Origin of the sequence: Rhodococcus sp. IEGM 1381 (genome assembly GCF_030056795.1) — a bacterium.
Classification (GTDB): Bacteria; Actinomycetota; Actinomycetes; order Mycobacteriales; family Mycobacteriaceae; genus Rhodococcoides.
On sequence record NZ_JASHKQ010000005.1, the window covers coordinates 115343 to 222217 of the forward strand.

The following is a 106875-nucleotide window of genomic DNA, read 5'->3' on the forward strand; positions in this document are numbered from 1 at the left end:
ACGCCGGCTCCGGGGAGAAGGGTGTCGAGATACGGCGAGCCCCACTGGCCGCCGTTCGAGTAGTCCTTGGTGTGCGTCACCGTCACCACAACAGGCCCCGGTCCGGTGTTCGCGACCACCTCGAGCGGAAGGTCTTCCCGTCCGTAGGGTCCCTCGGGCGACGGTGTCGGATCGTCCTGCCAGTGCCTAAGATCCGCGGCCCCAGTGGCTCCTGTCGCCAAGTTCCGCCAGTTCAGGTTCAGATACCGGTAGGGATTCTGATCGGCGAACGGGGCAATGTTCGCGGCCGAGAACCTAGCGACACCGGGCTCGTCACCCACGGTGGCCTTCATCGGAATGGTCTGGAAGAAGCCACCAGGGACGGCTCCGGGAGCGATCTGGAACCCGGTCACGATCGGCACTTGCAGATTCGTCACCTGCGGGGCCGCCGCTGCCGTACCCGCCCCGATACCGAACACCAAGGGAACAGTGAGTGCCGTCGCTACCACCGCTCGCCGCAATGACTTTCGCATACTGCATGCCTTTCGTCGATGTCACACAACGCGATTCCGAGTGGCACCAGAACCGGCGCCCGGCGACTCAGGTTGAAGCTGAAACATCAACTGGCTGTTGAGTGTTTCGTTCATTCACCCTCCCAGGCGAAATGTCCGATGTTCCAGCCGTATACCGATTCGTGACGGGGTCGTGACACGAAAGACGTTAACAGACCACTTGGCCCGTTCGATTCAATGATCAGAGGTGATGCACTCTGCAGCCACCGGTGAGGACGAACGAATGAGGCAAGTCCGCAACATCGTGGCCATGTGTGCGCTGGTCGCCGCGACCAATATTGGAGCCACGGCGTGCAGTTCCGAGGAGCCGACCAGCACCGATGCAGCGCCGGTCACCAGCGCAGCTCCTGCTCCGTCAGCCGGCGGCTCTCCCGAGACGGGCGGTGGCACCGGGACAAACGGACCAGCGGTCGAGGCTCCGGAGGTCGTGACACCGACACCGGGGCAGCCCGCTGAAGCAGGACCTGCTGCCGTACCGCCCGCTCCGAACCGCGACGACGTCAATGTCGATCCACGCAACTTCGAGGAGGCCGGCAGCCAGTACTTCTTCCAGTCCCCCAGTGGGAATGTGTTCTGCGGATTCAATTCTTCCAATGCTCCCGGCACGATCGTGGGCTGCCAGGTCCGCTACTCGGTGCCGGGCAACACCGGCCGGGAATGCCTCAATACCGAGAACAACACCTACGGGGTACAGATTCGCGAAGGCGGCACCGTCGAACAGATCTGCACCAACCAGGGGATCTTCTTCGGCGGAAATCCCGGCCCCCGAGTACTTGAATACGGCCAGGTCATCGGAGTGACCGGCAACTTCTGCCGGTCCACTGAGGATGGAATCACCTGCTACAGCGGCGATTCAGGCTTCATGATCTCCCGCGACGTCAACATCGCTTTCTGATGAAGGAGCTCCGAATGTTCCGTAGAACAGCACTACTCGCGGCCACTGCCGCCCTCGCTTTTGCGTTGACGGCCTGTGGCGACGACGCCCCCGCTGCCGCTCCGGCCCCCGCCCCCACCGCCGCGTCGCAGATTCCCGCGCCGCCCCAGGTCACCATTGCAAACCCCCCGGTCGACACCACGGACACCGCCTCCGCACCGGAGGCCACCGATCCAGCGCAGAACGGCGCGAACCCCGTGAACAACACCGCACCGATCACACCGGTCGACCCGGCCCGCTACACCGCGTATGGCAACGAGGTCGGTTGGAAGTCGCCGTCCGGCAAGATCTATTGCAAGATCGGCTACGCCGAATTCGGGTCCGGTTGCCAGTCCGGAGATGCTCCGGTGCCGGACGGCGCAAACTGCGTCACTCCGTCGTTCACCATCGACCAACTGAGCAAAGGCTTCTACATGACGCCGGGGAAGGTCACGCCGACCTGCTTCAATCAAGGTCAATTCGGCGTCGAGAACGCGCAGACGTTGGAATACAACACATCCATCACGTTCAATGGGATGACGTGCTTCTCCCGCGTGGAAGCGATGATCTGCGACGCGGGCGGCGGGCATGGCTTCGTGTTGTCGATGCAGCAGGCGACGTCCAACTGATGATGGGCAACAGGATTCGCTTCGTTACCTTCTTTGCGGCCGCTGCCACGTGTGCCGGATTTGCCCTGACGGGATGCAGCAGTTCGACCGAACCAACGGACGCGATGCCGTCGGTCATCCCCACCGTGGCCGCGGGTGCGCCGGCGACATCGACTGATGCAGCAGCACCCTCGATTGCCCAGCCGCCGAGTGGCGACGAACCCGGCTCCGGTTCTGCCGCAACACCAACGGCCGGCTCTGAACCGATCACTCCCGTCGACCCCACCCGATATGCCGCGATCAACGATCAGGTCGGATGGAAATCGCCGTCGGGCAACGTCTATTGCAAGCTCGGGCCCACGGAGTTCTCGTCGGGCTGCCAGGCAACAGACGCACCGGTGCCCGACGGTGCCGACTGCGACAAGCCGCCGTTCTCGGCCGACGAGATGAGCAAGGGCTTCTTCCTGGACCCGGGCAAGGTGACACCGATGTGCTTCAACCAGGGCGCATTCGGGGTAGACAACGCCCAGCCGTTGGACTACAACACGTCCATTTCGGCCAACGGCTACACCTGCTATTCCCGAGTCGAAGCGATGGTGTGCGACGCGGGCAGCGGCCACGGTTTCGTGCTGTCGATGCAGCAGGCGACCTGGAACTGATCCCCGACCGTCAGGCAGACATGAAATCCCGGAGCACGGGAAGTCTCGTCGCCGAACGGTTCGCAAGAGTGGGGACACAACCCAACAGACCCTTGGTGTACGGATGCGTCGCGGTCGCAACGATCTCCGCGGACGCCTTCTGCTCCACCAACTCACCCCGGTACATCACCAGCATGGTGTCGGAGAACTCGAGGCACAGCTTGATGTCGTGACTGACGATGAGCAGCGCAGTCCCCTGTTCCTGGGTCAGGTTCTGTAGCAACTCCATGGTTCCTCGGGCGAGCGACGCATCGAGCGCGCTGGTCGGTTCGTCGGCAATCAGCAGTCGCGGAGACCCGCACAACGCCAAAGCCGTCATCACCCGTTGACGCATTCCGCCGGACAACTCGTACGGCCGACTCCGCATCACCCGCTTCGTGTCGGAGAGTCCGACCTTGTTCAGCCAGTACGCGGTCGTGTCTGCACGCTCACGCCTGCCCGTGATTCCCGCTCCCGCGAGCACGTGCTTGAACTGGCCCCCGATGGTCCACACCGGATCGAGTGCCGTCATCGCATCCTGGAACACCATCGCGATTCCCTCGGTGCGCCGCGGCACGCTGCGACCGGTCTCCGGCCGGGCAGGCCTGCCCTCGAATTCGAGACGCGTTGATTCGACTGCTGCGCCCGCCGACACGTCGAGCAATCCCGCGATCGTCATGGCCAGGGTCGACTTTCCCGACCCCGATTCGCCCACCAACGCCACTCTCTCACCCGACGCGATGTCGAAGGACGCGTTTTTCACTGCGGCCACAGCGGACTCGCCTGTCCCGTAGGTGACAGTGAGATCTTCTACGCTGAGTACCGGCGCCGGGTCGGCCTTCACGTTCTCATCGCGACCGACGAGCGAAAGAGATTCGCGCTCAGTAGTTGTCGTCATATATTGCTCCCACCGAACGCCGTCGAATATGAACGAGGCCCATACTTCCGGCACGGTGTTTCCCCGAGCCACGTCGACGGTAAACAGCGCATTACGCAATCCGAAACCATCCGAACAACTCCCTGACCTGCAGATTCGCACGCGGGCGCGGAATAAAGGCCGCGGCCCACATCCGTGACCAGGGGCCGATTTCCGATAGACTCGGTAACGGTTCAGGTTGTCTCACCGTCGCGGCTTCCCCTCGCCTTACATGCCTATCACCGGAAGGCCCTGACACATGACCCGCCCCTTCTTCGACGACGAGTCCGGCTCGGTTGCTGCCCATCTACGACGGCAATCGGATGAGCAGCGGGCGAAGTACACCCGCGCGCGAGCACAACGGACCGAAAAGTTCGTCACCTCGCCGCGGCAGGTGTACGAGTTGATCCGCTCCGGTATCCGGCGCGGCACGATGCCGCACGACGAGGTGTTGTCCGAGCAGCACCTGATCCAGTCGCTCGGTGCGACCAGAAACGCTGTGCGCAAGGCACTTCAGATGCTCGCCGACGACGGTGTCGTGCTCAGGGCTCGCAGAGCAGGAACCTCGATCGCCCATGACATCGTGGCGGTACACGATCGTGAAGTCGGCCCGAGAGCATGGGCGGGCATGCCGGACGAGGGCAGACTGGCCGTCGATACGTTGCAGTGCAGGCGAATCACCGCGCCGGCAGTGATCCAGAACTTCATCGGATCCGAAGTGGATTCGGTGATCTTGCTGGAGCAGGTCGGCAGAATGGGCGGCAAACCGCTCTACCTGCGCGTCGGATACTGCATGACCGACTTCGGAATCGACGAATTCCTCGAACGCATCGAGAGCAACCACAGCGAATACCCGCCCATCGCGGAGGCCCATCGCCGAATCTTCGGGACCGAATACGGCGGCAGCAGCTCGGTGGTCGAAGCCATCTCCTGCCAGGAGCGACCGGCCGAACTGCTGGAGATGCCGGTGGGTGCGCCGGTGCTGTTGCGCGAGTTGATTACTCACAATTTCAAGGGTCAGCCGTCCGAACTGAGCTTCACACATTTTCGAGCGGACCGAGTGGCGATCATCGGCTCCAACGTCACCCCCACTGCGGAGTCCTGACCTTCGAACGACGACAGGGGATCGGTATCGAACCGATCCCCTGTCGATCTACAGCCAGAAGTCCTCAGAAGTCCAGCAAATTGTCCCGTAACTGGGTGTGAGCGTAGCTTTCTCGAACCAACCCTCGACGACGTAGCGCAGGGATCAGACCGTCGGTCACCTCGGTGTAGTACCGACGCCCGAGACGACCGGTCATGAGGAAGCCATCGCCGCCGACGGCATCGATGACGTCTTCCATCTGTCCTGACACTGTGTCGGGAGTACCCACCAGCGGAACCGACGTGATCGACCACGTGGCAGCCAACTGACGCAACGTCTTCGGAGTTCCGTCCTCGTTCAACTTACTGCTGCCCGAACCCGCGAGGAAGTCCGCGAGCGTCGTGCGGTGCCCGTTGGTCGTCAGCTCCGGCGGCGGGGCATCCATGTCCATCGTCGACAGATCGTTGCCCGTCACCGCGGAGATATGCGCCAACGCAGCGTGCACGCGTCCATCGGTGGCCTCACGGGACCGCGCATCGAGTTCGCGAGCTTCGCTGTCGGTCTCACCCAGCACCGGCGAGACGATGTAGAGAATTTTGATCGAATCCGGATCGCGGCCTGCGTTCGAGGCCATCGCCCGAACGTCCTCGCGATAGGCCTTCATCGCTTCGACGCCCTGCGCCTGGCAGATGATCGTGTCCGCATTGCGAGCGGCGAATGCGCGTCCGCGCGGAGATCCACCGGCCTGGCAGATCACCGGTCTGCCCTGAGGCATCGGCAGCGTGTTGAGTGGGCCGCGCGTACGGTGGAACTTGCCGACGTAATTCGCGTCGTGCACCTTGGTGTGATCGACGTAGGTGTTCGACGCCTTGTCCATCACCAGTGCGTCCGGTTCCCACGACTTCCAGAGCGCATCGACTGCCTCGACGAATTCCTCTGCGCGCTCGTACCGTTCGTCGTGCGGGGGCAGTGCGTCCATGCCGAAGTTCTGTGCGGCGCGGTCTTCACTCGACGTCACCACGTTCCACCCGACCCGTCCGTGGGACATGTGATCGAGTGTCGACACCACCCGTGCCAGCAGGTACGGCGGGTAGAAGCTGGTGGACATCGTGGTCACGATCCCGAGTCTCGACGTTGCCGCGGCCAACATCGGCACCAGCGCGACCGGGTCGTGTTTCGGCGCGTACTGCGCCTTCGCCAGATCGAACTCGGTGGTGCCGCCGTAGATATCGGACACCATGGACGAATCCTCGAGCATCAGATAGTCGAAGCCTGCCCGCTCGAGCGCCTGTGCCATCTCGACGTGGAAGCGCCCATCCGCCCAGGAATCGGAATCGGATCCGGTCCAGTGCGAACTCCACACCGGTGGCCGGAAGCTGGTGAACCAACCCAGATGCATGCGCGGTGTACTCATCGTGCACCTGCCAGGTGCTCGCGGAAGTTGGTGCCACGGTATCCGGTGCCTGCGATGCCGCGACGTGCCAGTTCGGGCATCAACCCGTCGCACACGTCGTCGACGTACCGACGGTTGATCACCCCGCCGCCGCCCCCGTAGAACAGGAAACCGTCTCCGCCGACCTCATCGATGACACTTTCCATTTCGTCCGCCACCGCTTCCGGTGTGCCGACGAGCCGCAGAGATTCCGTTCGTTCCGTGGCCACGGTCTCGCGAATGCTGCGGCCGGCTGCCCATTTACGGAGATTGTCGAGAATGCTCGTGCTCCCTTCGGTCTTCAGGTCCTCTGGAATCGGTTGGTCGACATCCAGAGCGGAGAAGTCGATGTCTCCGGACAACATGATCAATCGGCGCGCGATGGCTGCATCGGTCGCCTCGTAATAGCGCTCGGCCTTGCGTTCCGCATCCTCGGCGGTCTCCCCCAGAATCGGCGTCACCATGTACAGCACCTTGATGTCGTCGGGGTTGCGGCCGAACTCGGCCGCGCGGGCCCGCACCGTGTTCCGGTACTCACGCATCGCCTCCCTGCCCTTGGGTGCAGCGACCACCAGATCGGATACTCGCGCAGCAAGATCGATACCGGACTTCGACGCTCCCGCCTGGCAGAGCACCGGCTTACCCTGCGGACTCGGCAGGGTGTTGAGCGGGCCGCGGACCGAGAAGTGTTCGCCGACATGATCGATGGTTCTGACCTTGGTGTGGTCCACATAGGACTCGAGGCCGGGGACGATCGGGGACGCGGCATCTTTGTCCCACGACGCCCACAGCTGGTTCGCGACGTCGACGAATTCCTCGGCGATCTCGTACCTGGCGTCGTGTGTCGGCAGCGTGTCGCGGCCGAAGTTCTGTGCTGCTCGGTCCCCAGTCGAGGTGACGATGTTCCAGCCCATCCGTCCGCGGCTGAGATGGTCGAGAGTCGACAGCAGCCGAGTGAGCAGGAACGGCGGGTAGAAACTCGTGGACGCGGTGACGACGATGCCGATTCTGTCGGTCTCGTACGCCAGTCGTGAGGCCAGCGCCATCGGATCGTGCTTCGGCGCTCGGGGTGTCCACTTGAGTTCGGACTCGAACGTACCGCCGTAGATATCGGTCAGCGCGGTCGAATCCTCCAGCATCACGAAGTCGATTCCCGCTCGCTCGAGCGCGCGCACGGTGTCGACAGCGAAAGATCCGTCGGCCCAATCTGTTCCGCCTGTTCCGGCAAAGGGTCCGGTCCAGTCGGGTACGAGGTAGTTGGTGAACCAACCGGTAGTGAACGGTTGTGACATCGGTCCTCTTTTCCAAAATAGTGGTCGTGAATGGTCGGTGCAGGGACGGCGGACTCCTCGGTGACGACCACCTTCGATTCGGGGGTCGACACAGCGACGGTCCGCCATGGTCGAAGGGCGAGCAGGACTGCCGATGCCGCGACGGGGATGCTGGCGGTGAAGGCGAGCGAATAGGACGCCTGAGCGGCAACAGCGCCGGCGACGAGTGGGCCGAGCATGGTGCCGATATCGAACGTGACCTGGTAGACGGCAACGGGACTGCCGCCCCGCCCCGCCAGCACGTCGCCGACGGTCGCCGCACTGGCCACCATGGCGAACGTGCCGCCCACACCCCAGAGCACCATCGTCAGCACCAGAATCGGCAGCGTCGGAACCAGAGCGAGAACGGCGATCCCGAGCAGGATCAGGGCCGACCCGGAGGCCATCATGGGTCGTCGACCCCAGCTGTCGACCAGTCGGCCCGCGGGTTTGACCACGAGGATCTGAACGACGGCTCCGACGACGAGCACCAGACCCGAAACGAAGGGGCTGCCGCCGATCACCGTCGCGACGAACAGTGGGATGAGGGTGAACCGCACTCCGTTGCCGACCCAGCCGTTGGCGAAGTTCGACGCGATCGACGCCCGGAATCCCCGGTGGCCGAGCGCACTTCGCAGGGTCATCATCTCCGGTCGTGTTGTCGTATCGTGCACGACACCGTTCGCGGCGTCCTTCTTGTCACTCGATCGGAACGCGAACCAGACGACAGCGACCCCGACGATCAGCGTCAGTGCGTGCGTGAGGAACGGAGCCCGGAGGGAGACTAGAGCGACCGCACCGCCGATCACCGGGCCCAGTACCCCGCCGATGAGGAAGCCGGATTGGAAGACCGACGCAGTTCTGCCCCCGGTTTCCGGGGTGCTGTAGCGAAAGAGGAGCTGCTGACCGGACACGGTGAACATCGCAGTCCCGACGCCGCCGACAGCGCGAAGCACCAACAGCGACAAAAAGGTCGGAGCGAACGCTGCCGCCAGAGACGAGGTGGCCGCCAGCAGCAGTCCCGCGGTGAGAACCGTGCGTTCGTCGAACCTCATCAGCAGACGGGATGCGCCGAACGACGCCAGCACTCTGGTGAAGGCGTAGATACTCACCACCGACGAGGCCGCCAGATCCGACACCCCGAAATCTCTGGCGAAGACCGGAATGACCGGAGCCACAACGCCGTAGCCGAGACCGATGCAGACGTTGACGAAGGCCAACGCGTACACCGGACCCGGTACCGCCGAATCTCTGCGCAGCAACCGCATCAGAAGGACATGAGATTCTCACGAAACATGTCGTGCTCGTATTCGGTACGGACGAGGCCGCGTCGTTGCAGCGCGGGAACGAGCCCCTCGGTGATCTCGCCGACGTAGCGTCGGCCGATGCTCCCGGAGATCAGGAAACCGTCACCACCGACGAAGTCCATCGTCTCGCCCATCTGCTCGGCGACGGAATCGGGGGTGCCGACGTAGTGCACGTTCTTCATGGACCAGCCGAGTGCCGCCTTGCGTGGGGTATTGCCGTAGGACAGGAAGTCGCCGAGTGTCGTCCGGTGTCCGTTGGTGGAGAGTTCGGGAAACTCCTCGTCCAGTTCGTACGTCGACAGATCGATTTCGGTCAGTGCCGAAATGTGGCCCAACGCCGACTCGATGCGTGAATCGACATCGGCCGTCATGCGCTCCACCTTCGCGCGCGCGTCGGATTCGGTGTCCGCCAGCACGGGCTGGGTGATGAACATGATCTTGCAGCTGTCCGGATCGCGGCCCTCCTTCTCCATCCGCATCCTGATGTCATCGCGGAACGCCTTCATCGCGGCCGGGTCCTTGGCTGCGCTGAGGATGGTTTCGGCGTTGCGGGCGGCGAATTCGCGACCCCGCGGTGAGCCACCGGCCTGGCAGATCACCGGTTCGCCCTGTGGTGAACGCGGCAGGTTCAACGGTCCACGGGATGCGTGGTACTTGCCGCGGAAGTTCGTGACGTGGACCTTCGTGTGGTCGACGTACGTGCCGGTGTCCCGGTCGAGAACCATCGCGTCCTCCTCCCACGATGCCCACAGCTGCTTGACGAGATCGACGAACTCGTCGGCCCGCTCGTACCGCTGATCGTGTTCGGCGAGCTTGTCCATCCCGTAGTTCTGCGCGGCGCGGTCCTCGCTGGAGGTCACGACGTTCCAACCGACTCGCCCGCCGCTGAGGTGATCGAGGGTGGAGAACCGTCGAGCGAGCAGCCACGGCGGGTAGAAGGACGTCGAACATGTCGCGATGATCCCGATGTGTTTCGTCGACGCAGTCAACATCGGAACCAGCGTGACGGGATCATGTTTCGGCGCATACAGGCCGTACTTCAAGTCCACTCTCGACGTCTGTTCGAAGGCGTCCGAGACCATCGACGAATCCTCGAGCATGATGTAGTCGAAGCAAGCGCGCTCGAGCGACCGAGCGAAGTCGACGTGCAGCTCGCCGTTGGCCCACGTCCTGCCTTCGTCGCCGGCCCAGGTGGTGTTCCACGGCGGATTGGAGAAGTTGGTGAACCACCCCAGATGGAATTTGGTCATGCCGTGCTCCTTGCTCTCGATGTGGGTAGATCACTTCTGTGCAGCCGAGACAGCTCGGCAGGTTCTTTCGGGTGAATTCCGCGTAGCCCTGAGACCGCGCTCGCCAGTAGTGCGGCGAAAGCCATGGCGGCCACGGCAATGACGAATCCTGTTGTCAACGAATCCGATCCGCCGTCCGGCAACATCGCGCTGTCGCCGGAGTACACCAACTCGCGCAGCGCGGGCGGCAGTGCAGACACTGCGAGCACCAGCGCCAGGGCCGTGCTGAGGGTGACTGCAGTGTTGTCGAGGGACACCCGAAGACCGTTCGCCATTCCCGAACGGTTCGGCGCCACCCCGACGTTGATCGCCGCCGCATTGGCCGTCTTGAAGATCCCGCCACTGAGACCGAGGGCGAACAGCAGCACGACAATGGGAACGTCCTCGGCCGGCCCCGCGATATGCAGGGCGAGTACCGACAGGACCGCTGCAGTGCAGAGGGTGGAGACCGTCGTCAACGTCCGCGTCGATACCCGAGTGGCCAGCGTGCCTGCGATGGGCGACATCACGGTGGTGCCGACGGCCAATGCGGTGATCTGCAATCCGGCGTGAATGGGACTCGAGCCTCCGACGCTCTGCAGGTAAAGCGACATGGTTACCGCCACCGCGCCTTCCGCCATCGTCACCAGGAACGATGCGGCGTAAGCACTGCCACGGAACCTGTCCACCAGCAGCATCGGATCCACGATCGGATCTGCGGCTCGCTTCTCCCACCACCAGAACAGCGGTAGAGCGACCACGACGCACGTGAGCGGTACCACCGACTGCCACGCGCCGACACCGTCACTGCCAGCACGATTCACCCCGTAGACCAGGCCACCGAGGATGACCATCGACCCCACTGCGCCGGCGTAGTCCAGGGCTGCGCCTGTCTTCGGCCGCGGTGTCCGGCGCAGCGTGAGCCACGCCCACACCGTCCCGACGACGCCGAGGGGAACGACGATTCCGAATACTCCACGCCACCCGACGGTTTCGGTCAGCACACCACCGAGCAGCGGTCCGATGGAGATGGCGAGCGACATGATCGTGATGTTCCAGCCGATGCCGATGGAGAGCTTCTGCGGCTCGAACGCGTCGACGAGAAGCGCAGTGGTGTTGGTGATCACCGCCGCAGCGCCGATACCCTGCACGACGCGCAGCCCGATCACGACGTCCGGGTCACTCGCCATCGCGATGACCGCGGCGCTGACGGTCAGACAGGCCAACCCGGCGAGGTAGACCGGGCGTCGGCCGACGAGATCGGCGAGTTTGCCGAGCACCAGAATGAACACTGCCGTGGTGAGCAGGTACGCGAGCATGAACCAATCGGTTTGCGCTGCAGAGGCTCCCAGTCCCGCGCTCATGTCCGGTAGAGCGACGGGGAGCATCGACACCGATACGAACGTGATGCTCATCCCGAGTCCGGTGACCGACAGCACGCGCCAGGGATACGAGTCGGGTCGCACCCGCGTCGACGGGCCGACCCCTGCAGCGACGATCAGAAGTCCATCAGGTTGTCGCGGAACAACTCGTGCGCGTATCCGTCGCGAATGAGTCCACGCTTACGCAGTTCGGGCGCAAGGCCGTCGGTGATCTCGCTGATGTACCGCCGGTTCACGCTCCCTGCGATCAGGAACCCGTCACCGCCGACCTCGGCCGCGATATCACCCATCTGCTCCGCAACCGCGTCGGCAGTGCCGATCAGTTGGACGGACTTCCTGATGTCCGAGCTCGCCGCCTCGCGCAGGGTCATCCCGGTGGTGTTGGCACCGATCAGGGCCATCGTCCCCCGGCCCGCATTGGTCTCGACGGTAGGAATCGGCGCGTCCAGATCGAACTTCGAGAAGTCGATGCCACTCGCGTAGGACATCGAGGCCAAATTCACGTCGATGTTGCGGCGAAAGCCGTCGAGGATCCGCTCGTTCTTGTCCTGCGCTTCTTGCACGGTCTCGCCGAGTACCGGGCTGACGATGAACATGATCTTGCAGCTGTCCGGGTCCCGCCCCTCCACGACCATGCGAGCCCGGACGTCGTCGCGGTACGTCTTCATGGCCTCGACGCTCTCGACCTGAGCCAGAATGGTCTCGGCATGCTTGGCTGCGAAGCCGCGGCCTGCGGGCGAGCCGCCTGCCTGGCAGATGACCGGTCGGCCCTGCGGCGTCGGAGTGGTGTTCAGCGGCCCCCGGGACGAGTGGTATTTGCCCTCGAAATCGATGTTGTGGACCTTCGCGAAATCCGCGAAGACGCCCGCTTCTCGGTCGAGGCGAACCGCATCGGGCTCCCACGAGGACCACAGTTGCTTGACGAGGTCGATCCACTCGTCGGCCATCTCGTACCGGTGATCGTGCTCGAACATGTCCTCGTAGCCGAAGTTCTGTGCCGTCCGAACATTGTGCGAGGTCACCAGATTGACCCCGGCGCGGCCGTTACTGAGGTGGTCGAGCGTGGCCGACGTTCGTGCCGCCATGTACGGAGGATGGAACGAGGTCGTCATCGTGGCGATGAGGCCGAGACGCTCGGTGTGCTGACTCAGGATGGGCAGCAACGAATTCGGATCCTGCTTCGGCACCGACCGAGCATTGGCCAGCCACCACTCGGACGAACCACCGAACGAGTCGGGTACGAACGCACCGTCCTCGAACATGATGTAGTCGAAGCCGGCGCGTTCGAGCGATCGAGTCATGTCGATGTACAGCTCGGGGTGGTTCCATTCGGTTCCGCCCTCTCCCGACCACATCTGGTTCCACGACTGCACCTGCCAGCTCAAGAACCAACCAAGGTGGAACATGTCGGCTTTCTCCTTCCAGAATGACGGTGAGAGGTTCAGAATGCGCGAAGATTTTCGCGGAAGTGTGTGTGCTCGTACGACGTTCGGGTCAGTCCTCGACGCTTCAGCGCGGGCACCAACCCATCGGTGATCTCGGCGACGTAGCGCCGGTTCATCGGAGCTCCCGCAATGAGGAAGCCGTCGCCGCCCACCTCCTGCATGACGCCGTCCATCATGTCGGCAACGTCGTCGGGAGTGCCCACGAACTCCAGGGTGTCAATGGCGCTGTGGCCGGTGATGCGCTCGCGCAGGGTCTGTGTGCCGTCGCCCTTGAACTCGGCGAAACTGCTTCGGTGCCCGTTGCTTTCGAGATCTGCCGGCAACGGCTCATCGAGGTCGAACTGGCTCAGATCGATACCGGACAGGTGCGAGCGCCCAGCGAGAAGTCCATCGATGTTGCTCGACGCTGCATCTGCCCGACGCTTCTGCTTGGCTTTGGCCTCGGCCGTCGTCTCACCGAGGATCGGGGAGATCAGGTACATCACCTTGACGTCGTCTGGGTTACGGCCGGCCTCGGCGGCACCCTGGCGAATGTCCTCACGGTAGCGTCGCATCTTCTCGGTCCCATGGGGATTGGAGATGATGGCGTCCGCGTGTTTCGCAGCGAACTCCTTGCCTTTGTCCGAACCACCGGCCTGCAGGAACACGGGCCGACGCTGCGGGCTGGGGATGGTGTTCAGCGGTCCCCTCGACTTGAAGAACTTGCCCTCGAAATCGATCCGGTTGACCTTCTCGTGGTCGGCGTAGATGCCGCCCGCCGAGGTGTCCGCATGCACTGCTCCGTCTTCCCAGGAGTCCCACAGCTTGCACGCAAGCTCGACGAACTCGTCGGCGATGTCGTAACGGAGATCGTGCTCGGGCATATCGAATCCGTAGTTCTGCGCAGCGCGAGTGTTGCTGCCGGTGACGATGTTCCAGCCGATTCGGCCCTTCGCGATGTGGTCGAGTGTCGACATCAAACGGGCGACGGTGTACGGGTGGTAGAAGGTGGTGGTCAGGGTCGGAACGATGCCGAGGTGCTTGGTGGTGTAGGACAGGATTCCGGCCAGGACGGCGGGATCGTGTTTCGGTGCCGCGGATGCTGTCGCCAGGTAGTACTCCATCGAACCCTTGTAGGTGTCCGAGACCTGCACCGAGTCCTCCAGGATGAGGAAGTCGAAGCACGCCCGCTCGAGCGAATGCGCCAGATCCACGTACTGATCGGGCATCATCCAGTCGGTCGCACCGGTACCCGACCACGGCTGGTTCCAGGACTGAACGCCGAAGCCGGCGCCGAGGAACCATCCGAGGTGAAATTTGTTGGCAGTCATGATGTTTCTCCAGATACGAAACGAGTGAGAGGGTCAGAATTCGAGCAGGTTGTCGCGCAGATGATCGCTGCTGTACTCGGTTCGCATCAGACCTCGGCTCTGCAGAGCGGGCACGAGTCCGTCGGCGATCTCGCCGATGTAGCGGCGATTGTGCGGCTGGCTCCAGATCAGGAAACCGTCTCCACCGACCTCGGCCATGGCGTCACCCATCTGCGCGGCAACAGCATCCGGCGTACCGACCAGCTCCATCGATTCGGTTCGGTAGGCGACACATGCCTCGCGCAGCGTGCGGCCGTCGGCCCAGTTACGAAAGTTCTCCAGCGTGGACTGATGGCCGTTGGTGTGCACGTCCTCGGGCATCGGCTTGTCGAGATCGAACGTGGAGAAATCGATCTCCATGCTCGCCGACCAACCGACGAGCACTCCCGCAGGATTGGCGCGTACCGCCGCCGCTTTGCGCTCCTTGCGCGCGAGCGCATCCTCGTGGGTCTCGCCGAGGATGGGAGAGACCACGTACATCACCTTTGCCGAATCGGGATCGCGGCCGTGCAGCGCCATCCGGCGCCTGATATCGGACCGGTACTCCTTCATCGCTGCAACACCTTTGGGGAGCGCCATGATCATGTCTGCATGCTTGGCCGCGAAGTCGCGGCCGGCCGGTGAACCGCCGGCCTGAGTGATGACCGGACGCCCCTGCGGTGACGGCAGAGTGTTGAGCGGTCCGCGCGAGGAGTAGTACTTGCCCTGGAAGTCGATGGTGTGGACCTTGGTGTGATCGACGTAGGTGGACGTCTCGCGGTCCATCACCACGGCGTCGGCATCCCACGAGTCCCACAGCTTCTCGACCAGTTCCACGTACTCGTCGGCGCGGGCGTAGCGCTCGTCGTGCGGAGGTAGCGCGTCCATACCGAAGTTCTGCGCAGCGCGATCTTCGCTGGACGTCACCACATTCCACCCGATGCGCCCAGAGGACAGGTGATCGAGCGAGGAGATCGAGCGGGCGAGCATGTAAGGCGGATAGAAGGACGTCGATGCGGTCAATGCGATACCGAGATGACTGGTGGCCCGGGTGAGCAGGGGAGCCAACGCCATCGGATCACCCTTGGGTGCCCAACCGCCCGTCTTCAGGGTCGCTTCCGAACTGCCACCGTACGTATCGGACACCATCGACGAATCCTCGAGGAGCAGGAAGTCGAAGCACGCGCGCTCGAGTGTTTTGGCGAACTCGACGTAGAAGTCTCCGTTCAGCCAGTCCCCACTGTCGGAACCCTCGAACGCGGTGTTCCAGGACGTCGGTACGAAGCTGCCGAACCAACCGAGATGAAATCTGTTGTCTGTCATAGTCACATTCGTTCCTCGCTGGTCATTCTTCCTCGATATCGGTCAACTACACCGCGCGGATGTTTCGCCCGGCCGCGTTCTCGGTAGCCGTCGGATTTCGCCGCGGATCGCGGGTGTTTCCCCACGTAGTTCGGTCGGGAAGTCCGATATGACCACCGACCGAACTACGTGCGGGAGTGCGCTCTACGAACCGAGCGTCAGATTGGAGTAGTCGATCCGGAAGTCGGTGCGCTGTACGAACCCACCGATACCGGCCTCGAGTGCCACCGACGGCCGCACCCTGGCGATGAAGACGTAGGGAGCCTGCTCGGTCATGCGTAGCTCTGCCTCGTTCCAGAACACCCCGGCCTCGGGGCTGAGGGCGTCGCCCGCGTTCAGCCCCTGGTCGACCATCGCGAGAAACTCCGGGTCGTTCCACAGCGCCACATTGGAGCCGCCGCCGGGCTGCGTGAGCAACTGGAGGGAATACGGCGGAGTCATCGTCACCGATGCACCGATACTCAAGCTGGCCTGCACCTTTCCGGCCAAGGTGTCGGCATTGAGCTGCGCTGCAGGTAGTTCCGCGATGGTGACATCTATTCCGGCTTCAGCGGCAAAGGACTGAATCTGAATTGCCGTGTCCTGAGCGGCGGGGAGCTGATTGTTGACACTGAGGGTGAACGAGAGACCATCGGTCAAGCCGGCGTCCGCCAGCAGGGACTTGGCTCGCTCGGGGTCGCTGTCGTACTGGGGAAGATCGCTCCCGTCCCAGTTCGGTGCCTTGTCGTCGAGTACGTGGTTGTACTTGTATGCCCTGTCGAAGAAGACGTCGGACATGATCTGGTCGTACGGGATCGCGTATGCCATCGCCTGGCGAACACGCACGTCGTCGAACGGCGCAGTGGTGGTGTTCATCGAGAACAACAGGTACTGATTCGAGGTCGTCGTCGGGACGGTCACCGCGTCGTTGCTCTCCAACGTCGCCTGGTCCGACGAGCGCAACGCCAGCGCGACATCTGCGTCGCCGCGCGTGACCATGTTCGCTCTCGTCGCGGGGTCGGCCACAACGCGTCGGATGATGCGCTTCACCTCGGGCTCACCGAGCACGAAGTTGGGGTTCGCCGTCATGACGATCTCCTGGCCGGGAGTGACGGACTCCAACATGTATGCGCCGTAGCCGAAGTTGCCGCGCATCATGTCCTCGGCACCCCACGCGACGGCATACGGATCCTCGGGAGTCGAGTTCTCGATGAGGTAGTTGCTGTCGTAGATCGACCCGATGTTCTCGGCCAGGTTGGCGAGCAGGGTCAGTCCGTAGCCGGCCTTCTCCACGGTGAAGCTGACGGTGTAGTCGTCGACCTTCTTGATCTGGGTCGCCGGGTCGGTCAACATCGGCTTGTAGTATCCGGCCATACCGCCACCCGGGGTGGCGAACTTGCGCTCGAAAGACCACAGCACGTCATCGGCGTCGAGCTCGTTGCCGTGCTCGCTCATCACGCCCTTCTCGAGGGAGAAGGTGTAGACGAGCTGGTCCGGGCTCACCTCGTAGCCCTCCGCCAGGTACGGCTCGAAGTTGTAGTAGTCCTGAACCAGCGCATCCGAGCCGTCCTCCTCGACGTACGGCTTGCGAATCAACTGCGCGTGCATGTTGTTGGTGACGTCCTGATTGTCGGTGCCTGCGGTGTAGCCGTAATCGCGCACCACATTCGACGCCTGATCCGGTGTCACCACGACGATTTCACCGCTCGCCGACGCCGAGGACTCGGTGCCGCCGTCCGAGCACGCGCTCAATGCGAGGGCACCGACGAGCAACGGGACCGTCCACCTGAGTCCGATGGAAAGACGATGAGAGGTTTTCACGAGGGTTTGTTCTCCTTCTTCGGTGCACGAGTGCAGGTGTCATCGCCGGTCGAGCCGGTGGCGTCGATCGCGGGAGATACTGGACGAGAGAGGGTTTCGCGGACCGCACTGTCCGTTGTGGAAGCTGGCCGCTGTCAGTGGGAGCGGCGGGTGCCCTTGGTCAGCCTGCGACCGACTACTGCAACCGAAGCCACCGTCAAGCACAGCGCGAACGCGGGAGCGCCGGCCGACCACAGCTTTCCGATGGCGGCGTCGCCTGCTCCGCGGGTGATCATCGAACCCCACTCGGGGGTGGGCGGCGGCAGACCGACACCGAGGAAGCCGAGCGCTGCGGTGAGGATGATCGTCATGCCGAACACGACTGACGCGTTCTGCAGCGCAGGGACCGACGAGTTCGGCAGCACGTGTCGGAACACCAGTTGTGTCTCGGACAATCCAGCCTGACGGGCCGCGTCGAGATACGCGTCGCCGCGCACGCGCAGTACTTCGGTACGGACGAGCCTGGCCTGAATCGGCGCGAGAATGATCGAGAGCGTGAAGATCATGGTGATCGACGACGTTCCGAAGAACGACACGACAACCAAGGCGACGATCACCGTGGGAACGGCTTCGAGCAGGTCGAGGAAGCGCGCGGCGCCGCGGGCCAGGAAGCCGCCGAGTCCGCGTCCCGCCTCGTTCATTCCGATGGTGAGTCCGATCAGAATTCCCGCCACCGTTGCGGCAACCGTGACGGCGAGAGCGATCGTCACGTCGATGCGGGCACCGGCGATGGTGCGTGAGAACACGTCGAGTCCGTTGGAGTCGGTACCGAGAAGAAACTCGGAATCCGGTGACAGAGACGGTGCGCCGACGACCTTCGTCGGATCGAACGGCACGATCCACGGCCCGATCAGGGTGATCAGCAGAATCACGGCCAGCGGAACGAAGAGCGCTATAGTGCCGACCGAGACCGCTCTCCGTGTCGGCGGCTTCACACTTCGAGTATCGGACTCGACTTTCTTCGGTACCAGAGCAACCATCAGGAACCACCTCCTGCTCGGCCCGGCTTGCGCCGAGGGTCGAGCAACATGTTGACGAGATCGACACACAGGAACACGATCAGCGAAATTGCAGCGACGACGAGCAAGAATCCCTGCAGCGCAATCAGATCCGTCGCCGCGACAGCCTCGACGGCGTAACGGCCCATGCCGCCGAGTCCGAACAGGGTCTCGAGAATGACCGCACCGCCGAGAAGAGAACCGAAGACCATGCCGAACAACGCCACGGTCGGCGGCAATGCTCGCCGGTACGCACTTGCATAGATGTACTTGCGGGCCGAACCGGTGGCGATCTTGAACATCGTCGGTTGCGCGGTGAGGCTCGAATCGAGCGCTGTCAGAAGCTGCTTGAGCAGAATCGGGGTGACCGAGAGCACCAGCACAGCAATCGGCAGGAGCAGGTGCGAGATCATCGAGGACACCACCACGGTGTCGCCCCGCAGAATCGCGTCGAGCAGCGGGAACGAGGTGAGCGGCTCGGGTTCGGTCAATCCCGCCCGCACTCGGCCGGTAGGGGCGGGAACCACCTGCAGCGTGGCGTAGAACAGGAAGATTCCGACCACGCCGACGACGAATTCCGGAACGGCACCGGCTGCTTGGGCGTAGCCGCGAACAGCACGCGCAGCAATGGATCTGGGCCAGGCAACCACTACTGCCGAAAGCAGCAAGGTGATCGCTAGGAGAAAGAAGAACGCAATTCCTGCGAGTTCGAGCGTGCCCGGGAGCCGGTCGGCGATATCGGTTGTCACCGGCCTACCGGTCATGATCGCGTTGCCGAGGTCGAAGTGCAGTAGGTCGCCCAGATACGACATCAACTGAGACCACAGACTGCCGTCGAGACCGAGCTCGGCCTTCGTCGCCAGATAGTCGGCCTCGGTGGCTTCGGGGCCGACCACTTCGCGGGCCGGGTCGCCAGGGATGGCGCGTACCAGGAAGAACGCGGCGACCGCAAAGACCAACAGATGCAGCGGTAGGACGGCCACTCGGCCGAGCCACCACCGTTGACGTCCGAGAAATGTCTTCATCGCGCAGCCGCCACGGCGAGTTGCTCGACCGCTTCGTCACCGCGGTACGCGTCGAGCAGTTCGGCCGTGTACGGGTCCTGTGGTCGCTCGACCACATCGTCGGTGCTGCCCTGCTCGACGATGACTCCGTTCCGCATGACGACAAGGTCGCGGGCGATGAACGCCGTCGCGGGGAGCCCGTGCGAGACGAAGACCAGTCCGCATTCCGATTCGATGCAGTACCGACGAAGCATGTTCAAGATCGCGCCCTGAACCGAGACGTCCAACGCGGACACCACCTCGTCGCACAGCAATATCCGGGGCCGAACGACCAACGCCCGCGCTATCGAAAAACGCTGCCGTTGACCTCCCGAGACCTCCGGGGGATATCGGTCCGCCATCGAGGGGTGGATTTCGAGGGACTCCAATGTCTCGTCTACTCGTGCGTCAGCGGCCTTGTTGTCCAACCCGAGAAGCCGGAGGGCAGGTAGTCGCACCGCATCACGCAATGTTCGGCGTGGATCGAAGGACGATGTCGTGTCCTGCGCGACATACTGCACCTTCGACCTGAATTCACGCCTGCCTGCCTTCGAGGACAGCACCCCGTTCAGTTCGGCTCCGTTGTATCGCACCGAACCCGTCGTGGGCGAGAGCAGCCCGCACATCATCCGAACCAATGTCGACTTGCCGGACCCCGACTCACCGACGATTCCGATAGCCGAACTCGACGTGATCGTCATGTCGATGTCATCGACGGCCGGTGTGCTGGATCCCGTGCGATCGAAAGTCTTGCCCAGGTGTTCGACGTCGATCTCGGCGTACGCAGTGCGCGAGTTGCCACTCATCAAGATCCTCCAAGCCGGTTGTCTCCAGCAGATCTGCTGCTTGTTCGCACAGCTTTCTCGACACGCATTACTGAAAACGACCTCCGGCGTAACTGAAGTATTACGCCGCACAAATCCACTGGTCAGAGCCCCTCGAACTTTATTAACGCCGGGGTGACGTAAGTCTCGACCACCCCTCGCGCCGGCGTCGAGCGGCGTTATCGGAACCGACAAACCGCTCGAGCAGGAGTTGCTTGCGGCGTAATAACTCATTTACGCCTGCGCCACGTTGGGTAATGCCGCTGCAGCAGGCTTCGTTCATGAGCAACCGATGAGTTGCCCACCGTCACGAGAGGATTGGCATGAACGAGCACGCTTCCGCCGACCGCGTCGAGCCGACGCAGTTGTTTACCGATCGGCTCCACTCGGGCGTTGCCCGATGATGCACCTCGGATGGTTCTTCACCACGGGATTCGGAGTCTACGGCTGGAACCAACCGTGGTCGGGCAACGTGGCGTCGGACATCGGTCGACCCGATCTGTTCGTCGACGCGGCAAAGAGCCTCGAGCGCGCCGGATTCGACTACATCATGCTCGAGGATTCCTCGGTGTTGTCCGACGTATATCGCGGAACGTTCGAGAGCTCGGTTCGACGCGGGACCACCGTGCGTTTCGACCCGATGCCACTCGTTCCATTGATGGCCGACGCCACCGAACGTATCGGCATCATCGCCACCGTCGCAACGACGTTCTACCCACCGTTTCTCGCCGCACGATTGATGTCGACACTCGATCATGTGACCAAGGGCCGCGTCGGAATCAACCTCGTCACCGCGAGCGCCGACGGAGCCGCGCAGAACTACGGACTGCCCAAGCAGATCGAGCACGATCTCAGATACGAGATGGCAGACGAATGGGTCGACGTCGTATCGCAGCTGTGGGAGTCCTGGGACGAGGATGCTCTTGTCCTCGACCCGCAGTCCGGTGTGTTCGCCGATCACGAGAAGATCCACAAGATCGACTTCGAGGGAAAGTACTACGCCTCGCGTGGCCCCTTGAACGTTCCGCGCGGACCCCAAGGGCGGCCGGTGATCTGCCAGGCCGGAGGCTCCCCTGCCGGCCGCGCATTCGGTGCCAAGCATGCGGACACCATCATCGCCAACGTTCGCGGACTCGACGCGATGAAGGAATACCGCGAGGACATCAGCCGCCGACTGGTCGAGTACGGGCGCAAGCCGGACGACGTCAAAGTGCTGTTCCTGGTCAGCCCCATCATGGCGGACACCGATGAGGAAGCCATCGTCAAGCGCGATCGCATGCGCGAAGTTCAGAAGAACAACATCGATGGAGTACTCGCCGCGATGTCGTATCTCAGCAGCACCGATTTCTCACAATTCGACATCGACGCACCGGTTCCCGATCTGACCCAGTACAACGGCCACAAGAGCACGCTCGAAGACATGGCCAAATCGGGCAAGACGCTGCGCGAGATCATCGCGAACTATCCGACCGTCGAATCGATGGAACTCGTCGGAACAGCCGAGACCGTCGCGGAGAAAATGGACGAGGCAATGGAGTTCGTCGGCGGCGACGGATTCCTCATCGCGTCCCCCGTCACCCGAAAAGTGATCTCCGAGATCAGTGACGGTCTCGCTCCCGCATTGCGCCGACGCGGAGCAATACGCGACGGCTACTCCCGAACCACGTTCCGCGAGAACCTTGCCGCCTTCTGACGTGGTGGCGTTGTGATCGCCGGGGTGCCGTAGCACCGCAGTACAGACCAGTGAAACAGCCGCTGGGAGCGGCGCAATGGTTCCGCAACGATGGAGTCTCCGAACCGTCACGCACATCGTGTTGGCTGGTGTCGTCGCCTCGAAGAAAAGGTCAATGAATGAAAATCACTGTAGTAGCAGGCAATCCGAAACCCGAGTCGCGCACCCTCGATGCAGCGCGTGTTCTCGCCACCGCACTGACGGGTGAGCCCGGCAATACCGTCGACGTGATCACCCTCGGGGCCGGGCTGCTCGGCTGGGGCGATGCTGCAGTGGCGGCCGCTGTCGAATCCGTCGCCTCCTCGGATCTCGTCGTTTTCGCCAGTCCGACGTTCAAGGCGACATACACCGGAGTACTCAAGCTGTTCCTCGATCAGTTCGCCGGCGATACGGGATTGAAGAATGTCGTCGCCGTTCCACTCATGCTCGGTGCCGGTCCGGCGCACGCCATGGCACCGGACCTGTTTCTCAAGCACGTTCTCGTGGAACTCGGCGCCGTCACTCCGGCGCCCGGCCTCTACCTCATCGATTCCACCTACACCACCGATTCCCGGATCACCGACTACGTAACTCGCTGGGGCGATGCACTTCTCGCCGCTGCCCGAACCCGAACGGAAGCATCATGACCCTGAGCACCACAAGCCTCGACCAGTCCGTTCTACGAAACGCGTTCGGGCAGTTTCCCAGCGGCGTCGTCGCCCTCTGCGCCGAGATCGACGGGGTACAGGTCGGTATGGCTGCGAGCAGCTTCGTCGCGGTGTCGATCGATCCACCTCTTGTCGCCTTCTGCGTACAGGACACCTCGACCACGTGGCCCAAGTTTGCGGCAGCCACTCGCATCGGCATCAGCGTGCTCGGTGAACTGCACGACGTCGCCGCGCGAACCCTCGCGGCGAAGACCGGCAACCGCTTCGAGGGATTGACCACGACGACGACCGACGACGGAGCAGTCTTCATCGACGGTGCGAGCATGTGGCTCGACGCCACGGTCACCGAGCAGATCACTGCCGGTGACCACGACATCGTGCTGATGCGGATCAACGAGCTGGAGATCAAGGACGGCATCGCACCGATAGTGTTCCACGGCAGCAAGTTCCGACGTCTCGCTGTGGATCTGTGATGAGTGCCGTCGAACACGCCCTCGATGCACTTCGAGCCGGAAAGCCGGTGTTCGTCACCGACTCGGCCGATCGCGAGAACGAGGGCGACGTCATCCTCGCGGCCGACCGCGTCACTCCGGCCTGGACGGCATGGACCGTCCGCAACACATCGGGTCTGCTGTGCGCTCCGATGAGTGACGCGCGCGCGGACGCCCTGGAGCTGCCGCCGATGGTGGCGAACAATCAGGACCCGAAGAAGACCGCATACACCGTCACTGTCGATGCGGCCGTGGGCATCACCACCGGCATCAGCGCTGCGGATCGCGCCAGGACCCTGCAGGTCTTGGCCGATCCGGGTTCCGTCGCCACCGACATCATCCGTCCCGGCCACGTCCTACCGCTCCGGGCACGCCCCGGTGGTGTCCTCGAGCGGCCGGGTCATACCGAAGCAGCCGTCGACCTGTGCGCGCTCGCCGGGCTTCCCGCGGTGGGTGTGATCGCCGAGCTCGTCGCCGACGACGGTTCGATGATGCAGTTCCACGAGATCGAACGCCTCGGCTCTCGCATGCATCTGCCGGTACTGACCATCGAGGAACTGATCGCTTATCGCCGGCTTGTCGATCCCGCGCCGGTGGCCGTACCCGCTCGTGTGGAACGAATCGTGGAGACCGTTCTCACGACACCGCACGGCGAGTTCCGGATGTTCGGATACCTCGACCTCGAGACCGGCGCCGAGCACGTGGCGCTCGTCTCGGGAGATGTCCGCAACGACGCCATGGTTCGCGTTCACTCGGAGTGTCTGACCGGCGAATCGTTCCTGTCGCAGCGATGCGAGTGCGGCCCGCAACTCACCACCGCTCTCGAGCGAATCGCCACCGAAGGTGGCGTACTGGTCTACCTTCGCGGTCACGAAGGTCGCGGAATCGGATTGCTGAAGAAGCTTGCCGCATACCGACTTCAGGACGAGGGATTCGACACCGTGCAGGCCAACCTCGAACTCGACGAACCGGCCGACGGGCGTGAGTACGGCGGTGCCGCAGCTATTTTGAAGGATTTGCGTCTGACCACGGTTCGTTTGTTGACCAACAATCCCGACAAGATTCGCGGCCTGGAAGCTCACGGCGTCGACGTCAGTTCACGGTTGCCGATCATCGTGGGTGCGGCGCAGGCGAACATCCACTACCTCGAAACCAAGCGCGCTCACATGGGCCACTTGTTGCCTCACAGCGCGGTTCAGGGTTGGTGAACGGCGAGCGATCGAAGCCCCGCTATGGCGCGAGCAAAGCCAACGGAATCACCGCAATACCGTCCTGTCGACGGTAAGCGTGAGGACCCGTCGTCACTACGATCGCGTCCCTCATTCGACTGCCTGCTGTGCTCCGAAGCCACTTCAGATGTCGGACATCGTGGTCCGTGATATCAGGCGAGACCTTCACCTCGATGCCGATGAACGATCCGTCGCCTTGCTCGACGATCAGATCTACTTCGGCGGTCCTGCCACGGAAGTGAAACAGCCTCGCCTCGTTCGCTTGCGAGTACACCTCGAGGCTTTGCGTCACGAACGACTCGAAAAGGTGCCCCAACCTGACGCCCGCCGAGCCGCCGGGCGTCAGCAGTGACTCAGCTGTCACGCCGAGCAATCGGGCGGCCAGGGCTGGGTCAACCAGATGATGCTTCGGTGCCTTGGCCAGCTTCCCCAACGAATTGTTCTGCGGCAACCATGCTTCTACGTCATGCAGCATGCGCAGGCGACTGAGCACATCGCGATAGTTGATCGATGTTTGACGGGTTGGCTTGTGGGTCGCACCCGGCGTTGCCGCGTCCCTGATCGACTCCCAGGATGCTGTGGTCGACGTGGCTGCCGCGTATGCAGTCATCCAGGCACGAAGGGATTCCGGACGTCGAACCACGTGGCCCTGCTCCGGAAAGTCGTGTTCGATGATCGCGTGCAGGTAGCCGTCCAAAGCTGCGCGATTTGCGCGACCAGCGAGACGACGGATGCCAGGGAAGCCGGAGACCAACACTTCTTCGATGTAGTCGCCGAGCATGGTCTCGGTCGAACCCGAAATAGTCACCTGCCGGGGCGACAGCAAGTCCTTCATAGATACAGCCGAGACCGACGGCCGACGTTCGGCGAAGCTCAAAGGCCACATTCGTACGCGGACAATTCGGCCTGCACCGGAGTGGACGACAGCGTCGGAAGGCGGCGCGCTTCCCGTCAGCAGAAACTGCCCACCCGACGCATCATCGTCGACTGCTCTGCGAACCAGATCCCATGAAGGCGGGAATCGTTGCCATTCATCGATCAGCATCGGTCGCGCCGATCTCGCGAGCAGATCTGGGTCCGCAGAAATCAGCTGCCGATCCACCGCGTTGTCGAGCTCGAGAACCGACTTCGCACGGCGGGTGGCGGTCGCGGTCTTACCTACGCCCTTTGCACCGTCGAGATTGATCGCGGCTAGGTGAGGGAGGAGGTCATCGAGCTCCTCGTCCACAATTCGCGGGAGGTACATGGCACCGGACACAGGGCTATCATACAGATTTGCACTTCTCTATCATCCATTTTTCACATGGCCTACTGGACATATTCTCCATAGCCAAAACCAGCGGTTCGATCTCAATGCCCTAGCGTGCAGGAACGGTGATTCCTCGCGCGTCGAGGATGGGGCGCACTCCCTCGGCGAAGTGGTACGCCTCCTCCAGATGTGGGTAACCCGAGAGGATGAATTCGTCGAACCCGGCGTCGTGGTATTCGCCGATCAGGTTCGCAACCTCCTCGTGTGACCCGACCAACGCCGTACCCGCGCCGCCGCGAACCAAGCCGACGCCGGCCCACAGGTTGGGGTAGATCTCGAGCGAATCCTTGCTGCCGCCGTGGAGTGCGGCCATCCGGCGCTGCCCCTCGGACTGCGAAGACGAGTGCAGCGCGTGTGCCGCAGACACCTGCTCCTCGGGGAGCTCGTCGAGGAGCTTCTGCGCGACGGCCCAGGCCTCCTCGGACGTGTCGCGGCTGATGGTGTGCAGGCGAATGCCGTAGGTGAGCTTGCGGCCCTCGGCGTCCGCGAGCGCCTGCACCTTCTCGATCTTGGCGCGGGCGTCCTTCGGCGGCTCGCCCCACGTCAAGTACGTCTGCACACGCTTGGCGGCGACGGCCAGAGCAGGCTCGGAGGAGCCGCCGAACCAGAACTCCGGCAACGGATCCGGCGCTTCGGACACCCGCGCATCGGCGACCTTGAAGAACTCGCCCTCGTGATCGACCGACGTCTCGGTCCAGATGCGTTGGACGAGTTCGAGGAACTCGTCGGTGCGGGCGTAGCGCCGATCGTGGTCGATCCAATCCCCGAAACGGCGCTGCTCGACGTCGTCGCCACCGGTGACGATGTTGAAAAGCACACGCCCTTCCGAGAACCGCTGCAATGTCGCGGCCTGCTGCGCCGCCAACGTGGGCGGCGTCAGGCCGGGGCGGAAGGCAACCAGAAACTTCAGCCTTCGGGTGCTCTGCAGCAACGCGGCCGTGGTCAGCCATGCGTCCTCGCACCACGTTCCCGTCGGGGTAAGCACACCCTCGAAATCGAGTCGGTCCGCGGACTGAGCGACCTCGGTGAGGTAGCGCAGAGACGGGCGACGGAATCCGGCGGGTTCGCGGAGGTTGCCGGAGGCGTGGGACGCGCCGACGATGGAGCGGCCGTCGCCTGCGGTGGGAAGGAACCAGAAGATGCGTGCGGTCACGAGTGGACTCCTACGACGTGGTGGGTGATCAGTTGGTGGAGGCGGTCGCGTCGGCGATGGCGTCGTTGTAGCGCGTGTCGACGAAGTCTGCAAACGTGTTGCCGCCGGGGATACTTCCGCTTTCGACGAACGCATCGAAGAGCGCCTGCTCGGAGTCGATCACTTTGTCGTCCAATGCAATTGCGGGTCGCTGGCTTCGTCCCTGCGCCAATTCACCCGCGGCCGGGTCGATGCCGACGGCCGTGGAGTACGCCGCCGCCCACTCGGCCGGATTGGCGTCCGCCCATGCGGACGCCTTGGCCAGACGAACCACGAAGTCCTGGAGGGCAGTGTTTATCGCGGGATCGTCCAGCGCCTGCTGCGAGGCGATACCGAAGCCGTAACCGTTGGCGACGCCCTCGGCTGTGGTCAGCGTCTTCGAACCGTTCTGGACCTGCGCGATCGCAGTGAACGGGTCCCAAATCGCCCAGGCATCGACCTCACCCGAGGTGAATGCGGTCAGAGCATCGGCGGGCTGGAGGAAGATCAGCTGGACGTCGTCTGTGGTCAAGCCGGCCTTCTGCAACTGCAGCAGCACATGACCGTGCGCAGAACTTCCCTTGCCCACGGCGATCTTCTTGCCGCGCAGGTCTGCGAACGAGCTGAGAGTCGAATCGGCCGGCACGAGGATCTGATCCCCACTCGCATCGTTGCTGTAGGCGGAGACGACCTTGATGCGCGCGTTGGCTGCGACCCCGAACACCGGCGGCGTATTGCCCGTGACCGCGAAGTCGATCTGGCCGGCCGTTGCTGCCTCCACCTGTGGCGGGCCGGAAGTGAAGGTGGAGAACGCGACATCGTAGGGAGCCGAGTCGAGCTCACCCGACGCGCGAAGCAGGGCCTCGGTGCCACCCTTCTGGTCGCCGACGTCCAGTGTCACGGTGGCGAGCTGGTCGTTCGAGACGAGTGCTGGGGCTTCGGTGGTTGCGGTATCGCTGCCACGGGAGACGCAACCGGTGAGCCCGACTACCGTCAAGGACAGGGCAGCGAGAACGCCGAGAGCGCGCAATGATCGGGGTCGAGTGTGTGACGACATGCGTGAAAGATCCTTCTTATCAGTGAAATTGATGAGCTCAGTGGACGCCGAGGGCACTGAGCAAGTGAGTGCGAATGCGAGAGAAGCCGGGTGTTCCCCAGTCGCGGGGACGAGGCAGGTCGACCGTGACGGTCTCGGCCACGGCACCGCCGTCGAGCACCACCACCCTGTCCCCCAGGGCGATTGCCTCGTCGACGTCGTGGGTGACCAGCAAGATGCCGAAGCCGTGCCGTCCCCACAGATCGAGAAGGAGTGACTGCATGGTCAGTCGTGTGAGTGCGTCGAGCGCGCCGAACGGTTCGTCGAGGAGGAGCAGTTCGGGCTTCCCCACCAACGCCCGTGCCAGAGCGGCGCGCTGAGCTTGCCCACCGGACAACGTGAGTGGCCATGCGTCCCGTTTGTCGGCCAGTCCCACCTCATCGAGAGTCGCGTCCGCAGCAGTCAACGCGTCGTTGCCCGTGACACCTGCGGTGTTCAGACCGTAGGACACGTTCTGGCGAACCGACCGCCACGGAAACAGGCGTGGTTCCTGGAACGCCACCGCGGGATGCCCGGCAACATGGCGCTCCCCCGTGTGGTCGGTCGACAGTCCTGCCAAGATACGCAGGATCGTCGACTTGCCGGAGCCGGATCGTCCGACCAGCGAGACGATTTCGCCGCGCTGGATGGAGAGGTCGACGCCTTTCAACACGTGACTGGATCCGTAGAACTTGTCGATGCCGTGCAGGGTGGCGACGGAGGTGATCGTCGAAGTCATGAATCAAGCATCCAATCGGTAACGGAGGGCGCGCTTTTCGAGTACTCGCACGATGCCGTCGGTGGCGATTCCCATCAGCGCGTAGACGACGAGCCCGAAGATGATGGTGTCCAGACGCAGGAAGTCCCGGGCATTGTTGATGATGTAGCCGAGCCCGGATTCGGCATTGATCTGCTCGGCCACGATCAACGACAACCACGCGATGGCCAACGACTGTCGAAGTCCCACCAGTAGTTGGGGAGCGATGCTGGGCAGGATGATCGTGGTGAACCGCTGTCGCCGAGAGAAACCGAGTACGACGGCCGTGTCGAGGAAGTCGCGATCGATCTGACGGATGGCCGAAAACGTGTTGAGGTACAGCGGAAACGCGACTCCCAGAGCGACGAGCAGGATCTTGGGAGTCTCGCCGATCCCGAACCACACGATGAACAGCGGAATGAGGCCGAGGTGCGGAAGTGCGCGCAGCATCTGCAGCGGTGGGTCGACGGTTGCCTCGGCGAGCTTGGACAGTCCGACGAGCGCTCCGAGCGCCACCCCGATCAGCCCGCCGAGCACAAGCCCCTGGACCACGCGCGTTCCCGAAATGGCCAGCGCGTCAGCCAATTCACCGTTGCGCAGCAATTCCAGACCCGCGTCGAAGATCAGGGACGGGGCGGGCAGCACTCGTTCGGAGAGAACGCCGGCAGCGCTGGCGATCTGCCAGAGCACGAGCAGTGCGACGGGTGACAGAAAGCGCAGGACGGTCCATCGGTACCTCTGCCACGCCGACTGTGTCGGTGAAACGGGTGCCGGGCCGCCCTGCACGTCGCTGACACGCGTGTCCACGGGTCCCGCGGGTGCGGCGTACGACGTCACGACCATGTTCACGTGCCTTCCACTTGATGACGAGCAGCTTCGACTCACCACCCTCTGTCACGATGCCGGTCCGAGACCAGGGTTCGAATCAGCGTGAATTTAGGTCGGGCAGAATTGCTCTCATGACCGTCGAGCCCATCCACACCGAACGCCTGACACTGCGTCTGTACGAACTCGAGGACGCAGACCGGATTCTCGCGTACTACAGCGACCCGGAAGTCTGCCGCTATCTACTCCACGAAGCGTGGACACACGCCGATGCGGTTGCTGCGGTGGGCAAACGGATGAAGCGAATCGGGCTGCACACCCAGGCCCTCGCGATGGTCGTCGAACACGAGGGCACTGTGGTGGGCAACGTCGAGGCGTGGTTGATCGACGGTTCCCCGGCTCTCGTCGAACTCGGCTGGACGTTCTCCCCCGCCGTGGCCGGTCGCGGTTATGCCACCGAGGCGGTCGACGCGTTGATCGAGCACGTGTTCTCGCTACCCCAGATCCACCGCGTCAGCGCACAGCTGGACGGACGCAACGACGCGTCGGCCCGGTTGGCGGCCCGGGTCGGCATGCGTCAGGAAGCGCACTTCCGCCAGAACTGGTGGTGCAAGGGTGAATGGACCGACACTCTCGTGTACGCGATGTTGCGCGAGGATCGGGGAGTCCGTTGTGCGGAGGCATCATGAGCAGAACCCGTGAGTGAAGTCTCGACGCCAGGCCGTCGTTCGTCGTTTCGCCGGTTTCTGACGGCCGCAGTGATCAGCTCGGCCGGCTCGTCGGTGACAGCGGTTGCGATGCCCATCTTGGTTGTGCAGCTTCTGGACGCGACACCCTTCGAGGTCGGCGTGGTGAACGCTGCACAGTTCATCCCGTATGCGGTACTCGGGTTGGTCGCCGGGGTGTACGTCGATCGGTGGCGTCGCAAGCCGATTTTGGTGTGGGCCAGCGTCGGCCGCGCATTGACGCTCGGCGCGGTTCCGCTCCTGTGGTTCGCAGGCCTACTTCACATCTGGGTACTGATCGTCGTGTTGCTTTTGTACGGATCCTTCTCGGTGTTCGGATTCGCTGCGATGCAGTCGTTGCTGCCACGGTTGGTACCACGCAGTCAACTGGTGCAGGCGAATGCTCGACTCGACCAAGCCGACGCGGCCGCAACGACATTGGGGCCGACGATCGGAGGCGGACTCGTAGGAGTGCTCGGCGCTCCCCTGGTGATTGCCGTCGATGCCATCAGCTATCTCGTCGATGCAGCACTCAATTCGAGTCTCGATGTGGACGAGCCTCGACCTACTGCTCACGCCCGCCACCTGATCGGCGAAGTACGCGACGGACTGAAATTCACGTATCTCCACCGCACGCTCAACCCGCTCGCTGTCTCGACACACGTGTGGTTCCTCGCCAACGGAGCCGCATTGACCGTGCTGTCGCTCTTCGCGCTCCGCTCGCTCGGGTTCAGCGCTTACACCTACGGATTGCTGCTGACGACGTTCGGTGCTGCCAGCCTGCTCGGAGCGTCCATTGCCCACACGCTCGGCAAGCGAATCGGCTCGGGTCGAGCAGTCATCCTCGCCCGCACGATGTATCCCCTCGCCTGGATTCTGGTGGCCCTCGCAACCGACACAGCGGTCGGCCATGTTGTGCTTTTCGCAGCCCTGGGCCTGCAAGGTCTAGCGGCAGGCACCGAGAACGCGAACGAGATGGGCTACTGGCAAGCGCTCACCCCGGATGAGCTACTCGGGCGTGTGAATGCCGCCAGGCGCTCCGTCAACCGCACCATGGCCGCCCTCGGTGCCGTGATCGCGGGCCTGCTGGTCAGCGTGATCGGTGAACGACCGACCCTGATCGGCGTCATCATCGTATTCGCCATCGCCGCAGCCATAGTGGCATTCTCGCCACTGCGACACCCTGAAGCCGAGTTCTGACACAAACGTCCCTGGGCTGTGTCCGCGACGTGGCGCGTTCACTTCGCGACCATCTTTCGTTCGGTTCCGCGACATCGACCGGTGACCGGAGTGCGACAGTCTCGGGAAACCTCACTCGAACTCATAGGAGTTTCACGGATGACCTCGCGTCGTAGAGCAGCCCTGGTGGGCACGCTCGCATTGATTTCTTTCGCGTCCACGTCGATGGGCGCCGTTGCCACTGCCGCCCCGGCACGAACGGCGTCGCCGTTGTGTCAGGTCGCAGACCTCCTCCCCACCGGATCGTCTTCGGGCCTCGGCTACGAATGTGCCGAAGCGGGTGAGCTTCTCGATCTCCCGATAGGTGATGTGCGCGCGACGCAACCCTCGCTCGGGTACGACGAGGTGTACTACAAGCTCGGTCGATACACGCTCGGCAAGGACGAGATCAACAAGAAGTTCGACGACTGGTGCGAGGCCAACGGCCAGGAAGAGGCCGCTTCGGCGTTACCCGACGCGCGACTGGACAATCCGTCGTCGTTCACCTGCACCGTCCCCGTCGGCCAGGAAACGCCCGACACCATCGCACCGATGAAGACTGTCGTCATCGGGCCGGGCGGCGTTCCGTACCTGACCGACGGACACCACACGCTGACCTCGTTCTACGAAACAGCCGACGGTGGACCGAATCTGCATCTGCGTCTACGGGTGGTCGCGAACCTCAGTGATCTGAGCCCTGCTGATTTCTGGGCACGGATGAAGACCGAGAAGTGGGTGTGGAACTACGACGTCGACGGTAACGAGGTTCCGGTGGAGCAGCTTCCGTCGGGAGTAGGCCTCGCCAAGTTCCAGAACGACAAGTACCGCAGCCTGATGTACTTCGCCCGCGACATCGGCTTCACCCCCGGAACCATCCCCTTTCAAGAATTCTATTGGGGTGCATGGGTTCGCGACTCCGGCGCAGTCGACATCAGCGGTTGGGACAACAACAACCTGGCGAGCTACCTGAGCACCGTCGAATCGGTCTCGCGCGCTCAGGTCGCGGCCCCGAAAGACACTGTGATCGACAGTGGGCGTACCGCAGCGGAACTCGGCGCTCTGGACGCATGGAACGACGGCAAGGCAGCCACCAAGGGTGAATTCGGAAAGCTCTCTGCACCGTACTCGAGCGACAAGCCGGGCAAGCTGGCCTACGCCTTGCAGTACAAGATGGGACTGTCTCGGTAGCACTTCCACTGGTGCAGCTCTTCCAACCGGAAGAGCTGCACCAGAGCACATCTCAGGAGAGTGCCCGGCGGCGAGACCGCAACCGCATCGCCACGAATACGACGACAGCGATTGCCACCGAGACGATGACCATCTTCTGCAGGATTTCGGCATAGGCGTCGACCAGGTGCCAGTTCTCGCCCAGCTGATATCCCGCGGTGACGAATATGGTGTTCCAGATCAGACTGCCGAGCGTGGTGAGAACCAGAAACTTCACCATCCCCATCCGCTCTATCCCGGCTGGTAGGGAGATGAAGCTGCGAAACAGTGGAATCATGCGGCCCAGGAACACTGCCTTGGATCCGTGTTTCGCGAACCATGCCTCCGAGCGGTCGAAGTCGCTGGCCTTGATCAGCGGAATTCGCGCCAGCAGGGCCCGGGTGCGTTCGCGTCCGATGAGTGCACCCACCGCGTAGACGATGACCGCGCCCAGGACCGAGCCGAGTGTCGTCCAGAAGAGCGCCGCGCCGAAGGAGAACACTCCCTGACTGGCCGAGAACCCGGCAAGCGGCAGAACGAGTTCGCTCGGGATCGGCGGGAACAGATTGTCGGCACCGACGACGACGGCGGCGCCGGGGCCCCCGAGCGCGTCCATGACGCCGACCGCCCACCCGGCAAGCCCGTCGAGTTGCTCGGTCTCGGCCGCTGCAGCAATCAGTAAGTTGGACATTGCAATTCCCCTGTTTGTCGGTGTCATTTGTCCGGACGGACGCTGAAAACGCTACGAACTTCCCGAATCGGGGACATCGAGGAGAGCCGTCGACCATTCATAGGGAGTCCCCCGCCGAAACCCTGCGGTTTACCGCAGTATCAGCGGCCGCATACCCCGCTACGCTGCTCGAGTGCCCGGAAACGACGTCGTACATCCACCTGACCTGGCGGATCGGATTGCCGTCAGCTCGCTTGTTCGGCGTTGGCTGATGGCACTTGCCGGAGTTCTACTCGGCAGCTTCACGGCAGTCTCGGCCGTGCTGTTCAGTGTCGTGGCGCTCCTCGCTCTAGCCTCGGCGCGCCTCCTCGGCCGGTGGGGAGAGCCACTGAGGGCTGCAGTCGATGACGGCGCAGTTCGTCTGAGCGAGTTGGATATTCGACGTATCACCCGCTTCCACGGCACGCTCCATACGGATGTGCTGACCCCTCGCCACTGTCGCTGGTATCTCGGCGGGCGGTGGACGATCGGACTACTCGGAACCGGCGTGGTCCTCTTCCTGACTCTGTGTCTCGTCGTGGCCGGCTCGATGGTCTCGGCATGGATCCTCGGCGGCGGCTGGGGCTTGATCGAGAACTCCGACCGGGTCGACGGTGGACTCATCGCGATGGCGGCTCTGCCCGGGATCCTCTTGATCTTCGTCGCGATCGTCGGGGTGGCCGCGGTCGGTTCGCTGGACCGTTGGTTCTGCGTCCAGGTGCTCGGCCGACAGTCGGATCGGTTGCTGCACCAGCGGGTTGCCGAATTGACGAGCAGCCGCGATCACGTTGTCGACGCCATCGACGACGAACGCCGCCGCATCGAGCGCGACCTGCACGACGGTGTCCAGCAGCACCTGGTTGCGCTGGGGATGCTCGTCGGCCGGGCTCGTCGCGCCGAAGATCCTGAGAAGGCGCATGAACTCCTCGCCCAAGCCCAGGTCGCATCGCAGGGAGCGATCGATGAGCTGCGCGAGGTTGCCAACCGTGTGTACCCGATCGCGCTCGACAAGGATGGCCTGCGCGCAGCTCTCGAGACGCTGGCCGAGCGGGCCAGTGTTCCAGTCCGACTCTCGTACGAACTGACAGAGAGGTTGCGCCCCGCCGTGGAGACGGTTGTCTACTTCGTCATCTCGGAGGCGGTAACCAACGCAGCGAAGCACGCCTCCCCGAAACTGTTGGAGGTCAACGTCACTCACCAGCAGTTCGATCGTGTACTGGCAACCATCACCGACGACGGGCCCGGTGGCGCCGATCCGTCCGGCACCGGATTGTCCGGACTGGCCCGCCGCGTCGCTGCCCTGGATGGCACCCTGACTGTGGACAGCCCGGTCGGCGGTCCGACCGTCGTGACGGCGAGCGTCCCGTGCGGGTGATCGTTGCCGAGGACTCGACGCTGCTGCGTGAGGGAATGGTGCGTCTGCTCGTCGACGAAGGCCACGACGTGATCGCGTCCGTGGGCGACGCCGACGCACTCCTGGTTGCGGTGGAACTCGATCGTCCCGACATCGTCGTCACCGACGTCCGTATGCCTCCCGACCACAGCGACGAGGGTTTGCGAGCCGCATTGACCATCCGCAGTCGATGGCCGGAGGTGGCGGTACTCGTACTCTCCCAGTACGTCGAAAACCGTTACGCAGCAGAGCTGATCAGCGGATCCGGCGGCAAGGTCGGCTACCTACTCAAGGACCGCGTCGCGCAGGTCGAAGAATTCTTGGACGCATTGAACAGGGTTGCCGACGGCGGGACCGCCTTCGATCCGGAAGTGGTGCGGCAGCTGTTGTCTCGCACGACCCGATCGAATCCCCTCGAACGACTCACGCCTCGTGAACGCGATGTTCTCGAGCTGATGGCACAAGGTCTCACCAACGCGCGAATAGCTGCTGATCTGTACATCTCGGTGAGCTCGGTCGAGAAGCACATCAACGCCGTGTTCGACAAACTCGGATTGGCGAACTCCACTGGTATGAGCCGACGCGTCATGGCTGTGGTGGCCTATCTACGTACGTGATCAGGCGATGCGGGCAGCCGAACCCGACACGATGATTCCGCCGGACGGCGGGATGTCCACCAGGAGCTTGCTGGGCCTGCCGACATGGCTTCCCTGGTGGATGACGATGCTCGCAGGTGGCTGAACCACGTGCGAGCCGCGAAGGTACCCGCCGGTCGCCGCCGCTGCCGCACCCGTCGCCGGGTCCTCTGTGATCGTCCCGACCGGGAACACGTTGCGTGCGTGCCATTGTTCGGTGCCCTGCGGCCAGAGAACGATGATCGTCGCGGGCCACCCGTGCTCGTCGAGCACTGCACGAGCGCGACCGAGATCGGGTGTGAACCCATCGAAGACGCTCCGATCGTTGAGAACAACGAGGGGGTGCCAATTGCCGCCGAAGGCCTCAGCGGGAACGTAAATGGGATGCAGGTGGTCCGCGGTCAGGCCGAGAGCACCGAGGACGTCGGCGAGTGCCGTGCTGGACAGCGGGCCCGTCCTGGGCTCCACGCTCGTGAACGACACCAGCGGCGCGCCATCCGAGCCGATGCTCGTCTCGATCTCGATGTCCCCCACCGGTGTCGCGAAGCTAATTGAACCGACGCCCTCGGTCGCGCTGATCGCGGCGGCCGCGGCCACCGTTGCGTGTCCGCAGAACGGCACCTCGGCGACCGGTGAGAAGTATCGGATGGCGCGACTTCCGTCGCCATCTCCGGGAGTGACGAAAGCCGTCTCCGCATAGCCGACGTCCGCTGCAATCCTCAGCATCTCGATGTCGTCCAGGCCGCGAGCGTCGAGCACGACTCCCGCGGGGTTGCCGCCTGACGGCTCGCTGGAGAACGCCGTCCATCGTTGAATGTCGATCGGGGACATGTGGCTAACGTACCCGCCACCGAGCGGATCCGGGCCGTCGCTTCACGAGGTCCGGTACCCTCTCGCGTCATGAACCTGAAACTGTGTGTGCTGCTGTGGGCGTCGGACGGACAAGAAGACGCACTCACTCGATACGAGGACACGGTGCTGGACCTGATTCCGAAGTATGGCGGCCGTGTGGTGAGCCGGGTTCGCCGCGTCGGCACGGGCGACGGGCCACTCGAGGTGCAGGTCATTCACCTCCCTGACGACTCAGCCCTAAAAGCTTACTTGGAGGACCCCGAGCGGCTTGCGCTCGCCGAGGTGCATCGCAGTGCAGTGGCCAAGACTGAAATTATTCGCGTGGACACGATTGTCTAGCCGTTGCGCTGGGCCGATTCGACTACCAGCGATCGACGTGCAGCACCGTCTCGATCGGATCCCGCGGAGCGACCTTGAACGTCTCGCCCGTGTAGTACGCCGTGGGGATCAGCGCACCCTGATGGAAATCCTCGGGGATACCCAGTAGCTCGGAGATCTCTGCCTCACGGGCGAGATGAATTGTGGTCCATGCTGTTCCGAGACCGCGAGCACGTGCGGCCAAGGCGTAATTCCACACGGCGGGCAGCAATGAGCCCCACAAGCCGGCTTGGTTTCCGGACGGAAGCGTCTTGCCTGCCTTGATGCATGGGATCAGCAACACCGGAACTTCACCCATGTGCTCGCCGAGCCATCCGGCACTGTCTCCGACCCGCTTCTGTACCGATGATCGTTCCGGATCGTCGGGGAACAGGCCTGAGGCGAAATGCTTCGATGCCTGGTACTCGGCGAACAGTTCGCCGTAGATCGACCCGATACGAGCGCGGAGCTCGGGATCGGTGACGACGATCCACTGCCACCCCTGCTGATTCGAGCCGGACGGTGCCTGCAGTGCGATCTCGAGACATTCCTTGATCAGCTCCATCGGCACCGGCCGCATCAGGTCCAAGCGCTTGCGGACGGTGCGCGTCGTGGTCAGCAGCTCGTCGGGAGTCAGATCGACAATCGGGAAAGAGGTCACCTCTCGATCATGCACCATTCGGTCACCTCTGGGCCCGGTCGACCAGTTCCTCGTTCGCTGCGTCCCACTGCGCGGCCATGGACCTGCCCCCGTGCCCGTCACCCTCGTCGACGAAGAGCGTCGATCCGGGCCACTTCCGGTGCAGACGCCACGCAGTGAGGGCGGGTCCGGATACGTCGCGTCGGCCGTGGATCAGGACGCTCGGGAAATCGCGCAGACCGCCGGCACGATCGAGCAGAGGCGGATCGCAGAACCCGTCGTGCGACCAGTAGTGCGTGGCCAGTCGCACGAAGGCCAGGCGGAACCGGTCATCCTCCCACCTGGGGTCGCGTCTGATACCGCCGGTGCCGATCGAGATGTGGACATCCTCCCACAGTGCCCATTCACGAGATGCGTTGTCTCGCAACAGCAGATCGGATGAATTGAACATGCGGTCGTACGCGTCGACGATTCGACCGTGCCGGCGCCGATAGCCGACGCCGGCCTGCTCGGCGAAGGTGGCGAAACGATCCCATGCTTCGGGGAAGACCGCGCCGACGCCCTCGGTGATCCAGTCGACCTCCCAGCGGCTGGTCGTCGTCACAGACACGAGGACGACGCCGAAAACCCTCGTCGGATGCGCGAGGGCGTAGGCGACGGCGAGGGTGGATCCCCAGGACGCGCCGTTGACGATCCACGCCTCGACGCCGAGGTGCTGACGCAGGGCTTCGATATCGGCAATCAGGTGCGCAGTGGTGTTGGTAGCCAACGACGTCGAAGGATCCGAGGCGTGTGGTGTGGACCGTCCGCACCCGCGCTGCTCGAATCCGACCGCGCGAACACGGGACAGGTCGAAGTGTCGACGAAACTGACTCTCGTTCAGGGTCCCGCCTGGTCCGCCGTGCAGGTAGACCGCCGGGACGCCATCGGACGGACCCCATTGCTCCCAGTAGATGCGTTGATCGTCACCCACGTCCAACATTCCGTGCAGTGTCGGCTCGTCGTCCAGTGTCATGCCGCCATCACATCATTCGAGAGGCAGCATCTGTCGGATCACTGCCCATGCGGACGCGTCGACCCAGGACGGATTCGATTGCTGCGGCGATCGGAACACCTCGAGCATCGACAGTTCCTCGATGCATTGAATGTCCGACGCGAGGATCGGCTCATCGAACAGCGTGATGTTCGTCGAGACCTTCCACTGTGGGCCGGGGACCGGGGCGCCGGTCAACCGACCCGCACCCCAGATCCCGCGTCGCGGGTGGCTACTGACCCAGAACAGCACGGATTGGCCGGGTGCCATCAGACGCGTTCGGTAGTTGTCGGCGACGCACCAGTTCTCGTGCGCCCGTCCGGCTTCGACCATCGGTGCGAGATCGGTCGTGTGCGGATTGCACTTGATCACCCACGCACCGAGCGTGTGGTCGGTAATTGCCCGTACAGTCACCGCCGCCAGCGTACCGAGCGTCAGGCCACCGCGTCGTTGCCCTGAGCTGCGGAGACCACCAAATTGCTTGCTGTCAGCTCGTTTCCGCCCTTGACTGCGTCGACCCACTGGTCGGTGGACGCCACCGCTGCGAAGTTCGACTGGTAGAGCACCATCAATGCCTTGTGCAGCTGCTCGGCCGAGACGGTGCCCGCCTCGTTGGAGAGGTTGATCGCACCGGTGGCGTCCGACAGGATCTCGACAGTCAGGTCCAGCGCCTCGGCGTCCGCGCTGGATGCGAGGTCGCAGTTGTTGGTCATGTACCCGACGATCGTGACGGTGTCGATCTTGTTGCTCTGCAACCACTTCGCGACGCCGGTTCCTGCGAACACACTGCTGTACTTCTTCTCCACCCGCTCGAACGAGGGTTGTACGACGGCCTGAATATCGGGGTGCAGCTCGTATGTCGGGGTGCCCTTCACGAAGGCCGGTGCGCCCTCGAGCATTTCGTGCTGAACGATCGCGACGGGCAGGTCCTGCGCCGCAGCGGCTTCGATGGCGCGGACGATGTTGGCCAACGACTCGTCTCGCGGCGGGTACTGGATCTGCAGTACTCCCTCGAAGTATTCCTGCTGGACATCGATGACGATGAGGGCTCTGCGCGGTGCGGTCATGGGCGTTCTCCTTCACGTGGCGTTCTCGGTCGATACCCATACTTCGTCGTCGGCCTTGCGTCCACGAGTGGCACGGATGCATACTTTCGATGGAATTGCGCCAACTCGTCGATCGGAGACCCATGCGTATCGCGCTGTATGTGTTCGACGGCATGACGATGTTCCATCTCGCCGCGCCGTTGATGGTGTTCGGCGAGGTGACCCGACTCGGTCTCGCCCCGGATTGGGAGACGCGAGTGTGGTCCGACGAACCAGGCGCGATCCGCACCGAGGAGGGGTTTCCGATCGGTGAGATCGCGGGCCCCAGCACCGTCGACTGGGCCGATATCGTCATCGTGACGTCGTGGCCGGAGTCGTTGCCTCACATAGGCACTGACTTCTCGAACGCACTCCGCGGAGCACATAGGCGAGGCGCAGAGATCGCGGGTCTGTGCCTCGGTTCGTTCGCCGTCGCAGACACCGGGTTGCTGGCCGGCCGCCCCGCCGTCACGCATTGGACCAAGATGACCGAGCTGCGGGAGCGAAATGCACACGCCGGCGTCGACGAGTCGGTTCTCTACATAGACCACGGAGACGTGATGACCTCCGCGGGAACCGCGTCCTCGATCGATTCCTGCCTCCACATCGTGCGCAAGCACCTCGGTTCGGCTGCCGCGACGCGGGTGGCACGCAGCCTGGTGGTCGCACCCCATCGCGACGGCGGTCAGGCGCAATACATCGAACGTCCGGTCATCGAGGCATCGGGAGATACTGCGATCGCCGACGTACAGAGCTGGGCACTCGAACGACTGGACGAGCCGTTACCCATCGAGCGACTGGCCGAACATGCGCGCATGAGCCGACGCAGCTTCATCCGTCAGTTTCAGCTGGAAACGGGGTCCACCCCGGCTCGCTGGGTTCTGGACAAACGCCTCGAGGAAGCTCGGAGCCTGCTCGAAACGACCGATCGCAGTGTCGAGAACATCGCGGCCCTGTGCGGATTCGGCAGCGCTGTCACTCTGCGTCAGAACTTCCGCTCGGCATTCGCGGTGACACCGACGGCCTATCGACGGCAATTCGCCGTCGGTTGTGCGCCCACGGACGCGGTCGACAGGCAAGGATGAGCAACGTGATCTTCTGGATAATCGCGGCCGGTGTCGAACTCGCCGCCATCATTGCCCTCGGTGTGGTCTTGATCGTGTCGCGTCGCAAACTCAAACACACTCGGCGGGCACTCGACCGTGCCCTGAGCGAATCGCTGCAACGTCGAAAGCGACGCGGCCTGGTGCCCTTCGCGATCAGAACTGCCTTCCACACCACGGACTTACTCATCAACAAGGGCTTCAGCGCAACAGTGCGCAACTCCGTCGAGGATCTCGCCGGCTGGGCGAAGGTGGAACGCCCCGATCTGGCACGCATGACCGCCGACGGCGACATTGTGGTGATGTTCTCCGACATCGAGGGGTCCACCGCACGCAACGAGGAACTGGGCGACCGTGGCTGGGTGAAGCTGCTCGAAAAGCACAACAAACTCATCTGCAAGCATGTCGCGGATCACGGCGGACACGTGGTGAAGAGTCAGGGCGACGGTTACATGATCGCCTTCTCCGACCCGGCTGGAGCCGTGCGCTGCGGCGTGAAAGTGCAAGAGGCCCTGCTGGAGAACCCCGACCGTTGGGACCGTATTCGCGTACGGATGGGTGTGCACGTCGGCAGCTCGGTGCGCCGAGGTGACGACCTGTTCGGCCTCAACGTGGCCATGGCAGCCCGCGTCGCAGGGCAGGCCGACGGCGGTGAGATTCTCGTCAGCGAACCTGTGCGCAACGCCATCGGTGCGGCGCATGATCTGACTCTCGGAACGCCCCGCGACGTCGAACTCAAAGGTATGAGCGGAACATTTCAGTTGTACCCGGTGACATTGCCGGTGCTGCCGGATACAACTCCGTCCATCAGCGCAGGATAGCGCCGGGCAGAACTGGCACGGTCAGCGTCGAACCTCCGGCTCCGGTTCGGACCATGACGTGCCCTACCAGGGCGTCGTCGGTGATGTCGGGGTAGTCGTCACTGCGAACCAGGACCAGTCGAAGCTTAACTCCACTCGCGAAGCCGAAGCGCTGTTTCAGTCGAGACCGAACAGTTTCGAGTAGGTGGCCGCCGCACGTTCTCTGAGCTGTTCGCCCGACAGATCTTCCGGGCTATCGCGCAGCACCGGATCCGAAACGTAATCATCGACATCGAAAAAGAGCTTTTCGAGAACTATGAACTCGCTACCCGGCACTTGACTTTTATCGTTGGTAAAGGTGCGAATATATTCTTCCTCGAAATCATCTGCCGAAATCTTTTCTTTTACAAATCTCTCGATCAGCTCCCTATATTGGCTCAGCATTACTTCGACTGACCTCTTGTGCTCAGCCATTACCCACCCCCAAGATTTCCATGTTCGAGTACATTACTGACTTGCAAGTCGCTCAATTTCCACCCTGAAACGAAAGCTCCGGAAGGCGATTGGACGACCACGAGGCCGCTGTCAGGATTGTAGTTCAATATGGCCGGATTCCCTCTGTACGTACCTTCGATGTGCATTGTTGCTGGGTCGCTGACTTGGTGTCGGACAGCCTGTTGAAAGGCGTCGAAGCCCGGCCTCCCTCGTGGTTGGTCCACGCCGAATTGCGCGGCATGCTTGAACTTCTTCTCGATCTGGCCTGCATCAAACGTGACATCGACCGGGTCGATCCTCTTGATTGCCGGGCTGAGCCCAGGACCCGAACTGGGCGACGGACTCTCGTCACCGAGGTTCTTGATCCGATCCAGCTCCTTCTGCCTCCGCTGAAGATCCCGTTCGCGCTTCACCCCTCTCCGAAGGTTTCGGGCCGAGTTCCACACATCGATCACACGCCGAAGCGGGGACGCGAACCGGGCGGCGATCGACACCGCTCTCGCGGACGCGGCGATTGCACCGAGTCCGAAAGTGACGAAAGAGGCAGCGACACCAATGGCCGCGGTTATTGCCAACTCTTTCAGCAGATCATTGCGCAAACCTTCCAACTCGCTCATCAGGTCGCTGCGCAGTTGATTCAGACCGTCACGGTGCTCTTCACAGGACACCGCGAGCCCGTTGGCTGCGTTGAGCACGTCATCGGCCGCAGCCTTCAACTCGCGCAAGTCTTCATCGACGAAAACCGCGTCGGGCGCGGTGACCGTATCGAACGTGGCCGCCGCTCGTTCGAGCGCGTCGGGCACTGCCGCGCACGCGGCGTCGGCTGCAATTGCGGCCCATGCGGCCCTCGCGATTTCAAGCTTGTCGGTATCGCCATCCGGGACGATGACACCGATTTTTTCCACCAGTCCGAGGCCACTGTCAAGGAGACCACCATCGCCACCGGCGGACGGTACGGGGACTTTGCAGACGAACATCGGTGCCGCCGGGTTCGGCGGCGGATCCGGCGGGAGCTGGGACTGTTGGCCCGCCGCGACGGCCGCGTTGTAGTCAGCCATGGCGTGGTTGAATCCGAGCTGAGCGACGACGTTGCCGTAGTGGTGAATGGCTTCGGCCAGAAATCGGATCGTGCTCAGCGTCTCGTTGGCCCGATCGTCATACGATGACGCCCACTCCGTGGCCTCCTCGTAGCTCCCTGCCATGCTCCCACATTCGTACAGCTGATCGAGATGCTGATTGGCGGCACCGAAAAACTCGGCAGCTACCCGGACGCAGGCATCGGCCACGTCGTAGTAGTCCTGCGGATCGAGATCCAGATCGCTCATCCGGTCGTTCCGCGTCCGAGCAACCGCAGGTTGGCATTGGATGCCTCGAGGTACGAGCGGCGCGCGGCGGCGGCAGCGGCCCGCATTTCCATCAGCCCCGCTGCCATTTCGACTGCGCCTGCCCGCCACTCACGCTGCGCGACGTCGTGCTGCGCTGCCGCGGCACCTTCCCAGTGCTGTTGATGTTGGGCAGTTCTCGCCTCGATTGCGTCGAGGTTGTCTTCGACAAGCCCGAGGAAGGCTTGCAGCTCAGCCAACGCACTATCCAGCTCCGCAAAATTCACCACGAAACGTCCCACTTCGCGCGCCTACAGATTCAAAGAGCTGTGAGGGCGCGCATTGGCCTGGTCGGTGTCGGAATACGCTACGCCAGCCTCGTTCAGCAGATCGCCCATTCTGACCAACGCTCCCGCGACCGCAACCACGCCACTATGAAAGTCGTTCCATCCCTCCCGATATGCAGTGGCGGCGGGTCCACGCCACGAATCGAGCAGACCCTCAATGTGGCGGTCCACCTTCGTCATTCCGCTCGACAGCGCATCGGCCGTCGCCCGAACGAACGCGGCATACTCAGCCATTTGGTGCGACTCGACCACCAGCGCCCGCACTGACCTCGTGTCGTCCGACATGTGCTCCCCCGTCTGCGTCGCCGCCGCTCGCCGAAGAGCGAGGCTCACAGACTTGGACGTCGGCCAAGCCCAGTCGGTTCCATCGAATCGCATTCGGTACGACCGAGAATCCAGCCTGGGGCGAAGCTTTGGCTCGAAGTCTGCTGGCGTCGTCCGGTCCGGCAGCGGACACAAACGGTGCCGCCGGGCGGCTCGGCGGCTCGCTCTTCGACTTCGATTCGCCGGTCAGCGCACGGTAGCGCTGGGCAGGACAGGCACGGTCAGGGAAGACCCTCCGACTCCAGTTCGGACGATGACGTCCCCTGCCGGGGCGTCGTCGGTGATATCGGGGTAGTCGTCGCTGCGAACCTGCACTTGCAGCCGATGTCCGGCCGGCAATCGGAAATGCGTCGGCCACGTGCGCACGTCCAACTCGTACTCCTGCCCGGGTATCACAGACTCGGGCGACACCGATCCATTGCGGTGGCTCGCCTTGAGCCAACCCTGGGTGATGCGCTCGACGGTGCCGTCCGGCGCGACGTCGTCGATGATCACCGCGAGATTGCCGTCCGATGCGGTGAACGTTGCCGCAACCTTCGCTGTGGGAGACCCTGTGATCACCACATCAGCGGGTAGCGGGGTGGTCGAGAAGATCACCGCCGCTGCGGCAGCATCGGTGTGGTCCTCCGGCACGGTGTACGCGCGTGTGCCCTGCTCGGTCGACACCGGGCTCAGGCCACCGTCGGTTCCCATCGTCAGCGTCAGCTCGGTCGACTCGGCGGGTGGCCACTGACCGAATTCCTGCCAGCCACGTTCGACGGGCTCCGAGGAGATCTCGTAGGAATTGATCCGCTGAGCAGGCAGCGGCGCAGAATCGTCCTCGCGGAGCCACTTGTCCCACCATGCGAGGTATGCCCCCGTGCCGATATCGGCTTTCTGGCCCGCAGGCATCCCGTGTTCCCACGGGCCCGCTACTACCCACGTCAGATCTGGATGTGCACCGTAGTTCTGCATCATCGGATCCCGGTACCGGTCGTACCATCCACCGACCTGCAACATGGGCACGTCGATGTTCTGCCACTTCGCCTTGACGCTGCGGTCGATCCAGTACTCGTCGTACATCGGATGTTCGTCGTACGGCCCCTCGGTGGCGGGCGCGGTGCTTGCTTGCCAGGTGCGGATGGTGTCGGATCGGATCCCCCCGCGGTAGATCGTGTTCTCGTACCAGTCACTGAATGCATCGACCGGAATGACCGCAGCCAGGTGTGGAGGATTGTTGGCCGCGGACAACATCGAGGTGTGCCCGCCATAGCTGACGCCGGACTGTCCGACCTTGTCCGTCGACCACGATTGCGCTGCAGCCCATTCGACGAGGTCGTAGTTGTCCTGCTGTTCCTGCGGGCCGAACGGATCCAGTACGCCTGGAGAATCGCCGGATCCCCGGACGTTGCACAACAAGATGTTGTACCCACGCTCGACCAGATACGCCGAGTCCACCGCCAACTGGTCGAGTCCGTCGTAGGCGTTGAAGTCGTAGACGATGGTCGGAAACTGCTCGGCGACCGGGACATTGCCGGCGTCACCGGGCCGGTTCACGTCACACGCGAGCGTCGCACCGTCGCGCATCGGAACCTTCATGCGCTCCGAGGTGACCGTGTATTCGGCCGCACGACCGTGGGTGAAGAACAGGTCTGTGGGCGCTTCGCGAGGCATCGCTCCAGCAGTACCGGCTGCCTGTCCGACGAGAACTACGGCAAGAGTCAAGGCCAGGGGTACGCGGGTGATACGGATATCGATCTCCATCCATCGGGCGGCTGGGCCGCGAGAGTCGGAAAATGGGGTCAAAAAGATTCGGGCACAGCCATACTCAGCAGGTGGTAGCTCAGACACTTGCCGTGTCCGTCCAGAACAGGGCTTCCCGTCACTCCCCCGCCGAGCACGCCGGGCAGCTCGAACACCAGGCCGGAGACCAACGGCATCTCCGTGCGGCGCACGTCTCCGGTGACCAACGGCGCGAAATGTTCAGCAACGGCCTCGACAGTGAGTTCGCGGGTCAATAACTCGTAGTGTTCGTCGGTCCGCGGGAAGACAGCGAGAATAAGGGTGTCGCCCTTGTCCCCGGTTCGCACGTCGGCGAGATCGTCGACAGTCCTCATACCGTCACCTCCGTGGTGTGCACAGCGGTCGTTACCTGTGCGCGTGGAATCAGACACGACCTGATGGCAAGAACCTCGGTGCTGCTCCTGCGCGCACCGCCTCCACCGGCCGGGCCGTTGGTGTACAGACTTTCGACTTCCCATCCCACCAGTGCAGCTGTCTCCGCGTCGGGTACCTTCGCGGTCACTCGCAGTCGCACTTCGGGGACATCGGCGATCGACGCAAGTCCGCGGAAGGCTGCGCCCGCCCCGATGTACTCGATGCCGACTTTCTCCGCCGGAATGCCGTGCACCTCCCACAGTCGCTGCTGCACAATTCCTCCGGCGAGCTCAGCGCGTTGCAGGGCGCGTGGCCCGGCGTAGCTGATCTGCCCTTCACCGAGCCAACCGCCGCGGAATCCAAGAGTCACCTTCAACTCCTCCGGGCGCGTGCCGCCTGTCGCGCCTGACACAGCCACCCGGTCGGGCTCAACGGTCTCGAACGAGACTCCGGTGAAATCCGCGGTCACGTCCGGCGTCAGGTACCTCGCGGGATCGCCTACCTCGTAGAGCAACTGCTCGGCGCACGTTCGCCGAGACAACTCCCCGCCGGTGCCGTCGACTTTGCCGAATTCGGCTGTGCCGTCTGCACGTACGTCCCCGAACGGAAAGCCCAAATTTGCCAGACACTGCACAGGTTTGGTGACCGGGTCGGCGAAGTAGCCACCGGTCAGTTGGCCCGCGCACTCGAGTAAATGTCCGACGGCCGTCCCCGCACCGAGTGTCTCCCAATCCTGACCGGCCCAACCGAACTCGTGCATCAGCGGCGCGAGATACAGAGCGGGATCGGCAAGTCGGCCGGTAAGGATCACGGCGGCATCGACGTCGAGTGCGGGCAATACGGCATCGGCCCCGATATACGCGTTGGCCGACACCAGTTCCTCGGAATGCTCCGACAGCGGGCGGCCGGTCTCCCATACCACCGGATCGATGCGACGCACCGCGTCGAGCACGTCGTCGCCGGTGACGGCCACGATGCGCACCGAACGCGAACACACCTGCTCCGCCACACGCGCAACAACGGCTGCTGCCGCAACAGGATTCGCGGCTCCGGAGTTGGTCACGACGGTAATGCCCTGCTCCGTCGTCGCGCCGAGTACTGCACGCATGCGCGCTGCCAAGAGTGGGTCGTAGCCGGTCGTGGGATCAAGCAATTTCCGGGCCTGCCCGGTCGCAACCGTCCGCTCGCCGAGGCACTCGAAGATCAGATAGTCGAGCTCGCCTCGCTCGGCCAAAATCTGGGCGGGGTCGATACGATCGCCGGCAAACCCTGCGCCCGCACCCAACCGGATGGTTCCGCGGGCGCTCATGAGACCCACACCGGGATGACGCCCGTCGCGAAGGCAACCCCGAGCATGCCGAGGCTGACGAGCCACGCCCACCCGAGGGTATGCCGGATGTGCCTGCCGATGTCGACCTTTGCGAGACCGACGAGAAGGTAGAACGCGCCCGTCATCGGACTGATCGGGAAGCCGACGGTCTCCTCACCGATGATCGACGCCTGAGCGAGATGGATTGCGCTGATACCGAACTGGTCACCGACCTCGATGAGCACCGGCAGCACGCCGAAGTAGTACGCGTCCGGGCCGAAGATCAGACTCATCGGTACCGCGAACACCCCGACGATGAGCGGAAGTGCCGGTGCCATCCAGTCCGGAATCACATTGGCAGCGCTGACGGCCATCGATTCGATCATGCCGCTGCCGTCGAGCACACCGAGCAGAACACCGGCGGCGAGCAACGTGCCCACCATCAGCATCGCCCCGACGGCATGGGCCTCGATGCGCGCGGACTGCGCCTTCATACCCGGGTAATTGATCAGGAGCGCAACGATGGTAGCGATGATGAAGCAGGTCTCCGGAGGTGCGACGGCCGCGATCAGTGCGGCAAGTGTCGCGACAACGAGAACGACGTTGACCCAGAACAGCTTCGGACGTAGCAGGCTGGGCTCGTCGGGCTTGTCGGGCTTGTCGGGCTCTTCGGGGGTCTCGCCGCCGCCCGAGCCGGCTGAGGCCGGCCCGTCGGTTCCGCCGGTGGCGGGTACCGGGATTCGCTGCCCGACGCGTGCCGTCGACTCCTCCACCTCGGCCTTGACATCACCTGCTGCGACCTTCGCCAACCGTGTCCGCTCTCGGCGTCCGAGGTAGTACGCGATGGCCAACGCGAACACCACGCCCGCGATCTGCGCGGGAATCAGTGGCACCCACAGCTCGTTGGCGTCGACGCCCAATGTTGCGGCCGCTCGCGCCGTCGGGCCGCCCCAAGGAACGATGTTCATGACGCCAGCACCGAGTCCGACACAGGTGGCCAACACCAGCCGGCTCATCCCGAGGCGCTCGTAGATCGGGAGCATCGCAGGAACGGCGATCAGGAACGTGACCGCGCCTGCGCCGTCGAGATGGGCGACCAATGCAAGAGCGGTCGTAGCAACGGCGACGGTCGGCGGAGCGCTGCCTGCCCACTTCACGATGCGCGCGATGAGTGGATCGAACAGACCCGCGTCGCGCATGATCCCGAAGAAGACGATCGCGAACAGGAACATGGCCGCGACGCCGACGACGCCGCCAAGTCCCTCCTTGACGAACCCCGCCACCTCGGACGGCGAGTTGCCGGCCAGGAACGCCGCGGCGAGCGGGACACCCGCAAGCGCAACGATGGCCGCGACGCGTTGGGTGAACAACAGCAGCAGGATGACGGCAATCGTCCCGAAGCCGAGCAGTGACAGCATGTGATCTCCTTCATCGAATACGACGAGTGTTGTGCAGATCACTTACGCCGTCCAACATCAGTTGGGTATAGATTCATGCTCTGTGGGCATAAACCTGGGCATTGCCCATCTCCGCGCCGTCGTCGCACTCGCCGATCACGCGAGCTTCACCGCTGCAGCGAACTCACTGCTGGTCTCTCAACCAAACCTGAGCCGGACAGTCGCCGAGGCCGAACGCCGTCTGGGCGTGCGACTGTTCGTGCGCACCACCCGCAGCGTCGACCTCACCGGTGATGGACACGAGGTGACGGCCTATGCCCGTCGAGTATTGCTCGAGTTCGACGACGGCCTGGAGCAGATCGGACGCTTCGTCTCGGGCGACCGAGGAACCGTCACCATCGCGTGCTTGCCATCGATCGCGGCAATCTTTTTGCCCCCGTACATCGTGGAGTTCCGCAACAGTCATCCCGACGTCTCGGTGCACATCAAGGACGGTCTACGCGACGACGTGGTGGCCTCAGTCCGCGACGGTTCGGTTGATTTCGCAGTGGTGGCGGCATCGGAACGAGCGAACGACTTGATTCGCACGACGGTCAGCACCGACGCGTTCGTCTGCGCAATACCACCGAATCATGCTCTTGCACAACGTACAAGCCTGTCGTGGACCGACCTCGCCGACGAGCCGTTCATCGCCTTCGGCCCCGAATCGAGCATTGCTTCGCACGTGCGACTGGCGCTGGACAACGCGGGAGTCGACGTCGGACCATCGGTTCAGGCGCACAACGTGGCCGCCGTAGCGGGCCTGACCGCTGCCGGACTTGGTATCACCGTGATCCCGGAACTGGTGGTGCCGATGATGTCGTTCGCGAACCTGATCTACCTGCCCATCGAGCCGACCATCCACCGCACCATTTCTGTCGTGCAATTGCCAGGGCGACGCCAGAGTGCCAGCTGTTCGGCGTTCCTCGGTGTTCTGGTCCCGCCCCCGAAGGAGTGAATGGTCCATTCACAACGTCTGAGCGTATGAAAGTCACATTGACCCAGCTGGGGCGGGCTGTGGACCGAATTCTGTTGCACCCCAGAACGAATGAATGGTCCACTCACAGCGTCTGAGCGCGTGAATGGACCATTCATTCCATGAAGGGCGAGCCAGAAAGAACTACTGCTTCGCCGACTCCAGAGCATCGTTGAACGTCTTCGACGGACGCATCACGGCAGCGGTGGCTTCGGGGTCGGGGTAGTAGTAGCCGCCGATATCGACTGCCGTGCCCTGGACCTCGTTGAGCTCGGCGACGATTTTCTCTTCGTTGTCAGCCAACGTCTTCGCCAGCGCAGCGAAGTGCTTGGCCAGCTCGGCGTCCTCGGTCTGCTCGGCGAGTTCCTGCGCCCAGTACAGCGCGAGGTAGAACTGGCTGCCACGGTTGTCGAGTTCACCGGTCGAACGCGACGGTCCCTTGCTGTTCTCGAGTAGCTTGCCGGTGGCGGAGTCGAGTGCCTTGGCGAGGATGGTCGCCTTGACGTCGCCGGTCTTGATGCCCAGATCTTCGAGGCTCACTGCCAGCGCCAGGAATTCGCCGAGCGAATCCCAGCGCAGGTGGTTCTCTTCGATGAGCTGCTTGACGTGCTTGGGAGCCGAACCGCCCGCACCCGTCTCGTACAGTCCGCCGCCGGCCATCAGCGGAACGATGGAGAGCATCTTGGCGCTGGTGCCGAGTTCGAGGATCGGGAACAGGTCGGTGAGGTAATCGCGCAGGATGTTGCCCGTCGCGGAGATGGTGTCGAGCCCGCGGACCAGACGCTCCATCGTGTACCGGATCGCGCGAACCTGCGACATGATCTGAATGTCGAGGCCCTCGGTGTCGTGATCCTTCAGGTACTTGCGCACCTTGCCGATGAGCTCGTTCTCGTGCGGGCGGTACGGGTCGAGCCAGAAGACGACCGGCATTCCGGACTCGCGGGCACGCGTCACGGCGAGCTTGACCCAGTCCCGGATCGGCGCATCCTTGACGATGCACAGTCGCCAGATGTCGCCCTCTTCGACGGTCTGCGTGAGCAGCACCTCACCGGTGGCCTTGTCGGTGATGTTGACGATGCCGGCCTTCGGTACCTCGAAGGTCTTGTCGTGTGAGCCGTACTCCTCGGCCTGCTGCGCCATCAGCCCGACGTTGGGGACGGTGCCCATCGTCGTCGGATCGAACTGACCGTTGGTCTTGCAGAAGTTCACCATCTCCTGGTAGATCCGGGAGAAGGTCGACTCCGGGTTGACGGCCTTGGTGTCCTTGGGACGACCATCCGCTCCCCACATCTTGCCGCCGGCGCGAATCATGGCGGGCATGGACGCGTCGACGATGACGTCGCTGGGCGAATGGAAGTTCGAGATGCCGCGAGCGGAGTCGACCATCGCGAGCTCCGGACGGGTCTCGTGACACTTGTGCAGGTCTTCGATGATCTCGTCACGCTTGGATGCCGGGAGCGTCTCGATCTTGGTGTAAAGATCCGACAAGCCGTTGTTGACGTTGACGCCGAGCTCTTCGAAGATCTCGTTGTGCTTGGCGAACGCGTCCTTGTAGAACACGCGGACGGCATGGCCGAAGACGATCGGGTGCGAGACCCGCATCATCGTCGCCTTGACGTGCAGCGACAGCATGACGCCGGTCTCGTAGGCGTCCTGCATCTCGGCCTCGTAGAAATCGAGGAGCGCCTTCTTGCTCATGAACATCGAATCGATGACGTCACCGTCTTTGAGCGAGACGGTCTCCTTGAGCACGACCGGTTCGCCGTCGGAGGGCAGCAGTTCCATCTTGATCTCGCGGTCACCGTCGACGACAGCCGACTTCTCGCCGTGGTAGAAATCGCCCTCACGCATGTGCGCGACGTGGGTGCGCGACGCCATCGACCACTCGGTCATGGAGTGCGGGTGCTTGCGGGCGAATTCCTTGACGGCCTTCGGGGCACGGCGATCCGAGTTTCCTTCACGCAGAACAGGATTGACCGCGCTACCGAGGCATTTGGTGTAACGCTCGCGAATTTCGCGCTCTTCGTCGGTCTTCGGGTTGCCGGGGAAGTCGGGAATCGCGTAGCCCTTGTCCTGCAGCTCCTTGACAGCGGCGATCAACTGCGGAACCGAGGCGCTGATGTTGGGCAGCTTGATGATGTTGGTCTCGGGCAGCTGCGTCAGCTTGCCCAGCTCGGCGAGGTTGTCGGTCACTCGCTGGTCTTCGTTGAGATAGTCCGGGAACTCGGCGAGGATGCGGTTCGCAACGGAGATGTCACTCGACTCGACGTTGATCTCGGCCGCGCTGGCGAAAGAACGTATGACCGGCAGAAACGCGTGAGTCGCCAGCATGGGCGCCTCGTCGGTCAAGGTATAGATAATGGTCGGCTTCTTCGCAGTCATGTTTCGCCTTTGCCTCAGTTTCAACGTCGTCTTTTGGATGCGTCCACTGTCGACTTTAATCTTTGAACCCGCCAATGTGCGGGGCAGTGGGGTATCACTCCACCAACGGTTCCAAGTTACCGACGAGTAGGGCGCTCAAAGGGTTTCGCCACCCCGCCGCGACTTGCCTCTGACCACCATCGGAGCATCCGATTTGCCCGAATCGGAACAATGACACCCGCTCCGTCCGTTGAACGAGGTATGACGACCTACAAGACTGTCAATCCTGCCGACGGCACAACTGTCAAGGAATTCGAGACTCTCGATACGGCCGGCGTCGAGCGAGCACTCGCCGACGCACACGCCGGTTTCCAGACGTGGCGCAAGACCTCACCGAAGCACCGCGCCGAGATTCTGCACAAGGTCGCCGATCTCTACACCGAGCGTTCGGACGAATTGGCCCGCACGATCTCGATCGAAATGGGCAAGCCCCTCACCGAATCTCAAGGCGAGGTGGAGCTGTCGTCCAACATCTACCGCTACTACGCCGACAACGGCCCCGCGCTGCTCGAGGACGAGAAGCTCGACGTCCCCGGCGCGGAAGACACTGTGCTGCAGCGCAAGCCGGTGGGCGCACTCGTCGGCGTCATGCCGTGGAACTTTCCGTATTACCAGGTTGCCCGGTTCGCCGGCCCGAACCTGATGGTGGGCAACACGATTCTGCTCAAGCATGCACCCAACTGCCCGCAGTCGGCGCTGCTGATGGAGGAGATTTTCCAGCAGGCCGGACTCCCCCAGGACGCGTACATCAACATCTTTGCCACCAATGACCAGATCGCCGACATGATCGCCGACCCACGCGTCCAAGGAGTGTCGCTCACCGGTAGTGAGAGGGCCGGAACCTCCGTCGCCGAGACCGCCGGACGCAACCTCAAGAAGGTCGTCCTCGAGCTCGGCGGATCGGACGTGTTCATCCTGCTCGACTCCGACGACATGGACGCTACAGTCGAATCCGCGACCCGGGCGCGGCTGTCCAACGCAGGCCAGGCCTGCAACGCCGCCAAGCGCATCCTCGTCGCCGAGGACGTCTACGACGACTTCGTCCCCAAGCTCGTCGCATCCTTCGAGGCCGTGCAGACCGGTGATCCGTTGGACGCAAAGACCACCCTCGGCCCGCTGTCGTCGCAGACCGCCGCCGACACGTTGATCGAACAGATCGACGACGCCGTCGCCAAGGGCGCAACGCTGCTGACCGGCGGCAAGAAGATCGACGGACCGGGTGCATTCGTGCAGCCGACGCTACTGACCGACGTCACCCCGGACATGCGCGCGTACAGCGAAGAGCTGTTCGGGCCGGCCGGCGTGATCTACAAGGTCGAAAGCCCGCAGCAGGCAATCGAATTGGCCAATTCCTCCCCGTACGGCCTCAGCGGCTCGGTGTGGAGCACCGACCTCGACAAGGCCCGTGACGTGGCCGAGCAACTCGAAGTCGGCATGGCCTTCGTCAACGAACACGGCACCACCCTGCCCGGCCTGCCCTTCGGCGGAGTCAAGCGCTCCGGCGTCGGCCGCGAACTGGGTCCCTGGGGCATGGACGAGTTCGTGAACAAGAAGCTCGTCAGAGTTTCCGCGAAGTAGGCTCCGCTGAAGATGCTCCCCGGGCAGTTGTCCGGGGAGCTTTGTCATCCCGCGGTCATACTGTCTCGATGATCGTCGAACATGCTCTGTTGCACGTCGTCCCCAGTCGAACCAAAGAATTCGAGGCCGTCTTCGCCGACGCGAAGTCGATCATCTCCTCGATGCCGGGGTTCATGAATCTGACTCTGTCCAAGGGCATCGAGCAACCCGATGTCTATCTACTGCTCGTGGAATGGGAACGCCTCGAAGACCACACCGAGGGCTTTCGACAGTCCGACCAGTATCAGGCGTGGAAGACACTGTTACATCACTTCTACGAGCCGTTCCCCGTCGTCGAGCATTTCGACCCGGTACTGCGGGCGTAGCCGATAGGTTCGAGTTTCGTCCCTATCGCCGTTTCGAGGAGTCAACCGTGGCCAACGCTTCGTCGTTCGTATCCAAGCAGGACGACATCGAGATCAGCACCTACACCTGGGCCACGTCCGTCGATCCGGCTCGCGGTGTCGTGCAGATCGCGCACGGACTAGCCGAGCACGGCAGCCGCTACGTCCGCTTCGCCGCCGCCCTGAACGACGCCGGATTCCACGTCGTCGCGTCCGATCATCGCGGCCACGGAGACTCGATCGTCGACACGCCGGGTGACTTCGGGGCCGCCGCGTTCGCCGGGTTGTGGGCCGATATCGAACAACTCGGCGAATCGTTGCTGAACGAGTACCCGGACCTCCCACTGTTCTTGTTCGCTCACTCGATGGGTTCGTTTGCCGCGCAGCATGTTCTGATCGAGCGATCGGACCTGTACGAGGGTGTGGTGCTGTCGGGATCGACCACGCTGGACATCCTCGCCGCCGGAATGGCCGACGCCCCCGCCGGCGACCTGAGCGTGTTCAACGCCGCCTTCGAGCACCGCACCGGATACGAGTGGCTCTCACGTGACGGGGCCGAAGTGGACGCGTACGTCGCCGACCCGCTGTGCGGCTTCGACCTGCCGGAGTCGACGGTGCCCGCGCTGTTCGGTGAGGCCGAGAAGCTCGCCGATCCACACAACCTCGAGCAGATCCGCTCCGACCTTCCACTGCTGATCACGTCGGGAACCGACGATCCGCTCGCGGGCGGAGGCCAGTTGATCGAAACCCTCGCTGCCCGCTACCGCGAGGCCGGCATGAGCGACGTGACGGTCACTCTTTACCCCGGTGCCCGCCACGAAATTCTGAACGAGACCAACCGCGACGAGGTCACCGCGAACATCATCGGCTGGCTCACCGGCCGCGCCGGGTAGCTCTACCGCCGACGCAGCTGCACGGGCTGCCCATCCTCGGGGAAGGGCAGCGACGTGAAGTTGAGCGGCGCAACGTAATCGGGATCGACCGACCAGTCGAACCGCAGCAGCAGGTGATGCATGATCGTCTTGATCTCCGCGCCGGCGAAGAACATACCGATACATTTGTGCACGCCCCCGCCGAACGGCTCCCACGCATAGCGATGGACCTTGTCCTCACGACGGTCGTCGGCGAATCGGCCGGGGTCGAATTCCTCGGGGTTGGGCCAATACTGCGCCATGTGGTGCGTGAAGTGCGGGGCGACCGACGCATACGTCCCCGCGGGGACGAACTTGCCCTGCACCTCGGTGTCTTTGATTGCGCGGCGGGCAACCACCGGGGTGGGCGAGACCAAACGCAGACATTCCTTCATGACCAGATCGACGCTGGGGAGTTCGTCGAGTTGCGCGAGCGACGGCGCATCGGTGCCGAGCGCCTCGGACTCGGCACGGCACTTGTCCTGCCACTCCGGATGCTGGCCGAGGTACTGCATCATCGTCGACAGCGTGATCGTGGACGTGTCGTGTGCAGCCATGAGAAGGAAGATCATGTGGTCGATCACTTCGTCGTCCGAGAAGCGCTCGCCGTTGTCGCCCTCGATGTGGCAGAGGACGGAGAACAGATCGTCGGTCTCGGTGGCACGCCGGGCCGGTAGGTAGCGCCGGAAGAAGCCGTCGAGCACAGCCCTGCCGTCCAGCCCTCGCTTCCACCGCGTACCCGGAACGCGGTAGCGCACGATCGACGTCGCAGCCTGGACGCACGCCACGAAACTGGCGTTCAGTAGTGCGATGTCGGCATCGGTACTGTCCTCGGCACCGCCCATGAAGATCGATGTTGCGACCTCGAGCGTCAGCGCTTTCAGCGCGGGGTAGACCTGGACGTCGCGTCCGCCCTGCCAGGCGTCCAATCCTGTTGCCGTGACAGGGTTCAACGCGTCGACGGATTTGGTGAGACGATCGCGAGTGAACGCCTGCTGCATGATTCGGCGGTGCCGGAGATGTTCCTCGGAGTCGAGCAACATCAGACCGCCGTGGAAGAACGGTCCGATGAGCAGAGACCATCCGTCACTGTTGACGAACGCCTTGTCCGCGTTCTGCAGCACCTGCTGGCACGCGTTCGGCCCGAGGACGGTGATCCACTTCTGACCGGCCATCGTCAACCAGGACACCTCGCCGTACTTCTCCCACCGACTGCCCAGCAGCTTGAGGGGGTCGCGAATGTATTCGAGGGTGTGACCGACTACCGGCAGACCGCCATCGCCGAACACCGGCTCGAGCGTCGAATCAACAGGTGGAGCAGCCAGAACACGTGCCATTGTCGACCTCCGTCAATCTGACAGAGCGGCCTGTCAGATGAGATGTAGTCTGCGTCACACTTACTCCGTCTGTCAAGATCTATCCATGGCATCCACCACGCGCCGCTACAACGGCATGAGCGCAGACGATCGCCTTGCCGACCGTCGTGCCCGTCTGCTCGAGGCCGGGCTCGAGGTGTTCGCGGCAGCCGGAGCAAAGGGCGCGACCATGACTGCAATCTGCGCACGCGCCAAGCTCACCGAACGCTACTTCTACGAAAACTTCAGCAGCAGAGACGATCTCCTCGAAAAAGTAGTGGATTCGATATCCGACGAAATTCGAGCCAAGGCCATGGACGCACTCCACTCCCCCGCACCTACCGTCGAAGAACAGGTGCACAACGCCATCGCCGCATTCGTCGGCGTGCTCACCGAGGACGCACGCAAGGGCCGCGTCGCGATGATCGAATCGCTGGCCGTCGACTCACTCCGGGCGTACCGACGAAAGTCCATGCGCGCCTTCGCCCATCTGGTCGCCGAACAATCACGCGAACTGTTCGGTGAGCAGGCCTTCCCCCAACCGCAGTCGGAGATCAACGGCCTGCTCTTCATCGGCGGACTCGCCGAATTGGTGATCGCCTGGCTGAACGACGAAATAGACATCACCCCGGCGGAGATCGTCGACGCCGCAGCACGACAATTCATCGTGACGGCGCACCGATGAAGTGCCTTCGGCAGTGGCGTGATTATGTGCCCGCTGAGGCACTTGAACGCACCACTGCGCCGAAGGCGCACTCTTACCGGTCGAAGTGCGCCTTCGAGATCTGGCCGTGCACACCGACCGTCTTGTCGACCACCTGCGAGACGGTGAAATTCGCGGCCGCGGAGAGGTATGCGTACGCCGTCGCGCGGTCCATGCCGAGATCCGTCTCGAGGAAGTCGAGAGCATTGACCACCGCGCGACGCATGGCGGCGTTCAGATCCGAACCCTGGCCACCGACGGCACCGTCCGGATCGGACAAGCCGATGGGAATCCACGAATCCTCGTTCTCGGCAAAGGGATACGAGTACGCGACGGATGGTGCATCCCCACTGCCGGCTTTGCAGACGGTGAGCCGGAAGGTACCGCGCAGCGACCCCTCCATCGCGGTCAGCGCCACCTCGCCGTCGCCCATCGCCATGTGGGGATCGCCGACATAGAACAACGCGCCCTCCGCGAACACGGGCAGGTAGAACGTCGATCCGACGCCGAGCAGACCGACGTCGATGTTGCCGCCGCCCAGCGTCGGGGGAATCGAATTGGCGTTCGGGGACGTCAGACCCGGATCGCTGGCGAACGCGACACCCATCATTCCCATGAACGGTCGCAGTGGAAAGCGCACGGCCGCATCGCCGTAACGCATCACGCCTTGTCCGTCCTCGACTGAGGTGAACGTGGACACGTTGCCGTACTGCGTCGGGTCACCCGACTTCCTGCCGTCGCTTCCGATCGGCGGCATGACCTCGTCGAGGCTGATACCCGCAGGTGCCTCACCCGATGCAGTGACCGCCAGAGCACCCTTGCCGTGCCTGCTCGACACCACGCCGTACGGAACGCGTGGAATAGCCTCGAGCGTCTCGATCTTGAGCACGTTACCGCGCTGCGCACCTTCGACGAACACCGGGCCCGTCACCACGTGCGGGCCGTCGACATCGAAGTTGCGTACCGTCCGGTCGTACCCACCGGCGATGTCGATCGCGTCCTGAAGTACATCGGACTCGGAAACACCTTTGCCGCCGAAGAATTCGACAGGATCACGGCCCTGATCTTCGAGGATTCCCTCATGACTGAGGGCGTCGATGGTCACCGTCTCGCCGGACTTCATCTGCAGCACCGATTCGGACTCGACTGTCGGAACGTAACCCCACAGGACCTTGTCGACCTCCGAGCTCAGGTAGTGATCACCGGAGATGTCGCCGGCTCCGGGCTGAAGAATGCCGGCGGCCGTCGGGGCCGCTGAGGTCGTAGCGGAAGTCGTCGAGGATGACGTAGAACACGCTGCCGTTCCAGCAATTCCGACGCCCGCTCCCAGAGCGGCCACCGCCTGGATGAATCCTCGACGACCGATCCCCTTGGTGATCGTCTCCGCTGCCTGCCCCGCCATCGACCGCGCCATGATGCCTCCTGAATTGTCCGAATCTCGAACGTAGATCAGGGGTGTTTCTCGGCAGTTACGAACGCGCGTCGCCGCAATTGCTCAGCAGCTCAACTGGGGTCGCTGCCGCCGATCGCCGACCACCAGACCGCGGTAACAGCAGCCAGCAGACTCACTGCGACAAACTGGGCGAATCCTCCCCCGTCGACGATCAGCCACAGCAGACCGATGAACGGGCCGGCTACCGCGGCGGGGGCGTCGAGCATGATTCGGCGGCGTAGCGATCCGAATCTCTCACTGCGCGTGCGCAGATCGGACTCGTTCAACCGAGGTGCGTCCAGCGGGACACCTGGAGGCAATGCCGTACGACGACGCCCCGACGGCACGGCGACAATTCCCGGTTCCACGACAAAGGCTCGGCGGCCGAGGATCGACTTGCTCATGCGGGCATCGGCGTCGGGGACGATCGCCAACAGCCCGGTGTGGAAGTAGGCGGGGTACCAGGTCCGCCCACCGCTCTCGTGCACTTCCAGGTACCCGCGCGACCGCATGCGGTGTTGAAACCGCACTCGTCGCAAGGTAATTCGACTAGAGGACCGCGATGCGGATTGTGCGGCGAGCAGAGCGACCCCCACCGACCAACCCGTACAGATCAGGACCACGAGTGCTACCAACAGGCCAAGAGGGGTAAGGACAACGGTCGATGCCGCGACAACCAGAGTGGCTGCCGCGACACCGACCGGATATCCGAGCCCGTTTCCTATTTCAGGAACCCGACCTTCGAGTAGTCGAGATCGCCGAATCCCGGAGCTCCGAAGTTCGCGAGATTGGACTTCGTGGCATAGGTCGATGGCCGCTGGAACATCGTCAAGCTGTGTCCTTCGGCCCAGATTGCTTCGTCTGCCTTGTTGTAGTCGGCGATTCGTGCGTCGTCGTCCAGTTCTGCGGCGGCGTCGTCGAGCAGTCCGTTGATTTCCTCGGAACCGACCTGGCCGTAGTTCTGTAACGTACTCCCGGGCGTCAACCGGAAGATACCGTCACTGCTCGAGGAGTACGGCGTTCCCTCCCAGGTGAAGTGCGTGACATCGAACGCACCGACGAGGATGTACTTCTCGAAGAAGTCATCCGACGGTACCGATTGGATGATGAGATTGGCGCCGACTGCCTTGAGGTTCTGCTGGATGATCTGCGCTTCCTGCGTCGCGTTCGGTGTATCGGCCGGAATGATGTCCTGCAGATCGAGCTGCTTGCCGTCCTTGGATCGGAACTCCCCGTTCATCGTCCAACCGGCCGCGTCCAGTTCGGCCTTCGCCTTTTCGGGGTCGAAGGTGATAGCGCCGTTGTTGGCCTGGTAGCCCTTCTGTCCGTCCACGTAGATGTGGTTGTTCAGGACCGTCGGGCTCGAGGTGATCTGACCGAGCTGGGACGTCGCCAGGTAGTCACGATCGATCGCCTTCATCAGAGCCAATCGCACGGCCTTGTCCGAGGTGATGCGTCCCGGGGCTCCGTTGAAGTCGAAGTGCCGGTACTGCGGGCCCAGGCTCTGCCGCAGGTCGACATTCGGGATACCGCGGGCAACCTTGAATGCGTCTGCACTGCTGCCCAATTCGAAGTAGTCGATCTCGCCGCTCTGCAGCGCACCGATCGATGCCGTCGTATCCAGCGGCAAGTACGTGATGGTGTCCAGCACAGCCGGGTTCTCACCCCACCAGTCCGGGTTGCGCTCGGCCACAATGCGCTTACCGCCGGGCTCGATCGCGCGGATGCGGAACGGGCCGGCGGTGGCAGGCATGGTCTCGACCGAACCGGTGTTGAACGCCTCGACACTGTTCACGGACTCCGCAGGCATCAGCGGCGAGAACAGGGAGCGCCAGTCTGCGAATTTCTCGGCGAACGTCAGGATCACCTGTTGATCGTTCTCGCCACGGACAACCGAATCGACCTTGTCCCAGCCGGCAGTGCTGGACGCCTCGTAGGCTGGATCCTTGCCGCTATTGGCCGTCCACGTCGCAACGAGATCCGTGTAGTCGAGCGATCGGCCGGTGCTCCACTTGGCCTTCGGGTTGATGTTGTAGGTGATGACCTGCTTGCCGTCCACCTCCGACTCGGTGATGTCGGTGAAGAAATCGGTCGCGGTCGACAGGCTCGCGTCGGGCGCTGCCTTGAACGCCGTCGGCATCAGCGCGGCATAGAACCGCGCGGCATCGACCGTGGTGCCGTCGATTTGGTAGTAGTTGTAGTTGGTGGGCACCTGCGAGAGCGGGAAGTTCATGTTCCCGCCCTGCTGCAGATCGCTGATCGGGTGCGGATTGATCTGCGCTCCGCTGTCGAAGGACGCGGGCGCATCGGCGTTCGGCCCGGTATCGCCGGAGCTGCACCCCGCCACCAGTCCCACGGTGGTCACGGCCACCGCGATCGGGACCAGTGCCCGAAATAGTTTGGCTCTCATCAGTTCACCTTTCTCAGTGTGCGGTTGCAGCAGGCTTAGATTGCGTCGGCCAGTTTTGCAGCCTCGGCGATTCGGGCTCGTTGGAGCACGGGATCGGGGATGGGGATGGCTTTCAGGAGTGCCCGTGTGTACGGGTCCTGGGGTGCGTCGAAGATCTGTGCCGTCGGGCCCTTTTCGACGAACACACCATTGCGCATCACGGCCACCTCGTCGGCGAGGTGACGCACCACCGACAGATCGTGGGAGACGAACAGATACGCCAGACCGAGCTCCTCCTGCAGATCCTGCAGCAGGTTCAGCACGCCCGCCTGGATCGACACGTCGAGCGCAGATACAGGCTCGTCGAGGACGAGGATCGACGGCTTCAGCGCCAAAGCCCGTGCAATACCTACACGTTGGCGTTGCCCACCGGAGAACTGGGTGGGATACCGATCCGCGAGCTCCGGCCGCATTCCGACGGTGTCCATCAGTTCTCGAACCCGACGGGTCCGCTCGTCGACCGGGACGCCGTTGATCTTCAGCGGCTCGGCGATGATCTCCCCCACCGGCATACGTGGGTCGAGCGAGCCCATCGGGTCCTGAAACACGATCTGAATGTGTGCGCGCAACTTTCGTTGGTCGGCGCGGCTCAGGCTGTAGGGCTCGACGCCGTTGATGCGGATCGAACCCTGCTGCGGTTTTACGAATTCCATGATCTCGAGCAGGGTCGTCGACTTGCCGCAGCCCGACTCGCCGACGATTGCCAGAGTGGACCCGGCGTGCACATCGAAGCTGATGCCTTGTACGGCAGGTACTTCCCCGGCACGACGCCGCAGCACAGATCCCTTGAACATCGGGTAGCTCTTGTGCAGATCGGTCACCGACAGCACCGGAGCATCCTTCGGCACAGTCACCACCAACTCCGCCGGGGCCTCCGACCGCGGGGCACCCTCGAACTCGGCCTCCACCGACTCGGCCGTGGCCGCATCGATGCGGATGCACGCCGCGCTGTGATTCGGGGCCACCTGGATCAACGGCGGTTCGCCTTTGTCGCAGGCCTCCGTGTGCAGCGGGCATCGAGGCCCGAACGGGCAGCCCGTCGGGAGATTAACCAGAGCGGGCGGCGTGCCCTCGATGGGCACCAGCCGCTCCTGCGCGGGACGATCCGGGCGAGGGACGGAGCCGAGCAAGCCGACGGTATAGGGCATGGACGGGTGTGCGTACAGCTCGTCGACGGAAGCAGTTTCGACGGCGCGCCCGGCGTACATCACCATGGCTCGATCGGCGACGCCGGCAACGACTCCCAGGTCGTGGGTGATGAAAACGACGCCTGCTCCGGTGACGTCACGGGCCGTGCGCAGCAGGTCGAGGATCTGCGCTTGGATCGTGACATCGAGTGCCGTGGTCGGCTCGTCGGCGATGATGAGATCGGGATCGTTCGCGATGGCCATCGCGATGACGACGCGTTGGCGCATACCGCCGGAGAACTCGTGCGGATAAGACTTCGCCCGTGTTTTCGGATCTGCGATGCCGACCAGATCGAGCAACTCCAGGGTGCGCTCCTCGACCTTCGACTTGCTCAGCGACGGATTGTGCACGGAGATCGCCTCGGCGATCTGGTCGCCGATGCGGTAGATGGGGGTGAGCGCGGTCAGCGGATCCTGCGAGATCATCGCCACCGAACGCCCACGCTCGCGGGACATCTCACGATCGGACAGTCCGAGCAGCTGACGACCGTTCAGCTCGATGGATCCGGTGACGCGTGCGGTCTGCGGAAGCAACCCCATGACTGCCAATGACGACACCGACTTGCCCGAGCCGGATTCACCGACGATGGCCATGACCTCGCCCTTGTCCACCTGATAGTCCAGGCCGCGGACTGCGGTGACGCGCCCTTCCTCACTCGGGAAGCTGACCTCGAGTCCGCTGACCTTCAACACCGGCACAGCCTCAGCCACGTGCCTGTCCCCTCGTCGAGTTCGGATCGAATGCGTCGCGCAGGCCGTCGCCGACGAAGTTCGTCGCCAGCACGATCAATACCAGTGCGCCACAGCAGAACGCGAACAGCCACGGATACGTCAATGCGGACGACGTACCGTCCGCAATCAGAGTGCCGAGAGAGACGTCGGGCCGCTGGACACCGAAGCCGAAGTAGCTCAACGACGCCTCACCGATGATGGCGATACCCACGTTGAGCGTGACGTCGACGATGAGGATGGAGGCCATCGACGGCAGCACGTGCTTGCCGATCACACTGCTCGGCGTTGCGCCCATGTACTTTGCGGCGCGGATGAATTCGCGCTCGCGCAGCGATCGCGTCATCGCCCGGATAATGCGCGAGGTGATCATCCACGCGAACGCCGCAAGCAGCAGCACCAGGATGAAGAAGCTCTTGTCGCGAAACAGCGGCGAGCATATCGCGATGACCAGGAAGCTCGGGACGACGAGCAGAACGTCGGCAACCCACATCAGGGCACGGTCGGTCCAGCCGCCGAAGTACCCCGCCACCGCACCGACGACACCGGCGAGCACCGTGGAGATCAACGCGACGAGCATGCCGATGATCAGCGACTTCTGCAGGCCGCGCAGTGTCTGAGCCAGGACGTCCTGCCCGATCTGGTTGGTGCCGAACCAATGCCGGGTGGTCGGCGGCGAATTGAGCGCGTACGCGTCGAGTTCTTCGTAGGTGAACGGGATGAAATGCGGGAGTACGAATGCCCCCGCGAACATCGCCACCAACACCACGATGCCGGCCAACGCCGGCCGGTTGCGCAGGAACCGGCGCAGCACCAGTCGACGGCGGGTAATCGGGGCCGTCGTCTCGCCCTGGCCGTTCACCGCCGCGATCTCGGGAACCACAGGTGTCGCCATCGCCGATCCTTTCCTTGGTCGAAGTGGTGGGTCAGTCCGCGTAGCGAACGCGCGGGTCCAGAGCGGCAGTGAAGATGTCGGTCAACATGCCGGAGACGAGCACCGACAGAGCCGTGAACAACGAGACCGCGAGCGTGATGTTGATGTCCTGACTGGTGATGCCGTAGATCAGCCAATCCCCCATGCCGTACCAACCGAAGACGCGCTCGGTGAAGGTGGCACCGGTGATCACCGCGCCCATACCGAACGCGAACAGCGTCGCCATCGGGATCAGAGCAGTACGGAAACCGTGCTTGAAGATCGCGCGCCCGCGGGTGAGCCCCTTGCCGCGGGCCGTGCGGATGTAGTCCATGTTCAGCTCGTCGAGCATGGAACTGCGCATGTAGCGGCTGTAGCCACCGATGGTGAACAACATCAGGACGACGGTCGGCAACAGCAAATGCTGTGCGCGGTCGATAATTTCGTTCATCAGACCGGGGGCAAGCGTTGTCGACGTCTCACCGGTGTATTGGAAGAACTGACTGCCGGTACTCTGATTGACCTGCACAGCAAGGTATTTGAGAACCGGTGCCAGAACCAGGATCGGGGTGCTGATCAGGATGAACGTCACGACCGTCGCGACGTGATCGAAGATCTTGTACTGCCGGACGGCACCGTACGCACCCACGAGTGTTCCCAGTACCGCGCCGAGGACGGTGCCGAGTACTACCAACCGCAGCGAGACGAGGATGCGTCGCCACAGTTCGTCGTTGACCGAGCCGGCCGCGATGGTCTGACCGAAGTCACCGTGAAGGACTGCCCACAGCCACTTCAGATAGCGCAGCACGGGGTTGTCGTCGAGGTGCAACGCCGCGCGCTTGGCGTCGAGTACAGCGCTCGACGGCGGTGGATTGCGACTGAGCAGATTGGACAGCGGATCGAACGTGAGCGAGGCCAGCAGGTAGGTCAGAAACGTCGCGATGAGCAGCAGAATGACGTAGTTCAGCAACCTCCGCGCAAGATAACCGCCCACGCGCAACCACCTTCCATCGAGCACCACGGCCGTGCCCGATGGCACCGCTCTCGGCATTGTTCACACCGCGTGTTACCTGCTTGTTTCGTTAGCGGTGGAAACAGACATTCCACAAGATAGCACCACGAATTCGCCTTTCGTTCACGGTAGCCGAACTCACTCCGACACATCGGACAATGCGGAAACCGCGGCGGCAGAACGAGTCTGACGAACAGGCACTCGTAGGGTCCCCTAATTCATCGGGCACCGTAACGAATTTCCGACAATGCGGACAGAACGAAAAGTAGGTGGTTGTTGTCGAGGTCGGTAGATTCTCGACCATGCCGACTGATTCCACACCCGACGGGTTCGCCTTCGAGCGGTTCGATGTCATCGACACCGGATCCATCGCCACGACATTCGCGGCCAAGGATCACCGATCCGGGCTGTACATCCTGTACTTTACGAACGCCGAGGCCTTCGTCGGATACTCCGACTCCGTTGCAGCCCAATTCGCCGCCGACCGCGACATCTGGGCGGACATCGAGTCGCTCCACTTCACCCCCGGGACCGAGGACAAGCTCGAGCAGTTGACAGCGCTGGTCTCGCAACTGACCGACCTGCGTCAGCGCCCGGCGGAGCCGACTGCGATCGGCGACGCACCGAGCGCGAAAACTGCACTACCGAAAGAACGCGCCAAGCGGGCAACGCTGCTGAACGCTGCCGTCGGGCAGAGTCGTCGACGGTTCTGGGACCTGTCCGACCACATCGCCTACCCCGCCATCCGCAGCATCGTGGCCGACTACATCAACTCCTCGATCCCCGACCCGGCGAACACCGAGAAGTACCTGTGGCAGATCAGCGCTCTACCGGACGCACAGGACGACAGCGGTCCTCGAAATTTGCTGACGCTGACATGCGGAGGATTCGAGACCCTGCGAGTCGACGAGATCATGCACGACGACGACACGATCGAGCTGGACCTGCGCATCAACACCAACGTTCCGCGCGACCGGACCGACGAGCAGCTCGAGGTCTCCAACGAGACCGTCAGCGCCGGACGCGGACCGTACCGGGACGAGCGCGTGTGGTCCTGGTCGATCGACCTCGGGGCGCTGTTGGAAGAGGACGTGGACGTCGACCTGGGTATCGACGACGACACTTTCGACGACCTCGCCTACGGCCTCAATGCTCGCCTGATGCGATCCGGAAATTCAACGGGCGCAGCGGCACACAACCACGATCTCGCGGCCGACCTACTCGCCGAGGCGTACCGGCAGCTGTTCGAGGCCGAATGATCGATCGGCTGTGGTACGTCTCGTACGGGTCCAACCTGCTGCGCGAGAGGTTCCATACCTACCTGACCGGATCCGACGAGCACTCGGAATTCGGTGCGCACCCACCGGCACCCTCGACGGCTCTACCTGCCGAACAGAAGTGGCTGTGGATCGACTATCCGCTGTATTTCGCGGGAGTCTCGCGGCGCTGGACGGGAGCATCCGCCTTCGTCTCGACGACGGTCGATGCTGCCAATCGATCTGTGGCGCACGGATATCTGATCGAACGAGCTCAGTTCGCTCATCTGGCTGCGGTCGAGAACGTCGTCGCAGCCATCGACGTCAAGGCGACGGAGACGCTCGCCATCGGACAGTGGTCGCAGCTGGCAGTGGATCGCGAGGGCGAGAGCTTCCGCGGGAAATACGATGCACTGCTCAGGCTTCCGGACATCGACGGAAGACCCGCCTTCACACTGACCAGCTCGATCGTGCGGGAGCCCGGCGAACCGTCGAGCAGGTATCTTTCGACGATTCGCCGCGGGCTGCTCTCCGCAGACCTCGATCTGGACGTCGACGCCTACCTTGGCGAAGCCGCCCAACGGTCCGCGACGATCACTTCAGCGCATCGAGGTTCGTCTTCAGCAGGAGCACGTTGTAGTCCGACCACCGAGAAGCAGTGAAGTACAGGTCTTTTCCGCTCGACATCGGATGAATGAACGGTGCATAGATACCGCCGGCCGTCTGATTCGCGTCGAGGATGGTCTTCGGCGCGCTCCACGGTCCCTCGGGATTGTCGGCAGTGCGCGCAACCAACGTTCGTGAGTTCTCGTCCCCGTACATCATCACGTAGCGGCCGAGGTAGTCGTTCCACGCAACCGACATCTCGCTGACCGGACCCTTGACGATGGCGACGCTATCGCCGATGTTCTTGGACCACTGCTTGATTGGATCAGGATCCTGCGTCGAGTACTCGTACGCGTCGAGATTCTCGACTTCGGCCGACGGAACTCGCGAGACGAAGGCATCACCGAATCGTCCGTTGGGCGTGCCGAACTGGTACAAGGTCTCGCCGTCGCGGCTCAGCACGTAGGCACTCTGCTGGAATTTCCCCTGGCTCTCGTGGACGTTGGTGAAGCCGGGGATCGTGACGCCCTTGTTGACGCGGATCGTCTTGGGATCCGTCGTCCAATTCTGGCCGTTGTCGGTCGATTTCGCCGTCGCAGAGTAGTTCGTGATCCAGCGACCGGGTGCGCCCCAGCTCTGCACCGACATGTAGTTGATGTACTGGGTGTCGCCGATCGCAATGGCCGCCGTGGGGATGGTCGTGTCCTCGACGCTCGGTAGCTTTGCGCTCGAGATGATCTCGGCGGCGTAGCGTGGATTGTTCCCCCGGACAACCGCACCCGAGGTTGTGTTCGCGGGGTCTGCAGGACCGATCTTGATTCCTTGGGAGAGATCGGTCGACGCCTTGTCCGACCGGAAAAGCGCATTGCTGCGCCACTGGGCGTTGCCGGATGAGCAATCACCGAACGTGTCGCCGAACGCCATCAGGATCTGGCCGGAGCCGTTGTCCCAACTGATGCCCAGGTCGGTTCCCGACATCGCCAGGGTGTTGTAGGTGTCGTTGACGCTCTGCGGGCCGGTGACCCAGGCGATGCTTTGCGTATTGCCGGTGATCCGAGGAAGAGGCCCTTGCGGCCCCTGCGGGTTCTTTCCCGACATCCCGGCACTGCCCGACGACCCGAACAGCGGCGACGAGCCCGGCCCCCCGAGGCCACCACACGGCTCGGCCGAGACGGTAGGCGCGGTCAGAGCGCTGAGCCCGCTCACTGCCAGCGCCAGGACAGCCCCGACAGCGATCTGCCGACTACGTACACGCATGGACGAACCCACCGTTTCCCGTGTGACCCACGATACTGATGTGACTGATGGGACGAGTGTTACGCAAATCTACTTATCGCGCAACAAATGAGGCGTGTCGGTGCTTGACAAATCGCCTACTGCGGGAATTACACTCGTGTGATTACTGGCGGATCATGCGCGCGTGCGTCGTATCCAGGACCAGCAGCGCTACGCCCTGGACGACAACTGCCGTTCCGTGGCCCAACGCCTGGTCGGCAGTGATCCGGCGGCCGAATCGAGGCTTCCTGACGGCGATGTGCGCACCGGTCGCGATGTAGAGGACGTCGAGGCCGGCGTTGATCCACAGCAGCTTGCTCAAGCTCGTGGAAGTCGGGACCGAGGAGTTGAGCGCCCCGGCGCCGGCGATCGCCAAATCGATCGCACCCCACCCGGCGGTCTGCTGACCGAACGCACGACGGGCAGGCGAGGTGCCGCGCAATGCCAACACCGTTCCGACGATCACACTTCCACCGCCCCACAACGTAAGGCGACGGCCGAGTCGCTCGGCGACGATGGGAGCTTCGATTGGAGTCATGGTTTCCAGTGTGCCGTGTTCGGCGGCAGGGCAGCTTCGTAACGCGAGGTCGGTTGCTGTCGATCCAGTGAGGACTGAGTATTCGTGCTCGAAACCGACGGAGCCACCATGCTGAAGAAGATTCTCACCGGACTTGCGCTGGCGACCGGCGCCGCACTGCTCCTCGCGCCCACAGCATCCGCTGCACCCGACGACAACCCGTTCGGTCCGAAGGACTCCACTTCGAGTTTCGTCAGCGCCTTCGACCCTGCGGCGTTCGGCAGCACCAAGTCGTTGATCATCAGCCCATTCGGGACGAGCATGCAGATCGACTGCTCGTCGTTCCATGGCCAGAGCTCGTGCACGCAAAACGGCCGTGTGCTGACCCAGGTACGAATCCCGGCCGGGTCTTCGGAATGGGACTACCGCATGCTCTACATCTACAACCCGTTCTGATAATCGTCGGCCGCGCGCTCTGCGGACTGGCACTGCTTGCGCTCACCGGTTGCGCTGCAACGCAACCCGGGCCTGGCATCGCCGCAGCGGTGGACGTCACGCCGACGTCGTTCCCTCCGCCCCTGTACGTATTCACCGGGACCTGCTGATCACCACCCGAACGGGTTCGAGTCGGATCCGGGCAGCCAACTGTTGCCTGGCCCCAACCACCCATTGGCTTTGATCATCTTCTTCGCTGCACGCTGGTTGCGGCCGATCAGGCGGTCGAGATACAGATGCCCGGCCAGATGGTCGCACTCGTGCTGCAGACACCGCGCCAGATATCCCTCGCCCTCGACCGTCACCGGATTGCCCTCCACATCGACCCCGGTGACGCGGGCCCACTCGGCGCGTCCAGTCGGGTACCGCTCCCCCGGGACCGACAGACACCCTTCGGTGTCTTCCGGGTCGGGCATCGTCTCCGGGATCGCCGACGTATCGAGCACTGGGTTCACCACGTGCCCGCGGTGCTGGACACCGCCGTCGCGCAGGTCGTAGACGAAAGCCGCACGTGGATCACCGACTTGATTGGCGGCGAGGCCGGCCCCGTGCGCGGCGGTGTTCGTCTCGAACAGGTCGGCCACGAACGCCGCCAGTTCCGCACCGAACTCGGTGACGGGAGTGGCTTGGGCCGTCAGCCGCGGGTCGCCGGCAATGAGGATGGGTCGAATCGCCATGCGAGAAGGTTACTGTCGGAGCATGGCTCGTTCTCGTCGCTCCCCCACGGCTCACCCCGCGGACAAGGTCTGCGCGTCGTGCGGACGGCGAATCGAATGGCGCAAGAAGTGGGAGAAGAACTGGGATGACATCAAGTACTGCAGCGACGCATGCCGGCGGCACAAGGTGAGCACCACCGACAAAGAACTCGAAGACAACATCCGGGCCCTGCTCGACGCCCGGTCCCGCGACGCCACGATCTGCCCCTCCGACGTCGCACGAGCACTGTCCGACGACGGATGGCGCGAGTTGATGGAGCCGGTCCGCCGCGCTGCTCGCCGCATGGTCGACGCGGGAGAAGTCGAGATCACCCAGAAAGGATCCGTCGTCGATCCCTCCACGGCGAAGGGCCCAATCCGTATTCGTTGGAAGCGTTGACCAACGCCGCAGAAACTTGTCGGTGGATGGGTATAGCTTTCGTGTCGTGAAGACATGGGGGGATGTGTTCGAGCTCGCGGACCAGGAATTGGTCTCCGAGCTCGCAGACGTGACCTCCCACGAAAATGCGCTTGCTGCAGCAAGATTGACGTTGCTCGCCGAGATCGACCGACGTGGTTTGGCGATGAAACTCGGACATTCTTCCGTCACGCGCTGGTATGCGCGGTCGGTTCGGATCACCGACGGATCGGCCGCCCGCCAGATGGAGGTCGGGTACTGGCTGACAGGCCGGCCCATCGTGTTGAATGCTCTCGCTGGTGGTGAGATTCATTCCGCGCACGCGACGGCGATCGCCGAGGGTTACGCCGTCGTTCTGGTGGCCGATCCGACGTTGGACGAGGACCACTGCGACGCTGTGGTCGCCGAACTTCTCGAGACCGCGATGCGCAGCACTGCCGGTCAGGTCACCTCGCGGGCGCAGGCGCTGGCGCATTCCGCGGCGGAAGACGCCCGTGCTCGACACGAGAAGGCGGAGAAGGAACGACGCGAACGAGAAAGGGAACAGGCAGGCAGGGACAACGCCGGGTCGAGCGCCACCGACACTATGGGTGGTTCGGGTGATGTAGGTGGCTCAGGTAATACAGATGGTTCGAACGATGCAGGAGGCTCGGGCACCGCAGGTGATTCCGAACCTGCTGGGCCCGAGCCTGTTCCGTCGGGACCACCGCCGGTGCCGGTGTCGGAGAATCCTAACCTGAATCGATTCGACGTTCATCCTCTAGCCAATGGCCGCTTCCACGTCGGCGGCGACGTCGACCGGCTCCTCGCCGAGAAGCTGCTCACCGCCCTGTCTCCGTTGACTGCGCCGCGGCCGGGCCCCGGTGGCGAACGCGACCCACGTAGCCCGTCGAAGCGTCGCGCCGACGCACTCGATCAAATCCTCGACCGACACCTGCGCGGCAGTACCCGCGGGACGGCGGGTGGGTCGCGGGCGTCGGTGCATCTGATCGTCCCGCTGCGAGACCTGCTCACTCACGGCAACAAAGACCGATCCGCAAGCGCAACAACAGGTTCGACTGCACACGGTGCCGGTACTGACGGCATTACCCGCACCGGTGATTCCGACGCTGACCCCGATCGTGGCGCCGGTCGCCGCGTCAGCGGGAGCAGTGCTGGTGCCAGCGGCAAGTCACGAACCGGCGACGCCGAGGCGGTTCCCGATGCCGGCGCTGACGGCGGTCGCCGCGTCAGCGGGAGTGCTGGTTTCGGCGACAGTTCACAATCCGGTGCAGACGGCGGTCGCCGCGTCCGCGACAGTAGTACTGGTGCCGGCGACAGTTCACGATCCGGCGATACGTATGCAGGGGGCGAGGCGGCCGGTGGTGGTGCCGGGCAGAAGTCTGCACCCGAGCCCGGCGACGCCGACTGGCCCTTCAACCTCGACTGGACCGGCCCGATCAGTCGCACCCTCGCCGAGCTCCTCACCTGCGACGCCGACCTGACCCCGGTCATCGTCGACGACCACGGCGTCCCCCTCGCGCTCGGGCGCACCACCAGACTCGCCAGCGACGACCAACGCATCGCCCTGACCATCCGCGATACCTGCTGCGTGATGTGCGGCCGACCGGCACAGTGGTGCCAAGCCCACCACGTGAAATTCTGGGAACACGGCGGCAGAACCGATCTGAACAACCTCGCACTGGTCTGCGGGGAATGCCACCGACTCGTCCACCACGGCGACTGGCAACTGATCATGGGAGACGACGGACACCCCTACGCCATCCCACCCGAATCCATCGACCTCAGAAGGCAACCCATCCCCAGCTACCACCGACGAAAACGGCGGGCAGCCTGAGAACAGGTCAACCGCGCAACTCTCGCTTCAGCAGCTTCCCGCTCTGGTTGCGCGGCAACTCGTCGACGAACGTTACTGTCTTGGGCACCTTGAACGGCGCGATGCGGCCCTTGACGTGGTCGATCAGTGCCTCCGCCGACAACTGCTGCCCGTCCTTGAGTACGACGACAGCCGTCACCGCCTCGATCCACCGGTCATCGGGGGTCCCGATCACCGCGACCTCGGCGACCGCCGAATGGGTGTAGATCGCATCCTCCACTTCGCGCGACGCAACGAGAATGCCGCCGGTATTGATCACATCCTTGATCCGATCGACCACGGTGATGAACCCCTCGGCATCGCGGGTCACCAGATCGCCGGAGTGAAACCAACCGTCCAAGAACGCATCTGCCGTCGCCTCCGGTTTGTCCCAGTAGCCGTCGCACAACTGAGGGGAACGGTAGAGGATCTCGCCGGGCTCGCCGTCCGGCACATCGTTACCGTCGGCGTCGACGACGCGGGTCTCGACGAAGAACACCGCGCGGCCGCACGACGCCGGCCTCGCCTGGTGCTCGGCAGGTTGCAATACCGTTGCCAGCGGGCCGATCTCGGACTGCCCGAAGCAGTTGTAGAACTCGATGTCCGGATACCGCTCACGCAGCCGAGTGAGCACGGTGACAGGCATGATCGACGACCCGTACTGCGCCTTCTTCAACGACGAGAGATCGCGCGTCTCCAGATCGGGGTGATTGGCCAGCGGAACCCACACCGTCGGGGCCAGGAACAGCGACTTGATCTTCTCTTCTTCGATGCGGCGCAGGATTTCCGGAACGTCGGGCTTACGCATCAAGCGCACCGTGGCACCCACCGACAGGTAGGGCAGCATGAACACGTGCATCCCCGCCGAGTGGTACATCGGCATCACAAGCAACGGATCGTCGTCCTGGGTGAACCCGAGCGCGATGACGCACGAGACGTACTCCGCGACCAATGCGCCGTGAGACATCATCGCGCCCTTGGGTTTCGACGTCGTTCCCGAGGTGTAGAGCAACTGAGCGAGGTCGGTCGATTCTGCGGCCGAGTCGAGTTCGGAACCATCGCCGTCCTCGCCCAGCACATCGGGAAGGGAGACCACATGCTCGATCGTCAGGTGTTCACGAACCGAGTCGAGGGTGGCCGCCAACGCTGGGTCGACCAGCACCGCGCGCGAGCCCGACTGCTCCAGCAAGTACTGCAATTCCTCGCCCACGAGCGCGTAGTTGATCGGAACATGTACCAATCCGGCTCGCACACAAGCGAGGAACGCGACGACGTACGCATCGGAGTTGACGCCGTACGCTGCCACACGGTCACCTTTCTCCAACCCCATCGCACGCAGTCGACGAGCGGCGCGGGTGACAGCGGTATCGAGTTCTCTGTAGGTGTAGCTACGCCCCTCGAACGTCACGGCGAGGCGGTCGGGAAATTTCGCTGCCGACCGACGTAGTACGCCGTCGACGGTGTTCACTCGTGTTCCGCTACTCATCACCCGACGTTATAGGACGTCCAAACGTTCCGTCCCGGGTTCTGTCGGTACGAGGGTTCGTGAAACTCGGACGGGGCATTCGGTGAGGCATGACAGCAAAACAAGCACTCGACAGCCTCGAATCGGCCTCCTTTCTCGACGGAGCCAGCAACGCGATCAACGGAGTTCTCGCGCCCGCACTCGACGACACCGTGGTCGGTTCCGCGCTCCGCGGCCGGTGGATCGGACACCCCATCCACCCAGCGCTGGTCAACGTCACCATCGGCAGCTGGACGAGCGCAGTGGTCCTCGACCTGATGGATCACCAGTCTCGGGCGAGCAAACTGGTCATCTCCGTCGGGCTGGCGTCCGCACCGGCAGCAATCGCCACCGGATGGGCGGACTGGTCGACGATGAACACTCGCCAACGACGGGTTGGGATGATCCACGCGGCCTCGAACGCGACCGGCGTATTCCTGTTCCTCGGTTCCTACCTGCGCCGACGGAAGCAGACCGACGGACTCGCGAAAGCCCTCGCCGCGGCCGGTCTGGCCACCGCGAGCGTCGGCGGACTCATCGGAGGTCACCTCGCCTACAGCTCGACCGGGGAGGAATCAGCCCCAGCAGGCAAACACAGCATTCGCCGCTAGGTCAGCAGTTGTTCGGTTCCCCAATTTTCACCACCGACAGCAGCGCGTCTCCTTCGCCGACAAGGGTGCCGGGGGCCGGGCTCTGTTCCACGACAATCCAGTTCGAGTCGTTGACCTGCATCCGGCCCTCACCGGACGCATCCTCGCTCCGAGAAAAGAAGACCCCTGCCGCCTGAATCGCGTTCTGAGCGGACTGCAAGTTCATGCAGACAACCGGAGGCATGGAGACGAGGACCGGCTCCGACGCGGTCGGTTCGGGCACAGCCGATTCAGGCACAGTCGCATCCGGGATGACGATTCTCTCGATCGACGTCGGCGCGGGGGCGGTCGCCTCGACAGTGACCGTCCGCACTTCGGTACTGACCTCGGGCTCGGCGGAGTCCTGTGATCCGCAGCCCGCAAGGACGATCGTGGAGAGGGCGAACACGATGACCGACCGCACGCGGAAACGGCTACTGCTTGTCATGAAAACCTTTCGGTACGGCCGATAGCCTGCTGCAACCGGTGCCCATGTGAAATCGTCATACCGGTCAGTCTGTTACGTTTAGCGCTCCCCAAGCATTTCCGTACGCCGTACGGTAGACTGCGTCGGCCCCGGACGAACCAGCGTCAGGGGCGGCGAAAGGCGACTCCCGCGCAATGACTCCAGCCCAGCCGATGATCTCCACTCAGCCAGCGACACCTGCCCAGGACCTGTCCACCATCATCGTTCGCGGTGCCCGCGAGAACAATCTTCGTGATGTAAGCCTCGACCTGCCCAAACGTTCGCTCGTCGTGTTCGCCGGCGTCTCCGGGTCGGGCAAGTCATCGCTCGTCTTCGACACCATCGCCGCCGAGGCCCAACGACAGATCAACTCGACGTTCACCGCGTTCGCGCAGACGTTCCTTCCGTCCTACGGTCGGCCCGACGCGGATCTGATCGCCAACCTGTCTGCCGTCGTGATCGTCGACCAGAAGCGTCTCTTCGGTGGCCCGCGTTCGACGGTCGGCACGATCACCGACATCGGGGACTGGCTGCGCATGCTGTGGTCCCGCGGCGTCACGCCGTCGATCGGCTACGCCAACGCCTTCTCGTTCAACGATCCCGCCGGAATGTGCCCCGAGTGCGAGGGGCTCGGCGAAGCAAAGGTCGTCGACCTGGGCGAACTGGTGGACGAGTCGAAGTCCTTGCGAGAAGGGCCGTTCAAGCATCCGGACTTCGAGGTCGGCAAATGGCCGTACCGGGTGTTCGCCGACTCGGGTCTGTTCGATCTCGACGTCCCGATCGAGCAGTACTCGGCCCGTGAGCGCCACGTCTTCTTCGACGCCAAGCCCGGCGAGGTCGAGGTGGCGAACCCCGACGCCGTGATGAAGAGCTACGAGGGCATCGTCTCCCGTTTCCGGCGCAGCTACCTGGCGAAGGACGCCGATGCGCTCAAGGGAAAGTCCAAGCTGGCGTTCGAGCGCATCGTCACCCGCGGCACCTGCGAGGCCTGCGGCGGCTCCCGATACAACGAGACCATCCGCGGTGCCACTCTCGAAGGGCTGTCCCTGCCCGACGCATTCGCCATGCAGGTATCCGAACTCGCCGACCGGATCGACGGCTGGCAGATCAAGGGCTTGGGCACCTTCACGAACGAAATCGTCACGCAACTACGCAGACTCGTCGACCTCGGGCTCGGATACCTCAGCCTGGACCGAGCTACGTCTTCACTGTCCGGTGGTGAATCGCAACGCATCAAGATGGTGCGGCACCTGGGAGCCACACTCAACGACATGCTCTACGTTTTCGACGAGCCGACCACCGGGCTGCATCCTCGCGACGTGCACCGCCTCGACGACATGCTGCTCGCCCTGCGCGACAAGGGCAACACCGTCCTCGTCGTCGAGCACGACCCCGAGGTGATGGCCATCGCCGACCACATCGTCGAGATCGGGCCCGGTGCCGGAAAAGCTGGCGGCACAGTCGTGTTCGAGGGAACCTACGACGAGCTGCGTGACGCCGACACCCGGACGGGTGCCGCGCTACGGCGCGAGAACATCGAATTGCGAACTCCGCGTGCCCCTTCGGGCTGGCTGAGCATCACCGGAGCGCGCACCCACAATCTGCGCGACGTCAGCGTCGACGTTCCGCTGGGAGTCCTGACGGCCGTCACCGGGGTCGCCGGTTCCGGCAAGTCCTCCCTCATCCACGGACACCTCCGCGAGGCCGCGCCGGACGCCGTGATCATCGACCAGGCCCCCATCCGTGGCTCGCGCCGCTCCTCCCCCGCGACGTACACCGGACTACTCGACCCGATCCGCGCGTACTTCGCCAAGAAGACCGGCCAGCCGCCGTCGCTGTTCTCACCCAACTCCGACGGTGCATGCCCCGACTGCCAGGGCAGTGGCGTGATCTTCACCGATCTCGGGTTCACCGACCCGGTGACGAGCACGTGCGAGACGTGCCAGGGTCGGAGGTTCCGGTCGGGCGCGATCCGGCACACCGTCGACGGCATCAGCATCGCCGACATCTTCGAGATGTCCGTCGAGGACGCGCAGGACTTCTTCGACGTCAAGAAGATCCGCGACATTCTGCGGCGGTGCCGGGACGTCGGCCTCGGCTACCTCTCACTCGGCCAGAACCTGTCGTCGTTGTCCGGTGGCGAGCGCCAACGCCTCAAACTCGCAACCGAACTGGTCGGGTCGTCGCCGGTGTTGGTACTCGACGAGCCGACGACCGGTCTGCACCCGTCGGACGTGTCGAATTTGATCGCGTTGTTGTCCGGGATGGTCGACGAGGGCAGATCGGTCATCGTCATCGAACACAACCTCGACGTCGTCGCGGCTGCCGATTGGGTCATCGACCTCGGCCCCGACGGCGGGCACAACGGCGGCCTGATCACGTTCACCGGAACGGTGGAGGGACTGCTCGCCTCGGACACCCACACCGGGCGGTACCTGGCGCGCAGCCTGGGGCGGTGACCGAAGACCCGATAGTGTTGGCCCTCCAGGGACATCGGACACAGGAGTGGCAGTGCAGCGTCGATCGGCACGAATGATCTCAGCAGGGTTCGCGGTCGTCGCGCTCGTCGCAGCCGGGTGCGGCAGCGCAACGACGGACGCACCGCCTGCCACCCCGACCGCTGCGTCGAGCGGGGAGTTTCCCAAGTCGATCCCGTCGGGCTCGGACGGCGGGACCGTCACCATCGACGCGATGCCCCGCACGATCGTCTCGCTCAGCCCGACGGCGACAGAGACCCTGTTCGCCGTCGGCGCGGGTGAGCAGGTTGCGGCCGTCGACGATCAGTCGGACTATCCGGCCGACGCGCCCAAGACCGGCCTGTCAGCATTCACGCCGAGCCTCGAGGCGATCGTCGCGTACGACCCCGATCTGGTGATCACCTCGACCGATTTGGGCCTGGTGAGCTCCACGCTGGCCGAGGCTGGTGTCCCGACGCTGTTGCTGCCGGCCGCTACGAGCCTCGACGACGCGTACTCGCAGATCGAACAAGTGGCCGACGCGACCGGGCACGACACCGAAGGCGACGCGGTGGTCGCACAGATGCGTGACCGGATCGACGCCGCCGTCGCGAGCGTGCCGACGCGCGAAGAGCCGCTGACGTACTTCCACGAACTCGACGACACGCTATACACCGTGTCCAGCCAGAGCTTCGTCGGCCAGATCTACGGCCTGTTCGGTCTGCAGAGCATCGCCGACGGCTCCGATGCAGGCGACTACCCGCAGCTGTCCGCCGAGACGGTGATCACCGCGGACCCCGACATGGTGTTTCTCGCCGACGCCCAATGCTGCGGAGTGACAGCCCAATCCGTGGCAGCTCGGCCGGGGTGGGGATCGATGACGGCGGTGCGGGACGGCCGAATCTTCCCGATGGACGAGGACCTGTCGAGTCGATGGGGTCCCCGCATGGCAGACCAGGTGGAAGCCGTGGCCGCCGTCGTCCAGCAGATTCCGGCGTAGGTCACTCGTACCCGATCCGCACCTCGTCTACGAACTCGTCTGCTGCCCAGCCCAATCGATCCCTGGTCAAGTCGGGCAGGGTGACCGTCATCTGCAAGAGGTACTGATCGACAATGTGGTGGACGACGACATAGCGGGTCCGGGCGAACAACGTCCGACCGCCCCAGTCGTATCGACCGGCGATCGAGACGGACCGTAGTCCGCGCAGCGGTGCTCGGTCGCGACTGACCTCGGCCCAACCGGGCAACGCCCGTGAATCCCCGAACCCGCACTCCAGCAGCGATATCGGGTCCACTGATCGCGTGAACTTACCCACCAGAGCCATTGCATTCGGCACGAACCCGTCAACGGCGTTCGCCGGCGAACACAGCACCGCGGTGGCATGCGGGAACAAGTGCTCGGGAACCAGGCCCCAGCCCGGCATTGTCGGCAGTTCGAGACCGAACCTGTTGCATTCGCTGCGATGCACGGGCACGAGTTCGACACCCTGCTGCTGCAGGAGGCTTTCGATCGATCCCTCTCGAACCGTCACTGGACAGCATTCCTTCCAACGGAGATCGACGCGGCTCGGTCGGCGCGGATGCGCTCGAGCAGACTCGGCGGACGCAGTAATTCACGCGCATCGTCGTGGCCCAGTTGCGCACGGGCCCAGGGATTGTCCCGACACCAGTGCAACAGGGCGTACAACGAGTTGGGTTCGACTTTCTTCTCGCACACCATCAGTACCAGCACCTGATCCGATTCGCTGTCGGCTTCGCGATACACAACGCGGACAGTGGGGTACAAGTGCGGATGGGGCACGGCCGGATTCGGATGCGTCTGTGGTTGCAGGTCGACAATCTCGTCCCACGGGACAACCGTGACGTCGCTGGTCACCTTCCATGCCCGACGTCGATAGATCTCCTGCACTATGCCGTCGGGATGCAGTGAAATTCTCGTCCCGTTGACGATGACGAAACCGAGGACGAAGCACAGCAGCACCACCGGGGCACCGACGAGCGTCGATATCTCCGCCCTGAACTGGCGACGTCCGGGTTCGTCGTCTCTCCAATGGAAGTACGACACGCCGAGCAGTACAACAAAGGCGAAGATCAAGCTCCGGATCAGGAAGTCTCCGCGACCGGGCACCAACAAACCTCGGCCGGCCGCGACGACGTGAACTGGTCGCACGAAACGTGACAGCCGCGCAGATCCGATGCCGGACAACACTACAGACTGCCCGAGTGGCAGGACCACCAAGAACGCAAGCCACGACAAACCCATGAGCACATCCGGGTGCAGCTTCTCGAACAGAAGACCGACGGTCGCAAGGATTGCTGCAGACGCCGCAGACAGGACGACAAAAACCACGAGCCAACCGAGATGCATTGTCCGCCAAATCCGAACCCACACGGGCCTCTTCTGCCATCCAACATTCCTGTGTGACGAATTCACTGGTGAATAGCCCCGATTCGAGATGTCGCTACTGTCTCGGCGTTCAGTCATCGCAACGTCCATTCGAAGACCTTCGATACGCCGTGGCTGACCGAGCCCCCGACCAGGGCACCCAACGCGACGCCGGCGGCAGCACCGGCCACCGTGCCCGGCCCCGGAAACAGCGAACCCGCGGTACCACCGAGTCCCGCGAGGGCGTAGGTGACGTAGCTTGCAGCTGCGAGGCCGGCGGCGGTGCTCGCTGTATTGACCGCAATTGCCTCGGGGGGGCTCACTCCTTCGTCGATATCGTGCGCAATCGAGGGAATCGTTCCGGCAACCGCACCGAAGGCTCCAAGCCCACGGCCGATGTTCTTGGCCACGTCGTCCACGGAACTGACACCTGGAAGTTCCAGCACCCTCGTCGTCGCGTCGCTCATGCCCCCGATGACCGTCGCCGCTATGGTCGTCGGCCAGTCCGGCATCCACGAGAAAGACCCGTCCGGGTTCTCGACGAACTTTCCGGTCGGGTTGCCGAGCGCAAGCGTGGTCAACAGCTTCGTGGGCTCGGCCAAGTGCTGCGTAGCGTCGAGCGCAGCCTGCTCGGCCTGCTTCAGAGCATCTTGAATGTCCTCCGTCAACTGCGCTGCAGCAGAGCGCAGTTCGTCGGCCTGGCGTAATTTCTCTTCGCCCACACTGTCTGGGATCAGCGCAATCATCCCGTCGGGATCGACCACACCGTCTGCCCGTACGGCGAACCCGCTCGTCGTCGCCGCCGACACCTGCGCCAGCAGGTGCGCCTTCGCGGCGTCGACCATTCCTGCTGCGGTCTCGAATGCCTTACCGAGTGAATCGATCTCACCGCACACCGAGCTCATCCGGGAGCATTCGGTCACCACGCGTTCTGCTGCAGCGTTCGCTGCCTCGCCGGTCCACGTCTCGGCCAGCACATCCTGCTCCTCCAGTACGCCGGTGCGCTGGCCGTTGACGCGCTCGACAATCTCGGCCAGTTCGATCATCGTCTTGCGCATCGACCCCGGCTCCCAGCCCGCGACGTGCGGCACGGTCGGGATCACTTCGGCTGGTCCATCGCAGCGAGGCGGCGGGCGAGTTCGTCGTCGGCGATCTCGTAGTTCTGCGCGACGCCGCGGGCAATGTCTGCGACGCATTCGGCCCGGCCGGCCAGTGCTGCAACAGCTCCCGCCGCCGCTGCCGCGGCCGCCGCACATGCTGCGCCGAAGTCGGTACCCAGCAGCGCATTTTCGGATTCGCGGAACGGGGCGAGGGTATCCAACTCGGCGATCACCTCCCCCGTTCCCGACAACACATTCGAGAACTGCCGCAGGATCACTGGATCCACATTCACTGTCATGACGCTCCCCCGAGTCGCACCGTATCGACGCCCGGTGAATCGGCGTCATCGGGTTTGACGCCTGCCGGGTCGGATCGGTTCCCTCCAGTCCGGTTCTGGAGACGCGGATACGACGCGTACCGTTGATCCGGCTAACGACCTAGGAGGGTAACCGCAATCAACGGCCGTCGACTATCGTTCGCTGCCGCGGCCGGACTCGCGGCCGCGATGGGCGTCGGGCGATTCGTGTTCACGCCGCTGCTACCGATCATGGTCGACGCGGCGGAGCTGACACCGAGCAGCGGTGCCGTCATCGCAACCGCGAACTACGCCGGCTACCTCGTCGGGGCGATCGTGTTGTCCGTGCGCCCGTCGCTCAATACGACGACGTCGTTCAGGCTGTGGACGGTCGTGCTCGTCCCCAGCGAATTGACCATGGCTGCAGTGCATTCCACCGCTGCGTTCTCGCCGCTGCGGTTCCTGGCCGGCCTGGCGAGTGCCGCGGTCTTCATCGCCTGCGCGAGCACCGTCACGAAGCATCGAGCCGACGGAGCCTCACCCGGTATCGCGTTCGGCGGCGTCGGTGTAGGTATAGCAGCGTCGGGCATACTGACGTTGCTTGTCGGGCCACATCTGTCGTGGGAGTCGCTGTGGGTGTGCTGGGCGATCCTGACTACGGTGCTCGTGGCCCCGGCGTGGATGCTTTCGGTGCATCCCGAGCCCACAACGCGGGCTGTACCCGGCGATCTCGACCGCAAGGCCCGAACCGTATGGCGGACATTGCTGTTCGCGTACTTCCTCGAGGGTCTCGGCTACATCATCGTCGGTACGATTCTCGTCGCAGCGGTCGGTGGCCACGGCAGCACGTCGGTGGGTCCGGCGGTATGGATCGTCGTCGGATTCGCCGCGGTACCGGCGACCGTGTTGTGGCAAGGAATTGCTCGGCGAACCAGCATGCGCAGCGCCCTGGTGGCAGCGTTCGCGTTGCAGTCGATCGCGGCAGTGCTTCCGGCTCTGACCGGAAACACCGTCGCCGCCGTGTTCTCGGCTCTGTTGTTCGGCGGAACGTTCATGGGCATCACGATGCTGACGATGAGCACCGCACAGACACTGCCCATCGGACGTACCACGGCAACACTGACTGCGGTCTACGGCGTCGGGCAGGTACTCGGCCCTCTGATCGTCGCTCCTGCCATCGGCGACTCCTATTCGGTCGCCTTCGCCATTGCGACCGGCGTGCTGATACTCGGAACTGCAGGCGCCGTGCGCGTATCGCAGTTGACCGCGCCACGCTGAGCCCCGCTACCGACATCTGTTCTGCCGTGCAACGAACCGGTACCGTCACGCAAACGCCCGCCGGATCGCCCGTTGGACACCGCAACCATTTCGGCGACGATCGACAGCGCGGTCTCCCCGGGGGTGCGCCCGCCGATGTCGAGACCGGCCGGCGACGACAACCGCGCGAACGCGGCCTCCCCGACACCTCTGTCGACAAGACGTTCACGTCGGTCCTCGTGCGTTCGACGGCTGCCCAGTACGCCGATATAGCCGGCAGTGGTGCGCACCGCGACGTCGAGCAACGGAACATCGAACTTTGCATCATGCGTGAGCACGCACAAAGCGGTGGTGCCGTCGATCAGCCCATTGTCCCACTGGGCCGCCAGATACTCGTGCGGCCAGGCCACCACAACTTCGTCGGCGTGCGGAAAGCGCTCCTCCGTGGCGAATATCGGCCGGGCATCACACACCACGGTGCGGTAACCCACGATGCTTGCTGCATGAGCAACGGCGTCGGCGAGGTCGAGCGCGCCGAAGACGATCAGGAGCGGTGGGGCCCGAAACGATCGCACGAAGACCTCGACGATGCCGTCGTCGACTTCGATGTCCCGCAGTCCGCTTGCACCGTCCGCCAACATCACCCGAGCGAGCGAGACAGCTCCCTCATCGAGCGTCTGGTGGCCGATGGAGCCGCACGAGTCGTCGGCAGTCACCACGAGGTGTCCGCCCGAGCCACCGGAGGCGACTGTGACTTCGGCGACCGACGATCGAGATGTTATTCGCGCCAACAGTTTTTCATAGTGCGGGCGACTGTCCCGATCGACTCTGTCGACCACGACATCGACCGTTCCGCCGCAGGTGAGGCCGATGGCGAACGGGTCGTCGGCCGCGATGCCGAACCTCAGGCGGTCGACGAGTTCACCCTGCGCCGCCGACACCGCAGCGTCGAACACCACACCTTCGACGCATCCGCCGGACACCCCGCCGAGTGCGGTGCCACCGGCGTCGACGGCCATGACGGCACCCACGTCTCGGACCGCGCTGCCTGATGTGGCCACGACAGTGGCCACACCGAACGGTCGTCCCTCGACGAACCAGTCGTGCAGAGTGGCGGCGAAGTCGAGCATCGCGAACCTACCGACGTCCGAAGGCTCTGGACACCAACCAGCCCTCGACCATTCCGGCGAGAAAGATCCCCGCGACCGGTGCGTACTTGCGCACCGGTTCGGGCATCAGACTCATCGCGTTCAATTCGCCGCCCATCGGGCGTGCAACAGCAGTCCTTTCGGCTGCAGGGGTGATGGGATCGGCGGTGGCCGAACCACTGAGCAGCGCACCGAGATTGACGGCGAACTGTTGCAGCACCTTGTTCGAGACCGCGACAATCGCGCCCTTGCCGAACGAGACGATCTTGCCGCTGATCACCAGGTCGGTGTTCAACGTCAATCGAGACCGATCGCCGATCGCCTCGACCGCCAGATCCACCTGAGCCTCGGCATCGCCGTTTCCGTGCGAGTCCGCACCCTTGGCTTCGAGGGACAGCGTGCGTGCTTCAGCGTCGACGTCGAGGAACCGAATGGTGCCTGCGTACGAGGCGCTGATCGGCCCGACCTTCACTTTGACCCCGCCGAGAAAAGTCTCACCGTCCTTGCCGGTGATGGCGGCACCCGGTACACAGGTAGCCACCTTCTCGACGTCATTGATCAACCGAAAGACGTCATCGGCCGATGCGTCGATGTCGAGCGTATTGGTCAGTATCACTGGGAAACTCCGTTCACACAGCCGGCGCAGCGGCGCTGTTCGGCGCACGAGTCGATGGCCTCGACGATGGTTTGATATCCGGTGCAGCGGCAGTAGTTCGAGGCAACCACCTCGCGGATCTCTTCTTTCGTGGCGTTCGGATGCTCGGCCAGATAGCCCTCGGCCAACATCAAGAATCCTGGCGTGCAGAATCCGCACTGCAGGCCGTGGTGGTCCGCGAACGCCTGTTGCAGATCGTTCAATTCGCCGTCGATCCCGAGTGATTCGACGGTCTGGATCTCGGAGTTCTCCACCTGCGCGGCAAACGTCAGGCAGGCGCGTGCCGGCTTGCCGTCGATCAGGACGGTGCAGGCCCCGCACACGCCGTGTTCGCAACCCACATGAGTTCCGGTCAATTGCAGGTCGTGCCGTAGTACGTCGACCAGGGTGCGGCGTGATTCGGTGATCACTTCGTGTTCGATGCCGTTGACGGTCAGTTCGATCAGTTGCTTGTTGCTCATGCCCTTCCCTTCACCAGTGCCGCATGTACTGCGACGGGAGTGATCGGTGTGTCGTTCAGTTCCACTCCGGTGGAACGCAGTCCGTCGTTGACTGCATTGAGCACCGCGGCCGGTGCACCGATCGTGCCGCCCTCACCGGCACCCTTGGCACCGGATTCGGTGAACAGGCAGGGCGTTTCGAGGTGATGGATCTCGATGTCGGGGATTTCGCAGGCAGTGGGCACCTTGTAGTCGATGAAGCTGGCGCACAGTGGGTTTCCATTCTCATCGTACGACACCTGCTCGAACAACGCTCCTGCGATACCCTGCGCGATCCCTCCGCGGCACTGGCCCTCGACGATCTTCGGGTTGATCGCGACGCCGCAGTCCTCGACGCACACGTACTTCAGGATCTCCACTCGTCCGGTGCCCTCGTGCAATTCGACGACGACACCGTGGGTGGCGTTGGAGAACGTTCCGTCGTTGAACACGTCGAAGCTGGCCGTAGCGGACAACCCCGGCTCGACGCCCTTGGGCAGCAGCTGTGCCTTGAGATACGCGACGTCGGCGATGTCTCGATAGGTGACGTACTTCGAGTGATCATCGCGCTGACGAACGCGCCCCGAGGCCAGCTCGACGTTGTCGTCGCGCGTCTCCATCAAATGCGCCGCGATCTCACACAGTTTGTCCCCCAGCTTGGTCGACGCCAGCGCCACCGCACTGCCGCCGATGGTGATCGAGCGGGACGCGAACGACCCGAAGCCGTAGGTGATCCGATCAGTATCTCCCTGCACGATCTTGACCTGTTCCACCTCGATGCCGAGCCGGTCGGCGACGATCTGCGCCATCGTGGTCTCGTGGCTCTGGCCGTGGCTCATCGTCCCAGTCGTCACGACCACGGTGCCGGAGGTGTCCATCCGGACCTCCGAGATGTCGAATCCGGGCACCACGTTCATCTTGCGGGCCGCGAATGCGCTGCTGCCGTAGCCCGTTCGCTCGCTGAAGCACGAGTACCCGATGCCAATGTGTCGGCCGTCGGCGGTAGCCCGCTCCTGAAGGTCGTACCAACCGCCGTCGCGCAGCGTCTGCTCGCACAGGTTCAAAGCCTCGAGGTACGAACCTGGGTCGTAGGTGATGTTGTTGACGCCGGTGTACGGGAAGGCGGTGATGACGTTGCGGCGCCTGATCTCCACTGCGTCGAGCGCCAATTCGCGGGCTGCTCGCTCGAACAGTCGCTCCATCACCATGACGTACTGCGGGCGTGACACTCCGCGGTACGGCGCTGTCGGGGCCTTGTTGCTGAAGATCGAGCGTCCCCGCACCCGATAGGCCGGTACCTGATACACCCCCGGCATTTCGGCCGAGGCCATGAGCGGCTCGATTCCCGCGGTGAAGGGGTAACACGAGTACGCACCCATGTCGCACACGACATCGGCGTCGAGGCCGAGAATGTGCCCCTCGGAATCGAACGCGGCCCGCACGTCGTACTGCTGCTCGCGTGCCAGAAACGACGCCGTCAGTGCGTCCTTGCGATCCTCGATCCACTTGACGGGGCGACGGAGCTTCAATGCAGCTGCCGCGACGGCGATCTCCTCACGGCCGACGACGCACTTCTGCCCGAACCCGCCGCCCATGTCGGGCACGACGACGCGTACCTGGCGTTCGTCGAGACCAAGGCACTGCGCGGTGACGGTACGAACCTGGTGCGGGACCTGCGTGCAGATGTAGATGATCAACTGCTCGTCGCGGTCGTCCCAGTAGGCAATGCATCCACGGGTCTCGAGCGGAAGCGCGTTCTGGCGCCCGGTTCTGGATTGCACCGACACCACAGTGTGCGCGTCGTCGAAGATCTCGTCGATGCCCTCGGTGGCGAACATCTGCACGTCCACGACAGTGTTGTTCGGAACCGAATCGTGAACCAGGGGCACGCCCTCGGACATGGCCTGATCTGCGGAGGTGACAGCGGTGACGGTCCGGTACGACACTCGCGCCGCTTCGAGCCCGTCCTCGACGCTGTAGGCATCGGCGGCGACGACGACGGCCATCGGCTCACCGACGTAGCGAACGACGTCGTGCGCCAGCACGGGCATGTCGGTGGGCACGAATTCGCTCAGAGGACGGGACAATTCGGCGCGGATCGGCCGCAGGTCCAAGTCCGCTGCGGTGAAGACGCCGCGTACGCCCTCGACTCCGGCGACATCACCGACGTCCAGTCCGGTGATGGAGCCGGCCGCCACGGTGCTCCGCACGAACTGGGCATGCAGCATTCCCGGCATCGCAATGTCATCGACGAATCTGCCTCGACCGGTGAGCAACCGCGGGTCTTCCCGGCGTGCGACCGAGGTGCCGACGAATTTCGGGGTGAGAACCTGATCGACGCTCACGTGGGCACTCCCTGCGATACCAGTGCGTCGCTGCAGGCTTCGGCGACCAACGTGCGCACCAGGGTGCGGCGGTAATCGGCGGTGAACATGCCCTCGTCCTCCAGTTCCAAGGCTTCGGCTGCGGCGTCCGCGCAGTCGGCGAACGTTCCACCGGCGGCGAGCGCGGCCTCGCCTGCCGGCGATCGCATCGGGGTCGCGCCGACCCCCGCGAGGGCGACGCGTCCGCCGACCACCGCCAGACCGTCGAGATCGAGGGACACCGCTGCACCCACGATCGCGAAATCTCCCTGTCGCTCGGCATATTCGGTCACCGCGGCGTGCGGTGCCGGGTTCGGGAACACGATCTCGACGATCATCTCGTCGAACGCGAGATCCGTGGAGTAGTAACCGAAGAAGAACGAATCGGCGTCGACGGTACGCCGGCCCCGCACGCTCTCGACGACGATGCGGGCATCGAGCAGGATGGCGAGCAAGCACCATTCTGCAGTTGCGTCCGCGTGGGCAATGCTGCCCCCGACGGTGCCGCGAGTGCGAATCGGGTAGTGCCCGACCCACCGCATGGCATCGCGAAGGACTGCGAACTCCGCTCCCACGTCACCGGATTCGACGTCGTGGTGGGTAGTGGTTGCCCCGATGTGCAAGCCGTCGGAGTCGCGCCTGATGTAACGCAGCGTGTTCAACCCACCCACGTCGACCAGATGCCCGGGCCGGGCGAGGCGGAAGTTCATCATGGCGACCAGGGACTGGCCTCCGGCGATGATCTTCGCGTCCTCGCCCAGCTCGGCCAACAGCCGCACTGCACCCGAGACGTCGCGAGCTCGGTGGTAGTCGAACTGTGCGGGCTTCATCAGACCCGAGCCTCGCCTGCGACGACCTCGGTGGGTTCGTCGACGAGAGTGTCGAGCTCACGGCCCTTGGTCTCCGGTGCGAAGTAGGCCATCCAGACAACCGAGAACAACACGAACACGGTGACGATGCCGAATGTCAACGGCAGACCGAGGATCGGCCACATCACCGAACCGAACAGCAGAGGAGCGAATCCGGTGGCCACCCGACTGACCGAGGATGCGTAGCCGAATCCCGAGGCGCGAATGTTGGTGGGGTACAACTCCGAGACATAGCAATACAGCACCGGGATGGTCAGCTGGATGACGAACCCGAAGACGCCCAGCCAGATCAGCGCCGCAGACTGGATGTCGAGCATGACTGCGAACATGACCAGGGCACTGCCGGCGATCGGGCCGGACAGTCCGATGACCCACTTGCGGCCGAAGATCTCGACGATGAACGCGGAGGTGAGCACACCGACGATGCCGACGCCGGTCATGAGCGTCGTACCGGCGAAGGCTGCGAATTCTCCGTAGCCCTCGGCCCGCAGGATGGACGGCATCCAACTGAGCGCTGCGTAGTACAGCAGCATGATCGACACGAACAGCATCCACGCTGCCGCCGTGATACGTGGGCTGTAGCGCCACACCGACTTGAGCTGCGTCAGAGCAGCTTTCATTCCGCCCGGCCCCTTCGGCGCGGTATCGGCGACGATAACGTACTCGACGGCGTCGGATCCGGTGCGGGTCACCATGTCGTCGATGACGGCCCGGGCCTCGACTTCACGTCCGACCTTGGCGAGGTAGATCGGCGACTCGGGGATGCCGCGTCGAACCCAGAACAGCAGCAGCGCAGGCAGAACCATGAACAGCAGCATGTAGCGCCAACGAACGTCTCCGTCGATCGGGACGAGAAGCGTGGCGACGACGCCGCAGATGGTGGCACCGATGGGCCACCAGACGTCCATCGCGGAGAGGATCTTGCCGCGGATGCGGCGGGGTGAGAACTCACTGACCAGCGCGTAGTCGACGGGGATGCAGCCGCCGAGGCCGAACCCGGCGAGGAAGCGCAGCACGATGAAGATCTCGAAACTCGGCGCGAACGCACCGAGTACCGAGAACAGCGCAAAGATCAACAGAGTCAACGAGAATGCACGTTTGCGCCCGACTCGGTCGGCGATCGTGCCCCACACGACAGCACCGACGGCCATGCCGATCAGGTTGCCGGTGGCGACGAGTCCGCGCTCTGCCTGGGACAGATCCCAGTAGCTGCCGAGCAGCGGAGTCAAGAACCCGTTCAGCGCCACGTCCCAGGCGTCGAACATGTAGCCCAGCCCGCCGATGATGAAGATCTTTCCCTGCACACCCCATTTCCAGGGGAGTTCCTGTACTACCTGATCACCAGTCTTCATCGCAACCTCCGGCGCGGTGTTGTGGTCCGAGGTCGTCATCGGACGAACGAGTAGTGGAATTTCTCGTCGTCGCTGTCGTCGAGCGGAGTACCGCTCCACAGCCAGTCGTACGAGATGTCGGACTCCCCATCGAACGACGCCAGTGTCGCGTCCCGCTTCTGCTGCTCGGGTCCATCGGGTATGTGGTAGAACGTTTTGTTCTTCAGGCTTGCGTCCTGCACCATCCGCGCGTGCCGGGCTCGGCGAAAGACGTAGCGCGCCAGGGCATCGTCGATTCCGCTCGAGGTCACCTTCGCGAGTTCCTCGGCCAGCACGGCCGCATCTTCCATCGCCTGCGATGCGCCCTGCGCCTGGTACGGCAGCATGGCGTGGCACGCGTCGCCCAGCAACGCGACGCGGCCGTCGGTCCAGCGAGGATCAGGTCTGCGGTAGTAAAGCGCCTGGCACAGGACGTTTTCGTCGGCCTTGGACAGCATCGCGTGGGCGCGGTCGTCCCAGTCGGGGAACGTCGCCATCAGTTCCTCGGGCCCGACGAGCCGTGGTCCGCCGTCGCGGACCTCGTCGGTACACGGGGCCAGCGCAACGACGTTGAGGTACTCACCGTTGCGGATCATGTAGTGCACCAGGTGTCGGTCGGGTCCGTACCAGATGGTGCTCTGGTATCGGTCGACGAGCCAGCGGGTAGCCGGGTCCTTGACGATGCGATCACCCGGAATCAAAGCGCGATAGGCCATTTCACCGGAAAACACGAGAGTATCGGGTAGACCGATCAGATCGCGCACGGTCGAACGAATACCGTCGGCTCCGATGAGCAGGTCCGATTCGTACCGACGTCCCGCTCCGGTCACCGCGACGGGCCGCATCGGGTTGGTGCGGTCGACCTCGACGACCTTCGCATCGGTCTCGAACACCACCATCGGGCCCGGGCCGTCGGGGTCGAGGCACTGCGCATGAATGGCCGAATGCAGGTCTGCGCGGTGGTAATGCCAGTACGGCGCGTTGAACGTCTTCTTGCAGTACTCGCCGAGGGCGGTGAGCGCGATGACCTTGCCGTTCTCCCACCGCCTGCGCACCTGATCCATCGGCTCGGTCTTGATCGCTTCGAGCTTGTCCCGCATCCCGAGCGCTATGAGGATGCGGCTGGCGTTGGGAGCGGTCTGAATTCCTGCACCCACCTCGCCCAATTCGGCTGCGGCCTCGAGCACCGTCACCTGGATGCCTCTGTGCCGCAGCGAGAGTGCCGCGGTCAGACCGCCCAGGCCGCCGCCTGCGATGACTACTTCGATCGGTGCCATGTCAGTTCTCCACCAATCGACCCTCGGTGACGACATCGATGCCGTCGATCGACACGGTGCAGGCGCGCATCCCGATGTCCAGGTGCGCGTAGGAGTCCCGGCCGAGCACGGGGTGCGGGCCGGTGGACCACAGGAAGCTGCCGGCGAACGCTCGGGCGTCCATACCCATGATGTCGTCTTTGCCGTACATCGCCGCCGCGAACCAGTCGCCGGTCTTCATCAGTCCCCAGCCCATATGAGACAGGTAGCGCGCCCACTTGTCGTTGGAGTCCGCGAAGAACATGTTGAGCAGTGCAGCTTCACCGCCGCCGGTCACCTCGTCGATGTGGCCGTTGGTGACCGTCAGCGTCGTCTCGCCCCGGACGTATTCCTTGAACGGCAACAAGATATCGCCCTCGGAGAGCACGATCTTTCCATTCGAGATCTCCGGCCAACACAACACCATGGTGGACGGCCAGTGATCCCAGCGGCCCTTGTCGTCGGCGAAGCCCACCTGGAACTCGGGCTGCGAATTGCTCAGCTGCACGGTCAGATCGGTGCCTTCGTCGTTGGTGATGCGCATGGTCGAGCCGTTGCGGATCAGATCGACCCCGGCCTGGACTCGTTCCTTGTCGCCGTCCTGCGGCATGTTCCGGATCAACACGTCCGGGGCGTCGCAGACGAAGATGATGCGTGTGCCGGCGGCCAGGATTTCCTGCTGAATGGGCGCATGGATGAAGCCCTCACTCGTGAGGTCTACCACCAGGTCTGCACCCTTGAGCATGTCCTGAGCCACCGAACTGTTCATGACCGACACCAGGCCGGGGCCTGCACCGGTGTGCGTGCTGGGCATCGGTGCGGGGCTGCCGCCCGGGACGGTGGCCGCGAGTACCTGTGCGCCCAGGCTCTGGGCCGCTCCGAAAGCAGCCGAGACGTAGTCACCACGGCTCGACGGTTCCGCGAGAATCACCACCTGTTCTCCGGGCTGAACTTTGCACAGCTCGAGCTGACGGGTGAAGGCGCGCAACAGATCAGCTGATCGCAGATCGAACATCTCGGTTCCTCTCGTGATCGTTCTCGGTCGTTCGTGTCTCGGTGATACCGCCCAGTCGGGCAAGATCTTTCAGATAGGGCACTTCGTCGCGTGCGTCTTGCAGTTCGCGTCTGGAGACCGTCGCCGAGACCGATCCGACGGTCTCGGCCATCTCGACGATGGTGCGGCCCTGCGGCCCGACAATGACGCTGTGTCCGGCGAACCGCGGTCCGTCGCCGGTCTGCCCGGTGAGCCCCGCGGCCGCCACGACAACACCGTTCTCGAGTGCGCGGGATCGCGTGAGCAGCTTCCACACATGCAGGCGGACGTGACCGAAGGCCGACGGCACGGCGATGATATCGGCTCCTCGCTGCACGAGATCGCGGACAGTCTCGGGAAACCCTGCTTCGTAACAGATCACGACGCCGATGGATCCGAACGGGGTGTCGACCAGCAGACCGCTCTGCGCACCCGGGGTGAACACCGCGTTCTCACGGTCCCACAGAAACCGCTTGTGCCCCAGGGCAAGCAGACCGTCCGGACCCACGACGAGTGAGCTGTCGAAGACAGCTCCCTCGGAATCGCGGAACACCATTGCCGTCACCAGAACCGTATCGGTCGCAGCGGCGAGTTCTCCGAGCGCGATCGATGTGCGGCCGGGCACCGACTCGGCCATCGCGTCGATGCTGTCGAGATCGTAACCGCTGGCGAACAGTTCGGGCAGCACGATCACCTTGGAGCCACCGGCGGCGAGTACACGGACTTCCGAGCTCACCGCGTCGATATTCTGCTGCCAGGCACCGGTACGCGAACCGGTCTGCACCACAGCGATATCGAACGTATCGACCACCGGCCGAGTGTCGACGCCGCGCAGGTGGGCCGAGGTGGTCATTGCGCCACTCGATTCATGTCGGTGGTGTAGAACGGTCCGGCCAGCCTGCCGAGGAATCGATGTTCGAGGGTGTCGACGTGCAGGTCGTCACTGAGTAGACCCGGCCTGCTGGTCACCGCCGTCACGGTCCCCAACACCAGAGTGTCCGTGCCGAGCGCGATTTCCTGCAGTGTGCGGCATTCGAGCGAGACCAGAGATTCCAGCACCGACGGTGCCGCGACCGAGATCGACGGCACCGCGGTCATGTGCGAGAGCTCAAATTCGTCGACCTCAGCGTCGACGGTGGCGAAACTCGCGGTCACCGCATCGACAGTGTCGGCGGACGGAATGTTGACGACGAATTCGCCGGTGTCGCGGATGTTGACCAACGTGTCCTTGAATTCGCCCGGAAAGCCGATTCGCTCACCGATGGAGATCATCAGGGTGGCCGGGTTCCGCGACGCGACGTTGAAGAAGCTGAACGGTGCCAGGTTTCGAACGCCGGTGCCGGACACCGTGGAGATCCAGGCGATCGGGCGTGGCTGCACCGCACAGGACAGCAGTTTGTACACATCCCCCGACGACATCGAATCGATGTCGTGGCGGGTGCGATCCGTGAGCTCCAGAGAGTCGCCTACCTGGGAAGTCATCGAAACGAGCCTTCTTTCGGTTGCTGTGCAAACGGTCGTGCAACCGATTGCGTTGCCCTGACGATAGAGGGGTTTCTCGGTCGATGTCGAGCTTTGGGCGACAAATCGAGGAGCAATTAATGGCACTGTTACACGGGCACAGGCCGCGTAACCTCCGCCTTACTCTCCGCGTAGACCGGCCCGCGCAGTATCGGTTGGACTGCTGGGCCGCCGCGGGGGTCCGTACCCCTCCGACGTCCCGTCCACGATGCGAACCTCGTCTTCCCACGGCACTCGATAGGTTCCGGCTGCCAGATCACGGACGTACGTGTACGGGCAGTCCTGCGCACCACCGGCAAGCGCCGTGTACCCGCGGTGCCCGAGCTGATAAATGTTGTTCTCCACGCCCCACTCCCGCCGAGCAGCGTCGGCGCGGGTCGGTTCGATCGATACCGTCACCACCCGGTCGGGGGTGGAGTCGCCGCGCTCGACGATCGTGCCCTCGAAGTCGCACACCATCGCCTCACCCATCGACGGAATACCGTTGCCGTCCTCCCCCGCCAAGCAGACCGAGGCCGTGTACGCCAGGTTGTGGAATGCGTTGGCCTCATTGGTGATACGCCAGGACTGCCGAAGCGGGAACTTGTAGCCGGCCGTACGCAGCAGCACATTGGCTCCGCGGTAGCTCGCTTCACGGGCGACTTCTGGAAACATCCCGTCGTGACAGATCAACAGCGACAGCACCGAACCCTTGGGGCCCGGGCAGACCGGCAGGCCGATGTCGCCGGGCTCCCACGGCTCCTTGGGCGTCCAGGGATGAAGTTTGCGGACGTACAGGGCTATCTCACCCTGATCGTCGACGATGATTCCGGAGTTGAACGGCGCTCCACCGGGGTTGCGTTCCATGATGCTGAAGCACCCCCACACGTTCGACTCGCGGCATGCCGTGCGCAACCGCTCCACCTGTGGACCGTCCATGTCGCACATCACCTCGTCGGACGCCCACGACGACTTGCGGAGCCCGTGCAACGAATACTCTGGGAACACAACGAGATCCAGCGCAGCAAAACCTGCTTTCGCCTCACGCAGTTGCGCGCACACGCGATCCGTCGTCGCGTCCACATCGGCCATGCTCATGATCAGCGGAACCTGCTGCTGCACCAGACCGAGCGTGAGTGCCGTCGGCGATGGGTTGAGACCACCCAAACCTGTCATCAGAAGTCCGTTCCTCGGGGGCAACTTATTGCGCAAGCGATTGCGCACGGTGCTAGCTTAGGGGCCAATAGGGGTCGGGGCAGGTCCGACGGATGATCGAGGGGAACCGCCAGTGAACAGCACCAGTTCGGGGAGCGTCACGCTCAAAACGGTCGCGGCTGCTGCGGGAGTACATGTCTCGACCGTCTCCCGAGCTCTGCGACGCGTCGCGCTCGACCCTGCCGGCGCCAGTGCCGGAGATCTGCGACTGTTCGAGCTGGCCCGCGAGATGGACTACGTGCCCAATCCCAACGCTGCGAGTCTGACCACGAAGAAGTCCACCGCCTTCGGCGTCCTGGTGCCACGACTGACCGATGTGGTTCTCTCCGCGATGTACGACGCCATCGAGGAAACGGCCAACCGGGCGGGTTACGAGACGTTCGTCGCCAACACCCACGACGATCCGGTCCAGCAGCGACGACGGATAGACCTTCTCCTCGGCCGCAACGTCGACGGACTCATCTTCGGCGACGCCCGCCTCGACAGTGAGAACCTCGACGACCTCCACCGCCGTGGGATCAAGTTCGTACTCATCAGCCGTAGATACCCGGGGATGACCTCGGTGACGTGCGACGACCATCGGGGCGGCTACCTCGCCGGTGAACACTTGGCCAAACTCGGCCATACTCGCGTAGGCATCGTGTCGGGTCCGGCCTGGGCCAGCACCGGAATCGACCGATTGGAAGGCTGCCGAGCCGCTCTGCACGACGCCGGCATCGACGTTCCGGACGAGTACGTACGGCAAGAGGGCTTCGATCCCGAGGCCGGACGACGCGGGGCCACAGCACTTCTGGCATTGCCGACACCTCCGACGGCGATCTTCGCGACCAATGATTTCAGCGCCATCGGAGTCCTCGGAGTCCTGCGCGAGGCGGAATTGCAGCCGGGACGCGACGTTGCCGTCGTCGGCTACAACGACATCTCGATCTGCAGCGAACTGACGGTGCCCTTGACGACAATTCACAGTCCGCACCGCGAAATCGGCACACGCGCAGCTGAAATGCTGTTGGCCGTCACCCACGGACTGCCGGTGTCCTCGGTGGCACTCACACCGACGCTGGTCGTCCGCGACTCCACGGTTCCGGGGCGAACTGCGCCCTCACTCTCCGACCAACGCGTCGGTACGTGATCGAAGAGGTGCCGTCGCCGGTCCACGCTCGGTGACGGCAAGCGCTGCGGCGGCATTCGCCCGCAACGCCGCCGCGTACAGGTCGAGTCCTCGCGAAAGTCCCGCCAACAACACACCGGCGTGCGCGTCGCCCGCACCATTGGAGTCGACCGCCTGCACCGCAAACCCGGGCACCGACCGGGGCGGCCGTCCGACGCTTACGATCTGGCACCCCTCCGGTCCGGTACGCAGCACCACCGATGCCCCGGAACGCACCCGCTCGGCCAATCCGATTGCGATGGAATCGATGTCGTCCGCACCCGTCATGAGCGCACCCTCGCGCAAATTGACACTCACGATGTCGGCCCGACCGAGTACGGCGTCCACGACGCGTAGGTCCAGAGTCGCGATCAGCGGCGACGGATCGAACAGGACCACAACTTCGTCCGGGAGCGACGGGAGCCATTCGGTCAGTGCCGCGGCATTGCTCTCGTGTGCCAGTCCGTAGCCGGTGATGTAGACCAGATCACCGCGTCGAACTCCGGTTGCCTCCAGGTCTGCGACGCTCAATTCGGCCTCGGCTCCCGGGTACGTCACGAATGTTCGCTCGGCATTCGCGTCGACGAGGGCGATGCAGAATCCCGAATCCTTCGGCAGTGGTTCGGAATTGACCACGAGGGCGCCGCTGGAATACAGAGCATCACGGACGATCGAACCGTAGTGGCCGGACCCGTATCTACCGGCGAAGACCACCGGCAGGTCATCACGAATCGCGGCCACCATGACATTGAGGCCTCCTCCCGCAGTCTCGTTCAGTGACGTCGCCACGACGTCTCCGCCCGGAACCGGGACCTCTGGTACGGCCATCACAACGTCGACGATGACCTGACCGGTGTGGATCAGTCGCGGAGTCACCGAGAGACCGTCTCGGTCCGCCGCGCTCCACCGGTGACGAGATAGAGCCCGGCCGCGATCACGAACGACGCCACCCAGCCGAGTCCGTTGTCACCGATCCAGCTGCCGGACAGCGGTCCGGTGTAGATCACGTCGCCGTCCACAGCGATGGCAGTGAAAAGGAAGCCAACCACGATTCCCGCCGCCCAGCTCGCGAAGGCGTACCAGTTGACTCCGCCGGTGTACCAGTAGCGACTGGTGTTGCCCACGTTCATGATCGATGCCGCGTCGTACGTCTTTCGTTTGATCATGTCGGACATGAACACTCCGAGCCACGCTGTGAGCGGAACTGCGAGAACCGAGATGAACGTGATGAACGGGCCGTAGAAACCGTCGGAGATCAGCATGAAGTAGATGGCACCGACGAACGTGACGAACACGTCGACTCCGACCGCATAGACCCGCTTGATCCGAAAACCGAGGGTCAACGTCGTGAGACTGGCCGAATACACCGAAAGATGATTGGACAGAAGCAATCCGCCGAACGCGGTGATCAGGTATGGAACGGCCATCCAGGCCGGAAGAATCTCCCGGATCGCCGCGACCGGATCCGACGCGGACGCGAGGCTGTTGTCGCCGGCCGAGAGCAGTGCGCCGAGGCCGATCAGCAGAACGAGAGGAATTCCGGCACCTGCCGCGCTGGACAGCACCAACGAACCGGCTCCGACGCTCTTGCGCTGGTAGCGCGACATGTCGGCCCCGGCGTTGGCCCAGCCGATACCTGTTCCGGCAGCGATGGTTCCGACACCGATGACCATCGCGCTGATGGATCCGGCTGGAGTACTGGTCACTGCAGTCCAGTCGACGGTGGCGATCAGGAAGATCGCAACGAAGATGTTCAGCGCACCGAAGATCCACGTCGACCAGCGCTGGATGACGAGAATCGCCGCGTGCCCCAGACCGCTGACCACCAGTGTCATCACGATGAAGATGACGATGGAGGCGATCGTGACGACGGCATGATCCTTCGCGACGCCGGATCCACCGAAGATCAGTGTGAAGATCGACAGCAGCACAAATGCTGCGGTGGTGGTGTTGACGGTCTCCCAGCCGAGTCGTGACATCAGTGAGACCAGTGTGGGTCCGATGTTTCCGCGCACCCCGAAGGTTGCCCGCGACAACGTGAGACTGGGCGCCCCGCCACGTTTGCCGGCAATCGACACGATTCCGACGATGGCGAACGAACCCGCCGCGCCCACCAGCGCGACAATCAATGCTTGCCAGATGTTCAGACCGGTGAAGACCACCAGGGTTGCCCCGAGCGGTAGACCGAGGATAGAGATGTTGGCGGCGAACCATACCCAGAACAACTGCAGTGGATTGCCGTTGCGCTCGTCGTCCGGGACGGGCTCGATCCCGCGAGTTTCCAGCGACAATACGTCGACTGTCGTGTCCGATGCAGACGTGGAAGCGGATGAGGTCATGGTTGTGCTCCAAGGGTGAGTCGAACTGTGTCAGTTCGTGTTACGGAGAGCGAGCAGTCGATCGACGATGGGCTCCAGATCGAGCTTGTTCACGTCGGTTACCGTTCGTATCGCTTCGCCGGGCCACGCTGCCAGGCCGCCGACGGCACCTCGAACTGCGCCGGCTATTGCTGCGATCGTGTCGGTGTCGCCGCCGATGGTGGCGGCTGCCAGAACGACGTCCCACGGGTCGTCGTACGCAACGGCCAAAGCGAAGGCCGCTACCACTGATTCCTGTGACGCGACGGAAGTGCCGATTACGTCTGCCACTGTGTCCGTGATGTGCTTGTCGGCGGATTTGCCGACCAGCTCGACTGCCCAACGAATACGGGCTGCGATGTTTCCACCGGCGACCCAATATCCACGGGTGGCCCCCTCGGTGGCGGCGGCAACACCGATGTCGACTGCCTCTTGCAATTCCGCACCTGCGATCCCGGCGCTGATGGCTCCGGCAACCGCTGCGGCGGAGGCTATTCCGAGAGAGGTGTTGTGGGTGACGAAGCTGCAACTGTAGATCGCGTCGACGAATGGCACGATACCGCCGTCCAGCGATGCCGCAATTGCTGCGGGTGTGATTCGCATGGCCGCGCCGTTGGTGCTGCCGAACTTGCCCGCCTCGTTCGGGTCCGATCCGTCGAGTATTCGTTCCACGGCTCGCTTGGTGGACGGTCCCAGCAGATCCAGCGATCCGCGCGCGGACATCTCGGACTCCCATGCGATCAAGGCGCGGGCGAAAGCCGAGGGATCGACCACACCGTCACCGTCGATGATCAACTGCGCCAGCATGATCGCTTGCTCGGTATCGTCGGTGATCGAGCCTGCCGACATACCGTGCGCGATGAGCTGACGGGGACCGGCGTCGACGAATCCGCGCACTTGTCCGTAATCCTCGACGATGTCCTCCCGGCGCATCGATTGTGTCGGCATTCCCAGCGCATCACCCAGCGCCAGGCCGTAGAAGGCCCCGAGGGCGCGATCGCGTGAAGCAGACATCGAAACAGTCCTTGCCGAAAGTGGGGTCATCGATCAGGAATTGAAAGAGAGGTGGAGCCGAAAGCGGTCGGGCGCGAGCAGGCTGACGACCTTCTCGACGAACCGACCCGACGCGTCTCGACTGACACGAATGCTGTGCAGGTACGGGGTGCCCACCGGCACTTCGAGAACTGCTGCATCGGCCGAGTCCACCGGAACCACCGACACCCATTGCTCGCCACTGGCAGCCACGAGCCCCGCGGACCTCAAGGTTGCCGTCAGTGAGTCCACCACCAATCCGTTCTCGGGCAGGTCCGCGAGCGTTCCCAGTGCTGGAATACGGCTGCGCTCCAACGACACCGGACGCCCGTCGACCACGTGTCGCACTCGATCGACGGCAACGAAGTTCAGATTCGGAGTTCCGGCCTCGGCAGCCAATTCCGGGTCCACGATGCGCTCGATGCGGAGTGTACGGGTGTGCATCTCGACGCCCGCAGACGACAGTGCCCGTGCCCAGCCGTCGGCGGTCTCGATCTGATGGCCGTCGAAGGTGACGAGTGATCCTATGCCGCTGCGTTTTTCGATCAGCTTCTGATCTTCCAACTCACTGAGCGCAGAACGAATGGTGCCACGACTGACCGAGAACTCGCGGGCGAGTTCGTTCTCTCCTGGCAGGAACGAGCCGGAGGGGATGTCGCCGGACTCGATGGTGTTCTTGAGTGAGGCGAGCACCTGGTGACGCTTGTGGCGCGTGCGCTCCGATGTGCGCTGAGTCATAGCGGGCTCGGTCATGTCAGTACCGTACATCGCAAAAGTGAACCTGTACAGAGCCTGTTCATTTTGTCGAAACTTTTCGGCGAAGGGCACGTCGGGACAGCCCCAGTCTTCGCTGGGTGCCGGCAGAAATATCGCCACGTGACGGAGATCGCGCCGGGCCTCCACCTGGGATTTTCTCTTGCGGTAACGATCGCTCTGCCCTTCTATGTTTGATACGCCCTCGGCACAGGGAAGGCGTCCAACTGGCGCACGTGAGGCACATCGATCCGAACGCGCCACGACATCCGAGGAGAATTGCACATGCCCACCACAGTGGCCGATCAGCTCGTTCGAGGACTCGTCGACGCCGGCGTACAACGCATCTACGGCATCGTCGGCGACAGTCTCAACCCGGTGGTCGATGCAGTGCGTCGTACCGGCGGATCGGCCAAGGGCGGTATCGACTGGATTCACGTACGACACGAGGAGGCCGCCGCGTTCGCCGCATCGGCCGACGCGCAGACCACCGGCACTCTGGCCGTGTGTGCGGGTTCGTGCGGCCCGGGCAACCTGCATCTGATCAACGGCCTGTACGACGCACATCGTTCCGGTGCACCGGTTCTGGCGATCGCGTCGCACATTCCCAGCAGCGAGATCGGCTCGGGCTACTTCCAGGAGACGCACCCCGACCGTCTCTTCGGTGAATGCTCGCTCTACAACGAGTTCGTCTCCACCGCGGAGCAGGCACCGCGGGTGTTCCGTGCGGCGATCAACGCAGCCATCACCGGGGGCGGGGTGTCGGTCCTGACGCTCCCCGGCGATATCGCCGAACTGTCGGCCGCCGGAACGATGGACCCGATCGCCATTCCCTCGACACCGATCGTCACACCGCCCGCGGCAGACATCCAGAAACTGGCCGACGCCATCAACAATGCCGAGAAGGTTGCCATCTTCGCCGGTTACGGCGTCAAGGGTGCCCATGACGAGGTGGTCGCATTCGCCGACACCATCGGCGCTCCCGTCGGACATTCGTTGCGCGGCAAAGAGTTCATCCAGTACGACAACCCGTACGACGTCGGCATGACAGGGCTGCTCGGGTACGGAGCTGCGCATGCCGGGATCCACGACGCAGATCTACTCATCCTGCTCGGCACCGACTTTCCGTATCAGCAGTTCCTTCCCGAGGATGTCACGACCGCGCAGATCGACATCGATCCCACGAAGCTGGGGCGTCGAACCTCGGTGCAGTACCCCATCCACGGTGATGTTAGGGCAACCCTGAATGCGTTGCAGCCGTTGGTCACTCGCAAGACCGACCGCCGCTACGTGGAGAAGTGGGTCGACAAGCACAACGACCTGATGGGCAAGACCGTCGGCGCGTACACCCGCAATGCCGAGAAGCTGGTGCCTATACATCCCGAGTACGCCGCATCGGTTCTCGACGACCTCGCCGCCGACGACGCAGTGTTCACCACCGACACCGGCATGTGCAACGTGTGGACCGCGCGCTACATCAACCCCACCGGCAGAAGAGCTTTCGTAGCATCGATGCTGCACGGCTCGATGGCCAACGCATTGCCGCACGCTATCGGTGCGCAGTTCGCCAACCCGGGCCGTCAAGTGGTCTCGATCTCGGGCGACGGCGGCTTCTCGATGCTGCTCTCCGAACTCTTGACCGTCGCGATGTACAAGCTGCCGGTCAAGATCGTGCTGTTCGACAATTCGACGCTGGGCATGGTCAAGGCCGAGATGCTCGTCGACGGCCTGCCCGACTTCGGCGTCGACGTGCCCCAGGTCGACTACACGGGCATCGCCGCTGCAGCAGGTCTCCACGCGCAACGCGTCGAGAAGCCCGAAGACATCCGCAGCGCTCTCGAGGCTGCTTTCGCGGTCGACGGCCCGGCACTGGTCCAGTTGATCACCGATCCGCTCGCGCTGTCGGTGCCGCCGACCATCACCGGGGAGCAGATGAAGGGATTCGCGCTCGCGATGAGCAAGGTCGTACTCAACGGCGGCGTCGGCGAGGCGGTTCGGATGGCGAAGTCGAATCTGCGCAACGTGCCCCGGCCCTAGTCGGAACTCACGCCTCTCGACATCGGCGCGACGGGTGACCCGCGAGGTCTCGCTCGTCGCGCCGAATCCTGTCGCAGGTGCCTCGGTCTACCGTTCGACGTCCGGCTGACACCGAGCGTCGATCGCCGGGTTTGCGGCTATTCTCGACGGACCGCCCAAACCGGACATTGCGATCCGGGAATCGACCGTTCGGAAGGCACCACCATGGCCATCGACTACACCCGCAAGCCCTCGACCGGGCAGCCCCCAGCGCAGCAACCCGGAGCTCCCGTCAGTCTGAGCAAAGTCACGCTGTCCAAGGCGTCGCCGACGATCAGCCTCACCAAGTCCGGCGAGAAGCAGGGTTCGATGCGGGTGAACCTGAACTGGTCCACCGGTGCACCTGCGGCACAGCCGAAGAAGAAGGGCTTCCTGGCCAAGTTGGCTGCCGCGTCGTACGGTTCGGGCGGAGTCGATCTCGACCTCGGGTGCCTCTACGAATTGCGCGACGGTTCCAAAGGCGTCGTACAGGCGCTCGGCAACAGCTTCGGTTCGCTGCAGGATGCGCCGTTCATCGCGCTCGACGGCGACGACCGTTCCGGCTCGGTCAGCGGCGGCGAGAACATGCACATCAATCTCGCCCACCCCGAGAAGTTCGCCCGCATCCTGATCTTCGCGATGATCTACGACGGCGCACCGAACTGGGCTGCGGTCGACGGAGTGGTGACGCTGTACCCCACCAGCGGACCTCAGGTAGAGGTGCGCCTCGACTCGGCCGAGAACTCTGCGCGGATTTGCTCGATCGCATTGTTGGAGAACACGCCTGCCGGAATCACGGTCACTCGTGAGGTCGAGTACATCCAGGGCAGCCAGGCCGACCTCGACAAGAAGTACGGTTGGGGACTGCGCTGGGCAGCGGGCCGAAAATAGTCAGACGGACTGCGGTGGAGTCATTTCCAGCCGGACGCCGATCAATCGAACCTCTCGATTGTGGTCGAGGCGATCGACGAGGGCCACCGCAGCCGAGGTCAGAATCTCCGGATCGAAGGTCGGCGCACCGACGATCGGCGCGCTGACGGTATGCGTCTCGAACGGCGCGTAGCGAATCTTCAGCGCGGCTCGCACGGCCGGCCGGTTCTCTGCTTCGATGTCTGCCAACACTTTCGACGTCAGAGCCGCGACCTCTTGCCGGATCACGGCCCAATCGGCGACGTTGGTCTGGAACGTGACCTCGCGACTGTGTGACCGCGCTACCCACGGCTCGGACGTGACCGGCGCGAGGTCGATACCCCGCCCCTTCGTCCCGAGCCAGGGGCCGATCTTCGGTCCGAACGCCGCGGCCAGGTCCGCGTCGTCGGCATCGGCCAACTCACGAACGGTCGAGATGCCCAATGCGGTGAGCCTCTTCGAGATCTTCTTGCCGATCCCCCACAGCGCATCGGTACCGCGACTGCCCATCACCTCGAACCAGTTGTCCTGCGTCAGCCGGTAGACGCCCTGCGGCTTGTCGAAGTCGGTGGCGATCTTGGCTCGTAACTTGTTGTCGCCGATGCCGACCGAGCAATGCAACCCTGTCGCGTCGAACACCGAGTCGTGCACTGTCTTGGCAAAGTGCTCCGGGTCATCGGTCTCGACACCGAGAAATGCTTCGTCCCAGCCGATCACCTCGACTACGACGCCCAACGTCCGCAGCGTGTCCATCACCATCGCCGACGCCTCGTCGTATGCCGGTTTGTCGACCGGGAGAAAGACCGCGTCGGGGATCTTCTTCGCGGCAATGCGCAGCGGCATTCCAGAACCGACACCCTTGGCCCTCGCCTCGTACGACGCCGTCGAGACCACCCCACGCTCGGTGGGATCTCCCTTTCCGCCGACCACCACGGCTTTGCCCGCCAGATCGGGGTTGCGCAGCACTTCGACGGCAGCGATGAACTGGTCGAGGTCGACGTGCAGTACCCAACGGCGACGCCCTGGGTCGGTCGGTGCACTCCCGGTCATGGTGCCCAGTGTGCCCGTGGTGTCTCATGACGCAATGACCAAATCGATAACTCGCACCATCGGCCGGGTCGTACTCGGGGCGTTCCTCGTCTTCGCCGGCCTGAGCCACCTGTTCTGGGCGCGCAGTACTTTCGCAGCCCAGGTGCCCGGGTGGGTGCCACTGAGCACCGACTTCGTCGTGCTGGCGTCGGGGGTCGTCGAGATCGTGCTCGGGCTGGCACTGCTGCTCTGGACTGCTCGCGCACCTCTCGTCGGCTGGGTGGTCGCGGCGTTCTTCGTCGCGGTGTTCCCCGGCAACATTTCACAGTTCGTCACGCACACCGACGCGTTCGGCCTCGACTCCGACACGGCACGAGGAATCCGATTGCTGTTCCAGCCACTGTTGATCCTGTGGGCTCTGTGGTGCACCGGGGCATGGGCACAGTATCGACTATCACGACAAGGGGGCAGGCGGAGTCAGTAGGCGGACCGCTGCCCAGCAGGGGCGATCCCGTGGTGCAACTGGGCCACGTCGGGGTGTGCTCTAGTGCGGGACTTCCATGCATTCTCGCCGTAGGTGCTGTAGATGGGGTTGTCGGGATCGTTCTCGACTCCTCGTGAATGCTGCGCCAATTCGGCCGGCAGTTCGATCACCGGTACGACGGCATCGAGGGCCGGGCTCGAGAAGTGTGGGACCGATATCCGGTCGATGCCGGGCCCCGGCGCGACCACCCGGTGCCGCGTGGCCCGGAGATAACCGCCGGTCGCCACTTCCAACAATTCGCCGATGTTGACGATGAATGCCCCCGGCAAGGGCGGCACCTCGATCCACGTATCGGGGGTGGTCTCCACCTGGAGTCCGGACGACTCCGGTTCGACGAGAAGAAGCGTCAGCACTCCGGAATCCTTGTGTGCGCCGACGCCCTGCGAATGATCGGGGGTACCCGGATAGCGGACGACCTTCATCAGCGTTGCGGGCGCGGTGGCGAAAGCATCGTCGAACACCTTCTCGGGGGCGCCGAGGGATTGCGCCCAATGTCGCAGGAGGCGAAGTCCGAGACCCGACACCGTGCGTTCCCAGTCCTCGAACGTCTTTCTGAACCCAGTGGGCTGTGACGGCCACAGATTGGGACCCTGGAGGTTCCAGTACCCCTCGGCCCCAACAATCGCCGGGCGCTCGGGTCCGATGTCGATCTGCTCCCGCCAGTCCACCCGACCGTTCGTCAGCTCTCCGCCCACCCGTGAGTAGCCACGGAAGTGTGGGCTCTTCAGCTGACTGATCTCGTCCTTGACATCGTCCGGCACGGCGAAGAACCGGCGTGCGAGACGCAGCACCTCGTGCATTCGTTCGGTCTCGATCCCGTGCCCGACCAGATAGAAGAAGCCGTATCCATGAGCAGCCTCGCGCAGTGACCGCTGGAACGCCTGGGGGTCGTTTTCGGCGGAAGAAAGATCGAGAACAGGAAGCATGTTCGCCATTGTCCTCCCCACCTGACGCGTCGGCCAGCACTGTCGATGCTCGGTAACTATCGGTGCGCGGATGCGAGACTGGACGCCATGAGCCATGAAGCACTCGACATCACCGTCGTCGGTCACGGCGCAGCCACCTATCCGCCCGAGCAGTGCACGCTGTCGTTGACCGTCCGTACCGACGGACGCACGGCGGAGTCGGCTTCCGAGCCGGCCCAGCAGCTCGTCCGCGAGCTGACGCGTCTCGTCGAGCCGCTCTACAGCAGCGACCGCGGCCCCATCGATCGATGGTCTGTCGATCAGGTGCGGCACTCGCGGAACCGGCCGTTCAATCACGACGGCGAACAACTGCCGTACGTCTATCAGGCGGAGGCGTCGGTGGAAGTACAGTTCAGCCAGCTCGACCTCGTCGACGCCTTCGTCTACGCCGCCTCTGCGCTCGAGGGGGTCTCGATCGATCACTTCGATTGGGCGCTGACCGAATCGAGCCGGATCTCGCACACGCTGGCAGTGCGCGAACTTGCCGTTCGGGACGCGGTGGCCAAAGCCGAGGCTTACGCGTCGAGCCTGGGGAGAACGAGCGTGCACGCCGTCGCGATAGCCGATCCAGGTCTGCTGCCCGGCTCCACCGAGCACGGCGGCTCCGACGCCTCACCTCGCCTGTTCGCCGCGAAGTCCGCCTCGGCCGGGTTCGCACTCAAACCCGAGAACATCACGATCACGGCGAGTGTGCACGCCCGATTCACCGCCTCCTGACGCGTCCCGCCTAGGCTCGAATCATGAATCGAGACGATGCCCGACGCCTCTGGCCGCGGCCACCGCTGTTGCCTCGTCCGATCCTGATGGATCAGCGCTGGGAACGGCTGGTCTTCCTGCATTGGCAAGTGCCGAGTTCGACGGTCGCTCCGCTGCTTCCCGACGGGTGTGAACCCGACGAGTTCGACGGTTCCACGTGGGTCGGTCTGATCGGTTTTCACATGGTCGGTGCCGGGCTCGGATATCGGCACCCGGTTCCGTACTTCGGTACGTTCGGTGAGATCAACGTCCGGCTCTACTCCGTCGACGCAGAGGGTCGACGCGGCGTCGTGTTTCGATCACTGGAGGCTTCCAGACTGGCAGTCGTGTTGGGCACCAACGTCGCTCGCATTCCGTATCGCTGGGCATCGATCGACATCGACGACGACACCACCACGATCGGCTACCGAAGCACACGACTCGCTCCCCCGCATCGCGGTGCCACGACCGATTTCGGAATCGTCCGAGGAACACGCAACATGTCCGAGAACTCCCTGGCAGTGTTTCTCACCGCGCGATGGGGTTTGCACACCTCGCTGGCCGGCCGGCTGCTGTACGTACCGAACGTGCACCGACACTGGGAACTGGTCGATGCGGAACTGACCCACTGCTCCGACGAACTCGTGGCTGCGGCAGGCCTGCCCGGCGTCAGCACACGCCCGCCGGACTCGGTGCTGTATTCACCCGGTGTCGAAACCCAGTTCGGAAAGCCCTACGCGGTTCGCGGCCGATAGAAGATCACATGCCCGGAGGACAGCTCGACTACCCAATTTCCGTGGGCCTTGTCGTCGCCCTCTTCGGAGATGGAACTCGACGTGACGCTCTCCCGCAATACGAGATAGCCGCAGTCGAGCGGAAGATCGAATTGCAGCCTGGTGCCGTCCGAAAATTCGACAGCCGGCTCGTCACCCGTCGACAACCGAACCACAGTGGCACCGATGGAAGGAAGACCTTCGCTGGTCGGTACCTCCGTCCTGGGGTGCTCCGGGGCCGGCCACGATTCGACGGCTCCATCCGGTCCGCACAGGAAGGTGGACCCGTCTGCGGCGCAGTACTCCCAGGATTCGACTTCGTCGCGGGGACGAGCCACCACCGTGTGGTCGTCGGCGAATGTCATTCGTAGTACCCCGAATTCGTCGTAGCCGGCCTCTTGGCAGACAAGACCATTCAGCGCTGCGAAGGCCCGCAGCCCCTCGAATTGATTGTCCTCGTCGACAGTGAGGTCATCCACAACCACTTCACTGAAGGCAATGGTGGCACCATTGTCGAATTCGATGGTCAGATCGAAATCGAGCAGTATTCTGCTGACGCGCTGCTGATCGACGGCGAGTTTCATCGACTTCGACTGTGCCACAGAGTCCCGTCGGAGCCCACAAAGCCTCGCCAGAGACACGGTGCGCGGCCCTGGCAGATGGCAAGTGCGCACGAGTGGGGGTGTTGGTTTCGAAATGCAGAATGCCCCGACCGTGAAGGTCGGGGCATTCTGGAATATG

Annotated in this window: 104 protein-coding genes and 1 pseudogene (1 of these 105 running past the window's edge); 37 read left to right on the plus strand and 68 right to left on the minus strand. The window is 63.6% G+C overall.

What is annotated here, in order from left to right; all coding sequences use genetic code 11:
* Positions 1-512 carry the 5' portion of a hypothetical protein gene (locus QM797_RS14935; RefSeq protein WP_283276418.1) on the minus strand. Its footprint begins 16 nt before the window's first position, so only the first 512 of its 528 coding nucleotides appear in the window; it begins with the start codon at positions 510-512; the stop codon falls past the left edge of the window.
* Positions 513-774: 262 nt separating this feature from the next.
* On the opposite strand from QM797_RS14935, the gene QM797_RS14940 reads away from it, so the two are divergent.
* From QM797_RS14940 to QM797_RS14950, 3 genes are read left to right on the plus strand one after another with little or no spacing between them, the layout of a single operon-like run.
* Positions 775-1446: a hypothetical protein gene (locus tag QM797_RS14940; protein WP_283276419.1), complete on the plus strand. Its 672-nt coding sequence runs from the start codon at positions 775-777 to the stop codon at positions 1444-1446.
* A 14-nt stretch (positions 1447-1460) separates the two neighbouring features.
* Entirely contained in the window at positions 1461-2093 is a 633-nt protein-coding gene (locus QM797_RS14945) for a hypothetical protein (protein WP_283276420.1), read from the plus strand.
* A complete protein-coding gene (locus tag QM797_RS14950) occupies positions 2006-2731 on the plus strand; it encodes a hypothetical protein (protein WP_283276421.1) in 726 nt (241 codons plus the stop codon). The genes QM797_RS14945 and QM797_RS14950 overlap by 88 nt, the downstream gene beginning before the upstream one ends.
* 10 nt (positions 2732-2741) lie before the next feature.
* Here the strand turns inward: QM797_RS14950 and QM797_RS14955 are convergent, their stop codons facing one another.
* Positions 2742-3647, minus strand: coding sequence for an ABC transporter ATP-binding protein (locus QM797_RS14955; protein ID WP_283276422.1), 906 nt, complete (start codon positions 3645-3647; stop codon positions 2742-2744).
* A gap of 277 nt (positions 3648-3924) precedes the next feature.
* On the opposite strand from QM797_RS14955, the gene QM797_RS14960 reads away from it, so the two are divergent.
* A complete protein-coding gene (locus QM797_RS14960; RefSeq protein ID WP_283276423.1) occupies positions 3925-4770 on the plus strand; it encodes a GntR family transcriptional regulator in 846 nt (281 codons plus the stop codon).
* A 64-nt stretch (positions 4771-4834) separates the two neighbouring features.
* Here the strand turns inward: QM797_RS14960 and QM797_RS14965 are convergent, their stop codons facing one another.
* The 12 genes from QM797_RS14965 to QM797_RS15020 all read right to left on the minus strand — a co-directional run bounded on the left by QM797_RS14965 (position 4835) and on the right by QM797_RS15020 (position 20269).
* Positions 4835-6163 (minus strand): NtaA/DmoA family FMN-dependent monooxygenase, encoded by a 1329-nt coding sequence (locus QM797_RS14965; protein WP_283276424.1) that lies wholly within the window; start codon positions 6161-6163, stop codon positions 4835-4837.
* Positions 6160-7356, minus strand: a complete 1197-nt coding sequence (locus QM797_RS14970; RefSeq protein WP_283276425.1) for an NtaA/DmoA family FMN-dependent monooxygenase — start codon at positions 7354-7356, stop codon at positions 6160-6162. Before QM797_RS14970 ends, QM797_RS14965 begins: the two co-directional genes overlap by 4 nt.
* Positions 7320-8759: an MFS transporter gene (locus QM797_RS14975; protein ID WP_283276427.1), complete on the minus strand. Its 1440-nt coding sequence runs from the start codon at positions 8757-8759 to the stop codon at positions 7320-7322. The genes QM797_RS14970 and QM797_RS14975 overlap by 37 nt, the downstream gene beginning before the upstream one ends.
* On the minus strand, positions 8759-10048 hold the full coding sequence (locus QM797_RS14980; protein ID WP_283276428.1) for an NtaA/DmoA family FMN-dependent monooxygenase: 1290 nt from the start codon (positions 10046-10048) through the stop codon (positions 8759-8761). The genes QM797_RS14975 and QM797_RS14980 overlap by 1 nt, the downstream gene beginning before the upstream one ends.
* Positions 10045-11505, minus strand: a complete 1461-nt coding sequence (locus QM797_RS14985; protein ID WP_283276429.1) for an MFS transporter — start codon at positions 11503-11505, stop codon at positions 10045-10047. The genes QM797_RS14980 and QM797_RS14985 overlap by 4 nt, the downstream gene beginning before the upstream one ends.
* Before the next feature lie 59 nt (positions 11506-11564).
* Complete coding sequence (locus QM797_RS14990; RefSeq protein WP_283276430.1) at positions 11565-12854, minus strand: NtaA/DmoA family FMN-dependent monooxygenase; 1290 nt, start codon at positions 12852-12854, stop codon at positions 11565-11567.
* Between the two features lie 35 nt (positions 12855-12889).
* Positions 12890-14203, minus strand: a complete 1314-nt coding sequence (locus QM797_RS14995; RefSeq protein ID WP_283276431.1) for an NtaA/DmoA family FMN-dependent monooxygenase — start codon at positions 14201-14203, stop codon at positions 12890-12892.
* A gap of 33 nt (positions 14204-14236) precedes the next feature.
* On the minus strand, positions 14237-15544 hold the full coding sequence (locus QM797_RS15000; RefSeq protein ID WP_283276432.1) for an NtaA/DmoA family FMN-dependent monooxygenase: 1308 nt from the start codon (positions 15542-15544) through the stop codon (positions 14237-14239).
* Between the two features lie 183 nt (positions 15545-15727).
* Positions 15728-17383, minus strand: a complete 1656-nt coding sequence (locus QM797_RS15005; protein ID WP_283276433.1) for an ABC transporter substrate-binding protein — start codon at positions 17381-17383, stop codon at positions 15728-15730.
* Positions 17384-17517: 134 nt separating this feature from the next.
* A complete protein-coding gene (locus tag QM797_RS15010; protein WP_283276434.1) occupies positions 17518-18402 on the minus strand; it encodes an ABC transporter permease in 885 nt (294 codons plus the stop codon).
* A complete protein-coding gene (locus QM797_RS15015) occupies positions 18402-19445 on the minus strand; it encodes an ABC transporter permease (RefSeq protein WP_283276435.1) in 1044 nt (347 codons plus the stop codon). Before QM797_RS15015 ends, QM797_RS15010 begins: the two co-directional genes overlap by 1 nt.
* Positions 19442-20269, minus strand: coding sequence for an ABC transporter ATP-binding protein (locus QM797_RS15020; RefSeq protein ID WP_283276436.1), 828 nt, complete (start codon positions 20267-20269; stop codon positions 19442-19444). The genes QM797_RS15015 and QM797_RS15020 overlap by 4 nt, the downstream gene beginning before the upstream one ends.
* A 418-nt stretch (positions 20270-20687) precedes the next feature.
* On the opposite strand from QM797_RS15020, the gene QM797_RS15025 reads away from it, so the two are divergent.
* The 4 genes from QM797_RS15025 to ribA all read left to right on the plus strand — a co-directional run bounded on the left by QM797_RS15025 (position 20688) and on the right by ribA (position 24365).
* Entirely contained in the window at positions 20688-21980 is a 1293-nt protein-coding gene (locus QM797_RS15025) for an NtaA/DmoA family FMN-dependent monooxygenase (protein WP_283276437.1), read from the plus strand.
* Positions 21981-22138: 158 nt separating this feature from the next.
* A complete protein-coding gene (locus QM797_RS15030) occupies positions 22139-22645 on the plus strand; it encodes an NAD(P)H-dependent oxidoreductase (protein WP_283276438.1) in 507 nt (168 codons plus the stop codon).
* Positions 22642-23139 (plus strand): flavin reductase family protein, encoded by a 498-nt coding sequence (locus tag QM797_RS15035; RefSeq protein WP_283276439.1) that lies wholly within the window; start codon positions 22642-22644, stop codon positions 23137-23139. Before QM797_RS15030 ends, QM797_RS15035 begins: the two co-directional genes overlap by 4 nt.
* A complete protein-coding gene (gene ribA, locus QM797_RS15040; RefSeq protein WP_283276440.1) occupies positions 23139-24365 on the plus strand; it encodes a GTP cyclohydrolase II in 1227 nt (408 codons plus the stop codon). Before QM797_RS15035 ends, ribA begins: the two co-directional genes overlap by 1 nt.
* A gap of 22 nt (positions 24366-24387) precedes the next feature.
* Here the strand turns inward: ribA and QM797_RS15045 are convergent, their stop codons facing one another.
* The 5 genes from QM797_RS15045 to QM797_RS15065 all read right to left on the minus strand — a co-directional run bounded on the left by QM797_RS15045 (position 24388) and on the right by QM797_RS15065 (position 29541).
* Positions 24388-25644, minus strand: coding sequence for an ATP-binding protein (locus tag QM797_RS15045; protein WP_283276441.1), 1257 nt, complete (start codon positions 25642-25644; stop codon positions 24388-24390).
* Between the two features lie 100 nt (positions 25645-25744).
* Entirely contained in the window at positions 25745-26848 is a 1104-nt protein-coding gene (locus QM797_RS15050) for an LLM class flavin-dependent oxidoreductase (protein ID WP_283276442.1), read from the minus strand.
* Between the two features lie 28 nt (positions 26849-26876).
* Complete coding sequence (locus QM797_RS15055) at positions 26877-27923, minus strand: ABC transporter substrate-binding protein (RefSeq protein WP_283276443.1); 1047 nt, start codon at positions 27921-27923, stop codon at positions 26877-26879.
* A 37-nt stretch (positions 27924-27960) separates the two neighbouring features.
* The gene (locus QM797_RS15060; RefSeq protein ID WP_283276445.1) at positions 27961-28680 is read right to left on the minus strand and encodes an ABC transporter ATP-binding protein; all 720 of its coding nucleotides are present in this window, start codon (positions 28678-28680) and stop codon (positions 27961-27963) included.
* Positions 28681-28683: 3 nt separating this feature from the next.
* A complete protein-coding gene (locus tag QM797_RS15065) occupies positions 28684-29541 on the minus strand; it encodes an ABC transporter permease (RefSeq protein ID WP_283276523.1) in 858 nt (285 codons plus the stop codon).
* 116 nt (positions 29542-29657) lie between these two features.
* On the opposite strand from QM797_RS15065, the gene QM797_RS15070 reads away from it, so the two are divergent.
* The 3 genes from QM797_RS15070 to QM797_RS15080 all read left to right on the plus strand — a co-directional run bounded on the left by QM797_RS15070 (position 29658) and on the right by QM797_RS15080 (position 32654).
* Positions 29658-30212 (plus strand): GNAT family N-acetyltransferase, encoded by a 555-nt coding sequence (locus QM797_RS15070; protein WP_283276446.1) that lies wholly within the window; start codon positions 29658-29660, stop codon positions 30210-30212.
* A 9-nt stretch (positions 30213-30221) separates the two neighbouring features.
* Positions 30222-31448: an MFS transporter gene (locus QM797_RS15075; RefSeq protein WP_283276447.1), complete on the plus strand. Its 1227-nt coding sequence runs from the start codon at positions 30222-30224 to the stop codon at positions 31446-31448.
* A gap of 138 nt (positions 31449-31586) precedes the next feature.
* Complete coding sequence (locus QM797_RS15080; protein ID WP_283276448.1) at positions 31587-32654, plus strand: ParB/Srx family N-terminal domain-containing protein; 1068 nt, start codon at positions 31587-31589, stop codon at positions 32652-32654.
* Positions 32655-32706: 52 nt separating this feature from the next.
* Here the strand turns inward: QM797_RS15080 and QM797_RS15085 are convergent, their stop codons facing one another.
* Positions 32707-33363, minus strand: coding sequence for a DedA family protein (locus QM797_RS15085; RefSeq protein WP_283276449.1), 657 nt, complete (start codon positions 33361-33363; stop codon positions 32707-32709).
* A 172-nt stretch (positions 33364-33535) separates the two neighbouring features.
* Between QM797_RS15085 and QM797_RS15090 the strand changes: the two genes are divergently transcribed.
* Together QM797_RS15090 and QM797_RS15095 are read left to right on the plus strand one after the other, a co-directional pair.
* Positions 33536-34756, plus strand: a complete 1221-nt coding sequence (locus tag QM797_RS15090; protein ID WP_283276450.1) for a sensor histidine kinase — start codon at positions 33536-33538, stop codon at positions 34754-34756.
* Positions 34747-35391: a response regulator gene (locus QM797_RS15095; protein ID WP_283276451.1), complete on the plus strand. Its 645-nt coding sequence runs from the start codon at positions 34747-34749 to the stop codon at positions 35389-35391. The genes QM797_RS15090 and QM797_RS15095 overlap by 10 nt, the downstream gene beginning before the upstream one ends.
* Here QM797_RS15095 and QM797_RS15100 read toward each other — a convergent pair whose 3' ends face one another.
* Positions 35392-36240 (minus strand): PhzF family phenazine biosynthesis protein, encoded by an 849-nt coding sequence (locus tag QM797_RS15100; protein WP_283276452.1) that lies wholly within the window; start codon positions 36238-36240, stop codon positions 35392-35394. It abuts the gene before it with no gap.
* 69 nt (positions 36241-36309) lie between these two features.
* Between QM797_RS15100 and QM797_RS15105 the strand changes: the two genes are divergently transcribed.
* Entirely contained in the window at positions 36310-36600 is a 291-nt protein-coding gene (locus QM797_RS15105; protein WP_283276453.1) for a hypothetical protein, read from the plus strand.
* 22 nt (positions 36601-36622) lie between these two features.
* Here the strand turns inward: QM797_RS15105 and QM797_RS15110 are convergent, their stop codons facing one another.
* Genes QM797_RS15110 through QM797_RS15125 form a run of 4 tightly spaced genes read right to left on the minus strand, consistent with a single transcriptional unit; the run spans position 36623 to position 39358 of the window.
* Complete coding sequence (locus tag QM797_RS15110; protein ID WP_283276454.1) at positions 36623-37279, minus strand: nitroreductase family protein; 657 nt, start codon at positions 37277-37279, stop codon at positions 36623-36625.
* A gap of 22 nt (positions 37280-37301) precedes the next feature.
* Positions 37302-38273: an alpha/beta fold hydrolase gene (locus tag QM797_RS15115; RefSeq protein ID WP_283276455.1), complete on the minus strand. Its 972-nt coding sequence runs from the start codon at positions 38271-38273 to the stop codon at positions 37302-37304.
* 12 nt (positions 38274-38285) lie between these two features.
* Positions 38286-38705, minus strand: coding sequence for an EVE domain-containing protein (locus tag QM797_RS15120; protein WP_283276456.1), 420 nt, complete (start codon positions 38703-38705; stop codon positions 38286-38288).
* 20 nt (positions 38706-38725) lie between these two features.
* The gene (locus QM797_RS15125) at positions 38726-39358 is read right to left on the minus strand and encodes an isochorismatase family protein (RefSeq protein ID WP_283276457.1); all 633 of its coding nucleotides are present in this window, start codon (positions 39356-39358) and stop codon (positions 38726-38728) included.
* A 122-nt stretch (positions 39359-39480) separates the two neighbouring features.
* Between QM797_RS15125 and QM797_RS15130 the strand changes: the two genes are divergently transcribed.
* Both QM797_RS15130 and QM797_RS15135 read left to right on the plus strand, forming a co-directional pair.
* Positions 39481-40461, plus strand: a complete 981-nt coding sequence (locus tag QM797_RS15130) for a GlxA family transcriptional regulator (RefSeq protein WP_283276458.1) — start codon at positions 39481-39483, stop codon at positions 40459-40461.
* On the plus strand, positions 40458-41300 hold the full coding sequence (locus QM797_RS15135) for an adenylate/guanylate cyclase domain-containing protein (RefSeq protein ID WP_283276459.1): 843 nt from the start codon (positions 40458-40460) through the stop codon (positions 41298-41300). The genes QM797_RS15130 and QM797_RS15135 overlap by 4 nt, the downstream gene beginning before the upstream one ends.
* Before the next feature lie 156 nt (positions 41301-41456).
* Here QM797_RS15135 and QM797_RS15140 read toward each other — a convergent pair whose 3' ends face one another.
* The 8 genes from QM797_RS15140 to QM797_RS15175 form a co-directional block, all read right to left on the minus strand.
* Positions 41457-41753, minus strand: coding sequence for a colicin immunity domain-containing protein (locus QM797_RS15140; protein WP_283276460.1), 297 nt, complete (start codon positions 41751-41753; stop codon positions 41457-41459).
* Entirely contained in the window at positions 41753-43099 is a 1347-nt protein-coding gene (locus QM797_RS15145) for a colicin D domain-containing protein (protein ID WP_283276461.1), read from the minus strand. Before QM797_RS15145 ends, QM797_RS15140 begins: the two co-directional genes overlap by 1 nt.
* Positions 43096-43398 carry a WXG100 family type VII secretion target gene (locus tag QM797_RS15150; RefSeq protein WP_317565940.1) on the minus strand — a complete coding sequence of 101 codons (303 nt, stop codon included), beginning with the start codon at positions 43396-43398 and terminating at the stop codon, positions 43096-43098. The genes QM797_RS15145 and QM797_RS15150 overlap by 4 nt, the downstream gene beginning before the upstream one ends.
* A gap of 9 nt (positions 43399-43407) precedes the next feature.
* Complete coding sequence (locus tag QM797_RS15155) at positions 43408-43821, minus strand: WXG100 family type VII secretion target (RefSeq protein ID WP_349307202.1); 414 nt, start codon at positions 43819-43821, stop codon at positions 43408-43410.
* A 132-nt stretch (positions 43822-43953) separates the two neighbouring features.
* The gene (locus tag QM797_RS15160; RefSeq protein ID WP_283276463.1) at positions 43954-45510 is read right to left on the minus strand and encodes a CocE/NonD family hydrolase; all 1557 of its coding nucleotides are present in this window, start codon (positions 45508-45510) and stop codon (positions 43954-43956) included.
* A 38-nt stretch (positions 45511-45548) separates the two neighbouring features.
* Entirely contained in the window at positions 45549-45863 is a 315-nt protein-coding gene (locus QM797_RS15165) for an AtuA-related protein (RefSeq protein WP_283276464.1), read from the minus strand.
* The gene (locus QM797_RS15170) at positions 45860-47212 is read right to left on the minus strand and encodes an acyclic terpene utilization AtuA family protein (protein ID WP_283276465.1); all 1353 of its coding nucleotides are present in this window, start codon (positions 47210-47212) and stop codon (positions 45860-45862) included. Before QM797_RS15170 ends, QM797_RS15165 begins: the two co-directional genes overlap by 4 nt.
* Complete coding sequence (locus QM797_RS15175; protein WP_283276466.1) at positions 47209-48630, minus strand: CitMHS family transporter; 1422 nt, start codon at positions 48628-48630, stop codon at positions 47209-47211. Before QM797_RS15175 ends, QM797_RS15170 begins: the two co-directional genes overlap by 4 nt.
* 82 nt (positions 48631-48712) lie before the next feature.
* Here QM797_RS15175 and QM797_RS15180 point away from each other — a divergent pair, with 82 nt between their 5' ends.
* Positions 48713-49606, plus strand: coding sequence for a LysR family transcriptional regulator (locus tag QM797_RS15180; protein ID WP_283276467.1), 894 nt, complete (start codon positions 48713-48715; stop codon positions 49604-49606).
* Positions 49607-49768: 162 nt separating this feature from the next.
* Here the strand turns inward: QM797_RS15180 and QM797_RS15185 are convergent, their stop codons facing one another.
* Complete coding sequence (locus tag QM797_RS15185; protein ID WP_283276468.1) at positions 49769-52006, minus strand: NADP-dependent isocitrate dehydrogenase; 2238 nt, start codon at positions 52004-52006, stop codon at positions 49769-49771.
* A gap of 240 nt (positions 52007-52246) precedes the next feature.
* Here QM797_RS15185 and QM797_RS15190 point away from each other — a divergent pair, with 240 nt between their 5' ends.
* The 3 genes from QM797_RS15190 to QM797_RS15200 all read left to right on the plus strand — a co-directional run bounded on the left by QM797_RS15190 (position 52247) and on the right by QM797_RS15200 (position 54899).
* On the plus strand, positions 52247-53623 hold the full coding sequence (locus QM797_RS15190; protein WP_283276469.1) for an NAD-dependent succinate-semialdehyde dehydrogenase: 1377 nt from the start codon (positions 52247-52249) through the stop codon (positions 53621-53623).
* Between the two features lie 68 nt (positions 53624-53691).
* Positions 53692-53988: an antibiotic biosynthesis monooxygenase family protein gene (locus tag QM797_RS15195; RefSeq protein ID WP_283276470.1), complete on the plus strand. Its 297-nt coding sequence runs from the start codon at positions 53692-53694 to the stop codon at positions 53986-53988.
* Between the two features lie 47 nt (positions 53989-54035).
* Positions 54036-54899: an alpha/beta fold hydrolase gene (locus QM797_RS15200; RefSeq protein WP_283276471.1), complete on the plus strand. Its 864-nt coding sequence runs from the start codon at positions 54036-54038 to the stop codon at positions 54897-54899.
* A gap of 2 nt (positions 54900-54901) precedes the next feature.
* On the opposite strand, the gene QM797_RS15205 is transcribed toward QM797_RS15200, so the two are convergent.
* Complete coding sequence (locus QM797_RS15205) at positions 54902-56254, minus strand: cytochrome P450 (RefSeq protein WP_283276472.1); 1353 nt, start codon at positions 56252-56254, stop codon at positions 54902-54904.
* Positions 56255-56339: 85 nt separating this feature from the next.
* Between QM797_RS15205 and QM797_RS15210 the strand changes: the two genes are divergently transcribed.
* Entirely contained in the window at positions 56340-56957 is a 618-nt protein-coding gene (locus QM797_RS15210; protein WP_283276473.1) for a TetR/AcrR family transcriptional regulator, read from the plus strand.
* Positions 56958-57030: 73 nt separating this feature from the next.
* Here the strand turns inward: QM797_RS15210 and QM797_RS15215 are convergent, their stop codons facing one another.
* The 6 genes from QM797_RS15215 to QM797_RS15240 all read right to left on the minus strand — a co-directional run bounded on the left by QM797_RS15215 (position 57031) and on the right by QM797_RS15240 (position 64679).
* Positions 57031-58389: an acetamidase/formamidase family protein gene (locus QM797_RS15215; RefSeq protein WP_283276474.1), complete on the minus strand. Its 1359-nt coding sequence runs from the start codon at positions 58387-58389 to the stop codon at positions 57031-57033.
* An 89-nt stretch (positions 58390-58478) separates the two neighbouring features.
* Positions 58479-58937, minus strand: coding sequence for a hypothetical protein (locus tag QM797_RS15220; RefSeq protein WP_283276475.1), 459 nt, complete (start codon positions 58935-58937; stop codon positions 58479-58481).
* Between the two features lie 191 nt (positions 58938-59128).
* Positions 59129-60817, minus strand: a complete 1689-nt coding sequence (locus QM797_RS15225) for an ABC transporter family substrate-binding protein (protein WP_283276476.1) — start codon at positions 60815-60817, stop codon at positions 59129-59131.
* 35 nt (positions 60818-60852) lie between these two features.
* Positions 60853-62754: an ABC transporter ATP-binding protein gene (locus QM797_RS15230; RefSeq protein ID WP_283276477.1), complete on the minus strand. Its 1902-nt coding sequence runs from the start codon at positions 62752-62754 to the stop codon at positions 60853-60855.
* Positions 62747-63667 carry an ABC transporter permease gene (locus QM797_RS15235; protein ID WP_283276478.1) on the minus strand — a complete coding sequence of 307 codons (921 nt, stop codon included), beginning with the start codon at positions 63665-63667 and terminating at the stop codon, positions 62747-62749. The genes QM797_RS15230 and QM797_RS15235 overlap by 8 nt, the downstream gene beginning before the upstream one ends.
* A 31-nt stretch (positions 63668-63698) precedes the next feature.
* Positions 63699-64679, minus strand: a complete 981-nt coding sequence (locus tag QM797_RS15240; protein WP_283276479.1) for an ABC transporter permease — start codon at positions 64677-64679, stop codon at positions 63699-63701.
* A 320-nt stretch (positions 64680-64999) separates the two neighbouring features.
* On the opposite strand from QM797_RS15240, the gene QM797_RS15245 reads away from it, so the two are divergent.
* Both QM797_RS15245 and QM797_RS15250 read left to right on the plus strand, forming a co-directional pair.
* The gene (locus tag QM797_RS15245) at positions 65000-65956 is read left to right on the plus strand and encodes a hypothetical protein (RefSeq protein ID WP_283276480.1); all 957 of its coding nucleotides are present in this window, start codon (positions 65000-65002) and stop codon (positions 65954-65956) included.
* The gene (locus QM797_RS15250; protein WP_283276481.1) at positions 65953-66615 is read left to right on the plus strand and encodes a hypothetical protein; all 663 of its coding nucleotides are present in this window, start codon (positions 65953-65955) and stop codon (positions 66613-66615) included. The genes QM797_RS15245 and QM797_RS15250 overlap by 4 nt, the downstream gene beginning before the upstream one ends.
* On the opposite strand, the gene QM797_RS15255 is transcribed toward QM797_RS15250, so the two are convergent.
* Both QM797_RS15255 and QM797_RS15260 read right to left on the minus strand, forming a co-directional pair.
* Complete coding sequence (locus QM797_RS15255) at positions 66548-67816, minus strand: glycoside hydrolase family 183 protein (protein ID WP_283276482.1); 1269 nt, start codon at positions 67814-67816, stop codon at positions 66548-66550. The genes QM797_RS15250 and QM797_RS15255 overlap by 68 nt on opposite strands.
* A 142-nt stretch (positions 67817-67958) precedes the next feature.
* Positions 67959-68372, minus strand: a complete 414-nt coding sequence (locus QM797_RS15260; protein WP_283276483.1) for a DUF6992 family protein — start codon at positions 68370-68372, stop codon at positions 67959-67961.
* An 84-nt stretch (positions 68373-68456) separates the two neighbouring features.
* Here QM797_RS15260 and QM797_RS15265 point away from each other — a divergent pair, with 84 nt between their 5' ends.
* On the plus strand, positions 68457-68807 hold the full coding sequence (locus QM797_RS15265; protein WP_283276484.1) for a hypothetical protein: 351 nt from the start codon (positions 68457-68459) through the stop codon (positions 68805-68807).
* A 149-nt stretch (positions 68808-68956) separates the two neighbouring features.
* On the opposite strand, the gene QM797_RS15270 is transcribed toward QM797_RS15265, so the two are convergent.
* Positions 68957-69523 (minus strand): peptide deformylase, encoded by a 567-nt coding sequence (locus QM797_RS15270; protein WP_283276485.1) that lies wholly within the window; start codon positions 69521-69523, stop codon positions 68957-68959.
* Between the two features lie 22 nt (positions 69524-69545).
* Between QM797_RS15270 and QM797_RS15275 the strand changes: the two are divergent.
* The 3 genes and pseudogenes from QM797_RS15275 to QM797_RS15285 all read left to right on the plus strand — a co-directional run.
* A pseudogene (locus tag QM797_RS15275) lies at positions 69546-69674 on the plus strand (DUF2256 domain-containing protein); the annotation flags it as partial.
* A gap of 15 nt (positions 69675-69689) precedes the next feature.
* Positions 69690-69941 (plus strand): DUF3253 domain-containing protein, encoded by a 252-nt coding sequence (locus tag QM797_RS15280; RefSeq protein ID WP_283276525.1) that lies wholly within the window; start codon positions 69690-69692, stop codon positions 69939-69941.
* 46 nt (positions 69942-69987) lie between these two features.
* A complete protein-coding gene (locus QM797_RS15285; RefSeq protein ID WP_283276486.1) occupies positions 69988-71796 on the plus strand; it encodes an HNH endonuclease signature motif containing protein in 1809 nt (602 codons plus the stop codon).
* A 7-nt stretch (positions 71797-71803) separates the two neighbouring features.
* Here QM797_RS15285 and QM797_RS15290 read toward each other — a convergent pair whose 3' ends face one another.
* Entirely contained in the window at positions 71804-73300 is a 1497-nt protein-coding gene (locus QM797_RS15290; protein ID WP_283276487.1) for an acyl-CoA synthetase, read from the minus strand.
* Between the two features lie 89 nt (positions 73301-73389).
* Between QM797_RS15290 and QM797_RS15295 the strand changes: the two genes are divergently transcribed.
* Positions 73390-73929 carry a DUF2231 domain-containing protein gene (locus QM797_RS15295; protein ID WP_283276488.1) on the plus strand — a complete coding sequence of 180 codons (540 nt, stop codon included), beginning with the start codon at positions 73390-73392 and terminating at the stop codon, positions 73927-73929.
* Between the two features lies 1 nt (position 73930).
* Here the strand turns inward: QM797_RS15295 and QM797_RS15300 are convergent, their stop codons facing one another.
* A complete protein-coding gene (locus tag QM797_RS15300; RefSeq protein WP_283276489.1) occupies positions 73931-74395 on the minus strand; it encodes a PASTA domain-containing protein in 465 nt (154 codons plus the stop codon).
* Between the two features lie 173 nt (positions 74396-74568).
* Between QM797_RS15300 and QM797_RS15305 the strand changes: the two genes are divergently transcribed.
* On the plus strand, positions 74569-76872 hold the full coding sequence (locus QM797_RS15305) for an ATP-binding cassette domain-containing protein (RefSeq protein ID WP_283276490.1): 2304 nt from the start codon (positions 74569-74571) through the stop codon (positions 76870-76872).
* Positions 76873-76945: 73 nt separating this feature from the next.
* Positions 76946-77869 carry an ABC transporter substrate-binding protein gene (locus QM797_RS15310; RefSeq protein ID WP_283276526.1) on the plus strand — a complete coding sequence of 308 codons (924 nt, stop codon included), beginning with the start codon at positions 76946-76948 and terminating at the stop codon, positions 77867-77869.
* Position 77870: 1 nt separating this feature from the next.
* On the opposite strand, the gene QM797_RS15315 is transcribed toward QM797_RS15310, so the two are convergent.
* The 4 genes from QM797_RS15315 to QM797_RS15330 form a co-directional block, all read right to left on the minus strand.
* Positions 77871-78401: an LpqN/LpqT family lipoprotein gene (locus tag QM797_RS15315; RefSeq protein ID WP_283276491.1), complete on the minus strand. Its 531-nt coding sequence runs from the start codon at positions 78399-78401 to the stop codon at positions 77871-77873.
* Entirely contained in the window at positions 78398-79219 is an 822-nt protein-coding gene (locus QM797_RS15320; RefSeq protein WP_283276492.1) for a hypothetical protein, read from the minus strand. Before QM797_RS15320 ends, QM797_RS15315 begins: the two co-directional genes overlap by 4 nt.
* Before the next feature lie 131 nt (positions 79220-79350).
* Entirely contained in the window at positions 79351-80358 is a 1008-nt protein-coding gene (locus QM797_RS15325) for a hypothetical protein (RefSeq protein WP_283276493.1), read from the minus strand.
* Positions 80355-80654, minus strand: coding sequence for a type VII secretion target (locus QM797_RS15330; RefSeq protein ID WP_283276494.1), 300 nt, complete (start codon positions 80652-80654; stop codon positions 80355-80357). The genes QM797_RS15325 and QM797_RS15330 overlap by 4 nt, the downstream gene beginning before the upstream one ends.
* A 207-nt stretch (positions 80655-80861) precedes the next feature.
* Here QM797_RS15330 and QM797_RS15335 point away from each other — a divergent pair, with 207 nt between their 5' ends.
* Positions 80862-81929, plus strand: a complete 1068-nt coding sequence (locus tag QM797_RS15335) for a YbfB/YjiJ family MFS transporter (protein WP_283276495.1) — start codon at positions 80862-80864, stop codon at positions 81927-81929.
* On the opposite strand, the gene QM797_RS15340 is transcribed toward QM797_RS15335, so the two are convergent.
* From QM797_RS15340 to QM797_RS15390, 11 genes are all read right to left on the minus strand, one after another.
* Entirely contained in the window at positions 81839-83038 is a 1200-nt protein-coding gene (locus QM797_RS15340) for an XdhC family protein (protein WP_283276496.1), read from the minus strand. The two genes, QM797_RS15335 and QM797_RS15340, sit on opposite strands and share 91 nt — an antisense overlap.
* A gap of 7 nt (positions 83039-83045) precedes the next feature.
* Positions 83046-83672, minus strand: a complete 627-nt coding sequence (locus tag QM797_RS15345; RefSeq protein ID WP_283276497.1) for an SRPBCC family protein — start codon at positions 83670-83672, stop codon at positions 83046-83048.
* On the minus strand, positions 83669-84172 hold the full coding sequence (locus tag QM797_RS15350; RefSeq protein WP_283276498.1) for a (2Fe-2S)-binding protein: 504 nt from the start codon (positions 84170-84172) through the stop codon (positions 83669-83671). Before QM797_RS15350 ends, QM797_RS15345 begins: the two co-directional genes overlap by 4 nt.
* Positions 84169-86535 carry a xanthine dehydrogenase family protein molybdopterin-binding subunit gene (locus tag QM797_RS15355; RefSeq protein WP_283276499.1) on the minus strand — a complete coding sequence of 789 codons (2367 nt, stop codon included), beginning with the start codon at positions 86533-86535 and terminating at the stop codon, positions 84169-84171. Before QM797_RS15355 ends, QM797_RS15350 begins: the two co-directional genes overlap by 4 nt.
* Complete coding sequence (locus QM797_RS15360) at positions 86532-87383, minus strand: FAD binding domain-containing protein (protein WP_283276500.1); 852 nt, start codon at positions 87381-87383, stop codon at positions 86532-86534. The genes QM797_RS15355 and QM797_RS15360 overlap by 4 nt, the downstream gene beginning before the upstream one ends.
* On the minus strand, positions 87383-88813 hold the full coding sequence (locus QM797_RS15365; protein WP_283276501.1) for an MFS transporter: 1431 nt from the start codon (positions 88811-88813) through the stop codon (positions 87383-87385). Before QM797_RS15365 ends, QM797_RS15360 begins: the two co-directional genes overlap by 1 nt.
* Positions 88810-90069: an FAD-dependent monooxygenase gene (locus tag QM797_RS15370; RefSeq protein ID WP_283276502.1), complete on the minus strand. Its 1260-nt coding sequence runs from the start codon at positions 90067-90069 to the stop codon at positions 88810-88812. Before QM797_RS15370 ends, QM797_RS15365 begins: the two co-directional genes overlap by 4 nt.
* A gap of 1 nt (position 90070) precedes the next feature.
* Entirely contained in the window at positions 90071-91102 is a 1032-nt protein-coding gene (locus tag QM797_RS15375) for a 2,5-dihydroxypyridine 5,6-dioxygenase NicX family protein (RefSeq protein ID WP_283276503.1), read from the minus strand.
* Positions 91080-91973, minus strand: a complete 894-nt coding sequence (locus tag QM797_RS15380; protein ID WP_283276504.1) for a carbon-nitrogen hydrolase family protein — start codon at positions 91971-91973, stop codon at positions 91080-91082. The genes QM797_RS15375 and QM797_RS15380 overlap by 23 nt, the downstream gene beginning before the upstream one ends.
* Positions 91970-92602 carry a flavin reductase family protein gene (locus tag QM797_RS15385; RefSeq protein ID WP_283276505.1) on the minus strand — a complete coding sequence of 211 codons (633 nt, stop codon included), beginning with the start codon at positions 92600-92602 and terminating at the stop codon, positions 91970-91972. The genes QM797_RS15380 and QM797_RS15385 overlap by 4 nt, the downstream gene beginning before the upstream one ends.
* Positions 92603-92761: 159 nt before the next feature.
* Positions 92762-93796 carry a formamidase gene (locus QM797_RS15390; RefSeq protein ID WP_283276506.1) on the minus strand — a complete coding sequence of 345 codons (1035 nt, stop codon included), beginning with the start codon at positions 93794-93796 and terminating at the stop codon, positions 92762-92764.
* Between the two features lie 112 nt (positions 93797-93908).
* On the opposite strand from QM797_RS15390, the gene QM797_RS15395 reads away from it, so the two are divergent.
* Positions 93909-94964, plus strand: coding sequence for a LacI family DNA-binding transcriptional regulator (locus QM797_RS15395; protein ID WP_283276507.1), 1056 nt, complete (start codon positions 93909-93911; stop codon positions 94962-94964).
* Here the strand turns inward: QM797_RS15395 and QM797_RS15400 are convergent.
* Genes QM797_RS15400 through QM797_RS15415 form a run of 4 tightly spaced genes read right to left on the minus strand, consistent with a single transcriptional unit; the run spans position 94935 to position 99124 of the window.
* Complete coding sequence (locus QM797_RS15400; RefSeq protein ID WP_283276508.1) at positions 94935-95858, minus strand: PfkB family carbohydrate kinase; 924 nt, start codon at positions 95856-95858, stop codon at positions 94935-94937. The two genes, QM797_RS15395 and QM797_RS15400, sit on opposite strands and share 30 nt — an antisense overlap.
* Entirely contained in the window at positions 95855-97321 is a 1467-nt protein-coding gene (locus QM797_RS15405) for a purine-cytosine permease family protein (protein WP_283276509.1), read from the minus strand. The genes QM797_RS15400 and QM797_RS15405 overlap by 4 nt, the downstream gene beginning before the upstream one ends.
* 30 nt (positions 97322-97351) lie before the next feature.
* A complete protein-coding gene (locus tag QM797_RS15410; RefSeq protein ID WP_283276510.1) occupies positions 97352-98353 on the minus strand; it encodes an ADP-ribosylglycohydrolase family protein in 1002 nt (333 codons plus the stop codon).
* Positions 98354-98386: 33 nt separating this feature from the next.
* Positions 98387-99124 (minus strand): GntR family transcriptional regulator, encoded by a 738-nt coding sequence (locus tag QM797_RS15415; RefSeq protein ID WP_283276511.1) that lies wholly within the window; start codon positions 99122-99124, stop codon positions 98387-98389.
* A gap of 285 nt (positions 99125-99409) precedes the next feature.
* Here QM797_RS15415 and QM797_RS15420 point away from each other — a divergent pair, with 285 nt between their 5' ends.
* Positions 99410-101161 (plus strand): pyruvate dehydrogenase, encoded by a 1752-nt coding sequence (locus QM797_RS15420; RefSeq protein ID WP_283276512.1) that lies wholly within the window; start codon positions 99410-99412, stop codon positions 101159-101161.
* A 204-nt stretch (positions 101162-101365) separates the two neighbouring features.
* Positions 101366-102070, plus strand: a complete 705-nt coding sequence (locus QM797_RS15425) for a TerD family protein (protein ID WP_283276513.1) — start codon at positions 101366-101368, stop codon at positions 102068-102070.
* Here QM797_RS15425 and QM797_RS15430 read toward each other — a convergent pair whose 3' ends face one another.
* Entirely contained in the window at positions 102071-103138 is a 1068-nt protein-coding gene (locus QM797_RS15430) for a DNA polymerase IV (protein ID WP_283276514.1), read from the minus strand. It lies immediately after the preceding gene.
* Between the two features lie 34 nt (positions 103139-103172).
* On the opposite strand from QM797_RS15430, the gene QM797_RS15435 reads away from it, so the two are divergent.
* Complete coding sequence (locus QM797_RS15435; RefSeq protein ID WP_283276515.1) at positions 103173-103601, plus strand: DoxX family protein; 429 nt, start codon at positions 103173-103175, stop codon at positions 103599-103601.
* Here the strand turns inward: QM797_RS15435 and QM797_RS15440 are convergent.
* The gene (locus tag QM797_RS15440) at positions 103595-104587 is read right to left on the minus strand and encodes an isopenicillin N synthase family dioxygenase (protein ID WP_283276516.1); all 993 of its coding nucleotides are present in this window, start codon (positions 104585-104587) and stop codon (positions 103595-103597) included. The two genes, QM797_RS15435 and QM797_RS15440, sit on opposite strands and share 7 nt — an antisense overlap.
* An 87-nt stretch (positions 104588-104674) precedes the next feature.
* Between QM797_RS15440 and QM797_RS15445 the strand changes: the two genes are divergently transcribed.
* Positions 104675-105343 (plus strand): SIMPL domain-containing protein, encoded by a 669-nt coding sequence (locus QM797_RS15445; RefSeq protein WP_283276517.1) that lies wholly within the window; start codon positions 104675-104677, stop codon positions 105341-105343.
* Positions 105344-105366: 23 nt separating this feature from the next.
* Positions 105367-106116 (plus strand): YqjF family protein, encoded by a 750-nt coding sequence (locus QM797_RS15450; protein ID WP_283276518.1) that lies wholly within the window; start codon positions 105367-105369, stop codon positions 106114-106116.
* Here the strand turns inward: QM797_RS15450 and QM797_RS15455 are convergent.
* Positions 106095-106718 (minus strand): DUF6188 family protein, encoded by a 624-nt coding sequence (locus QM797_RS15455; protein ID WP_283276519.1) that lies wholly within the window; start codon positions 106716-106718, stop codon positions 106095-106097. The two genes, QM797_RS15450 and QM797_RS15455, sit on opposite strands and share 22 nt — an antisense overlap.
* Between the last annotated feature and the right edge of the window lie 157 nt (positions 106719-106875).

Bases quoted from the DNA above. Each gene is read 5' to 3' on its own strand.
- QM797_RS14940 (WP_283276419.1), top strand. From the start codon at position 775: ATGAGGCAAGTCCGCAACATCGTGGCCATGTGTGCGCTGGTCGCCGCG.
- QM797_RS14945 (WP_283276420.1), top strand. From the start codon at position 1,461: ATGTTCCGTAGAACAGCACTACTCGCGGCCACTGCCGCCCTCGCTTTT.
- QM797_RS14955 (WP_283276422.1), bottom strand. From the start codon at position 3,647: ATGACGACAACTACTGAGCGCGAATCTCTTTCGCTCGTCGGTCGCGAT.
- QM797_RS14960 (WP_283276423.1), top strand. From the start codon at position 3,925: ATGACCCGCCCCTTCTTCGACGACGAGTCCGGCTCGGTTGCTGCCCAT.
- QM797_RS14965 (WP_283276424.1), bottom strand. From the start codon at position 6,163: ATGAGTACACCGCGCATGCATCTGGGTTGGTTCACCAGCTTCCGGCCA.
- QM797_RS14975 (WP_283276427.1), bottom strand. From the start codon at position 8,759: ATGCGGTTGCTGCGCAGAGATTCGGCGGTACCGGGTCCGGTGTACGCG.
- QM797_RS14980 (WP_283276428.1), bottom strand. From the start codon at position 10,048: ATGACCAAATTCCATCTGGGGTGGTTCACCAACTTCTCCAATCCGCCG.
- QM797_RS14990 (WP_283276430.1), bottom strand. From the start codon at position 12,854: ATGTTCCACCTTGGTTGGTTCTTGAGCTGGCAGGTGCAGTCGTGGAAC.
- QM797_RS14995 (WP_283276431.1), bottom strand. From the start codon at position 14,203: ATGACTGCCAACAAATTTCACCTCGGATGGTTCCTCGGCGCCGGCTTC.
- QM797_RS15000 (WP_283276432.1), bottom strand. From the start codon at position 15,544: ATGACAGACAACAGATTTCATCTCGGTTGGTTCGGCAGCTTCGTACCG.
- QM797_RS15010 (WP_283276434.1), bottom strand. From the start codon at position 18,402: ATGGTTGCTCTGGTACCGAAGAAAGTCGAGTCCGATACTCGAAGTGTG.
- QM797_RS15015 (WP_283276435.1), bottom strand. From the start codon at position 19,445: ATGAAGACATTTCTCGGACGTCAACGGTGGTGGCTCGGCCGAGTGGCC.
- QM797_RS15020 (WP_283276436.1), bottom strand. From the start codon at position 20,269: ATGAGTGGCAACTCGCGCACTGCGTACGCCGAGATCGACGTCGAACAC.
- QM797_RS15025 (WP_283276437.1), top strand. From the start codon at position 20,688: ATGATGCACCTCGGATGGTTCTTCACCACGGGATTCGGAGTCTACGGC.
- QM797_RS15030 (WP_283276438.1), top strand. From the start codon at position 22,139: ATGAAAATCACTGTAGTAGCAGGCAATCCGAAACCCGAGTCGCGCACC.
- QM797_RS15035 (WP_283276439.1), top strand. From the start codon at position 22,642: ATGACCCTGAGCACCACAAGCCTCGACCAGTCCGTTCTACGAAACGCG.
- ribA (WP_283276440.1), top strand. From the start codon at position 23,139: ATGAGTGCCGTCGAACACGCCCTCGATGCACTTCGAGCCGGAAAGCCG.
- QM797_RS15055 (WP_283276443.1), bottom strand. From the start codon at position 27,923: ATGTCGTCACACACTCGACCCCGATCATTGCGCGCTCTCGGCGTTCTC.
- QM797_RS15060 (WP_283276445.1), bottom strand. From the start codon at position 28,680: ATGACTTCGACGATCACCTCCGTCGCCACCCTGCACGGCATCGACAAG.
- QM797_RS15065 (WP_283276523.1), bottom strand. From the start codon at position 29,541: ATGGTCGTGACGTCGTACGCCGCACCCGCGGGACCCGTGGACACGCGT.
- QM797_RS15070 (WP_283276446.1), top strand. From the start codon at position 29,658: ATGACCGTCGAGCCCATCCACACCGAACGCCTGACACTGCGTCTGTAC.
- QM797_RS15080 (WP_283276448.1), top strand. From the start codon at position 31,587: ATGACCTCGCGTCGTAGAGCAGCCCTGGTGGGCACGCTCGCATTGATT.
- QM797_RS15085 (WP_283276449.1), bottom strand. From the start codon at position 33,363: ATGTCCAACTTACTGATTGCTGCAGCGGCCGAGACCGAGCAACTCGAC.
- QM797_RS15100 (WP_283276452.1), bottom strand. From the start codon at position 36,240: ATGTCCCCGATCGACATTCAACGATGGACGGCGTTCTCCAGCGAGCCG.
- QM797_RS15105 (WP_283276453.1), top strand. From the start codon at position 36,310: ATGAACCTGAAACTGTGTGTGCTGCTGTGGGCGTCGGACGGACAAGAA.
- QM797_RS15115 (WP_283276455.1), bottom strand. From the start codon at position 38,273: ATGACACTGGACGACGAGCCGACACTGCACGGAATGTTGGACGTGGGT.
- QM797_RS15125 (WP_283276457.1), bottom strand. From the start codon at position 39,358: ATGACCGCACCGCGCAGAGCCCTCATCGTCATCGATGTCCAGCAGGAA.
- QM797_RS15130 (WP_283276458.1), top strand. From the start codon at position 39,481: ATGCGTATCGCGCTGTATGTGTTCGACGGCATGACGATGTTCCATCTC.
- QM797_RS15135 (WP_283276459.1), top strand. From the start codon at position 40,458: ATGAGCAACGTGATCTTCTGGATAATCGCGGCCGGTGTCGAACTCGCC.
- QM797_RS15140 (WP_283276460.1), bottom strand. From the start codon at position 41,753: ATGGCTGAGCACAAGAGGTCAGTCGAAGTAATGCTGAGCCAATATAGG.
- QM797_RS15145 (WP_283276461.1), bottom strand. From the start codon at position 43,099: ATGAGCGATCTGGATCTCGATCCGCAGGACTACTACGACGTGGCCGAT.
- QM797_RS15155 (WP_349307202.1), bottom strand. From the start codon at position 43,821: ATGCGATTCGATGGAACCGACTGGGCTTGGCCGACGTCCAAGTCTGTG.
- QM797_RS15160 (WP_283276463.1), bottom strand. From the start codon at position 45,510: ATGGAGATCGATATCCGTATCACCCGCGTACCCCTGGCCTTGACTCTT.
- QM797_RS15165 (WP_283276464.1), bottom strand. From the start codon at position 45,863: ATGAGGACTGTCGACGATCTCGCCGACGTGCGAACCGGGGACAAGGGC.
- QM797_RS15170 (WP_283276465.1), bottom strand. From the start codon at position 47,212: ATGAGCGCCCGCGGAACCATCCGGTTGGGTGCGGGCGCAGGGTTTGCC.
- QM797_RS15175 (WP_283276466.1), bottom strand. From the start codon at position 48,630: ATGCTGTCACTGCTCGGCTTCGGGACGATTGCCGTCATCCTGCTGCTG.
- QM797_RS15185 (WP_283276468.1), bottom strand. From the start codon at position 52,006: ATGACTGCGAAGAAGCCGACCATTATCTATACCTTGACCGACGAGGCG.
- QM797_RS15190 (WP_283276469.1), top strand. From the start codon at position 52,247: ATGACGACCTACAAGACTGTCAATCCTGCCGACGGCACAACTGTCAAG.
- QM797_RS15195 (WP_283276470.1), top strand. From the start codon at position 53,692: ATGATCGTCGAACATGCTCTGTTGCACGTCGTCCCCAGTCGAACCAAA.
- QM797_RS15205 (WP_283276472.1), bottom strand. From the start codon at position 56,254: ATGGCACGTGTTCTGGCTGCTCCACCTGTTGATTCGACGCTCGAGCCG.
- QM797_RS15210 (WP_283276473.1), top strand. From the start codon at position 56,340: ATGGCATCCACCACGCGCCGCTACAACGGCATGAGCGCAGACGATCGC.
- QM797_RS15215 (WP_283276474.1), bottom strand. From the start codon at position 58,389: ATGGCGCGGTCGATGGCGGGGCAGGCAGCGGAGACGATCACCAAGGGG.
- QM797_RS15225 (WP_283276476.1), bottom strand. From the start codon at position 60,817: ATGAGAGCCAAACTATTTCGGGCACTGGTCCCGATCGCGGTGGCCGTG.
- QM797_RS15235 (WP_283276478.1), bottom strand. From the start codon at position 63,667: ATGGCGACACCTGTGGTTCCCGAGATCGCGGCGGTGAACGGCCAGGGC.
- QM797_RS15245 (WP_283276480.1), top strand. From the start codon at position 65,000: ATGCCGACTGATTCCACACCCGACGGGTTCGCCTTCGAGCGGTTCGAT.
- QM797_RS15250 (WP_283276481.1), top strand. From the start codon at position 65,953: ATGATCGATCGGCTGTGGTACGTCTCGTACGGGTCCAACCTGCTGCGC.
- QM797_RS15255 (WP_283276482.1), bottom strand. From the start codon at position 67,816: ATGCGTGTACGTAGTCGGCAGATCGCTGTCGGGGCTGTCCTGGCGCTG.
- QM797_RS15260 (WP_283276483.1), bottom strand. From the start codon at position 68,372: ATGACTCCAATCGAAGCTCCCATCGTCGCCGAGCGACTCGGCCGTCGC.
- QM797_RS15270 (WP_283276485.1), bottom strand. From the start codon at position 69,523: ATGGCGATTCGACCCATCCTCATTGCCGGCGACCCGCGGCTGACGGCC.
- QM797_RS15290 (WP_283276487.1), bottom strand. From the start codon at position 73,300: ATGAGTAGCGGAACACGAGTGAACACCGTCGACGGCGTACTACGTCGG.
- QM797_RS15295 (WP_283276488.1), top strand. From the start codon at position 73,390: ATGACAGCAAAACAAGCACTCGACAGCCTCGAATCGGCCTCCTTTCTC.
- QM797_RS15300 (WP_283276489.1), bottom strand. From the start codon at position 74,395: ATGACAAGCAGTAGCCGTTTCCGCGTGCGGTCGGTCATCGTGTTCGCC.
- QM797_RS15305 (WP_283276490.1), top strand. From the start codon at position 74,569: ATGACTCCAGCCCAGCCGATGATCTCCACTCAGCCAGCGACACCTGCC.
- QM797_RS15310 (WP_283276526.1), top strand. From the start codon at position 76,946: ATGATCTCAGCAGGGTTCGCGGTCGTCGCGCTCGTCGCAGCCGGGTGC.
- QM797_RS15330 (WP_283276494.1), bottom strand. From the start codon at position 80,654: ATGACAGTGAATGTGGATCCAGTGATCCTGCGGCAGTTCTCGAATGTG.
- QM797_RS15335 (WP_283276495.1), top strand. From the start codon at position 80,862: ATGGGCGTCGGGCGATTCGTGTTCACGCCGCTGCTACCGATCATGGTC.
- QM797_RS15340 (WP_283276496.1), bottom strand. From the start codon at position 83,038: ATGCTCGACTTCGCCGCCACTCTGCACGACTGGTTCGTCGAGGGACGA.
- QM797_RS15350 (WP_283276498.1), bottom strand. From the start codon at position 84,172: ATGAGCAACAAGCAACTGATCGAACTGACCGTCAACGGCATCGAACAC.
- QM797_RS15360 (WP_283276500.1), bottom strand. From the start codon at position 87,383: ATGAAGCCCGCACAGTTCGACTACCACCGAGCTCGCGACGTCTCGGGT.
- QM797_RS15365 (WP_283276501.1), bottom strand. From the start codon at position 88,813: ATGACGACCTCGGACCACAACACCGCGCCGGAGGTTGCGATGAAGACT.
- QM797_RS15370 (WP_283276502.1), bottom strand. From the start codon at position 90,069: ATGGCACCGATCGAAGTAGTCATCGCAGGCGGCGGCCTGGGCGGTCTG.
- QM797_RS15375 (WP_283276503.1), bottom strand. From the start codon at position 91,102: ATGTTCGATCTGCGATCAGCTGATCTGTTGCGCGCCTTCACCCGTCAG.
- QM797_RS15380 (WP_283276504.1), bottom strand. From the start codon at position 91,973: ATGACCACCTCGGCCCACCTGCGCGGCGTCGACACTCGGCCGGTGGTC.
- QM797_RS15385 (WP_283276505.1), bottom strand. From the start codon at position 92,602: ATGACTTCCCAGGTAGGCGACTCTCTGGAGCTCACGGATCGCACCCGC.
- QM797_RS15390 (WP_283276506.1), bottom strand. From the start codon at position 93,796: ATGACAGGTTTGGGTGGTCTCAACCCATCGCCGACGGCACTCACGCTC.
- QM797_RS15405 (WP_283276509.1), bottom strand. From the start codon at position 97,321: ATGACCTCATCCGCTTCCACGTCTGCATCGGACACGACAGTCGACGTA.
- QM797_RS15410 (WP_283276510.1), bottom strand. From the start codon at position 98,353: ATGTCTGCTTCACGCGATCGCGCCCTCGGGGCCTTCTACGGCCTGGCG.
- QM797_RS15415 (WP_283276511.1), bottom strand. From the start codon at position 99,124: ATGACCGAGCCCGCTATGACTCAGCGCACATCGGAGCGCACGCGCCAC.
- QM797_RS15420 (WP_283276512.1), top strand. From the start codon at position 99,410: ATGCCCACCACAGTGGCCGATCAGCTCGTTCGAGGACTCGTCGACGCC.
- QM797_RS15425 (WP_283276513.1), top strand. From the start codon at position 101,366: ATGGCCATCGACTACACCCGCAAGCCCTCGACCGGGCAGCCCCCAGCG.
- QM797_RS15430 (WP_283276514.1), bottom strand. From the start codon at position 103,138: ATGACCGGGAGTGCACCGACCGACCCAGGGCGTCGCCGTTGGGTACTG.
- QM797_RS15435 (WP_283276515.1), top strand. From the start codon at position 103,173: ATGACCAAATCGATAACTCGCACCATCGGCCGGGTCGTACTCGGGGCG.
- QM797_RS15440 (WP_283276516.1), bottom strand. From the start codon at position 104,587: ATGCTTCCTGTTCTCGATCTTTCTTCCGCCGAAAACGACCCCCAGGCG.
- QM797_RS15445 (WP_283276517.1), top strand. From the start codon at position 104,675: ATGAGCCATGAAGCACTCGACATCACCGTCGTCGGTCACGGCGCAGCC.
- QM797_RS15450 (WP_283276518.1), top strand. From the start codon at position 105,367: ATGAATCGAGACGATGCCCGACGCCTCTGGCCGCGGCCACCGCTGTTG.
- QM797_RS15455 (WP_283276519.1), bottom strand. From the start codon at position 106,718: ATGAAACTCGCCGTCGATCAGCAGCGCGTCAGCAGAATACTGCTCGAT.